The 114,835-nt window shown below is 50.8% G+C and carries 107 protein-coding genes, 3 pseudogenes and 1 riboswitch (2 of these 111 only partly in view); of the genes and pseudogenes, 58 read left to right on the top strand and 52 right to left on the bottom strand.

Going from position 1 to position 114,835, the window contains the following annotated elements; all coding sequences use genetic code 11:
* The 5 genes in view from K5Y33_RS13800 to K5Y33_RS13780 are tightly spaced (at most 11 nt apart) and all read right to left on the bottom strand, a layout consistent with a single transcriptional unit that may run on beyond the window.
* A protein-coding gene (locus K5Y33_RS13800) for an ABC transporter ATP-binding protein (RefSeq protein WP_222234269.1) crosses the window boundary here: on the bottom strand, nt 1–472 show its 5' portion. Its footprint begins 245 nt before the window's first position; the window shows 472 of its 717 coding nt (coding positions 1–472); its start codon is at nt 470–472; the stop codon falls past the left edge of the window.
* A complete protein-coding gene (locus K5Y33_RS13795; RefSeq protein ID WP_222234268.1) occupies nt 469–1,434 on the bottom strand; it encodes a HesA/MoeB/ThiF family protein in 966 nt (321 codons plus the stop codon). Before K5Y33_RS13795 ends, K5Y33_RS13800 begins: the two co-directional genes overlap by 4 nt.
* 11 nt (nt 1,435–1,445) lie before the next feature.
* The gene (locus K5Y33_RS13790) at nt 1,446–2,204 is read right to left on the bottom strand and encodes a thiazole synthase (RefSeq protein ID WP_222234267.1); all 759 of its coding nucleotides are present in this window, start codon (nt 2,202–2,204) and stop codon (nt 1,446–1,448) included.
* Between the two features lie 3 nt (nt 2,205–2,207).
* A complete protein-coding gene (thiS, locus tag K5Y33_RS13785) occupies nt 2,208–2,405 on the bottom strand; it encodes a sulfur carrier protein ThiS (RefSeq protein ID WP_101761748.1) in 198 nt (65 codons plus the stop codon).
* Entirely contained in the window at nt 2,389–3,333 is a 945-nt protein-coding gene (locus K5Y33_RS13780) for an FAD-dependent oxidoreductase (protein ID WP_101761749.1), read from the bottom strand. Before K5Y33_RS13780 ends, thiS begins: the two co-directional genes overlap by 17 nt.
* A gap of 129 nt (nt 3,334–3,462) precedes the next feature.
* Nucleotides 3,463–3,582, bottom strand: a riboswitch (TPP riboswitch).
* 329 nt (nt 3,583–3,911) lie between these two features.
* Between K5Y33_RS13780 and K5Y33_RS13775 the strand changes: the two genes are divergently transcribed.
* A complete protein-coding gene (locus K5Y33_RS13775) occupies nt 3,912–4,349 on the top strand; it encodes a 6,7-dimethyl-8-ribityllumazine synthase (protein WP_222234266.1) in 438 nt (145 codons plus the stop codon).
* Nucleotides 4,350–4,478: 129 nt separating this feature from the next.
* Here the strand turns inward: K5Y33_RS13775 and K5Y33_RS13770 are convergent, their stop codons facing one another.
* On the bottom strand, nt 4,479–5,204 hold the full coding sequence (locus tag K5Y33_RS13770) for a pirin family protein (RefSeq protein WP_222234265.1): 726 nt from the start codon (nt 5,202–5,204) through the stop codon (nt 4,479–4,481).
* 123 nt (nt 5,205–5,327) lie between these two features.
* Here K5Y33_RS13770 and K5Y33_RS13765 point away from each other — a divergent pair, with 123 nt between their 5' ends.
* Nucleotides 5,328–6,203: a LysR family transcriptional regulator gene (locus K5Y33_RS13765; RefSeq protein ID WP_192234573.1), complete on the top strand. Its 876-nt coding sequence runs from the start codon at nt 5,328–5,330 to the stop codon at nt 6,201–6,203.
* A 104-nt stretch (nt 6,204–6,307) separates the two neighbouring features.
* Here K5Y33_RS13765 and K5Y33_RS13760 read toward each other — a convergent pair whose 3' ends face one another.
* From K5Y33_RS13760 to K5Y33_RS13740, 5 genes are all read right to left on the bottom strand, one after another.
* A complete protein-coding gene (locus tag K5Y33_RS13760; RefSeq protein ID WP_222234264.1) occupies nt 6,308–7,540 on the bottom strand; it encodes an MFS transporter in 1,233 nt (410 codons plus the stop codon).
* 148 nt (nt 7,541–7,688) lie between these two features.
* Entirely contained in the window at nt 7,689–8,633 is a 945-nt protein-coding gene (locus K5Y33_RS13755) for an ROK family protein (protein ID WP_222234263.1), read from the bottom strand.
* A complete protein-coding gene (locus K5Y33_RS13750; protein WP_137387230.1) occupies nt 8,630–9,496 on the bottom strand; it encodes an ABC transporter permease in 867 nt (288 codons plus the stop codon). Before K5Y33_RS13750 ends, K5Y33_RS13755 begins: the two co-directional genes overlap by 4 nt.
* Complete coding sequence (locus K5Y33_RS13745) at nt 9,496–10,416, bottom strand: ABC transporter permease (protein ID WP_101761054.1); 921 nt, start codon at nt 10,414–10,416, stop codon at nt 9,496–9,498. The genes K5Y33_RS13750 and K5Y33_RS13745 overlap by 1 nt, the downstream gene beginning before the upstream one ends.
* 18 nt (nt 10,417–10,434) lie before the next feature.
* Nucleotides 10,435–11,970, bottom strand: a complete 1,536-nt coding sequence (locus tag K5Y33_RS13740; protein WP_222234262.1) for an ABC transporter substrate-binding protein — start codon at nt 11,968–11,970, stop codon at nt 10,435–10,437.
* A 201-nt stretch (nt 11,971–12,171) separates the two neighbouring features.
* Between K5Y33_RS13740 and K5Y33_RS13735 the strand changes: the two genes are divergently transcribed.
* Genes K5Y33_RS13735 through K5Y33_RS13725 form a run of 3 tightly spaced genes read left to right on the top strand, consistent with a single transcriptional unit; the run spans nt 12,172 to nt 16,558 of the window.
* Entirely contained in the window at nt 12,172–13,305 is a 1,134-nt protein-coding gene (locus tag K5Y33_RS13735; RefSeq protein WP_101761056.1) for an ROK family transcriptional regulator, read from the top strand.
* A gap of 11 nt (nt 13,306–13,316) precedes the next feature.
* On the top strand, nt 13,317–14,759 hold the full coding sequence (locus K5Y33_RS13730; RefSeq protein WP_222234261.1) for a M81 family metallopeptidase: 1,443 nt from the start codon (nt 13,317–13,319) through the stop codon (nt 14,757–14,759).
* Nucleotides 14,756–16,558 (top strand): ABC transporter ATP-binding protein, encoded by a 1,803-nt coding sequence (locus K5Y33_RS13725; RefSeq protein ID WP_222234260.1) that lies wholly within the window; start codon nt 14,756–14,758, stop codon nt 16,556–16,558. The genes K5Y33_RS13730 and K5Y33_RS13725 overlap by 4 nt, the downstream gene beginning before the upstream one ends.
* 101 nt (nt 16,559–16,659) lie before the next feature.
* Here K5Y33_RS13725 and K5Y33_RS23705 read toward each other — a convergent pair whose 3' ends face one another.
* Nucleotides 16,660–17,106, bottom strand: coding sequence for a tautomerase family protein (locus K5Y33_RS23705; protein WP_255610318.1), 447 nt, complete (start codon nt 17,104–17,106; stop codon nt 16,660–16,662).
* Between the two features lie 81 nt (nt 17,107–17,187).
* A complete protein-coding gene (locus K5Y33_RS13715) occupies nt 17,188–17,400 on the bottom strand; it encodes a hypothetical protein (RefSeq protein ID WP_101761059.1) in 213 nt (70 codons plus the stop codon).
* Nucleotides 17,401–17,762: 362 nt separating this feature from the next.
* Here K5Y33_RS13715 and K5Y33_RS13710 point away from each other — a divergent pair, with 362 nt between their 5' ends.
* Entirely contained in the window at nt 17,763–18,053 is a 291-nt protein-coding gene (locus K5Y33_RS13710; protein ID WP_101761060.1) for a hypothetical protein, read from the top strand.
* A gap of 75 nt (nt 18,054–18,128) precedes the next feature.
* On the opposite strand, the gene K5Y33_RS13705 is transcribed toward K5Y33_RS13710, so the two are convergent.
* Complete coding sequence (locus K5Y33_RS13705) at nt 18,129–19,403, bottom strand: Glu/Leu/Phe/Val dehydrogenase (protein ID WP_222234259.1); 1,275 nt, start codon at nt 19,401–19,403, stop codon at nt 18,129–18,131.
* A 492-nt stretch (nt 19,404–19,895) separates the two neighbouring features.
* Between K5Y33_RS13705 and K5Y33_RS13700 the strand changes: the two genes are divergently transcribed.
* Nucleotides 19,896–21,323, top strand: a complete 1,428-nt coding sequence (locus K5Y33_RS13700; protein WP_370634132.1) for an amino acid permease — start codon at nt 19,896–19,898, stop codon at nt 21,321–21,323.
* Between the two features lie 8 nt (nt 21,324–21,331).
* Here K5Y33_RS13700 and K5Y33_RS13695 read toward each other — a convergent pair whose 3' ends face one another.
* The gene (locus K5Y33_RS13695) at nt 21,332–22,501 is read right to left on the bottom strand and encodes an ROK family transcriptional regulator (RefSeq protein WP_110866709.1); all 1,170 of its coding nucleotides are present in this window, start codon (nt 22,499–22,501) and stop codon (nt 21,332–21,334) included.
* A 463-nt stretch (nt 22,502–22,964) separates the two neighbouring features.
* On the bottom strand, nt 22,965–23,546 hold the full coding sequence (locus K5Y33_RS13690) for a TetR/AcrR family transcriptional regulator (RefSeq protein WP_101761064.1): 582 nt from the start codon (nt 23,544–23,546) through the stop codon (nt 22,965–22,967).
* A gap of 86 nt (nt 23,547–23,632) precedes the next feature.
* On the opposite strand from K5Y33_RS13690, the gene K5Y33_RS13685 reads away from it, so the two are divergent.
* Together K5Y33_RS13685 and K5Y33_RS13680 are read left to right on the top strand one after the other, a co-directional pair.
* Nucleotides 23,633–24,523, top strand: coding sequence for an ABC transporter six-transmembrane domain-containing protein (locus tag K5Y33_RS13685; RefSeq protein ID WP_192413274.1), 891 nt, complete (start codon nt 23,633–23,635; stop codon nt 24,521–24,523).
* A 47-nt stretch (nt 24,524–24,570) separates the two neighbouring features.
* Complete coding sequence (locus tag K5Y33_RS13680; protein ID WP_222234258.1) at nt 24,571–27,687, top strand: multidrug efflux RND transporter permease subunit; 3,117 nt, start codon at nt 24,571–24,573, stop codon at nt 27,685–27,687.
* Nucleotides 27,688–28,049: 362 nt separating this feature from the next.
* Here the strand turns inward: K5Y33_RS13680 and K5Y33_RS13675 are convergent, their stop codons facing one another.
* The gene (locus K5Y33_RS13675; protein ID WP_222234257.1) at nt 28,050–29,594 is read right to left on the bottom strand and encodes a methyl-accepting chemotaxis protein; all 1,545 of its coding nucleotides are present in this window, start codon (nt 29,592–29,594) and stop codon (nt 28,050–28,052) included.
* Nucleotides 29,595–30,144: 550 nt separating this feature from the next.
* Nucleotides 30,145–31,398: a sensor domain-containing diguanylate cyclase gene (locus tag K5Y33_RS13670; protein ID WP_222234256.1), complete on the bottom strand. Its 1,254-nt coding sequence runs from the start codon at nt 31,396–31,398 to the stop codon at nt 30,145–30,147.
* Nucleotides 31,399–31,951: 553 nt separating this feature from the next.
* Here K5Y33_RS13670 and K5Y33_RS13665 point away from each other — a divergent pair.
* The 3 genes from K5Y33_RS13665 to K5Y33_RS13655 all read left to right on the top strand — a co-directional run bounded on the left by K5Y33_RS13665 (nt 31,952) and on the right by K5Y33_RS13655 (nt 33,950).
* Nucleotides 31,952–32,251, top strand: coding sequence for a DUF6678 family protein (locus K5Y33_RS13665; protein ID WP_255610317.1), 300 nt, complete (start codon nt 31,952–31,954; stop codon nt 32,249–32,251).
* A 536-nt stretch (nt 32,252–32,787) separates the two neighbouring features.
* A complete protein-coding gene (locus tag K5Y33_RS13660; protein ID WP_222234254.1) occupies nt 32,788–33,189 on the top strand; it encodes a VOC family protein in 402 nt (133 codons plus the stop codon).
* Nucleotides 33,190–33,293: 104 nt separating this feature from the next.
* Nucleotides 33,294–33,950 (top strand): tyrosine-type recombinase/integrase, encoded by a 657-nt coding sequence (locus tag K5Y33_RS13655; protein WP_255610316.1) that lies wholly within the window; start codon nt 33,294–33,296, stop codon nt 33,948–33,950.
* A gap of 48 nt (nt 33,951–33,998) precedes the next feature.
* On the opposite strand, the gene K5Y33_RS13650 is transcribed toward K5Y33_RS13655, so the two are convergent.
* Nucleotides 33,999–34,895 (bottom strand): DMT family transporter, encoded by an 897-nt coding sequence (locus K5Y33_RS13650; protein WP_222234252.1) that lies wholly within the window; start codon nt 34,893–34,895, stop codon nt 33,999–34,001.
* 53 nt (nt 34,896–34,948) lie between these two features.
* On the opposite strand from K5Y33_RS13650, the gene K5Y33_RS13645 reads away from it, so the two are divergent.
* Nucleotides 34,949–35,563, top strand: a complete 615-nt coding sequence (locus tag K5Y33_RS13645; protein WP_222234251.1) for a TetR/AcrR family transcriptional regulator — start codon at nt 34,949–34,951, stop codon at nt 35,561–35,563.
* Between the two features lie 110 nt (nt 35,564–35,673).
* Here K5Y33_RS13645 and K5Y33_RS13640 read toward each other — a convergent pair whose 3' ends face one another.
* Nucleotides 35,674–36,546, bottom strand: coding sequence for a LysR family transcriptional regulator (locus K5Y33_RS13640; protein ID WP_222234353.1), 873 nt, complete (start codon nt 36,544–36,546; stop codon nt 35,674–35,676).
* 101 nt (nt 36,547–36,647) lie between these two features.
* On the opposite strand from K5Y33_RS13640, the gene K5Y33_RS13635 reads away from it, so the two are divergent.
* A complete protein-coding gene (locus K5Y33_RS13635) occupies nt 36,648–37,499 on the top strand; it encodes an alpha/beta fold hydrolase (RefSeq protein WP_192413319.1) in 852 nt (283 codons plus the stop codon).
* 4 nt (nt 37,500–37,503) lie between these two features.
* Nucleotides 37,504–38,106 carry a glutathione S-transferase N-terminal domain-containing protein gene (locus K5Y33_RS13630; RefSeq protein WP_222234250.1) on the top strand — a complete coding sequence of 201 codons (603 nt, stop codon included), beginning with the start codon at nt 37,504–37,506 and terminating at the stop codon, nt 38,104–38,106.
* 989 nt (nt 38,107–39,095) lie between these two features.
* Here the strand turns inward: K5Y33_RS13630 and K5Y33_RS13625 are convergent.
* On the bottom strand, nt 39,096–41,084 hold the full coding sequence (locus K5Y33_RS13625) for a sigma-54-dependent Fis family transcriptional regulator (protein WP_222234249.1): 1,989 nt from the start codon (nt 41,082–41,084) through the stop codon (nt 39,096–39,098).
* A gap of 113 nt (nt 41,085–41,197) precedes the next feature.
* Between K5Y33_RS13625 and K5Y33_RS13620 the strand changes: the two genes are divergently transcribed.
* The 4 genes from K5Y33_RS13620 to iolE all read left to right on the top strand — a co-directional run bounded on the left by K5Y33_RS13620 (nt 41,198) and on the right by iolE (nt 45,556).
* A complete protein-coding gene (locus K5Y33_RS13620) occupies nt 41,198–42,745 on the top strand; it encodes a sugar porter family MFS transporter (protein ID WP_370634130.1) in 1,548 nt (515 codons plus the stop codon).
* Between the two features lie 26 nt (nt 42,746–42,771).
* On the top strand, nt 42,772–43,779 hold the full coding sequence (locus K5Y33_RS13615; RefSeq protein ID WP_222234247.1) for a Gfo/Idh/MocA family oxidoreductase: 1,008 nt from the start codon (nt 42,772–42,774) through the stop codon (nt 43,777–43,779).
* Nucleotides 43,780–43,788: 9 nt separating this feature from the next.
* Nucleotides 43,789–44,568 carry a TIM barrel protein gene (locus tag K5Y33_RS13610; protein WP_222234246.1) on the top strand — a complete coding sequence of 260 codons (780 nt, stop codon included), beginning with the start codon at nt 43,789–43,791 and terminating at the stop codon, nt 44,566–44,568.
* A 91-nt stretch (nt 44,569–44,659) separates the two neighbouring features.
* Complete coding sequence (iolE, locus tag K5Y33_RS13605; protein WP_222234245.1) at nt 44,660–45,556, top strand: myo-inosose-2 dehydratase; 897 nt, start codon at nt 44,660–44,662, stop codon at nt 45,554–45,556.
* Nucleotides 45,557–46,318: 762 nt separating this feature from the next.
* On the opposite strand, the gene K5Y33_RS13600 is transcribed toward iolE, so the two are convergent.
* Nucleotides 46,319–46,864 (bottom strand): cysteine hydrolase family protein, encoded by a 546-nt coding sequence (locus tag K5Y33_RS13600; protein ID WP_222234244.1) that lies wholly within the window; start codon nt 46,862–46,864, stop codon nt 46,319–46,321.
* A gap of 452 nt (nt 46,865–47,316) precedes the next feature.
* On the opposite strand from K5Y33_RS13600, the gene K5Y33_RS13595 reads away from it, so the two are divergent.
* On the top strand, nt 47,317–47,673 hold the full coding sequence (locus K5Y33_RS13595; RefSeq protein WP_222234243.1) for a DUF4440 domain-containing protein: 357 nt from the start codon (nt 47,317–47,319) through the stop codon (nt 47,671–47,673).
* A gap of 105 nt (nt 47,674–47,778) precedes the next feature.
* Here the strand turns inward: K5Y33_RS13595 and K5Y33_RS13590 are convergent, their stop codons facing one another.
* Nucleotides 47,779–47,994 carry a YdgH/BhsA/McbA-like domain containing protein gene (locus K5Y33_RS13590; protein ID WP_008102115.1) on the bottom strand — a complete coding sequence of 72 codons (216 nt, stop codon included), beginning with the start codon at nt 47,992–47,994 and terminating at the stop codon, nt 47,779–47,781.
* A 419-nt stretch (nt 47,995–48,413) separates the two neighbouring features.
* Here K5Y33_RS13590 and K5Y33_RS13585 point away from each other — a divergent pair, with 419 nt between their 5' ends.
* The 4 genes from K5Y33_RS13585 to K5Y33_RS13570 all read left to right on the top strand — a co-directional run bounded on the left by K5Y33_RS13585 (nt 48,414) and on the right by K5Y33_RS13570 (nt 52,200).
* Nucleotides 48,414–49,304: a LysR family transcriptional regulator gene (locus K5Y33_RS13585; RefSeq protein ID WP_222234242.1), complete on the top strand. Its 891-nt coding sequence runs from the start codon at nt 48,414–48,416 to the stop codon at nt 49,302–49,304.
* A 192-nt stretch (nt 49,305–49,496) separates the two neighbouring features.
* Nucleotides 49,497–50,555 carry an alpha/beta hydrolase gene (locus tag K5Y33_RS13580; RefSeq protein ID WP_255610315.1) on the top strand — a complete coding sequence of 353 codons (1,059 nt, stop codon included), beginning with the start codon at nt 49,497–49,499 and terminating at the stop codon, nt 50,553–50,555.
* Nucleotides 50,556–50,567: 12 nt separating this feature from the next.
* A complete protein-coding gene (locus K5Y33_RS13575) occupies nt 50,568–51,686 on the top strand; it encodes an NADH-dependent flavin oxidoreductase (RefSeq protein ID WP_222234241.1) in 1,119 nt (372 codons plus the stop codon).
* Nucleotides 51,687–51,963: 277 nt separating this feature from the next.
* Nucleotides 51,964–52,200 carry a hypothetical protein gene (locus K5Y33_RS13570; RefSeq protein ID WP_222234240.1) on the top strand — a complete coding sequence of 79 codons (237 nt, stop codon included), beginning with the start codon at nt 51,964–51,966 and terminating at the stop codon, nt 52,198–52,200.
* A 257-nt stretch (nt 52,201–52,457) separates the two neighbouring features.
* Here K5Y33_RS13570 and K5Y33_RS13565 read toward each other — a convergent pair whose 3' ends face one another.
* Nucleotides 52,458–53,354, bottom strand: a complete 897-nt coding sequence (locus K5Y33_RS13565; protein ID WP_222234239.1) for a LysR family transcriptional regulator — start codon at nt 53,352–53,354, stop codon at nt 52,458–52,460.
* 131 nt (nt 53,355–53,485) lie between these two features.
* On the opposite strand from K5Y33_RS13565, the gene K5Y33_RS13560 reads away from it, so the two are divergent.
* On the top strand, nt 53,486–53,971 hold the full coding sequence (locus K5Y33_RS13560) for a cupin domain-containing protein (RefSeq protein WP_222234238.1): 486 nt from the start codon (nt 53,486–53,488) through the stop codon (nt 53,969–53,971).
* A gap of 104 nt (nt 53,972–54,075) precedes the next feature.
* Here the strand turns inward: K5Y33_RS13560 and K5Y33_RS13555 are convergent, their stop codons facing one another.
* A complete protein-coding gene (locus K5Y33_RS13555; protein ID WP_222234237.1) occupies nt 54,076–54,618 on the bottom strand; it encodes a TetR/AcrR family transcriptional regulator in 543 nt (180 codons plus the stop codon).
* Nucleotides 54,619–54,751: 133 nt separating this feature from the next.
* Between K5Y33_RS13555 and K5Y33_RS13550 the strand changes: the two genes are divergently transcribed.
* The 6 genes from K5Y33_RS13550 to K5Y33_RS13525 all read left to right on the top strand — a co-directional run bounded on the left by K5Y33_RS13550 (nt 54,752) and on the right by K5Y33_RS13525 (nt 59,423).
* Nucleotides 54,752–55,843 (top strand): alkene reductase, encoded by a 1,092-nt coding sequence (locus K5Y33_RS13550; protein WP_222234236.1) that lies wholly within the window; start codon nt 54,752–54,754, stop codon nt 55,841–55,843.
* 74 nt (nt 55,844–55,917) lie between these two features.
* Nucleotides 55,918–56,700, top strand: a complete 783-nt coding sequence (locus K5Y33_RS13545) for an SDR family oxidoreductase (protein WP_192413339.1) — start codon at nt 55,918–55,920, stop codon at nt 56,698–56,700.
* Nucleotides 56,701–56,832: 132 nt separating this feature from the next.
* A complete protein-coding gene (locus K5Y33_RS13540) occupies nt 56,833–57,651 on the top strand; it encodes an oxidoreductase (protein WP_222234351.1) in 819 nt (272 codons plus the stop codon).
* A complete protein-coding gene (locus K5Y33_RS13535) occupies nt 57,652–58,674 on the top strand; it encodes an NADP-dependent oxidoreductase (RefSeq protein WP_222234235.1) in 1,023 nt (340 codons plus the stop codon).
* A 227-nt stretch (nt 58,675–58,901) separates the two neighbouring features.
* Nucleotides 58,902–59,126, top strand: a complete 225-nt coding sequence (locus K5Y33_RS13530) for a hypothetical protein (protein WP_222234234.1) — start codon at nt 58,902–58,904, stop codon at nt 59,124–59,126.
* Nucleotides 59,127–59,261: 135 nt separating this feature from the next.
* Nucleotides 59,262–59,423 (top strand): hypothetical protein, encoded by a 162-nt coding sequence (locus tag K5Y33_RS13525; protein ID WP_222234233.1) that lies wholly within the window; start codon nt 59,262–59,264, stop codon nt 59,421–59,423.
* A gap of 156 nt (nt 59,424–59,579) precedes the next feature.
* Here K5Y33_RS13525 and K5Y33_RS13520 read toward each other — a convergent pair whose 3' ends face one another.
* Nucleotides 59,580–60,008: a cupin domain-containing protein gene (locus K5Y33_RS13520; protein WP_255610314.1), complete on the bottom strand. Its 429-nt coding sequence runs from the start codon at nt 60,006–60,008 to the stop codon at nt 59,580–59,582.
* Between the two features lie 304 nt (nt 60,009–60,312).
* On the opposite strand from K5Y33_RS13520, the gene K5Y33_RS13515 reads away from it, so the two are divergent.
* Nucleotides 60,313–62,775: a membrane-bound PQQ-dependent dehydrogenase, glucose/quinate/shikimate family gene (locus tag K5Y33_RS13515; protein WP_370634129.1), complete on the top strand. Its 2,463-nt coding sequence runs from the start codon at nt 60,313–60,315 to the stop codon at nt 62,773–62,775.
* Between the two features lie 516 nt (nt 62,776–63,291).
* Here K5Y33_RS13515 and K5Y33_RS13510 read toward each other — a convergent pair.
* Nucleotides 63,292–63,891 (bottom strand): TetR/AcrR family transcriptional regulator, encoded by a 600-nt coding sequence (locus K5Y33_RS13510; RefSeq protein ID WP_222234232.1) that lies wholly within the window; start codon nt 63,889–63,891, stop codon nt 63,292–63,294.
* Nucleotides 63,892–64,060: 169 nt separating this feature from the next.
* Between K5Y33_RS13510 and K5Y33_RS23700 the strand changes: the two are divergent.
* From K5Y33_RS23700 to K5Y33_RS13495, 4 genes and pseudogenes are all read left to right on the top strand, one after another.
* Nucleotides 64,061–64,309: pseudogene (locus K5Y33_RS23700) on the top strand (glutathione S-transferase N-terminal domain-containing protein); the annotation flags it as partial.
* Nucleotides 64,276–64,500, top strand: a complete 225-nt coding sequence (locus K5Y33_RS23695) for a hypothetical protein (RefSeq protein ID WP_370634128.1) — start codon at nt 64,276–64,278, stop codon at nt 64,498–64,500. The pseudogene K5Y33_RS23700 and the gene K5Y33_RS23695, both read left to right, overlap by 34 nt.
* 27 nt (nt 64,501–64,527) lie before the next feature.
* Nucleotides 64,528–64,827, top strand: a complete 300-nt coding sequence (locus K5Y33_RS13500) for a putative quinol monooxygenase (RefSeq protein WP_110868401.1) — start codon at nt 64,528–64,530, stop codon at nt 64,825–64,827.
* A 178-nt stretch (nt 64,828–65,005) separates the two neighbouring features.
* Nucleotides 65,006–65,704, top strand: coding sequence for a FadR/GntR family transcriptional regulator (locus K5Y33_RS13495; protein ID WP_222234230.1), 699 nt, complete (start codon nt 65,006–65,008; stop codon nt 65,702–65,704).
* A 42-nt stretch (nt 65,705–65,746) separates the two neighbouring features.
* Here K5Y33_RS13495 and K5Y33_RS13490 read toward each other — a convergent pair whose 3' ends face one another.
* The 3 genes from K5Y33_RS13490 to K5Y33_RS13480 all read right to left on the bottom strand — a co-directional run bounded on the left by K5Y33_RS13490 (nt 65,747) and on the right by K5Y33_RS13480 (nt 69,034).
* Complete coding sequence (locus K5Y33_RS13490; RefSeq protein ID WP_222234229.1) at nt 65,747–67,081, bottom strand: MFS transporter; 1,335 nt, start codon at nt 67,079–67,081, stop codon at nt 65,747–65,749.
* Between the two features lie 95 nt (nt 67,082–67,176).
* A complete protein-coding gene (locus K5Y33_RS13485) occupies nt 67,177–68,169 on the bottom strand; it encodes a transketolase family protein (RefSeq protein WP_222234228.1) in 993 nt (330 codons plus the stop codon).
* A gap of 28 nt (nt 68,170–68,197) precedes the next feature.
* Nucleotides 68,198–69,034, bottom strand: a complete 837-nt coding sequence (locus K5Y33_RS13480; protein WP_222234227.1) for a transketolase — start codon at nt 69,032–69,034, stop codon at nt 68,198–68,200.
* Nucleotides 69,035–69,237: 203 nt separating this feature from the next.
* On the opposite strand from K5Y33_RS13480, the gene K5Y33_RS13475 reads away from it, so the two are divergent.
* The gene (locus K5Y33_RS13475) at nt 69,238–70,200 is read left to right on the top strand and encodes a LysR substrate-binding domain-containing protein (RefSeq protein WP_222234226.1); all 963 of its coding nucleotides are present in this window, start codon (nt 69,238–69,240) and stop codon (nt 70,198–70,200) included.
* Nucleotides 70,201–70,542: 342 nt separating this feature from the next.
* Here K5Y33_RS13475 and K5Y33_RS13470 read toward each other — a convergent pair.
* Nucleotides 70,543–70,659: pseudogene (locus K5Y33_RS13470) on the bottom strand (SDR family NAD(P)-dependent oxidoreductase); the annotation flags it as partial.
* 136 nt (nt 70,660–70,795) lie between these two features.
* On the opposite strand from K5Y33_RS13470, the gene K5Y33_RS13465 reads away from it, so the two are divergent.
* Together K5Y33_RS13465 and K5Y33_RS13460 are read left to right on the top strand one after the other, a co-directional pair.
* On the top strand, nt 70,796–71,395 hold the full coding sequence (locus tag K5Y33_RS13465) for a TetR/AcrR family transcriptional regulator (RefSeq protein ID WP_255610313.1): 600 nt from the start codon (nt 70,796–70,798) through the stop codon (nt 71,393–71,395).
* Between the two features lie 16 nt (nt 71,396–71,411).
* Complete coding sequence (locus K5Y33_RS13460; RefSeq protein WP_222234224.1) at nt 71,412–71,804, top strand: VOC family protein; 393 nt, start codon at nt 71,412–71,414, stop codon at nt 71,802–71,804.
* 140 nt (nt 71,805–71,944) lie between these two features.
* On the opposite strand, the gene K5Y33_RS13455 is transcribed toward K5Y33_RS13460, so the two are convergent.
* Nucleotides 71,945–72,895, bottom strand: a complete 951-nt coding sequence (locus K5Y33_RS13455) for an AraC family transcriptional regulator (protein ID WP_222234223.1) — start codon at nt 72,893–72,895, stop codon at nt 71,945–71,947.
* A 96-nt stretch (nt 72,896–72,991) separates the two neighbouring features.
* Between K5Y33_RS13455 and K5Y33_RS13450 the strand changes: the two are divergent.
* The 4 genes and pseudogenes from K5Y33_RS13450 to K5Y33_RS13435 all read left to right on the top strand — a co-directional run bounded on the left by K5Y33_RS13450 (nt 72,992) and on the right by K5Y33_RS13435 (nt 75,679).
* A pseudogene (locus K5Y33_RS13450) lies at nt 72,992–73,734 on the top strand (SDR family NAD(P)-dependent oxidoreductase).
* Between the two features lie 17 nt (nt 73,735–73,751).
* A complete protein-coding gene (locus K5Y33_RS13445; protein ID WP_222234222.1) occupies nt 73,752–74,156 on the top strand; it encodes a VOC family protein in 405 nt (134 codons plus the stop codon).
* On the top strand, nt 74,153–74,395 hold the full coding sequence (locus K5Y33_RS13440; RefSeq protein WP_110868392.1) for a hypothetical protein: 243 nt from the start codon (nt 74,153–74,155) through the stop codon (nt 74,393–74,395). The genes K5Y33_RS13445 and K5Y33_RS13440 overlap by 4 nt, the downstream gene beginning before the upstream one ends.
* A gap of 381 nt (nt 74,396–74,776) precedes the next feature.
* A complete protein-coding gene (locus tag K5Y33_RS13435) occupies nt 74,777–75,679 on the top strand; it encodes a GGDEF domain-containing protein (protein WP_110868391.1) in 903 nt (300 codons plus the stop codon).
* A 184-nt stretch (nt 75,680–75,863) separates the two neighbouring features.
* Here K5Y33_RS13435 and K5Y33_RS13430 read toward each other — a convergent pair whose 3' ends face one another.
* From K5Y33_RS13430 to K5Y33_RS13420, 3 genes are all read right to left on the bottom strand, one after another.
* On the bottom strand, nt 75,864–76,247 hold the full coding sequence (locus K5Y33_RS13430) for a Rid family hydrolase (protein WP_222234221.1): 384 nt from the start codon (nt 76,245–76,247) through the stop codon (nt 75,864–75,866).
* 363 nt (nt 76,248–76,610) lie between these two features.
* Nucleotides 76,611–78,068: an MFS transporter gene (locus K5Y33_RS13425; protein WP_110868390.1), complete on the bottom strand. Its 1,458-nt coding sequence runs from the start codon at nt 78,066–78,068 to the stop codon at nt 76,611–76,613.
* 117 nt (nt 78,069–78,185) lie between these two features.
* Nucleotides 78,186–78,932, bottom strand: coding sequence for an SDR family NAD(P)-dependent oxidoreductase (locus K5Y33_RS13420; protein WP_222234220.1), 747 nt, complete (start codon nt 78,930–78,932; stop codon nt 78,186–78,188).
* A gap of 129 nt (nt 78,933–79,061) precedes the next feature.
* Between K5Y33_RS13420 and K5Y33_RS13415 the strand changes: the two genes are divergently transcribed.
* Nucleotides 79,062–79,922, top strand: a complete 861-nt coding sequence (locus K5Y33_RS13415) for a LysR family transcriptional regulator (protein ID WP_222234219.1) — start codon at nt 79,062–79,064, stop codon at nt 79,920–79,922.
* A 76-nt stretch (nt 79,923–79,998) separates the two neighbouring features.
* On the opposite strand, the gene K5Y33_RS13410 is transcribed toward K5Y33_RS13415, so the two are convergent.
* From K5Y33_RS13410 to K5Y33_RS13380, 7 genes are all read right to left on the bottom strand, one after another.
* A complete protein-coding gene (locus K5Y33_RS13410) occupies nt 79,999–80,577 on the bottom strand; it encodes a DUF308 domain-containing protein (RefSeq protein WP_222234218.1) in 579 nt (192 codons plus the stop codon).
* A 216-nt stretch (nt 80,578–80,793) separates the two neighbouring features.
* The gene (locus K5Y33_RS13405) at nt 80,794–81,447 is read right to left on the bottom strand and encodes a hypothetical protein (protein WP_146222860.1); all 654 of its coding nucleotides are present in this window, start codon (nt 81,445–81,447) and stop codon (nt 80,794–80,796) included.
* Between the two features lie 343 nt (nt 81,448–81,790).
* Entirely contained in the window at nt 81,791–82,381 is a 591-nt protein-coding gene (locus tag K5Y33_RS13400; protein WP_110868388.1) for a TetR/AcrR family transcriptional regulator, read from the bottom strand.
* Between the two features lie 54 nt (nt 82,382–82,435).
* Entirely contained in the window at nt 82,436–83,017 is a 582-nt protein-coding gene (locus K5Y33_RS13395; protein ID WP_110868387.1) for a cytochrome b, read from the bottom strand.
* Nucleotides 83,017–84,060, bottom strand: a complete 1,044-nt coding sequence (locus K5Y33_RS13390) for a catalase family peroxidase (RefSeq protein ID WP_222234348.1) — start codon at nt 84,058–84,060, stop codon at nt 83,017–83,019. The genes K5Y33_RS13395 and K5Y33_RS13390 overlap by 1 nt, the downstream gene beginning before the upstream one ends.
* 352 nt (nt 84,061–84,412) lie before the next feature.
* The gene (locus tag K5Y33_RS13385; RefSeq protein ID WP_222234217.1) at nt 84,413–86,722 is read right to left on the bottom strand and encodes an FdhF/YdeP family oxidoreductase; all 2,310 of its coding nucleotides are present in this window, start codon (nt 86,720–86,722) and stop codon (nt 84,413–84,415) included.
* Between the two features lie 644 nt (nt 86,723–87,366).
* Nucleotides 87,367–87,573: a DUF3606 domain-containing protein gene (locus K5Y33_RS13380; RefSeq protein ID WP_101761078.1), complete on the bottom strand. Its 207-nt coding sequence runs from the start codon at nt 87,571–87,573 to the stop codon at nt 87,367–87,369.
* A 347-nt stretch (nt 87,574–87,920) separates the two neighbouring features.
* On the opposite strand from K5Y33_RS13380, the gene K5Y33_RS13375 reads away from it, so the two are divergent.
* Complete coding sequence (locus K5Y33_RS13375; protein ID WP_110868383.1) at nt 87,921–88,160, top strand: transcriptional regulator; 240 nt, start codon at nt 87,921–87,923, stop codon at nt 88,158–88,160.
* 64 nt (nt 88,161–88,224) lie between these two features.
* Here the strand turns inward: K5Y33_RS13375 and K5Y33_RS13370 are convergent, their stop codons facing one another.
* Nucleotides 88,225–89,103 (bottom strand): LysR family transcriptional regulator, encoded by an 879-nt coding sequence (locus tag K5Y33_RS13370; RefSeq protein ID WP_222234216.1) that lies wholly within the window; start codon nt 89,101–89,103, stop codon nt 88,225–88,227.
* Nucleotides 89,104–89,207: 104 nt separating this feature from the next.
* Between K5Y33_RS13370 and budA the strand changes: the two genes are divergently transcribed.
* From budA to K5Y33_RS13355, 3 genes are read left to right on the top strand one after another with little or no spacing between them, the layout of a single operon-like run.
* The gene (budA, locus tag K5Y33_RS13365; protein WP_210080056.1) at nt 89,208–89,990 is read left to right on the top strand and encodes an acetolactate decarboxylase; all 783 of its coding nucleotides are present in this window, start codon (nt 89,208–89,210) and stop codon (nt 89,988–89,990) included.
* Between the two features lie 15 nt (nt 89,991–90,005).
* Nucleotides 90,006–91,685, top strand: a complete 1,680-nt coding sequence (gene alsS, locus K5Y33_RS13360; protein ID WP_222234215.1) for an acetolactate synthase AlsS — start codon at nt 90,006–90,008, stop codon at nt 91,683–91,685.
* A 16-nt stretch (nt 91,686–91,701) separates the two neighbouring features.
* Nucleotides 91,702–92,475 carry a (S)-acetoin forming diacetyl reductase gene (locus K5Y33_RS13355; protein WP_217548502.1) on the top strand — a complete coding sequence of 258 codons (774 nt, stop codon included), beginning with the start codon at nt 91,702–91,704 and terminating at the stop codon, nt 92,473–92,475.
* A gap of 419 nt (nt 92,476–92,894) precedes the next feature.
* Here K5Y33_RS13355 and K5Y33_RS13350 read toward each other — a convergent pair whose 3' ends face one another.
* From K5Y33_RS13350 to K5Y33_RS13335, 4 genes are all read right to left on the bottom strand, one after another.
* Nucleotides 92,895–93,533, bottom strand: a complete 639-nt coding sequence (locus K5Y33_RS13350) for a LysE family translocator (RefSeq protein WP_210080058.1) — start codon at nt 93,531–93,533, stop codon at nt 92,895–92,897.
* Between the two features lie 47 nt (nt 93,534–93,580).
* Nucleotides 93,581–94,492, bottom strand: coding sequence for a phytanoyl-CoA dioxygenase family protein (locus tag K5Y33_RS13345; protein ID WP_137387209.1), 912 nt, complete (start codon nt 94,490–94,492; stop codon nt 93,581–93,583).
* A 248-nt stretch (nt 94,493–94,740) separates the two neighbouring features.
* A complete protein-coding gene (locus K5Y33_RS13340; protein ID WP_222234214.1) occupies nt 94,741–95,382 on the bottom strand; it encodes a hypothetical protein in 642 nt (213 codons plus the stop codon).
* Between the two features lie 870 nt (nt 95,383–96,252).
* Complete coding sequence (locus K5Y33_RS13335) at nt 96,253–96,690, bottom strand: VOC family protein (protein WP_101761763.1); 438 nt, start codon at nt 96,688–96,690, stop codon at nt 96,253–96,255.
* A gap of 798 nt (nt 96,691–97,488) precedes the next feature.
* Here K5Y33_RS13335 and K5Y33_RS13330 point away from each other — a divergent pair.
* The 6 genes from K5Y33_RS13330 to K5Y33_RS13305 all read left to right on the top strand — a co-directional run bounded on the left by K5Y33_RS13330 (nt 97,489) and on the right by K5Y33_RS13305 (nt 103,849).
* Nucleotides 97,489–98,736 carry an extracellular solute-binding protein gene (locus K5Y33_RS13330; protein WP_222234213.1) on the top strand — a complete coding sequence of 416 codons (1,248 nt, stop codon included), beginning with the start codon at nt 97,489–97,491 and terminating at the stop codon, nt 98,734–98,736.
* A gap of 9 nt (nt 98,737–98,745) precedes the next feature.
* On the top strand, nt 98,746–99,654 hold the full coding sequence (locus tag K5Y33_RS13325; RefSeq protein ID WP_064739811.1) for a carbohydrate ABC transporter permease: 909 nt from the start codon (nt 98,746–98,748) through the stop codon (nt 99,652–99,654).
* A complete protein-coding gene (locus K5Y33_RS13320; RefSeq protein WP_064739810.1) occupies nt 99,644–100,483 on the top strand; it encodes a carbohydrate ABC transporter permease in 840 nt (279 codons plus the stop codon). The genes K5Y33_RS13325 and K5Y33_RS13320 overlap by 11 nt, the downstream gene beginning before the upstream one ends.
* Nucleotides 100,483–101,427: a carbohydrate kinase family protein gene (locus tag K5Y33_RS13315; protein ID WP_210080442.1), complete on the top strand. Its 945-nt coding sequence runs from the start codon at nt 100,483–100,485 to the stop codon at nt 101,425–101,427. Before K5Y33_RS13320 ends, K5Y33_RS13315 begins: the two co-directional genes overlap by 1 nt.
* A gap of 3 nt (nt 101,428–101,430) precedes the next feature.
* Nucleotides 101,431–102,516 carry an ABC transporter ATP-binding protein gene (locus tag K5Y33_RS13310; RefSeq protein WP_222234212.1) on the top strand — a complete coding sequence of 362 codons (1,086 nt, stop codon included), beginning with the start codon at nt 101,431–101,433 and terminating at the stop codon, nt 102,514–102,516.
* A gap of 256 nt (nt 102,517–102,772) precedes the next feature.
* Complete coding sequence (locus K5Y33_RS13305; RefSeq protein WP_222234211.1) at nt 102,773–103,849, top strand: glycosyltransferase family 9 protein; 1,077 nt, start codon at nt 102,773–102,775, stop codon at nt 103,847–103,849.
* A 205-nt stretch (nt 103,850–104,054) separates the two neighbouring features.
* On the opposite strand, the gene bamA is transcribed toward K5Y33_RS13305, so the two are convergent.
* Both bamA and K5Y33_RS13295 read right to left on the bottom strand, forming a co-directional pair.
* The gene (bamA, locus tag K5Y33_RS13300; protein ID WP_222234210.1) at nt 104,055–106,487 is read right to left on the bottom strand and encodes an outer membrane protein assembly factor BamA; all 2,433 of its coding nucleotides are present in this window, start codon (nt 106,485–106,487) and stop codon (nt 104,055–104,057) included.
* A 214-nt stretch (nt 106,488–106,701) separates the two neighbouring features.
* A complete protein-coding gene (locus K5Y33_RS13295; RefSeq protein WP_110867003.1) occupies nt 106,702–108,111 on the bottom strand; it encodes an MFS transporter in 1,410 nt (469 codons plus the stop codon).
* A gap of 115 nt (nt 108,112–108,226) precedes the next feature.
* Here K5Y33_RS13295 and K5Y33_RS13290 point away from each other — a divergent pair, with 115 nt between their 5' ends.
* The gene (locus tag K5Y33_RS13290) at nt 108,227–109,081 is read left to right on the top strand and encodes a helix-turn-helix transcriptional regulator (protein ID WP_222234209.1); all 855 of its coding nucleotides are present in this window, start codon (nt 108,227–108,229) and stop codon (nt 109,079–109,081) included.
* Between the two features lie 4 nt (nt 109,082–109,085).
* On the opposite strand, the gene K5Y33_RS13285 is transcribed toward K5Y33_RS13290, so the two are convergent.
* Entirely contained in the window at nt 109,086–110,078 is a 993-nt protein-coding gene (locus tag K5Y33_RS13285; protein WP_222234208.1) for a glycosyltransferase family 32 protein, read from the bottom strand.
* A gap of 337 nt (nt 110,079–110,415) precedes the next feature.
* Here K5Y33_RS13285 and K5Y33_RS13280 point away from each other — a divergent pair, with 337 nt between their 5' ends.
* Nucleotides 110,416–111,123 (top strand): phage antirepressor KilAC domain-containing protein, encoded by a 708-nt coding sequence (locus K5Y33_RS13280; RefSeq protein ID WP_222234347.1) that lies wholly within the window; start codon nt 110,416–110,418, stop codon nt 111,121–111,123.
* Nucleotides 111,124–111,225: 102 nt separating this feature from the next.
* Here K5Y33_RS13280 and K5Y33_RS13275 read toward each other — a convergent pair whose 3' ends face one another.
* The gene (locus K5Y33_RS13275) at nt 111,226–111,717 is read right to left on the bottom strand and encodes a GNAT family N-acetyltransferase (RefSeq protein WP_222234207.1); all 492 of its coding nucleotides are present in this window, start codon (nt 111,715–111,717) and stop codon (nt 111,226–111,228) included.
* Nucleotides 111,718–112,159: 442 nt separating this feature from the next.
* Here K5Y33_RS13275 and K5Y33_RS13270 point away from each other — a divergent pair, with 442 nt between their 5' ends.
* Nucleotides 112,160–113,587, top strand: coding sequence for a trehalose-6-phosphate synthase (locus tag K5Y33_RS13270; protein WP_255610312.1), 1,428 nt, complete (start codon nt 112,160–112,162; stop codon nt 113,585–113,587).
* A gap of 17 nt (nt 113,588–113,604) precedes the next feature.
* Here the strand turns inward: K5Y33_RS13270 and K5Y33_RS13265 are convergent, their stop codons facing one another.
* A complete protein-coding gene (locus K5Y33_RS13265; protein WP_222234206.1) occupies nt 113,605–114,456 on the bottom strand; it encodes a DMT family transporter in 852 nt (283 codons plus the stop codon).
* A gap of 143 nt (nt 114,457–114,599) precedes the next feature.
* Here K5Y33_RS13265 and K5Y33_RS13260 point away from each other — a divergent pair, with 143 nt between their 5' ends.
* On the top strand, nt 114,600–114,835 hold the start of the coding sequence (locus K5Y33_RS13260; RefSeq protein ID WP_222234205.1) for a PLP-dependent aminotransferase family protein. 1,099 nt of this gene lie beyond the right edge of the window; only the first 236 of its 1,335 coding nucleotides appear in the window; it begins with the start codon at nt 114,600–114,602; its stop codon lies off the right edge, out of view.

The following is a 114,835-nucleotide window of genomic DNA, read 5'->3' as shown; positions in this document are numbered from 1 at the left end:
TAGTCATCACATCCAGCGTGGCGAAGGGTTCATCCATCAGCACCACGTCGCGCTGCGCATAAAGCGTGCGTGCCAGCGCCACGCGTTGCCGCATGCCGCCGGAGAGTTGATGCGGGGGTGCATGCGTAACGTCGCTGAGTTTTACCTGCTCGAGCAGCGCCAGCGCACGCGGGCGATCCGGCTTGTCGCCGCTGAGCCGCGCCGACAGCATCACGTTGTCGAGCACCGTCAGCCACGGATACAGCAGATCCTGCTGGCCCATCCACGCCACGTTGCCGCTCAAGCCCTGCACCGCGCCCTGCTGCGGCTGAAGTAAGCCGCCCACCAACCGCAGCAGCGTACTTTTGCCGATGCCGCTGCGTCCCAGCATTACCGTGGTTTTGCCACCGCGCAGGTGCAGATTCAACCGCTGACACAGCGGTTTATCGCCCCAGCTAAAACTCACATCGTTGAACAGAATGTCCTGATTCATGGGCGATTGGCCGCCAGAATCGCCAGCTGGTGAAATCCGCGCTGCGCCAGTGCGCTGGCGGCTTGCGCGGCACGAATGCCGCTGGCGCACACCAGCACGATGCGCTGCTGGGCGGGCGGCTGCCACGCGGCGATCGCCTGCGGCAAGATGCGCTCAACGCCATCCGCCACGCTAACCGGCGCTTCTTCGCAGCTGCGCAGTTCGACAATACAGTCATCGGCGGCCAGCTGCTGCGGATCGATAAACGGCACCGCATGTTCCGGCTCGTCAGCATCATCAAAGCGGAACTGGCGGAAGTGCCAGTTCACAAAATCGCAGTTCACCAGACAACCGAGCGGCGATGGCGACAACTGCAGCAGCACGCTGAGCGCCATCTGCGCCTGCATCGCGCCGAGCGTTGCCACCGCCGGGCCCATCACGCCTGCGGTGTTGCAGTTCGCGGCCGATGACGGCAAGCGCGGGAACAGCGCGCGATAGCTCGGCGCGCCGCCACAGAATCCGCCGACGTAACCTTGCCGCCCCAGCACCGAGGCGCTGATCAGCGGCATGCCCGCCTGCATGCAAGCATCGGAAAGTTGGTAGGTGACGGCAAAGTTATCGGCGGCGTCGATCACCAGATCGCATCCCGCCAGCGCCTGCTGTAGATTGCTGGCGCTCAGCGACTGCTGCAGCGCCTCGATTTGCACCTGCGGATTGCGCTGCTGCAAGGCGTGCTGCGCGCGCAGCACTTTGGGCTGGTCGATATCCTGCTGCGTAAACAGCGTTTGCCGATGCAGGTTATGCAGCGCCACCACATCGTCGTCATACAGCCGAATATGGCCGACGCCCGCGCCCACCAGCTGCGGCAGGAGCGTGGCGCCTAGTCCGCCCGCGCCCGCCACCAGCACGCGCGCGTTAAGTAGCTTTTGCTGCCCGGCTTCGCCGATTTCCGCCAGCATCATCTGGCGTTGATAACGTTGCATTTTTGCCGTCCTTAACTCAGATTTGCCAGGCCGAAGATCGGCGTGGACGCGGCTGCCATATCGCGCTTCTCCATCAGTCCGGCAGCGCGCGCGGCCTGTCCGGCTTCAATCGCCAGCCGGAAGGCGTTGGCCATGCCGATTGGATCGCCGGCTTTGGCGACGGCGGTGTTGAGCAAAATGCCATCGAAGCCCATTTCCATCGCCTGCGCCGCCTGCGACGGCGCGCCAATGCCCGCATCAATGATCAGCGGGATGTCGCTGAACCACGCACGCATGGCGCGCAGGCCATCGATATTGCGCAAACCCTGACCGGAACCAATCGGCGCGCCCCACGGCATCAACAGTTCGCAACCCGCTGCCAGCAGCTTTTCGCCGACGATCAGATCTTCGGTGGTGTACGGAAACACCTGAAAACCCTCTGCGCTGAGGATGCGCGCGGCTTCCACCAGCGCGAAAGGATCGGGCTGCAGCGTGTCGGCATGGCCGATTACTTCCAGTTTGATCCACGCGGTGTTGAACAGTTCGCGCGCCATGTGCGCGGTGGTGACGGCCTCTTTTACCGTGTGACAACCGGCGGTATTCGGTAACACGCGGAGGTTAAGTCCGGTCAGCAGTTCGCGGAATGCCGCGCCCGCCGCACCTTCGCGCCGCAAACTGACGGTGATGATGTCGGTGCCGGAGGCGGCAATCGCCTGCTGCAAAATAGCGGGCGAAGGATAGCCAGCGGTGCCGAGCAGGAAGCGTGATTGCGGTTCAAAATCGTAAAACATCGCTTAACCTCCCTGCATCGGTGACAGCACTTCGAGCTGGCAACCTTCATCCAGCCGCTGCGTGTCGTACTGACTTTTTGGCACAAACGCACCGTTGTAGGCGGTAGCGACGCAGGCCACATCAATTTGCTGCTCGATCAGCAATTCGCTCAGGCTTGTTGCCTGGGTGTTGATGAGGCGGCCGTTAAGCTGAATATTCATTATTAAGTTCCCCAGAAATGCGTTGCATTAGCTGCTCTGCCAGCATTGGCGCCAGCAGAAAACCGTGGCGATACATGCCGTTGAGATAAAAGGTGTGATTGTGATAGTGGATTTCCGGCAGATTCGCCGGATAGGCCGGACGCAGCCCGCTACCGCTCTCAATCACGCGCGCTTCGGCTAAGGCGGGATGGATGGCATAGGCGGCGCTGAGTAACTCCATCATGGCGCGCGCGCTGATGGCGCTGGCATCGTCGCTCTCAATCATGGTGGCGCCGAGCATAAAGTGGCCGCCGCGACGCGGCACCAGATAGCAGGGAAAACGCGGATGCAGCAGACGAATCGGGCGGGAAAACTGCACTTCATCGCTGTGCAAAATCAGCATCTCGCCGCGCACCGCACGCAGGCGCGGCAGTTGCGGCGCGGCGTGGATGCCGCGACAATCGATAATTTGGCCGCTCGGCGCGTGATTGCTGAATGACACGCCGCGCGCGATCAGCGCGTCACGCATCTCCTGCAACGCCAGACGCGGATCGAGATGCGCTTCCCCGGCGAAAAACAGACCGCGCGCAAAGCGCCCTTCCAGCGCCGGTTCAATGTTGGCGGGATCGACCCATTGATGCTGCTCGGTCATGCGGGCGAAACGGTTGAGTTCCTGGCTATCGCGCGGCGGCGCAACCACCAACGTGCCCTGATGCTCGACGCTGCTGACGCGCTGTTGCCACCACGCGGCGGCGTGTTGCCCAACAGTGATAACATCGCGCGGCGCGCTTTCGGCTTCACACCAGGGCGCTAGCATGCCGCCAGCAAACCACGATGCCGGGCGGCGCGCGTCATCGCCCATCACCTCAACGTCTTCACCGCGTTCCGCCAGCAAAGTGGCTACGCATAGGCCCGCCACGCCGCAGCCAAGCACGCTCCAGCGGCTCACAGCGCCGGTTCCAGGATGTTCAAACAGGGGGAATTCACATCGGCCTCTCAGTGTTAGCTGAGACCCGCAGATACAGGAGAAGGGAAATGGCGCATCCATCGAGCTTGCCTGAGCGCCAGACAGCCAAATGAAAAAGACTGTCAGTCTTCCTACGCCAGTATCAACTGGGTCAGGTTCAAAGGGTCGCTAAACCGCGCAGTGCGCTATTAGCCTCTCAGTCTCTTTGGTGAGACTCCCCCGACGCGTCTATTTGTATTGCAGGCGATGGTCGCCGTCAAGCGCGGAATAACCAGATTATTAATGTGGAGTTAGTGAATAAATCCGATGCTACAACGCGCACGTTCCGTAGCGGCGCAATTTATTGCGCGATATTGCATCGGAGCACGAAAGTCAAAACAACGCGATGAATCGCGCCGCTACGGAATGTGCGGCAATTGAATCCCAAAGGCATTAATCGCCACGTAGCGCAGGTGGATCACAACTGTAACATATGGTATACAAACACATTATTGCTGAGAGTCTGGATATTCTCTCTATATTATTGGCGCGAAAAAATTACAGGTGATGTCGGAATAACCATGAACAATATTAAAATTGCATTTATTAAAGCCGGCTGGCACAAAGAAATTGTCCATAATGCCCTGGTGGGTTTTGAAAAAGAATTAGCCGATCACTCCGTAGAAGCGGAATTAAAAGTGCTGGAAGTGCCTGGCGCATTTGAAATGCCGCTGCTGGCTAAGCGTCTGGCCGAAACCGGCAAATACGATGCGATTGTCTGCGCTGCGCTGGTGGTTGACGGCGGTATCTATCGCCATGATTTCGTTGCCGCTGCGGTGGTTGATGGCCTGATGAATGTGCAGCTGACCACCAACGTACCGGTATTTTCCGTTTCTTTAACGCCACATAATTTCCAGCCGGTTGATGTGATTGAAAACTTCTATACCGAGCATTTCATTAAGAAAGGCAAAGAAGCGGCACGCGCGGTGTTAGCGATCCATAATTTGTCGATTGATTGATGCATTAAAAAGGGGGCACCTCTTCAGGCGCTCCCTTTTTATTTATGATGACCTTCAACGGCTCATTTTCAGAATAGTGCCAGTCATCTCGTAAAATAGTCTAACGAATAAAGTATCAGCTATTCGTCATTAACGCTGTGGATGATTCACTTCCAGCGGACGCAGATCAAACACCAGCACTTCCGCATCATCACCGTTAGCGAACTGCAGCGCGCTTTCGTTGCGAACGCGTGCACCGTCGCCCTCTTTGAACTTCACGCCGTTCACTTCGATGCTGCCGCGAGCCACGTGAATATAGGCGTAACGATCGGCATCCAACGCGAAGGTTTGCTGCTCGACACCGTCGAACAGTCCGGCATAAACGCGAATATCCTGACGCACGCTGAGTGAACCGTTATCCCCTTCCGGCGAAATAATCAGGCGCAGCTGACCGCGTTTGTCACGTTCCGCCACTGAAATCTGCTGATAACCGGGAGGCGAATTACGTTCGCCAGGCACAATCCAGATCTGCAGGAAGTGCACGTTGTCCGTTTTCGAGTGGTTAAACTCGCTGTGCGTGACGCCGCTGCCGGCGCTCATTAGCTGCACATCACCCGGCACAATCACCGAACCGGTGCCCATGGAATCTTTATGCTCCAGCGCGCCTTCCAGCACGTAGGAGATGATCTCCATGTTGTTGTGCGGATGCGCACCAAAACCGCGACCCGGTGCAACGCGGTCATCATTGATCACCAGCAAATCTGAGAAGCCGGTTTGTTTTGGATCCCAGTAACTTGCAAAAGAGAACGTATGATGCGAATTCAACCAACCGTGGTCACCCACTCCGCGTTGTTCTGACAGGCGTTGTTCAATCATGGTCTGCTCCTCAAATTTGCTATTGGGGGGCGATTGCCCTTCCCGTTGCAAACAAGTATACGTAAACTGATTTGCCTAACAATGCGTCAAAATGACAATGACTGTCACCGATAAGTGGACAATATGCAGATTGAAGATCTCCGTATTTATGTAGCCGTCATCAAAGCCGGCAACTTCACCGCTGCCGCCGAACAGCTGATGCTGTCGAAGCAGTATGTCAGCCGCCGCATCGCCGCGCTGGAGGAGTCGCTTGGCGCGCGCCTGCTGAATCGCAACACGCGGAAGTTGTCGGTAACCGATAACGGCCAGCTGTTTGCGCAGCACGCGCAGCGCATTCTGGATGATGTGCAGGAAGCCGAGCTGGCGGTATCGGGGCGTCGTCAGGTGCTGCAGGGCAGCTTCCGCCTGAGCGTGCCGATGTCGTTTGGTATCAGCCATTTGTCGCCGTTTATTGCCGAGTTTCTCAGCCAGCATCCGGGGTTGCAGTTTCAGGTTGAACTGGCGGATCGGCATGTCGATATGGTGGGTGAAGGATTTGATATGGCGATTCGCATCGGTACGCTGCCAGATTCGAGTTTGATCGCCAGGCGACTGGGCGAGTTCCGCCGCGTGATCTGCGGCAGCCCGTCCTACCTGCAGGGCGCAGGCGCACCGCGAACGCCGGAGGAGCTGAGCGAGCATTTGTGTCTGCGCTACGGGCGCGAAAGCCAGACCGGCTGGGAACTGTTTAACGGCGACCAGCGCAAAGTGATTAGCGTGCATGGGCCGATGGTGAGTAATAATGGGGAAATGCTGCGCGACGCAGCAGTGGCCGGATTGGGTCTGATTATGCTGCCAGAGTTTATTGTGGCGCCAGCACTGGCGAGCGGTGAGCTGGTGAAGGTGCTGGAAGAGTGGCAGCCGACCTCGCTCCATCTCAATGCGCTCTATCCGCAGCACCGTCAGCGCAGTGAGATCAATCGGGTGTTTATGACATTTTTGCAGCAGAAGTTGGCGTAAAAATTAATTACCCCTTGCGGCGCGATCTATTGCGCATATTAAGGGCGGCAATGTGCCCAGCCCGGCAATACGTAATATATCGCGCCGCTACGGTAGGTAGGGTGTTAATGACTTTCGTGCGCGAAGGTAATCGATTTACGGCGCGCATCGCGCATCGCCACCGCGTGGATCAGCAGACCCAACACCGCCAGAATCGCGCCCACCCAACCGGTGGATTGCCATCCCAGACCAGCGGAAATGGTCACGCCGCCCAGCCATGCACCGAGCGCGTTAGCGAGGTTAAACGCCGAATGGTTCATTGCCGCCGCCATGGTTTGCGCATCACCGGCAACATCCATCAAACGGATCTGCAACACCGCCGCCAGCGCTACCATGGTGCCCACCAGCATGACGTTGATGGCACCTGCCAGCGCATAATGCGCGGCAAACACGAAGGCGCTGAGCACCAAAAATGACCAGATCAGCAAAATGCGGATGGTCTTTTCAATGCCGCGATCGGCCAGACGACCGCCAGCGATGTTACCGATGATCATGCCTAAACCAAACAACGCCAGCACCGCCGGGATCCAGCTCACCGGCATCTGCGCCAGTTCGGTCATGGTCGGCTTCACGTAGCTAAACACCGAAAACAAACCGCCGCTGCCCACCGCGCCAATCGCCAGCGTCAGCAGTACCTGTTTGCGCGTCAGCGCCGACAATTCGCGCAGCGGGCTGGCATTTTTGTCGCCTGTTACGTTTGGCACCCACAGCCAGATCAGCAGCAAGGTCACCAGCGCCAGACCGCCGACAATGGCAAAGGCATCGCGCCAACCAAACCATTGGCCGATAGCGGTGACGGCGGGCACGCCGAGTAAGTTGGCGATTGTCAGGCCGAACAGCACCATCGAGACCGCTTGCGCGCGTTTGCGCCGTTCAACCAAACCGGCTGCGACCAGCGCCGCAACGCCGAAGAAGGTGCCATGTGGGAAACCGGCGAGGAAACGCGCCAGCAGCATCGAGTAGTATCCCGGCGCTATGGCGCTCAGCAGGTTGCCGGCGGCAAACAGGCCCATCAGCGTCATCAGGAAATTACGACGTGAGGCGCGTGCGCCCAGCACCGCCAGCAGCGGCGCACCAATCACCACGCCCAGCGCATAGATGCTGATGAGATGCCCGGCCGAGGGGATCGATACGTTGAGACCTTTGGCTGCATCGGGCAGCAGTCCCATGATGACGAATTCGCCGGTACCAATGGCAAAGCCGCCGGTGCCGAGCGCGAACAAAGCTTTTAGCACGCTCTGACGCGGCAGCGATGCCTCATCCGGCAGCTGAGTAAGTTGGGGTTGTACTGATGACATGAGTTTTCCGAACCGCAAGTGAAGAACTCAGTCAGGATCGTGATTGCCTGAAACAATCATCGTCAGGACTGAGCAGAGTGAGCGGCTTATGATAGCGCAAAATCCCGCTTCCGTAGCGGCGCAATTCATTGCGCGATAAATCGCGCCGCTAAGGAGTATGCGTATTCTGCAGCGCCAACAGCGCTGCGCCCATCATGCCGCCGTGATGCGCGAACTCACCTGGCACCACCAGACGATGTGAGGTGCGGCGTAATACGTAACCCTGCACCACCTCATCTAACGCCGCGATCAGCGGAGCCACCGATGCCAATCCGCCGCCCACCGCCACGCGCGACGCGCCGGTGATATTGATGGTGTATGCCAGCGGCTGACCGACAATTTGCAGCCATGCCTGAACGGTTTGCTGCGCCAGCGCATCCTGCTGCTGCCAGCATTCGATAATCTCAACGCTGCTCGCCGTGCGGTCATGTAACGTCTGATGCAGATTTTCCAGCCCGCGCGCACCGCCGTAGCTGTCGAGACAGCCCTTTTGCCCGCATGGACACGCCTTACGCGGCAGTCGCCGCGTGACGCCATCAATCTCCACTTCGGTTAATGTGATCGGCCCATGTCCCCATTCGCCGGTCAATCCGTTTTGCCCGGTAATGATGCGGCCATCTGCCACCAATCCGCCGCCAACGCCCGAACCCAGAATCGCGCCAAACACCACTTTGTGACCTTTTCCCGCGCCCGCCAGCGCTTCCGCCAGCGTGAAGCAGTCGGCATCGTTATGCACAATCACCTGGCGTTGCAGCAGCGCGCCCAGCTCGTTCGCCAAACTGTGCTGGTGAAACGCGGGGATATTGCTGGCAAATATCTCGCCAGTTTCGGGTGCCACAATGCCCGCGGTGGAGATCGCTACCGCACTGCTGGCGGTAAACTGCAGGTGATGCTGGGCTATCATGCGACGTACCAGCGCGGTGAAATCGTCCCAGCTGGTAGCCGGAATTTTATGCTGATCGAGCAGGATTAATTGATCCTGCGCATTCATCACGCCTAGCTTGATAAAAGAGCCGCCCAGATCGAGGCAAATCACCGCAGATTGTCTTCTCATAAACGTTTATCCATCACATCACGCAAACCGTCGCCCAACACATTGAAGCCCAGCACGGTAATCAAAATCGCCAATCCGGGGAAGAGTGACACATAAATATTCAGGCCGAGGAAGTTGCGCCCATCGCTCATCATGGTGCCCCACTCCGGCATCGGTGGCTGCACGCCTAAACCGAGGAAGGACAAACTGGCGGCGGACAGCACCACCGCGCCTGCCGTCAGTGTGGATTGCACAATCAGCGGTCCAATTGAGTTGCGCAGAATGTAGTGCGTAATGATGCGCGGATAGCGCACCCCGAGCATATGCGCCGCTTCGATGTACTCCATGTTCTTCAGGCCCAGCGTCAGGTTGCGGCTCAGACGCGCATACACCGGAATCGAAAACAGCGAAATGGCGATCAGCATATTGGTCAGTCCTTCGCCGAGCACGCTAACGATCAAAATCGCCAGCACGATGCCGGGAAAGGCGAAGATGATATCCATTACCCACATGATCAGCGCATCCATCTTGCGTCCCGCTAAGCCGGAAATGATGCCGAGCGGAATACCGATCACCATGGAGATCGCGACGCTGAGGCTCACTTCAAACAGCGTGATACGCGCGCCGTAAATCACGCGCGAAAAAATATCGCGGCCATAATCGTCGGTGCCAAACCAGTGCGCGGCCGACGGCGCTTGCAAGGTGTTGAGCAGATCCTGCTCCACCGGATCCCAATGGGTAATCAGCGGGGCCAGCGCGGCGGCGAGCACCACCAGCAGCACTAACGCACCGCCGATGGCAATGGACGGATTTGCCAGTAAAGTGCTGATCAGGTGTCGGCTGCGCGAACGCGGCGGCAGCACGGAAGTATCAATGCTGTTCATCAGTCGAACCTTATTTTTGGATTGAGCAAGCCAATCAGGATTTCGCCCACCAGATTCATCAGCACCACGCCAGTCACGGCCACCAGCGTCACGCCCTGAATCACCGGATAATCGCGGTAGCGCACCGAGTCCACCAGCAAGCGGCCAATGCCCGGCCAATTGAACACCGATTCAGTGACCACCGCGCCGCCAATCAGGCTGCCGAAGTTGAGCGCCACAATGGTGACAATCGGGATCAGTGCATTTCGCAGCGCATGCTTCCAGTTAATGCTGGCGGAGGATAATCCCTTGGCTTTGGCGGTACGGATGTAATCCTGACTCAGCACATCCAGCATGCTGGAACGCGTCATGCGGGCGATCATCGCCATCGGCAGGATTGCCAGCGTAACCGTGGGCATGATGTAGTTTTTCCACGAATCGGCGCCCAGCAGCGGTAACCAGCCCAACTCGACGGCGAAGTAATTCATCGCCAGTAGCGCTAGCCAGAAGTTGGCAATCGACGCACCGGCAATGGTCAGCACCATCACGATTTGATCCGGAATACGCTGGCGATAAATGGCGCCGGTCATGCCCGCCGGAACACCTATCGCAATCGCCAGCAGATACGCCAGCGCCGCCAGCGATAAGGTGTACGGCAAACGCTCGCTGATCTCCGTCATCACCGGACGCTGCGACTGCAACGACAAGCCAAGGTTGCCGTGCAGCGCTTCCGCCGCGAACCTGACATATTGCAGCGGCAGCGGCTGATCGAGCCCCAGCCGCACGCGCATACTGTCCACCGCTTCCTGCGGCGCTTCCGGTCCCGCCATCAGCCGCGCCGGATCGCCCGGCAGCGCGCGGATGGCGATAAACACGATAATCGACACGCCGAAAATGATTAACGGCAGCGAAAGCACCTTTTTTGCGACATACGCTTTCATATCACATCAGCCATGAGGTTATTGCTTCACTGCGTCGCGCACGACGATTTGTCCGCCCGGCTGCATAACCACGCCGCTGATATTTTTACGTGCGGCATAGAGATCGTCCTGATAGAACAGCAGCACCTGCGGCGCTAATCCGCTGATCTGTTTTTGCGCCTGGAAGTAGAGATCTTTGCGTTTGGCATCGTCGAGTGTGGATGCGGCGGTATCGATCAGATCATCGGTTTGCTTGTCGCTGAAGAAGCCCAGATTGGCCCCGCCCGGCGCAAAGCTGCTGGTGTGATACAGCGGACGCAATTGCAGATCCGAGCCATATAAACCGGAAGACCAGGACGCCAGCACCGCATCGGTGCCCTGCGCGGCTTTCTCTTTGCCATCAGCAAATGCTGCTTTGGTCCACACGCCGCTCTCCATCTGGCGCACGTTAAGTTTCACGCCGATTTTGCTCCACATGCCCTGCAGCACTTGTGCGGTACGCGCATCCGGCGCCTGCACCGCAATCGACATCGGGAAACCGTCGGCGTAGCCCGCCGCTTTCAGCAAATCTTTGGCTTTTTGCAGATCGTACGGATAGTCATGCAAGCTTTTGTCGTAGTTGGGATCGACCGGTGCCAACGCGGAGTTTGCCGGTTGCGCATAACCAAACATGATGGCTTTCACCAGCGCCTGCTGGTCGGTGGCGAAATTCAGCGCCTGACGCACGCGCACATCGCTCAGCGCTTTGCTTTGGGTATTGAGATCGACCCAGAACACCGCCGCGCCCGGCGACTGTTTAAGATTTACGTTGGCGTTGTTTTTTAACATGCCGGCAAACTGCGGCGGCACCGGGTTAATAATATCAACCTGACCCGATTGCAGCGCCATATTCATCACTGAAGGCTCGCTGCTCCACGTCCATTTAATTTCATCCGGCCCGGAAGATTTTCCCCAATAGTCGGGATTCTTTTGTTCAAGTACATATTCACCGGATTTGTACTGCACCAGTTTATAAGGCCCGGTGCCGTCGGCTTTATTGTTAATACTGCCCGCCTTGTCCGCTTTTGGGCTCACCATTAATCCTGGGCCGGAGGCTAAAACAGTTAAAAAAGCCGGATTAATTTTTTTCAGCTGAAACGTGACGGTAAGTTCGTCTTTTTTCTTCACGTCCTGAATAAAGGTGCGAATTTTCCCACTACCCGCTAAACCGCGCTGCGTATTTAAATGACGCTGGAAGTTTTCCACTACCGCATCGGCATTAAAGGGCGTGCCGTCGTGGAATTTCACATTGGGTCGCAGGGTAAAGGTCCAGTTAAGTCCGCTGTCATCGGATGTCCAGGATAATGCCAATGCCGGAATGATTTTGCCGTCATCACCGAGACGCGTCAGGCCTTCGTACATTGGGTCCAGCACCGAACCGGTAAAGGTCGCGGTTTGGTTGCCGGGATCCATGCTGCGCGGCGGTTCGTTCTGCATGATCACCAACTGGCTGGCAAAAACGGAGGCGCTCGCCATCGACGCCAGTAAACAGCCAGCCAGCGTCAGTACCTTGAAATGCTTATTTTTGCTTTCCATGAAGGCCCTCAATGAATCATTGAAATGATCGATGAAATATCCACGCTATATAAGCCACACTCACTAAACAAAAGCCAATAGGTTGGTTCATATAATTTACTTATAATCAGATCTGCATTCAGAAATTTAACTAAATAGCGTTGTATTTGTTTTCTGTCCTTATTATTGTCAGCGCATAGTGCTAACGCTGTGAGAACCTCAATGCTCAATGCCCACCAGCAACAAATTCTGCGCTTACTTATTGCGTCGCATGGCATGAGCCGCACCGTGCTTGCGGAAAAAATGAAATTAAGCAAAGCCGCAATTAGCACGCTGGTGAAAGAGATGCTGCAGGCCGGATTGCTGGAAGAGAGTATTCCGGAATCCAGCGGCCAGGGTCGCCCATCGGTGTTATTAAAAATGCGTGCCGACAGCGCCTATTTTCTCGGTGCCTCGCTGCTGGACGAACGCGTGGTATTGGTGCTGATTGATATGCACGGCCGCACGCTGGCCGCCACCCAGATGCCGTTGAATCTCGATCCACCGCAGCTGGCAAAAACTATTGCAGCGGCGATCCCGGACCTGATTGCGCAGAAATCAATTACGCAGGATCAGCTGATTGGCCTGGGCGTGACGCTTTCCGGCTTTGTCGATGAGCATCAGGCGATTTGCGTGCAGTCGGCGCTGCTGGGCTGGAAGAACGTGCCGCTGGCGGAACTGCTGAAACAGCAAACCGGGCTGGAAGTGTCGTTAGAGAACGATGCCAAAGCGCTGGCGGTGAGCGAGAAGATTTTCGGCGTGGCAAAAAAGGCGCGCAACTTCACCCTGATCTCGCACGGTGACGGCATTGGGTCGGCGCATTTCTTTCAGGGCCAACTACATCGGGGCGCACACGGCGCTGCCGGTGAAATCGCCCACTGCACCATCGAGCCCGGCGGACGTCCCTGCCGCTGCGGCAAACGCGGCTGCCTCGATACGCTGGCCTCGTTAACCGCCATCCGCGAAAGCGTGCGTGATAAAGCGCTAGAGTGTGAATCGATTACCGAATTGGAAGCGCTGGCGGTGAAAGGTAACAGCGCGGCGATTGCCATTTTGCATCAGGCCGGTCATGCGCTGGGCTTATCCATCGCCAATATTATCCAGATGAACGATCCCGAGTTGATTGTGATTGCGCATCAGCCCAATGCGTTTGATGGATTGCTAAAAACCGTGGTGATGCAGGCCATCGACAGCCATGTGCTGCCGTCGATTATCGGCAAAACACCGATCGCCAGCATGGTGATCAACGAAGAGAGCTGGGCCAGAGCCGCAGCCAGTGTGGCGGCGTATCGTTTTATCATTCACTTACCCGACTAGCGGAGGCTGCTATGCGCATTGCTTTTGGTGGCATTCATACTGAGTGCAGTACTTATAATCCGGTGCTGAATTATGCCGACGACTTCCGCATCGTGCGCGGGGATGAACTGACCACCAATCCTTATTTCGCCTTTTTGCAGGATTATGATGCTGAGTTTCTGCCGACCTTCCACGCGCGCGCCATCGCCGGTGGTCCGGTGGCGCGCGTCACCTACGACGATTTTAAGCAGGATTTTCTGACGCGCCTCGCGGCACATTTGCCGGTGGATGGCGTTTATCTCGCGATGCACGGTGCGGTTTATGTTGAAGGCATGGAAGATGCCGAAGGCGACTGGATCAGCGCCACGCGCGAGTTAGTCGGCGCGGATTGCCCGATCACCGTCAGCTACGATCTGCACGGCAACGTCACGCAACGCATCATCGATGCCATTGATATGTTCTCGACCTATCGCACTGCGCCGCACATTGATGTGGAAGAGACCATGCGCCGCTCGGTATCGATGCTGGTGAAAAGCCTGCAAACCGGCGTCAACCCCGGCGTGGTGTGGGCGCCGATTCCGGTGGTGTTACCCGGTGAACGCACCAGCACCGAAGATGAACCCGCCAAAAGTTTGTATGCCCGTTTGCCCGCGATAAACCAGCTGGAGCACGTCTGGGATGCGTCGCTGATGGTCGGTTACGTCTGGGCCGATGAACCGCGCGCCACCGCCGCCGCGATCATGACCGGCACCGATGCCGATGTGCTGGCGGAACAGGCGGCTAAACTGGCGCTGGCTTACTGGCAGGCGCGCGATGAATTTAGTTTTGGCTGCGTCACCGGCAGCATTGAAGAGTGCGTCAGCATGGCCATCGCCAGCGAAACCGCGCCGGTGATTCTGGCTGATTCTGGGGATAATCCCACCGGCGGCGGCGTCGGCGATCGCGCGGATGTGTTGGCGGAACTGATTCGCCAGGATGCGCAGCAGGTGATCGTGGCTGGTATCACCGATAAACCGGCCACTGACGCGGCCTTTGCTGCTGGCGTTGGCGCAAGCTTAACGCTGACCGTTGGCGCATCACTCGATCCGGCCGGCGGCAAAGTGCAGGCCGAATTTGTGGTGAAACATCTCAGCGATGATGCGCGTTCGCTGGCGAAACAGGCGCTGCTGCAAACCGACGGCATCACGCTGGTGGTCGCCGACCGTCGCCGTCCCTATCACAACCTGGCGGATTTCGCCCTGCTCGGCCTCGATCCTGCAGCGGCTAAAATCGTGGTAGTGAAGTCCGGTTATTTGTCGCCGGAGCTGGCCCCGCTGGCCAATCCCAACCTGATGGCGCTGTCGGAAGGCGTAGTCGATCAATATGTGGAACGCTTAACTCGCAAGCGCAAATTGCAGCCCGCCTATCCGTTCGATACCGATTTCACTTATCTGCCGGTTAGCCACTTATCGGCACGCTTTATGGCAGCGAAATGAACGCGCCCGCTTCAGCAGTCGAACCGGTGCTGCGCATCGAAAATCTGACCGTTGCCTTTCGCGTTGAGGATCAATGGCGCGAGGTGGTGAAGAACCTGTCGCTCACCGTTAATGCCGGTGAAACGCTGGCGATTGTCGGTGAATCCGGTTCGGGGAAAAGCGTTACCTCGATGGCGATTATGCGCTTACTCAACATGCGCCACGCGCGCGTCAGCGGCAAAGTGCTGCTGAACGGCGTCGATCTGCTGACGCTGAGCGAATCCGCCATGCGTGACATTCGCGGCAATGCGGTGGCGATGATTTTTCAGGAGCCGATGACCAGCCTGAATCCGTCGTTCACCATCGGCAATCAAATTGCTGAGGCGCTGATCAATCACCGTAAAATCAGTAAACGCGTCGCGCGTGAAGAGACCATTCGGCTGCTGGAGAAAGTGCGTATTCCCAACGCGGCGAAACGCTTCAATGATTATCCGCACCACTTTTCCGGTGGCATGCGCCAGCGCGTGATGATTGCGATGGCGCTGGCGCTGCGGCCAAAACTGCTGATTGCCGATGAACCGACCACCGCGCTGGACGTCACCATTCAGGGGCAGATTCTTGACCTGATTAAGACGTTGCAGGAAGAGGAAGGCACGGCGGTGCTGTTTATCACCCACGATATGGGCGTGGTGGCAGAGGTGTCGGATCGCACGCTGGTGATGTATCAAGGCGATGTGAGGGAAACCGGCACCACCGCCGCGATTTTTTCCGCGCCCGCTGCGGATTACACCCGCACGCTGATTGCGACCGTGCCGCAGCTTGGCGCGATGCGCGGCATTGCTGGACCGCGTAAGTTTTCCTTTGACCCGCGCGACGCATCTGAGACCAACGCTGTATCGACATCGCAGCAGCCGCTGCTGTCGGTTAAAAATCTCAGCACCCGCTTCAGCATCCACGAAGGCGTATTCAGCCGCAAAACCGGCGCGGTACATGCGGTGGAGAACATCTCGTTTGATCTAATGCCGGGCGAAACCTTGTCGCTGGTTGGTGAATCGGGCTGTGGAAAATCCACCACCGGACGTTCACTGACGCGCCTCGTCACACCCGACGCGGGTGAAGTGGCCTTTGATGGTTACGACGTACTGAATCTTTCTGCTCATGAGCTGCGCACTTTGCGCCGCGCCATGCAGATGATTTTTCAGGATCCATTTGCCAGCCTCAATCCGCGCATGTCGGTGCTGGAAGCGCTTACCGAGCCTTTTCTGCAACATCGTTTAGGCAGCAAAACCGAGGCGCGCACGAAAGCCGCCTCGCTGATGGAGCGCGTCGGGTTATCCGCTGACATGATGAAACGCTATCCGCACGAATTTTCCGGCGGCCAGCGCCAGCGTATCTGCATTGCTCGCGCGCTGATGCTCGATCCGAAAATGATCATCGCCGATGAATCGGTGTCGGCGCTGGATGTCACGGTGAAAGCGCAAATCATCAATTTGCTGCTCGACCTGCAACAGAGCCTCGGCTTGTCGTATCTGTTTATTTCCCACGATATGGCGGTGGTTGAGCGCATCAGTCATCGCGTGGCGGTGATGCTGCTGGGTGAAATCGTCGAGATCGGCCCGCGCGCGGCAATATTTGAAAATCCGCAGCATGATTACACGCGCAAATTACTGTCGTCGGTGCCGGTGCCCGATCCGGCGCGCCGTCATGTGAAGCGCCAGATTGACATCAGCGAGCTGAAAAGCCCGGTGCGTGCATTGGGATTTGTGCCCGAAGCGCGACGTTATCGTGAGGTGAGTGAGGGGCATTGGGTAATGGAATGACTGCTTTTTACAAAGCGTACACGCTGTAGCGGCGCGATTTATTACGCATGAAGTTTATGCACCAATGCGCGATATACCGCGCCGCTACGATTTGTGCGGCTCTAAACTATCATCCCCAAATCCAACATCTTCCCGCCGCTAAAACTCCAGTCTTCGGGCTGGGTTTGCTGGATGATGATCATTAAATCATTGGGATCGAGATTGAGCCGCTGTTGCAGCCGTTCACTCAACACCCGATAGGTTTCCCGCTTCTGTTCCGCGCTGCGCGGTTTGCCTGCCACGATGTTCAGCAAAACATAGCGATCGCTACGACCACCGCTGAGATAATGGCGATCGTAGATAAAGCGCGGCGCCGCCAGCGATTCAATCACCTGAATGCGTTGCTGCCCGCGGCGGGAAATATGGGCATCGCACTGTGTCAGCACAATGCAGCAGATGGTGCGCAGCAGATGCTGGCGCAGCTTACGCGGCGTGCGGTGGCAGGCTATATTCATCACAGTGAGGTTGGAACGGCTTAGATGCGTTGTGCTAGCGGGTAAAACATCCATTGCTGGCCAGTTTCTGTCCTGCTCGTTAAAGTTAAATACAACCTTCTGCCGCTATTTTTCAGGCAGAAGGTTTTTCACACATTATTCTTTCATGCATAACAAGCAAAATACCGCTCGGCTGTTGGGATAATGCGTGTGGAAATATTGCCAGGCATGGTCAGGAGAATAAAATGATCCCATGAACACACGATTATCATAGGCAGGAGCCAGGCGGCAACTATCGCGGTGTAGATTGCAGCACCCTTCTGTATCTGCCTGACTAAAGACATAAAAATCCGTGATGCTTAAGTTCATCCGCTACTCCTCATGGGCAGAGATAAATACTAATTAATAAAAATCTTTAAAATCGCCCGTTGCGGATACTATTTGTACACTTTTTAGTAATCAGCCCAAAGTGAGCCATAAAATAATTATAGTCTGCGTGGAGTCGGCTGTCTTTAATTAAAAATAAACTTATTTAAGCCGAACGTAATAAAAGAGTAATTTAATAACTATTATTTAACCCTTTTTGTCGCTGCGCTTAATAGGGCCAGTATTTACTGTTAACGGCGGTCATCACTTATAAATTCGCGCTAAGATTTATCTTAAAAAAATGAAATTCATTTCTGGTCAATTAAACTTAAGTAAACTTAAATTAAGCCACCGGAGATAATATCATGCTCAGTTATACTATCCGTATCGAATTGAAAGAACCCACCGCTGGCGCGCAAATTGAATTGCTCTATGCGATGCTTGAGAATGGTTTCGCGCGTAGCTTGGTGTGCGAGAAAGGCTACACTTATGTGTTACCCACCAATGAATACGTTTATGTAGGCAGCGAGAATATAAGGAGTTTAACCGACCGGGTGGTCACTTTGGTGAGCGAGTTCAGTGAGGATCCTTCGGTGATGATTACTCAATCCGCCGCAAGGTGCTGGTCAGGTTTACGCGGCGTAAACCTCGCTTAATAGCGAAGATAAACGCCCTCTGCCCACTACGAAGGCGTTTATCCTTTAATTTAAATAAACTTAAAATATAATTAATTAGCCCGGATAAATACCGCGATCTTTACGTGCCAGTAAAATACGTTCGCAGGCAACGATATAAGCGGCAGTGCGCAGCGAGCAGCGCTTTTCGGCGGCCTTGTCCCAAACGTGAACCATGGCTTCGGTCATGATGCGGTCCATACGCTGGTTAATCTCATCTTCGCTCCAGAAGAAACTCGCCATATCCTGCACCCATTCGAAGTAACTCACCGTTACCCCGCCAGCGTTACAGATTACGTCTGGCACCACCTGCACGCCGCGACTCGCGAGCATATCATCTGCATCCGGATAAGTTGGGCCGTTTGCCCCTTCCAGTACCAGTTTGGCACTAATAACTTCTGCGCGCTCGCGGGTAATTTGTCCTTCCAGCGCCGCCGGGATCAGAATATCCATGGCGGTGGTCCAGAACTGCTCTCTATCGATCTCACGCGCGCCAGGGAAACCGGCAATCTGTTTATGTTCGATCTGCCATGCAGCCAACGCGGCTAAGTCAATACCGCCTTCGTTGAGTAAGGTTGCGGTGTGATCCTGAATCACCACCACACGCGCACCAGCTTCGGCGAACAGACGCGCGGCTTCGCTACCGACATTACCAAAGCCCTGCAGCGCCACGCGTGCGCCTTCAATGGTGATATTGGAGCGTTGTGCCACTTCCCGACCGGTAATAAATACGCCACGCCCCGTCGCTTTCTCACGCCCTAACGAGCCGCCAAGATGGATCGGTTTACCGGTGACCACACCGGTGATGGTGGTGCCGTGATTCATGGAGTAGGTATCCATCATCCACGCCATCACTTTGCCATTGGTGCCGACATCGGGTGCGGGAATATCTTTCTGCGGGCCAATAATCAAGCCGATTTCACTGGTGTAGCGGCGGGTTAATCGCTCCAGTTCACCTTCAGACAGCGAGTGCGGATCGACACGGATGCCGCCTTTGGCGCCGCCATAAGGCAGGTTAACCGCCGCACACTTGATGGTCATCCAGGCGGATAGCGCCATCACTTCATTCAAATCGACAGCAGGATGGTAACGCACGCCCCCTTTGCCCGGCCCGCGTGAGAGATTGTGCTGTACGCGATAGCCTTCGAAGTGGCGAATCGAGCCGTCATCCATCTGCACCGGGATGTCGACAATCAGTGCTCTTTTGGGGTGACGCAGGGTTTCTATCCAGCGAGACAATTCACCAAGATGAGGCGCAACACGGTCAATTTGGCTCAGGTAGGTAGTCCAGGGAGATGTACTGCTTTCAGAAGCGTAAGATAACTTTTCCATGAGAAGCCTGTAGGTTCAGAGTTATTTATATTGAAAAGACGTGGAAAGGTAATGCATTGCACTAGACGGAAAGTAATTTAACACCTTTTCAGACAAGCGGGTCAGGCCAAATAAGAGGGGTTTAACTTTTTCGACACAAAAATGCCTGAATAAATGAATAACTAAGCATTAAAAAAGAGCCACATATGGCGCATATCCATGCATTAATTATGCACTTAATTGCATAAATTTTGATTTTATCCCTATTTTTCAGTTCTTTGATGGTCATCAAAAAGTGAATAAACTGTTATTTTTCCGCATTGACTTTGTTAACACTCGCCACCACGATGAGTAAAACCCAGCTGGAAACCTCCATCATGAATTAGCGTTTTATTAATTTCGTTTTTCTTTCATCTATTTAAACGTGCCTCTTTAAGGTTCAACCCATATTTGCCATTGATGCTTGCGGGCAGGCATCGTCATGCGTCTTTTCGCCAGACTGAAGGAATCATTGTGTCTAACAAACCTACACAAGGGCAGATTCAGCCTGCTCGGGCTCACGACGCCCCGCAAAAACTGCAGCGAGGGCTGAGCGAACGCCATATTCAGATGATCGCGCTGGGCGGATCGATCGGTACCGGGCTGTTTATGGGCGCGGGACGCAATATTGCGGTAGCCGGAACCTCGATATTAATCATCTACCTATTGGTGGGTTTTTTTAGCTATATGGTGATGCGGGCAATGGGGGAAGTGCTGCTTAGTCGGCTCGACTATCGCTCGTTTGCCGATTTTGTCAGTGATTATCTCGGCCCCAAAGCCAGCTTCTTTCTCGGTTGGTCGTACTGGCTAAGTTGGGTGGTGACCTGCATCGCCGATGTGGTGGTATGCGGCGCGTATATGCAGTATTGGTTCCCGGAAATGTCGGCGTGGATACCCGCGTTATTTACCCTCGGTATTTTGTGTCTGTTTAACATGTTGTCGGTGAAGGCTTTTGGTGAAGCTGAATTCTGGTTTGCGCTGATCAAAGTGATCACCATCATCGCGCTGATCATCACCGGCGGATGGATGATATTTACCGGCTGGACCTCGCCGGATGGCGTTAAAGCCTCGGTGCACAACCTCACCGATCCTGCGGTGTTCATGCCGCATGGCATCACCGGTTTTCTGGCTGGTTTCCAGATCGCGATTTTCTCTTACACCGGCATTGAGCTGCTCGGCACCATGACGGCAGAAACGCGCGATCCCGAGAAAATTTTGCCGCGCGCGATCAACTCTCTGCCGCTGCGGATTGTGATTTTCTACTTGCTCTCGATGATGGTGATCATCGCGGTGACGTCCTGGCAAGGGGTATCGCCGGATACCAGCCCGTTCGTGACGCTGTTTGCCAAAGCCGGCTTGCCTGCGGCGGCAGCGATCATTAATTTCGTCGCACTCACCTCGGCGATGTCTTCCGCCAATAGCGGCGTCTACTCCAGCACCCGCATGTTATACGGCTTGTCCGTCGAGAAGCATGCCCACTGGCAGTTTCGTATTCTTTCACGCACCACGCGTATCCCGCTGCGAAGCCTGCTGTTCTCCTGCTTCTGCATGCTGAGCGGCACCTTGCTGCTGTTCCTGGTGCCGAATGTGACAACGCTGTTCACCATCGTTTCGACGCTGGCCGCCATTCTGGTGATCTATTGCTGGGGAATGATTCTGGTCTCTTATCTGGTGTACCGCCGGCAGCGCCCGGATCTGCATCAAAAATCCAAATTTAAGATGCCCGGCGGCAGGATGATGGCGTGGGCAACGCTGATGTTCTTCCTGTTTTCAGTGGTGATCATGATATTTGATCCCGACACGCTCGCCGCGCTAGCCGCTTCGCCGGTGTGGTTCATTGCGCTGTGGCTATGCTGGAAGATGAAGGAGAAGCGGAAAACGACAGTGAAGGTAGCGGCATGATCAGGCCGCTACTTCATCAACACGTTAAACTGTGGATTGAACTCGTCGAAAATCGGCAGCGCGGCGGCACCCAGCGCGGCGGTATCGCTGCCGGTCATACCGATCTTTACGCGTGTTCCGGTGAGGTAGCGACCGCGCACTGACTGATAGAGCGGCGGCAGGCGACGCATGATTTTATCCAGCAGCACCGCAGGCATCATGCCGCCGATTATCACGCTTTCGGCATCGAAGATGCATTCCAGCAGGTTAATCGCCTGACGCAGCGGCGTTAACACGGTATCGATCCATTTATCGAACAGCGCCGGATCGACTTCCAGCAAATCTTCCGGCAAAGCGGTCATCGGATCGAGCCCGCAAAACTCGTACGCCGCCTGCAGTGAAACATAGCGTTCTAAACAGCCGTGGTTGCCGCAGTAACATTCGCGTCCGCCCGGCTCCACCACCACATGCCCGACTTCGCCGGCGTTATGCGCATGGCCGCTATAGACGTGGCCATCCATGATGATGCCAGCGCCCAAACCGGTGCCGATGTAGAGATAGACAAACGAATTGAGCTGACGCGCGACGCCATGAAAGCGCTCACCAATTGCTGCCACCGTGGCATCGTTTTCCAACGTCACCGGCACGCCGCTCATCGCGGCGAGTTTGGCTTCGATATCCACCTGTTCCCAGCCGTGCAGCGTGGTCGGCCCCATTGACGAGATGCCCTCAACACCAAACGGACCGGGCATCACCACGCCAATGCCCAGCACTTTCTGCCAGCGATCGCCCAGCTGCGTTTTAATTTCGCTGAGCACATCGGCGATGCGCGCTAATGTGGCATCAGGCTGGGGTTTTTGTACCAGAATCAGGCGGCGGAAATGAATTTCGCCGGTGAGATCCACCAGCACAATCAGCAACGTTTGATGATCAAGATGGATGCCGATCGAAAAGGCGCTGGCGGGATTAAGCGTCACCGGAATTGCCGGTTGCCCGCGTCCTTGTTTGCGCGGCGCGCGACTGGTGAGCAGTTCGGCCTGCTCCAGCTCTGCCACAATATTTGACACGGTTTGCGGCGTCAGCGCGGTGAGACGAGCCAGCTCGGCGCGGGTCAATTCGCCGTGCAGGCGAATAGCTTCAATGATCACGCGGCGATTGTGCGCCCGTGCGTGTTCCAGATTGGTTCCCGACGTTTTCACCTTGATCCCTTCCCTTTCGTCACCTGCGCTGCGAATAGCCGCATCAATATCCCTGATCGTACACACATTTTACAACCCTTTCAGGCAGGTGAATGATTGAGGTGGGGATGTCGATAATTTTAACCCTTGGTGACCATCCCAACGGTTATTTGATAAAAAGCCAACCTGCCACGGCTACCAGGCCGGTTAACAACGATGCGAATACCGCGCCTGTTACGAATGAATGAGTTGTCGTCTGAAATAATTGATGAACGGGCATGGCGCTGTATTTGTATTTGGTTAATCCCAGCAGTGGATGTTGCTGGTACAGCTATTTTTCCGTTTAATAGCCCACTTCATAATTTAAACATATCCATCCGGGGGCTTGCAGGAGACAGAGTTGAAGCAAAACGCTTCTGCCGCCCCCAAGTCTTGACCGCTCCACCCTTGCAGTTCAGAGCCGTCACGCTAAATTAATGTTTTATCAGCATGTCAGTATGTTTCTATGGATAAAATCGTCGATATCTTCCTTCGCCTGCTCTACTAAGCCTTTAGATGGCAGGGTTAAAATCTGCTCACTATAACCAAACAGCATTGCATCCAACTGGCGCGCTACGCGGTGCACATCAACAATTCGGAACGACTGCTCGTCCATGCCTGTCTGTATAATGTTTGCCAGCACCTCATGCCACTCATCCAGAAAGGTTTGCATCAGACTCGCGTAAGCTTCGTCATGAGTAGAGAGTAACCATAAGGAACCATATAATTTACGGGTCGGGTCGGGGGCATCGGTAATCATCCCGTTAATAAATTCCTGCAATTTTTGCCTGGCGGATAAAGGCTGAATAATGAAACGAAATTCCTTGATTTCTGCATTGATAAAACTTGTTACTGCCGCAAGACTCAGCGACTGCCAGTCTTTAAAATAATGGTAAATATGGCTTCGTGACAGGCCCAGATACTCTGTAACATCTCGCGTTTTAACCTTATCAATACCCTTCTCTGTAAATAACTCAATAACCGCATTTAGAATTTTCTCTTTCATTAGCTCAGATTTAGCGTTCATCTCTTACCTCAGTTGACTTTGAGCAATTGCTCAAATAACATATAACATTATTGAGCACTTGCTCTATTTTAACAGAAGTACCACTCATGAACACTGAAAATATAAAGGCTATCTCCCCGACCACAAGCGCCTCCGGCACGCTGAAATCACTGGCTAACCGCTACCGCAAAAAGCTGTTCTTTACTTTTTTATTGGTCGTTGCCGAAAACGTCACTTATCTGTTGTATCCGATCCTGGCTGGCGTCTCCATTAACGCCATCATGTCCGGGCAGACGATAAATGCGATGCTCTATGGCGTATTGATCTTATTTATCTGGTGTCTGGGTGCAGCGCGCAGAAGCGTTGATACCCGCACTTTTGCCAGGATTTATGCGGCCCTGGCGGTATCCGTGATTAAGACTCAACGTAAAAATAACTTTAATCATTCAACCGTTGCAGCACGGGTTGTGTTGTCGAGAGAGTTTGTTGATTTTTTTGAACTGCACTTTCCTATGCTCATCACTTCGCTGTTTTCGATGATGGGTGCCGCATTGATGTTGCTGATTATCGAATTCTGGGCGGGTATTGCCTGTTTGGTCATCCTGGCTTTACTGGCCTGTTTCCTGCCTGGTTTTGCCCGTAAAAATGAAGTGCTCTATAACAAACTCAATAATCGGCTGGAAAAAGAGGTTGATTTTGTTAGCAGGGCGACATCGTTATCTTTACAGCGACATTACTCCACGCTCGCCAGATTACGCATACGCCTCTCCGATCGCGAGGCAATGGGATATCTGTCAATCGGCGTGCTTGTCGCCATGCTATTTAGTCTGACCATTATCTGGATGACGCAGACAACGGGGATCAGTGCCGGGCACATTTATTCGGTCATGACCTATATGTGGATGTTCGCTACCAGCCTGGATAATGGCCCTCAACTGCTGGAGAAATACTCCCAGCTGAGTGATATCGGCCGCCGCGTCCATACGGAACAAATCTGATCCTAACGCACACTGCAAATTTTACTGCTTAATTCCCGGATATTCCGATGCCGCAATTTTTTATTGAAAGGCCTGTTTTTGCATGGGTTATCGCCCTGTTTATTGTACTGGCAGGCATAATTGCCATTCCGCAGTTGCCCGTGGCGCAGTACCCCGCTGTGGCTCCTCCGAGCGTCAGCATTACGGTGACCTATCCCGGCGCCACGCCAGAAACGATGAATGAGTCGGTCATCTCGTTGATCGAGAGAGAAATCTCCAGCGTTGACGACATCCTCTACTTCGAGTCTTCAAGTGATACGTCAGGCACTGCCAGCATTACAGTGACCTTTAACCCCGGAACGGACATCAAGCTCGCTCAGGTTGATGTGCAGAACAAAATCAAGGTGGTTGAATCCCGGCTGCCGCTGACCGTACGTCAGAACGGTCTGAACGTGGAGGCGGCCAACGCGGGATTTCTGATGATCGTCGGGTTGCGCTCGCCCTCGGGTCGATTCAGCGAACAGGACCTAAGCGACTATTTTGCGCGTAACGTTTCTGAGGAACTACGTCGCGTGCCAGGCGTTGGCAAAGTACAGCTGTTCGGCGCTGAGAAAGCAATGCGCGTATGGCTGGACCCGGTCAAACTATTTAACTATAAGCTCTCGGTCAGCGACGTTACCACCGCGCTAAGCCAGCAGAACGCCCAGGTCTCGCCGGGCAGAATCGGCGATGAACCGGCGCAGCCCGGACAAGCTGTGACCTACCCGCTTAACGTACGCGGGCAGCTCAGTTCTGAGGAAGAGTTCCGCAACATTACGCTTAAGGCGCTAAGTAACGGTTCGCGCGTCCGGCTGGCTGACGTGGCGCGCGTGGAACAGGGTCTGCAGAGCTACGCGTACGCGATTCGTGAAAACGGCCATCCGGCTACTGCCGCAGCGATCCAGCTGATGCCGGGTGCCAATGCCGTCAGCACGGCGGAGGGCGTGCGTTCTCGGCTAAATGAACTCTCAACGGTGCTGCCGCAGGGCATGGCGTTCTCGGTGCCGTTTGATACCGCGCCGTTTGTGAAGCTGTCGATTGAGAAAGTCATCCACACTTTTATTGAAGCCATGGTGCTGGTATTCCTGGTGATGCTGCTATTTCTGCAGAATCTGCGCTATACCTTTATTCCGGCAATTGTCGCGCCGGTGGCGCTGCTCGGCACTTTTACCGTAATGCTGATGAGCGGATTTTCCATTAATGTGCTGACCATGTTTGGCATGGTGCTGGCTATCGGCATCATTGTTGACGATGCGATTGTGGTAGTGGAGAGCGTTGAGCGCCTGATGGCTGAAAAAGGCCTGTCGCCAAAAGAAGCAACACATGAGTCAATGCGCGAGATTACGCCAGCGATTATCGGTATTACGCTGGTGCTTACCGCCGTATTTATTCCCATGGGATTCGCCACCGGCTCGGTTGGCGTCATCTATCGGCAGTTCACACTTTCGATGGCTGTTTCCATTTTGGTCTCGGCTTTTCTTGCGCTGACGATGACCCCTGCACTGTGTGCTTCCCTGCTGAAGCCGATTGCGCAGCACGGCGTAGAAAAGAAAGGCTTTGCAGGCGTGTTTAACCGCCGCTTCAGTGCCCTAACGACAAGCTATGAGCGGGCATTGCACGCCACGCTGCGCCGTGGCGGCCGCGTCATGCTGATTTATGCCATGCTGAGTGCGGTGATTTTTGCTGCCTATCTGGCGCTGCCTTCATCCTTTATCCCTGAAGACGATCAGGGCTACTTTATGACGTCGATCCAGTTGCCGTCAGATGCCACACAAGAGAGAACCCGTCATGTGGTTGATCGGCTTGAAAAAACGATCATGGAAAGGCCCGGCATTGCCAGTAATATCTCCATCTTTGGCTTTGGTTTTTCCGGATCCGGTCCGAACACCGCGATGGCCTTTACCACCCTGAAAGAATGGGGCGAACGGCAAGGCGCAACCGCTGATGGTGAAGCAAAATTTGTCCAGACGAAGATGAATGACGATCCCGCCGCCACGGTATTGAGCCTGATGCCGCCCGCGATTTCTGATATGGGGACTTCATCGGGTTTTGACCTCTACCTCGAAGATCGTGCCGGCCGCGGTTTTGCAGCATTGTTGAAGACAGCCTCAGAGCTAACGGAGAAAGCCAATAACAGTGGCGTGGTCAGTGATGTCTACATTGAGGGTTTACCTGCGGGTGTAAGTGCCACTCTTGAGGTAGACAGAGAAAAAGCGCAGGCAATGGGCGTCAGCTTTGACGACATTAATCAGATGCTGTCAGTCGCGATTGGCTCAAACTACGTCAATGACTACGTAGATAACGGGCGAGTACAACAGGTTATTGTGCAGGCGGACTCCCGTTACCGTATGCAGCTGGCAGATTTACTCAAGCTTTACGTCAGGAATGCCTCGGGTGAGATGGTGCCGCTGTCGGCCTTTATCTCGACGGACTGGACCCAGTCGCCGCAGCAGCTCAGTCGTTATCAGGGCTATCCGGCGATTAAAATCACTGGCAGCGCCGCTGCTGGTTACTCCAGCGGGGCAGCGATGGCTGAAATGGACCGACTTGCCGCTTCTCTTCCAGCAGGCTATTACGCCGAGTGGACTGGCACCTCGCTGCAGGAACGTAGCTCAGCGGCTCAAATGCCGCTTTTGATCGCCTTATCCGTTCTTATTGTTTTCCTGGTGCTTGCCGCGCTGTATGAGAGCTGGTCAGTACCGCTTTCAGTAATACTTGTCGTTCCGCTGGGTATGGCTGGCGCTCTACTGGCGGTATTTCTCGCAGGTATGTCCAACGATGTTTTTTTCAAGGTCGGTATGATCACACTAATCGGGCTTTCAACCAAAAACGCCATCCTCATTGTAGAGTTTGCGCGACAACTTTATGCGCAGGGTGAACCGCTGCTTGAGGCAACGAAGCAAGCAGCCCGACTACGCCTGCGGCCAATTATCATGACGTCACTGGCTTTTACTCTTGGTGTGGTTCCCCTGATGATGGCAAACGGTGCCAGTAAGAGCACCCAGAATGCGATTGGCACAGGCGTGTTCGGCGGGATGCTTAGCGGTACGCTGCTGGCCATCTTCTTTGTGCCCGTATTTTTTGTGATTATCACATCGGCTGTGCAAAAGCTTAGCGGCTTGCTGAAAAGGGTAAATAAAGGTTGAATGCTAAGCCCAGGCAATCCTGAGTTGATTGCATTGCCATTCATCGACAATGTTAATAAACCCTGCTTTAAACGCGACGACCCACTTTTCGCTCATAGTGGACGCTGTCATGCACAGCGTCCACTTTGGCAGGAGCGGACATTGTTGGCATCGTGATTATTGTTCACTGAGCAGTTCATATTGCGGTAATACCCGGCCATCGTCACTGACAAGGTATTTAGCGCCATCTCAGCGACCCATCCTTAACAGGAAGAGCCACAGAGTAAGCTTGCCTGAGGCTGTTTTCACACGGAGTCGAACGAAAAGAATTCAAACAATGCGGGGCCCAGATTAAAGCAGGGCCCCCAATGTAAATGAAAATATTAAACCTGGAACGCTTCAACCATGCCTCGTAACGCATGTGCCTGAGCAGAAAGCTCTTGCGACGCAGAGGAGGACTCTTCAACCAATGCAGCATTGTTCTGCGTTACGCCATCCATTTGGCTGACGGCAATGCTGACCTGTGAAATTCCCTGCATTTGTTCGGAAGAAGCCAGAGATATCTCGTCCATCGCATCCGCAAGCTCACCTACCATGCTGACGATTTTCATGATGCTCTGCCCGGTTCCTGTCGCCACGTTCACACCACTTTCCACCTGCCCTACGGCCTGCTCAATGAGTTGTTTGATATCCCGTGCAGCAGTCGCACTTCGTTGTGCTAACGTTCTGACTTCACCGGCAACCACGGCAAATCCCCTTCCTTCTTCACCGGCGCGAGCAGCTTCAACGGCGGCATTGAGTGCAAGAATATTGGTCTGGAAGGCAATGCTTTCGATGACGGAAGTAATATCCCTCACTTTTGTCGCGCTGAGAGAAATCTCGTTCATCGTATCAGACATTTTCTGCACATCCGCCTCGCCTGCTCGCGCCAGCTCTGCTGTCCCACGTGCAACTTGTGCCGTCTGCTGTGCACCTGCAGTATTACTTTTCACCGTTGCCGTGAGTTGCTCCATACTCGCGGCCGTTTCCTGAAGCGCAGCGGCTTGCTGTTCAGTACGGGATGAAAGTTCAGTGTTACCTTTTGATATCTCATCCGCGGCTAAAGCAACGGATCCAGCCGAGTCTTTAATTTGTGATACCAGTCCACGTAGACTCTCCTGCATACGATCTAACGATGCCAGTAAGCTGTGCTTATCGTTACGGCGCAAGGTTATTGAGGTTGTCAGATTCCCCGCGGCGATGGCTGCCGCAAGTGCCTGTGCCTCGGCGGGCTCGCCGCCTAGCTGACGCATCAGTACACGTACGATTAAATAACCGGTCACCACAGAAATAATCACTGAGAGCGCCGCCATTATTAATAAAATAAACGCTGTACGTGTCGTGGATGCACTATTCTCAGCCATCGTATCCTTGCTGAGTGTCATTTCGATGTTCGTAAGTGCATCCAGCGATCCCATTAATGCCTGCTGCGCCGGTCGCGCCGTTTTCATGAGGTAAACCGTTGCTTCCTGCTGACGGTTATCGAGTCCCATTTGACCTGCGATCATTAACGTCTCCATCGCGGCGCTCTCAGAGGCAAGGACTTTTTCAAGAGCCTCCTTGCCGTGAGAGGAAACATTGATCCTCATGCTATCCACCAGCTCACGGCGCTTCTCGATATAATTTTTCTGCTGCGAGATTAATCTTTGCCATTCAGGCTGCATTTCAACGGGATCGCTCAGTAAAGCCAGGTTGCGCACGGCAATGGCCATATCTCGAGCAATTCCCCGCATATCCTGAACCAGCGTAAAGCGCTTCATCTTGTTATTGACCGTATCTTCCATCCCATCCCGCGCCTGCCATAATGCGTTCAGAGCAATCCCCGTGCACAATACGAAAAGAAAAATGAGCAGACTGAAACCCGCAGCCAGACGTGTAGATATTTTCATTTATAATTCTCTAAAAGTTCAAGATGCATTGCCGAAGAAGAGGAATTATAGACAGTGAAATTAACCCTGCCTGTGCGGCAAATTAATAAGGGCTTCACTCAAATTTATCACGCACGGAAATTATAAGAACTACTTGAGTTACCAAGGATAACTTAAGTTAAATTTGGCATTTTTAAATGCTTAGGTTTAATTTAACTCCATAAATAACTCAATTTAAATTAAACTTTATTTTAGGGAAAATATTTTAGATTTTTTTAGTTACATTATTTTAAAAACGAAGCGTGTTTTAAAAACACGCTTACTTCGAAAAAAATTTAACTTATGTTGCGCTCTTACCACTACTCAGATTGGATTGAAAAGGAAACGACAGCTTCCTGTAATACCAGTAAACGCCATAATCATACTGAAAGTCTGGCCTATTTTGCCCTCACCGTGGTAACGGCGAGCGGCATGCCCTCCTCTGGCCTGCTTCATCGCATACTTGAAGATCATGCTAAATGGAAAAGAAGTTGAGTGCCGAAGAGAGCATGTGAAACAGGCTGGCTTAATCTCACATTGGCAGCGTATCAGGTTGGAAAAATTGATATGACCCATCACGTCGTGCTTTAGCCTGATACATCGCTGTATCGGCATTTTCAAATAACGTTTTTACCGTTTTTGTCCCAAATCGTGCCAGGCTGATGCCAATCGATGCGCCGATCTTTACTTCTACACCATTGATAGCAAAAGGATCTATCAGGCCGTCTATGAGGCGCAGTGCAATACCGGCTGCAGCATCATGACTACTGCACTTTGCTGCCACGACAAACTCGTCTCCTCCCTGGCGTGCTAACGAGTCGCCCTGGCGCATGCAACTTTGTAGCCGTTCGCTTACCTGCTGCAGCAACATATCCCCTATTGCGTGCCCCATCGAATCGTTAACTGCTTTGAATCCATTCAGATCGATAAACAGGACAGTCGTATACGCAGGATCTTCTACGTGCGTAAGCATGGATTGCACTTTGTCGTTGATCCAGGCTCGGTTTGGCAGTCCGGTTAAGGTATCGCGGGTCGCTAGCAGCTCAAGCATCAACATCTTTTCTTTATCCCGGGTGATGTCACGCGAAACCAGCACTGCTCCGATATTTTTACCTGTAGAGGGATCGCTTACGCCGCAGGCCTTAGTGCCAAGTGTAATGTAGTGACCGTTACGATGCCGTTTGCGCACCTCGACGACGTCTGGTAACTCAGCACCGTTGAAGATATTTGCCAGAACTGCCGCAGCAGGCTTTTGATCGTCGATATGCAGGAAGTCCACCACCAGCTGGCCCACCATTTCATCGGCTGACCAGCCTATCATTTCGCTATACGAAGGAGAGATCGAAACGTACCGACCATCCGCATCACAGTGGGCGATCAGATCAGTACTGTTTTCTATCAACAGACGATATTCTGTCGCCGTGCGCAGCGCGTCCTGAAGGGCTTTGCGCTGTCCGGTAACATCTAAAACGAAGCCGCTAAACTGTGTATGAGAATCACCTGGTTGGCATGCTGGCAGACCTGAAACAATCACATGGCGCATCGTTCCATCCAGACACTTGATCGGCACCTCTATATTAAATGGCGTCTTAAACTCTAATGCCGCTGTCAGCTGCATCGCGATTTTTGCATCTTCCTCTACCAGCGCAAGGCTAAGCCACTCACCAAGCGTTATGCCTTTAAGTAGTGGCAATAAGCCTTCAGGGCTTTCCTGGCTGGCAATGCAAATGCCCCGTGCATCCGTCGACCAAACGGCAGAAAGTGTGGGTTTGATCGCGATATTCATGCTGGTGATTCCGTTGTTTGCCGATGATGCTGAACACATTTATTTCTGCTGCTAAAACCCATCAGGTGCTAAAAAAGTGCCTGATAATGATAACGTCAAGTTTTCCATCGCAGAGCTGCCAGAGCCTGTTATGAGGCATCTTAGGGCCGCAAAAGCTGATCTCTATTTATCGGCTGATGAGTTCAGGATCTTTAGTGACCCGCATTAAACATCGCCGACCTCGACACGGCGTTTCGCTTCGTGCTTTTTATCGAGCAGGTATTATCCAGCGACATCTGATGCTCATGCCATACGCGTGGGCGCGACTGAAAATGCCTGGGCAATATTCACCGCTCCGTCTTCAGTCGGGCAATTATAGGTGAGTATTGAGTCATCACACTTTGCTTTCTGCTCATCGCTCTCAGAGCTGTAAACACATGACCTGCTTCGTGGTTAAAGTGGACCGTGCAGTGTGCATGTCGGCTTTGTGCCAATAGCGGACGTTGTTAAAAGCAAGGTGTGCTAACTTGTACGAAGCTGCTCTTAGGAGGTTAATTGAATGCGCTATAGCTGCATGAATAACACAAAATGGAATGAGATCAGGCTGGCAATGGTCAGTATGAAATCGCCTCCTATATGGAAAATCACTTATATCAATGGCTATGAAACTGCAGTTGATGGCGAGTGGTTTTATCATTTCAGCGAGGGCGGCTATTTAGACATCTACTATCTTGATGTGATAACAAATTCAGCTGATCAGCATGCTTCAGTTGGCGCTATTCTTCGGACTATTCATCTACCTGGAATGGAGAATGCAACCGGTTATAGAATTTTTGGGTACGCAGATTCATTCAGTAATGTGAATTATCTTTAGCTGGACAAAATCGTTAAACGTCCAGCAGGATAACTTTGATCGTAGTATCGAATTGGCTTCCGCTTTTCGCTCATGACCGTCCCTTAGCCTCACTTGAACTATATAAACTTCCCCAGACATTAACTTTTTTGCCAGTAAGTCTCTCAATGGCCTCAATTGCGTCTGGATCACCATAGCGAGCCATGCAATATAAACAATCGCCACCACAGTCAAAATTCATAGTTTCTGGTGTTTTGCTCATCGGTTGGCCGCAGGTCTGGCAACTGTTTACATTCACTGGAATGACATCCTGTTTAGATTTTCACTAATATGTTGCTTAACATAATATCCCAAGATCGACCTGCTCCCTGATAATTCTCATAAAATGCTTCTGGCAATGTCCGCTATTCGCTCATAACGGACGTTGTGCAGGCCCATGTCCGCTATGAGCGAAAAGCAGACTTCAGTGCTTTGGACAAACCCATAATGCAACTAAGGATCATTTGTGTTAAAAAAATGTTTCTTGGTAGTTATGTTTGAAACCTAATGGAACAGAAATGAGAACGCAGAAGCGATGCATGGGATATGTGGCCATAGTCGTTGATGACTATGATCGGGCAATTGAGTATTACACGGAAACGCTGGGGTTTACTCTCGTTGAAGATACACCTCAGCCGGGTAAACGTTGGGTCGTAGTCACACCTAACCCGGAAAGCGATTGCAAACTTCTACTGGCACGCGCTTCAAATGAGAGGCAGGAAGATTTTATAGGCAATCAATGTGGTGGAAGGGTATTCCTTTTTCTGCAAACTGATGACTTTTGGCGCGACTACAACTCCATGAAATTAAAAGGCGTTACATTCTCCCAAGAGCCTCGCGAAGAGGAGTACGGAACAGTAGTTGTATTTGAGGACCTGTACGGCAACCGCTGGGATCTTTACCAGAACAAGCAAAATTAAAACTCCCTAACGGTTGAGTCATTACGACGTTTCCGCCCCCAAAATAATGTCAGCTTTTCGCTCATATGGGACATCCACAATCAAATCTCCTATCACAATGGAGATTGAACACGACAACGTCCCCCTGGAACAAAAGCCGTATCATTGGCCAGAAACGACCTCTTCAGATATCTCATATTTGGGGAATTCGTATCCGACTTGAGCTCGAAGGCAAAGTACGCGACTTAGCTCTGTTTAACATGGCTCTGGACAGTAAACTTCGCGGCTGTGATTTGGTGAAGCTGAAGGTTTCTGATGTAGCCTATGGGCACTCAGTTTCGGGCAGAGCGACTGTGCTCCAGCAAAAAATGGGGAGTCCTGTTCAGTTTGAACTGACAAAAGGAACCAGGGAGGCAGTAACGGCCTGGATCAAAATGGCTCACCTGCGAAGTGGCGACTATCTACTCCAGTCCCGCGTCAGCTCAGAACGTCACATCTCAACCCGGCAATATAACCGTATTTTTCATGGATGGATTGAGAAGCTCGGTCTCGACGATTCGCTTTACAGTACGCATTCTATGCGCAGAACTAAACCTTATCTAATCTACAAGAAAACAAAAAATCTGAGGGTAATCCAGCTACTGTTGGGCCATAAAAAACTCGAACGCACAGTTCGTTACCCAGGCATTAAAGTCGATGATGCCCTGGAGATATCTGAATCGATTGAAGTCGAACATGTCAGGGCTGCAACAGCAGCCCTGTGCCAGAAGCAGACGTTGTAAGCGAATGATTTGAAAACGATCAGGTATATCCATACACAACGAAAGCGTTCAGTTTTTCCGTGCTGAATTTCTTTTCAGGTAATACTCACCTGCAAGGTAACCCGTGACTGCAACAAAGGTTATTGCTCCACCCAACAACGTATTATTGGCTGGCAATTCACTGAAGAACACCCAGACCCACATGGGCCCCAATACGATGTCAGCTTGTGCAATCAGACTGGCCTCTGCAGGGTCAAGATGCCGGCTTGCTGCCATGAACAATAGATAGCTGATACTCTGTGTGGACATCGCAAAAGCAATTAACCATAAGATGTCATGCATACCTGGAACAGGGAGACCCTGTGGCATCATCGCAACGCAGAACGCTCCGCAGAGGGCACAAGCCAGAGCTGTGACTGCAGGCAGGTTCATTTCCGGCCACTTTCCGGACATAACAATGCTGGCGGCAAACCCGGCAGTCATTATAAGAGCCAAAGCGTTACCTGCCGTATCGCCCGTACCTGATGCGGAGGCAGCCATAACTACAACGCCGACGAGGCTAACTGCTGCGGAGATAAGCGCGCGTTTCGTAATTTCTTTACTCTGTATCAGCCAGCCCAACCCCATAGCAAAAAAAGGAATTGTGGCATAGACGGTCATCACGCCTGCGACGCTGGTGAGTTTTAGTGCCGCTACGTAGCAAAACATAGAAATTGCCATTACGGCAGCAGTTATCAGACCTTTTAAGCCCACATCATTACGGAATGAAAAGCGGCGTAGATACCCGCCCCACGCGAGCAAAAGAATCAGCGACAGGAAAGCAAACAGTGAGCGCCATGCGACCATAGCCCATGTGTTCATATCGATCATTCTCACGAAAAATCCCGCTGAGCTCCACAGGATGGCCGAAAGGCACACCATAATCAGCCCCAGAGTGTGCCCGCTCACGGTATTAATAAGTGGCATCTTTTATCCCTGCCTATGTTAGTCTTACAAAAAAGTAGAATGGTCTAATTATTATGGCGAAAAGTGACACGCGCAAACGTCTTTTGCAAGCTGGTATACGAGTTTTCATGAGGAAGGGTTACGAAGGCGGGGGGATCACGACGATTCTGAGTGAGGCAGGAATGCCTAAAGGGTCTTTTTATAATCTCTTTCCGAGTAAAGAAGAATTTGCCTGTGCCACGCTTGACGCCTATATCGAGACTTTTGCTCAACTCCGGGCAGATACGTTGCTGGACAGTGCCATGATTCCCCGCATGCGCCTGATGAGCTGGCTTAACGGGCATAGGGAATATATTGAGCGAGATCCTGAAGCAACAGGCTGCCTGGCGGGTATTATTGGACAGACAAGTTCGGTAAACAGTGAAAAAATTCGGCAAAAACTGCTGTCGTTTTTTTCCTGCTGGGAGCGCGATCTGATAAACGTATTTAATGACGCTCAGCATGCTCAGACTTTATCGCCGGTGATGTCGCCGGAAAGCGCGGCAAAGCTGCTCATTCATAGTTATGAAGGAGTTATGGTACGTATACGCATAGAAGGGAGCACGAATCCTTATGACTTTCTGACGCAGACTTTACCAGACATTCTTTTTGCAGAACCCGCCACTGGTTGTGATTTTAAACCATGCTAAGAAGATGATTTAATCCAAAGCAAAAGAGTCTGCTTCTCGCTCATAGCGGACCTGCGGCGCGCGTCCGCTTCGTGCCAGAAGCGGACATGACTAATATCGCGTTGTATTCATCAATTAATAGCGGGCTTATGCATCAGCCTGGTCAGCATCTCGCAGAAGGCCTCGCTCGCGGGATTGAAGCAGTGTCTATTCAGGCGAAGCAGGCAATCAACCGACGGCAGAGGCATCAATTTCTCAAGTTCAGACACATTACAAATCGTTTTCTCTACGCTGTATTGATTGAGTATTCCCACCCCCAGTCCGGTGGTTATCGCCGCAAGCATACCTGCTACTGAAGGACATTCCAGCATCACAGAAAATGGAATTTTTGCCTGCCGAAGTTTCTCCTCAGCCAGGTTACGGTAATAGCAATCGGGTCCCCAGGTAATAAGCTTCAGGCTCTTATCCGATTCATGCAGCCAGGCAGGCGTTGCGCACCAGTATAATTTTTCACTCCACAATACCCTATCTTCCGGCGATGCCGTGCCCGCGAAATCCTGATGTAAGATGATCTCCAGACTTCCCTCAGAAAAATGCTGACGCAATAGATGACTTTGCTCCACCACCAGTTGTACATCCACCTCGGGATGATGGTGACTGAAGTTTGAAATGACCCCGCATACTTCTGTCATTGAGATATGTTCAGTGACCCCAATTCGCAGCTTGCCACGGAGTTCCGAAGGCGAAAAATACGCCACGGCATGATCGTGTTCAGTGAGGATTTTTTCCGCATGGCGTAGCAGAACGCTGCCCTTTTCTGTCGGAACGGCTTTTCCGTCGATACGCGTAAGTAGCTGACATTGAAGTTGATCTTCAAGTCGTCTGAGCTTCCAGCTTACAGCGGACTGGCTCAGGTTAAGAAGTAAAGCAGTCCTACTCATATTGCCCGTTTGCACCACGGTTCTGAATACTCTGAGCGCATCGACAGAGAGTCGTTTATTAATTTTTGTATGACAAAAGTGGGTTTGCAGATGGAAATAATGTCACTGGTGTCATATGCAGTCAACGGATAGCCTGGAAGGAACAATCACAATGGAGAAAGCTAATGTCCGCTAACAACCCATTACTGAATGAAGACGTTTTGATAAAAGGTTGTCGCATTGCAACCGGGGTCCATGGTTCAGGTACACCTCTGGTGCTGGTTCATGGCACGCCCGCACACTCGGTAATCTGGCAGTCACTGGTGCCGGCATTTGTCGATGCGGGTTTTCACGTTCACCTGTATGACCTGCCTGGGTTCGGCGCATCAGAGCGCCCGTTGACGGCTGATACCTCGGTTTCCGCACAAGTCGGTTATCTGCTGAAACTGCTGGAACACTGGCAGCTCGAAAAAATACATCTTTTTGGTCACGATATCGGCGGGGCAATTTCACTCAGACTGGCATTCGACAACCCATCCCTGCTGAAGACGCTTACGATTGCCGATATTCCGAGTTACAACTCTTGGCCTTCGCCCACATGGAAAGCTATGCGGGATAACTATGTGGATTATGCACTGATCCCTGCCACTGAGCATTACCGCGCTATGTCTCGTCAGTTAAAGATGGCTGTTTTCAATAAGCATCTTATGACAGAGCAGCGGCTGGAAAGTTATCTCGCACCTCTTTGTGGCGTGGTGGGCCAGCCCTCGTTTTATCAGCATCAGGTTGCGCATTATAATGCCTGTTACACCAGTGACTTTGCAGAAAAATTGCCGCAACTCCAGCTGCCTGTGCAGATTTTATGGGGCGCCGAAGATGAATGGCAGCCCGTTGAATATGGAAGGTGTTTGCAGCGCGACATTGCCTCATCCATGCTGCATATCTATGAACAGGCCGGACACTTTTTAATGGAAGATGCCCCTTTGCCTGTCGCCGCACAGTTAATTGATTTTGTTAATCAACATAATATGAGGTAGCGCTATGATCCTAATCGGAATGCTGGATTCACCCTATGTCAGACGGGTTGCTATCTACATGAAAATATTGGGTATGCAATTCGAACAACAGCCGCTTTCGGTATTCAGCGATTTTGATGCCTTAACGAAAATTAATCCAACCGTTAAAGTACCAACGCTTATCACAGATGATAATCAGGTGCTGATCGATTCAACATTAATCATTAATTACCTTGAGAAATATTTCGGTCATTCACCTGCACCCACATCAGCGTCCAGAGCGGAAGATCTGAGAGATTTGCATCTTACCGGATTCGCCCTGGCTGCCTGTGAAAAAGCGGTGCAGATTGTGTACGAACAGCGTCTCAGACCGGTAGAAAAACAGCATCAACCCTGGCTGAATCGGGTAACTCAACAACTTCATGGTGCCTGGCAGACGCTGGAGAACGGGCTGCGGGAAAGTCATCCTGACATGCTTTCAGTGGCCGGTATCAGTATCGCAGTAGCCTGGCGTTTTACAGAATCGATGCTGCCGGATACCATCAGCCGTACGTTGTATCCGGAAGTAACCAGATTTACATTGCTGGCCGAACAGCGACCGGAATTTTTGGCAACACCTTCGAGTTAGTGAGAGTGAGTTGCGTATTAATTTTTGAGACGGCTACGTCCACGTCAGTTCGGGCGAAATCTATGTTGTACCAAATACATTACACATAGAACGTCCAATGAGAATGCGGTAAAAATGATGACAGAACCCTGTGGTTTACTGAATACCGGACAGGAAGGTGGGGAGCGCACCGAAGAAAACGATATCGGATCGAATGGGGATAATATCAGACCAGCCTACCAGGCTGTCTGATATACCACGGCTACATGGACATAACCTTAAGCTTATTTTTAACCTGAACGGCCGATTTTGGCTCATAGCAGCCCTTTCGCCCATGTACTTTGGTGGTTTCAAGCCAAAAGCGTACTCCAACCATTTATTCTCTAACTTTTAGCATGATCGATCTGTACAGTTCGATGGCCCTCCAGATGTCATCCTGTGTATCTCCATCCCAATCAGCAACTGTGGCCAACTCGGATTTGAGCTGCATAATGAGGATATGCGCATCTGCAACTTCATCCTTTCGGCATTTTGATGCGATACGTGATATCGACTTTGAAGATAGGCTTGAGTAAGGCGAAAAAGCGGTACGCTCAGCGGCAATTAGTTTTTGTAATTTCCTCATATAATCTATGAATTCTGAATAGTGGGAGGGTAATGCATGGTAATTTTTACTGACCACAGAAACCAATAGAATAGCCGAATTTAATATGTCCGGTCCTCGCTCATAAAGGCATTATTAATGCAAACCTTTGCAGGTTCGTACCGCATCGAACTTGATTAAACCCGCACTTTTTTTCATTAGCTAGCGAAGCAAACTATCCACCTGAATACCTGATTTTGCGTGGTAATCACCACGCCAGCAATTTTTGCAAACGTAGTGCGCCACCATTCCGCACTGTCAGTGATGGATGTAAGGAATGCAAAAATTGATTGCTTACTCTGGCCTGTTAAAGTTCAGGAGTAGCGATATGCAGACCTCCTGATGAAAATTGTGTGTTTTGTAGGGGTCAAGCTTCATGGTTTAATCTGCGGTAATCACTGGGTTCAATCCCATATCTCTTCATCTTGTTATACAGTGCACCGCGTGAAAGATTAAGCGCGATGGCGACTTGTCGCATGTTGCCCAGTTTTTCCATCAGGCAAAGTTCGATCAACGTCTTTTCGCCATCCTTAAGATTGAAACTTTTCACTTTCTCACGTGGTAGACCTAAATCAGCATAAGCGGGTAGACGAAGCTCCTCTGGAAGGTCCTTATCTCGGATATCGTCCGTTTCCGTCAGATTTATGGTTCGCTCAACGATATTTTCCAGCTCACGCACATTTCCTGGCCAGTCGTAGCTTTCCATCAACTGCAACGCCGAGCTGGAAAAGAATGCGCGTTCTCGATTGAGTGCGCGACAGATTTTTTCGCAGAACCAGTTAGCCAACTCTTTAACATCTTCTTTTCTCGAACGTAATGGCGGAATCGGCAAGCTGATCACATTCAGGCGAAAGAAGAGATCTCGACGGAAAGAGCCATTTTCAATATCTTTTTTCAAATCGCGGTGGGTTGCAGCTACGATACGTACATTCACTTTCAGCGGTCGTTTACCGCCGATACGCATCACTTCACCCTCCTGCAACACTCTTAACAGACTTGCCTGAGCTTCAAGAGGCATATCACCGATTTCGTCGAGGAATAGTGTTCCTCCATCCGCCAGTTCAAATTTGCCCGCTGCACCACCGCGTCTCGAACCGGTGAAGGCGCCATCTTCGTAGCCAAATAATTCGCTTTGCACCAAATCACGAGGAATCGCGCCACAGTTTACCGCAAGAAACGGACCGGTATTGCGGGTGCTGCCATTATGGATAGACTGAGCAAATAACTCCTTGCCCGTTCCGCTCTCTCCTGTCAGAAGCACGGTGCTGTCACTGCGTCCGGCATTTCGAGCTTTATTACGGGTATCCTGCATTACTTTTGACTGGCCGAGGATCATATCAAAGTTGTAGCTGGCGCTGCTGCCAATAACACGACGCGTGATATCTCGCACACGTCGGTTATCACGCATTGAAATGACGCGACCACCTTCGGGAGTAACGACAACTGAAATCACGCATAAAATACGTGAATCAGGGCTTGGGCAAAGAGCAATATTTCGATCCTTACAGGCTGGCAACTCCCTCAACGAGCAACCTTCAGGAAGTAATACTTCATCAGCATCCCGGAAGCGGACATCCCCCTGTATGCCGAGCACTTCACGGGCATAACGGTTTATCTGCCGAATAATGCCTTGTTCACTGACGACCAGAACACCTTCATTCAGCGATTCCATCACTGATTCCTGCTCATTCACCAGATGTCGCAAAATAAGCTGCTGTGAAATCGCCTCGGCAGCGGCCTGGACGGTTCCAAGCGTGTGATAGTGGAAACAACCGGGGTTTGCAGTCAAAGTCAGAACGCCAAGCATAACGCCGTTCTCGTCCCTGATAGGGGCAGCCGCACAATGTTTGCCACGAATGCGCAGCGCCTCTTTATAGTTCTCTGCGCTGAGCATATAAACCAACTTATTCTCTTTCAGGCACCGGCCAGTGCAGTTGGTGCCTGATATGGCCTCACTGAGAATACTGCCTACTGGCGTTAAATCTTGGCCACAAAAATGCAGTGTTATGCCATTGGCATCGGTCAGATTAATGTGGCCATCAGGATTGTAGGCAAGCAGATTACGCATGATGTCGCGCGCGATGGAGATGAACAGCGCGTTCCGCGCCAGTATTCTTCGTAACTCGCTCTCATCGCAGAACTGATATTCAAAACGATACGCATTAATGCCTTCCGTATGGCTACGTAACCATGATGCGTGAATAGCCGAACGAAGGCCTTTAGGGGTATCGCCCTTTTCGAAGGCTTTCCAGGCCATTCCCAGTTTTTCATTGTACTCGGCAAATCCCTGCTCATGGTTAAGCTTCGCGATAAGCTCCCATTCCTCGTCCCAAGTCATCTCGTGAAAATGGTCCATAGATTTCATTCTTTGCAGCTTTGAATGTGTCCATTCTATAGACATGTTACGAAGACATGTCTTTTTAATAAACACTTTGTGATCGATGTCTTTTTTTATTTCCTTATAAAACAGTGGAGTGTGACTTGGCACACCCGTTGCTAGGTAGTTATGTCTTACCTACAAAGACAAATAACTTAAAAAAACCAACGTGGAGAAGTAATGAAATGTCTACACGAAAGCACAATGTGCCTTACCTCATATTCATCTGTGCCATCGCTTCAGTCAGTGGAATCATTCTCGGCTATGACGCCTCCGTTATTTCTGGCGTTATTGATCCCTTAACCGAACATTTATCGCTCTCACCAGCGGAAAGTGGCTGGGCTGTTTCTAACGTGATTTTGGGATGCGTCATTGGTGCCTGGGGGGTCGGTCGCTTGACTGACCGCATCGGGCGCAAATCGACACTGATCATTACCGCAATTTTGTTCGCGATCTCGGCTATTGGCGCGGCATTGGCCAATGACCTGACGTGGTTTGTTGTTTACCGTTTGATAGGTGGATTGGCTGTAGGCATGGCTTCAGCGGTCACGCCTCTCTATATCGCTGAAGTATCGCCGAAAGATTTGCGTGGCCGCATGCTGGGTATGCAGCAAATGCTGATGGTAAGCGGTCAGTTGGTTGTTTATGTGGTCAACTATCTGATTGCTAAGGGAGCAGCTCACGAATGGATCGTTTCTATGGGCTGGCGCTGGATGCTGGCATCGGCATTGGTTCCCTGCGTGCTGTTCCTGATAATGGCTTGCTTTATGCCGGAATCACCACGTTGGTATGCGATGCACAACAAGAAAGAAAAAGCACTCAAGGTGCTCACCTCTCTTTCAAACGCAGCACATGCTGAACGCCTTTATAGCGCGATTCGTGGTTCTATCGCTGCAGATTCTGCCTCAAACGATGGTCAACCGCAGCGCGGCATCCTGAAAGACAAAAAAGCCTCTTACATTCTTTGGATCGGTTGTGCGATTGCCGTCCTTCAGCAAGTTTCGGGCATCAACATCCTGATGTACTTCGCACCATCGTTATTACAGAACGTCACCGGTAATACCCAAGATTCGCTATTCCAGAGCATATTCCTTGGATTGGCGCTGCTTGCCGGTGTAAGCATTGCGCTGGTTGCATTTGACCGGGTAGGCCGTATTCCCCTGCTGCGCTGGGGAGCATTGGGGGGTGCGGCCTTTCTGTTCTTCACTTCCTGGGCATTCATGAATGAAGCAAAAGGCTACTTACCGGTTGTGGGATTAGTCGGTTTTATTTTTGTTTTTGGCCTGTCATGGAGTCTTGGTGCATGGCTGCTGATCTCCGAAATTTTCCCGAACCGTATGCGAGCTGTCGCCATGGGCTACGCGTTCTGTTCCCTATGGGTTTCAAACTTCATCGTGACGCAGAGCTTCCCAATGATGAACCGAAGCCCAGTGCTGATGGAACACTTCAATGGCGCTTTCCCGCTGCTGTTATGTGGAGGATTCAGTGTCATCGCGTTTTGGTTTGTTGGCCGCTTCCTGCCGGAAACTAAAGGCGTCTCGCTGGAGCATATCGAACCATTGATGCTTTCAAAATCCCGTCGTTTTGGTCATGAGCAACCGCTCATCACACCAGAATCTGTATCACAAAGTAAGCCGTAAATACCCTACATACTGAGGAGAGTTACATGTCTGTTAAAAATATTGTGCGCGTTGGTCTGATTGGCGCAGGTCGTATGGGCAGTTTCCACGGTGAAACGGTTGCCCAACGTATTCCAGGTGCAACATTAGTCGCAGTTGCAGATCCTGTTCCGGGTGCCGCTGACAAGCTGGCCGCTAAGCTGGGCGCGCAAAAATCTTATACCGACCCACAGGCAATGCTGAATGATCCAGAAATCGACGCAGTGGTCATTGCATCACCAGCTCGTACTCACGCTGAGCTGGTTATAGCCGCAGCTAAAGCAGGTAAAGGTGTATTCTGTGAAAAGCCAATGGCTGTCACGCTGGAAGAGGCTGATAAAGCCATCAACGCGGCTAAAGAAGCCGGTGTAGCTCTGCAAGTTGGCTTTAACCGTCGTTTCGTGAGCGGTTTCGCTGCAGCCTATGAAGAGATCAAAGCAGGTAAGATTGGCGTGCCTCAACTGCTTCGTTCAATCACGCGTGACCCAGGTCTGGGTGATCCAACGCCAATCCCACACTGGACAATTTTCCTGGAAACATTAATCCACGACTTTGACATCCTTCTGCATCTGAACCCAGGCGCGAAACCGACTCAGATTTATGCCGTTGCCGATGCGTTAGTGCGTCCTGATTTTAAAGATCGCGGTTTACTGGACACCGCCGTAGTGAACATTCGTTTTGATAATGGCGCGATCGCCACTGCTGAAGCTAATTTCCAGGCCGTTTATGGATATGACGTTCGTGGTGAAGTGTTCGGCAGCAAAGGCATGTTGCAGGCTGGCAACATCAATGTGAACAACTGTGTGCGTTACACCACCGAGGGCATCTCTATTGATACTGCTCGTCGTGATACCGATCTGCTGCGTGACGCTTATGTGGCTGAGTTGACCGACTTCGTTCGTTGTGTTGCTACTGGTGAAATCCCGAAAGCAACTGGCGAAGATGCGCGCAACGCACTGGAAATCGCACTGGCATGCATTGCTTCTGTTCAACAGTCTCAGCCAATCAATCTTTAAGGATTTTAGATGTCTAACTACTCATTGTCCGTCTGCGCAGAAATGGTGTTTCTCGACCTGCCATTTCTTGAGCGCGTAGAACGTATTCACGCTATGGGCTTCGGTGTTGAAATCTGGGACTGGACCAAGAAAGACATTGATGCGCTGGTTAAAATCGGTGCTCGTATCACTTCAATGACCGGATATATCTCTGGCAATCTTACCGACAGTGGTGAGATTGCTAAGCTGCTTTCCAGCGCTAATGAGTCAATCGAAGTTGCACGTCGCCTTGGCTGTCCTTCTCTCAACTTGCACGGTACTGGTCTGAACAATGTTGGCCTGCCAGTGAAACCTGTTGAAATTGTTACTGGTGAAATGTGGCTGAAAGCGAAGAGCACTCTGGATGCACTCGCTACGTTGGGAGAGAAGGCAGGCAAGGTTTTCACACTAGAGAACCTTAATACTGCTGTTGATCATCCGGGTACGCCTTTTGCAAAAGCGGAAGACACTCTGGCGTTGGTTGCCGCCGTAAACAGCCCATACCTGAAAATGAACCTGGATATTTATCACGCTCAGATTGGCGAAGGTAATTTGGTAGAACTAATCAAGAGAAGTGAGAAGCATATCGGTGAAATTCAGGTTGCTGACGTTCCGGGCCGTAAAGAACCGGGAACAGGTGAAATCAACTATAAAGCCATTGCTCGTGCCCTAAAGGGTATCAATTATTACGGCGTAGTAGCACTGGAAGGTTGGGCATCAGGTGATTCGGTGGTGGCGTTAGAATCCTTCCGCGAAGCGTTCACTTTGTAATACTGAAATTTCCTCAGAGTCTCTGAGAACCTACTTAGCATCGTTTCTCAGGTCATCGGAAGCGATGCTTTTTATTTTGAAGGATAGAATTATGAGCGTATCAAAGCGTATTCGTGTTGGCGTTAGCCCACTGTCCTGGACAAATGACGTGTTGGAAGATCTTGGCGGTGATATCCCGCTGGAAACCTGTCTTGAAGAAGCCGCGGCAGCGGGTTATGAAGGGATTGAGTTAGGTCGTAAATTCCCCAGAACAGTTAATAAACTTCAGCCAATACTTTCCAACGCAAAACTCAAGTTAGCCTCTGGCTGGTTTAACGGATTCCTTATCGAACGTAGTTTCGAAGAAGAGCTTGAAGCTGTTCACGATCATGCATTGCTTCTGAAGTCACTTGGTGCAAAAGTTATGGTTTATGGAGAATGTGGGGCAATGCCCGGAAGTGCACCTCTGGATGAGCCATTATCCCTGTCTCCAGCCTTAGCGAATATTAGCCTTGAGCAGTACGCACAGAAAGTGAATAACCTGGCTTTCTCACTGTTGAAAATTTATGGCCTGCGCCTCGCTTACCATCATCACCTGATGATGGTGGTTGAAACTAACGATGAGCTGAAAGCATTCCTTGAAGCAACTGATGATTTAGTAGGTATCGTGCTTGATTGTGGCCACGCAACCGCGGCAGGCGTGGATATCGGCTGGGTACTTGAAAACTACGGCAATCGTGTTGCACACATTCATATGAAGGATGTGAGAGGCGATGTTTTAAACAATGTGATCAACAATAACCTCAGTTTTAATGATGCAGTCAGAAACGGTTTATTCGCAGTTCCTGGAGACGGCATTGTTAATTACGCTCCAGTAATTAATTACCTTAAAGATTCAACCTATGATGGTTGGATAATTATTGAAGCAGAACAAGACCCCGAAAAAGCACCGCCTTTAGAAACTGTCAAGAAAGCGCGCTCTTGGGTTAAAGATGAGATTGGAATTTGAGTCTCCAATAAAAAGTAACCATTGAGTTACTATGTAGGATCGCCTGGCGCTCATTGAGCGCCTTTTTTTAAATTCAATCTTTAAAGCTAATTGACAATCCAATACGTCTTCACTCTTCTTTTTTTAATATCCAGAGCTATCTGAAGCCTCGCGACCTTATCAGCTATGACAATCATTGCAAAGTACTTATCTGCGTTATTAGTAGCGTTGTCCGCCTGCTATTCCCAGAACTTGATATCCAATAATATTACATCTATTCTGCAATCAAGTTCTGCATCGTAGCATTCATTTGAATACATAGTAAAATGGATTTAAGGACCAGGTAGAAATTATACATTAATCATAATCGATAGGAATTAAAACCAACAATCAGAGTGATACTTTTAGCAGGGTGATCAATAACAATTGAAATTAATTAAAAATATGGAAAGTGAGATGACTGATTATCTCTTGACTGAATTTCTTGATTTGTAGTCTGATAGGGGTGGGTTGATTAAGAATAATGTTTTTACATAAAACCTCATCTAACATCTTATTGTTTTAAAGTTCCACAGTAAAAAATTGATGTATTTAATAAGATAAATTTAAGCCAGACTAGGATTTACAGCCAAAACAACCTGATTTATGTTGGTTAATATATTGACAGGTTAGCAACGTCCGCATTTCGCTCATAGCGGACCTTGTCTAAGACGCACTTCTGCTTTGTGCCAGAAGTGGACTTTAAGCACCTTAGCCGCCCTGAGGGCGGCTCTCAGTCTCAACTCATTTCTCAGAGTGAAAGGCCCAGTCAGCTGCTGTCACGAGCGACACAAACGGGCCAGTTAGTATGACGTTGTGGTGGCTGATGATTTCATTTGCGGAAAGGTAATTGTTATCCATTGTCGTGTGCGCATCTGAAATCAGCACGGTCCTGAATCCCAGTTCCGGTGCTGCGCGGCAGGTAGTGTCCACACAGAATTCTGTTTTCATCCCGGCGATAACCAGTTCCTTAACACCTCGCTGGCTGAGCTGATGCTGCAGGTTCGTATCCCGGAAACAGTTGGGGTACTTTTTGATAAACACGACATCGTGCTCAGCGTTCACATTCATTTCGGGTATCAGTTGTGTCGACGGACTTTGCTCAGAGAAGTGAGAATCATCAGGTCCGGTGTGGCGGGCAAAAAACACGGGCACCTTAGCCTGCCTCGCTTTTTCAATCAGCAAGCAGATGTTAGACAGAACCGAGTCGGCAAAATACGGTGAGGCGGGACCACGGAAAAGTCCCTGCTGCATATCGATAACTAAAAGCGCATTTTCAGATGAAATCATGATGTATCTCCATTCAGTAAGTCATGAACGGAGAAATTTTCTTCCCCGTCCGGTCTGGCGGGGAGTCAGAGTCTGTTTTGTCAGGAGCCAGTCACAGATACGCCCACGCCGCCGAAAGTTCCGGTGGTGGTAACGGTTGTCGCTGGATGAACTGACTTAATCATTTTCTGACTTTCTCTTATGGGTTGGGTATCAGGAACAGTAAACAAAACGAATCCAAAAAAACTGCTCTTTTCTTTTAGCACTGAGATTTACCGGATCAACAAATATGTTTCCTGAATATTGCCGAGCTTTGTTGGCACCCCCTGACCCGCAAAGGAAAGCAATTTGGCTTCCGCTTCTCGCTCAAAACTGCCTCTAAGTTCCAACCACACTGAGAGCCTACAGCGGTTCAGTGACGCACTTTTATGTTAGAACAGAGCATCCGGTAGGATCACTTGAGGACAAGCAAAATGCTTCTGGAAACGCTCAGGTTGCTGGAATGCAGCCTTCACGATGACAGGCGAAACGACCGGGAGTGGCTTGAGCGGCTTCTCCACCCTGAATTCCTGGAAATCACACGTTCAGGCGTGATGGTTGACCGTTCAGAGACGATCACGTCGCTATTAAACGAGAAAACTGCATCGCCTATTATCAGCAGTAATTTCCGACTCACCGAAATGGGTGAAGGCTGCGCCATGCTTCACTACCGGACGACTTATGCTGACGGCACTCGTCCTGCATTGCGTTCTTCCTGCTGGCTGTATTCGGATAAAGGACACTGGACTCTGGTTTTTCACCAGGGAACGCCAGCTGAAGGCACTTCTTAGGTTCGCTGCTGAGATGTTCTGTTCAATTTGCCTGTATAACGGTTCAGATACAAAAAAGGCCGCCCGTAGGCGACCTCTTCTGGCACTTCCTTTTGCGACCATCCGTTATTTGTACAGCTCAGCGGTCATGTGAACGACATTGCCGTTGCTGGCCTCAATGATTTTGTACTGCGCGCCCTGCTGCTGGGCCTGCGCGGCGATTTTGGCCTCAGCACCGTCCATAGTCAGGGACGTTGCGGTAACGCTCTGCGCGAAGCTGGCTGCTGACATCAGTGAAAGAGCGGCAACGGCGGCGATAGACATAGCTTTAATTGTTTTCATGGTCTTTATCCTTGGTTTGTATAGTTGAAAGCGTATTTGCTTTCGATGGGATAATAATAACCATAGTTACTATTAACTGATTAACAATAAGTGCTGGTATTGTGATCTCGCTAACTATTGCGACAATAGGTTTACTCGATGATTGGTTCGGCGCTGGGTGATTGTGTTTAAAGTGGGGAACATCCCTTTAGCTATCATTTGACGTCCGCTTTTCGCTCATAGCAGACCTTGCCACGCGCGCATGTCCGCTCTGTGCCAGAAGCGGAAGTTGGTAAGCTTTGGTTCTATTGAGCATTAGTGAGTGCTAATGGATACTTGTCGTGGATGAGGAACGTTGGATCGTTACCAATAGACAAACCTCCACGCCAGGAATTATTTTATGAGTAAGAAATATTAATCCAAAAGAACTTGGTCAATAGATGCGCCGAAAAAATGTGAACGATTATCAAGCTTTTATCGCAGTTGCCCGTGAAAAAAGTTTCACAAAAGCGGCCGCTCAGTTAGGTGTCTCGCAGTCGGCACTGAGCTACACGGTAAGGACTCTTGAAGCAGATCTTGGCCTTCGTCTTCTTACCCGTACCACGCGTAGCGTTTCTGTGACAGAAGCTGGTGAGCGGCTACTTTCTCGTATAGGTCCACATTTTGACGAAATTGAAAGTGAGATCTCGGCCCTCAGCGGGTTGAGAGAAAAACCAGCCGGAACTGTGCGTATTACTGCCGTTGAACATGCAGCCGATACAATTCTTTGGCCTAAACTCGCTCCGGTTATACTTGAGTATCCCGATATCAACATTGAAATTATCAGCGAGTACGGACTCAAAGATATTGTCGCTGAGCGTTATGATGCTGGCGTTCGATTGGGCGAACAGGTCGATAAGGATATGGTTTCCCTGCCCCTTGCCAGAGACTTCCGTTTTGCAGTGGTCGGAGCGCCCTCTTATTTCATGGGGAAGACCTATCCGGGAACGCCTGGTGATTTAAACGATCATAGCTGTATCAGATTACGCCTGCCCACTCATGGCGGATTCTATATCTGGGAGTTTCGCAATGATAAGAGGGAAATTAAGGTCCGTATTGATGGACGAGCGACTTTCAGCACAATAAATATGATGAGGCAGGCAGCTCTTGATGGACTGGGACTTGCTTATCTGCCGCTAGATACCGTGGAGAATTATCTTGAAAACGGGATGTTAGTCCAGGTGCTTACAGACTGGTGTCCGCCGCGCCCCCCCTATCATCTTTACTACCCCAGCCGTCTACAACATTCTCCGGCATTTTCACTCGTGCTCGAAGCACTCCGTGCCCCATAACCTTTGAGCGCTGTTTGTCCTGCTCCACATCGAACTTAGTTACTTATAATCCTATTAATAAAACCTCCTTCTAAGCCCATGCGAAATTAAGCATCTAATTTCTCAATACTTAAGAGATTAAGATGACTGCTGAAACAACCCCTGTTCGTTAAGCGGCTAGGGCCGCCATCGTGTATATGAAGGAGTCTTGCAATGAATATAAAAACAGGTGGGCTAAGTCGCCGTAATTTTATACTGACGAGTTCAGTGGCCTCAGCAGGATTACTGATGGCGGGTCATGCTTCAGCCATGCTCCCACCTACACCTAATACATCTGGCACCACTACACGCGTAGATGGCATCACGGTCACCGGCGTCCTGTTCCGGAACAATGAGATAATGATGTCCGGAAATGTCTACGTCCCCCCGGATTTCAGCGAAAACCGTCAATATGCTGGTGTCGTCGTTATCCACCCTGGTGGTGGTGTTAAGGAACAGACAGCTGGACTTTATGCACTCAAACTAGCTAAAGAAGGATTTGTCACCCTGGCGTTTGATGCCTCCCATCAGGGGGCCAGTGGTGGATTACCGCGTTTTGTTGATGATCCCATGAAGCGAGTCGTCGATTTCTATAGCGCAGTCGATTACCTGACTACTCTCCCTTATGTCGATAATAATCGAATCGGCGCTTTAGGCGTTTGTGCAGGCAGTGGTATTACGGTTAAAGCGTCAATGACGGAACGCAGAATCAAAGCGCTGGCAACGGTCAGTGCCGTAGATGTTGGAGCGGCGACCCGTAAAGGCTGGGAGGGAACAACATCAGAATCTGAACTCATTCCAACTCTGGATGCGGTTGCTAAACAGCGCACAGTCGAAGCAGCAGGCGGCGCACCAGTTTATGTCAACTATGTGCCCAAATTGGGTGATACCAGTGCCCCAAAAGATCTTCAGGAAGCGGCGGATTACTATCTAACCGAACGTGGAAAATATCCGACTTCTACCAATCAAATGCTGATGACAAGTATCAGTACGTTGGCTTCTTTCACCGGTTTTGAAGGGGCGGATGTCTATTTAACACAACCACTTCTGATTGTAGCCGGTAGTAAGGCAGGATCGCTTTGGCATAGCCAGGAATTACATAACACTGCGGCCTCTGTTCAAAAAACGCTGCATATCATTCCGGGTGCCACACATATGGACCTCTATGATGGTCAGGGTGCAACGGTTGCAGCGAGTAAACTGGCTCCTTTCTTCAAGAAAAATCTCGCATAGGTATGACTATCCATGAAACAAACTCCACTACTTGAAAGATTTCCACTTGGTAAAAGTGTGACGCTGCGCAACCGTATTGTGATGGCCCCGATGACGACCTGGGCTGGTAATGATGACGGCACAGTATCTCATGAGGAAGAAGCATATTATCGTCGACGCGTTCAGGACATCGGTTTGGTCATTACTGGCTGTACACATGTTCAGCAAAACGGCATTGGGTTTACGGGAGAGTTTGCTGCGTATGACGACAAATTTATTCCCGGTTTGAAGCGCCTGGCTATTGCTGCAAAAAGCGGTGGAGCACCGGCAATCTTACAAATATTCCATGCAGGTGTGAAAACCAGCCCTGAACTGGTTACGGATATTGTTGCTGCAAGCGCTATTCCCGGTGACGCCGGTCCTTTCGCGCCGTCCGTTACCCCTCGTGAACTGACATGCACTGAAATCGAAACTGTTATTCAGGATTTCGGGGAAGCAACTCGCCGTGCAATAGAAGCAGGATTTGATGGTGTTGAGTTACATGGTGCTCATGGCTTTCTACTTCAGAACTTTTTCTCACCTCATTCCAACCATAGAGAAGATCAATGGGGCGGCTCTCTCAAAAATCGTATGCATTTCCCACTCAGCGTCATCGAGAGTGTGCGTAAAACGATTGCTGAGCATGCAACTAATCCCTTCCTGATGGGATACCGCATTTCACTGGATGAGCATTACGATGATGGGTTGCGTATTGATGAGTCGCTTCAGCTAGTTGACCACCTTATAGATGAGGGTATTGATTATCTTCATGTATCACTCGGTAATGCACTTGAAGCCAGACCAGTTGATGCACCGAACGGCCCCAAAGTCATTGAAATTGTGCGCGATCACCTTGCAGAACGTATACCTCTGATTGTTGCCGGGCAGTTGCGAACACCAGAGCTAGCCGAAGATGCTATTAAAGCAGGGGTATCTTTGACGGCAGTAGGCCAGGGTATGGTCATGAACCCAGACTGGGTTAAATTCGTAGATGGTAAAGCTGAAGGAAAAATTGCTCTCAGTATTGCTGCATCAGACGTAGAGCAACTTGCTATACCCCAGAAACTGTGGCGTGTAATTGAGGAAACCACTGGCTGGTTTAACATCCGTTAAAGACGCCCGAAAAGTAAAATGACACTTAGAATCAACTTGCCATTGATTTCATCTCAGAACCTGGAAAGTTCTTACATGGCCGGATTTCGGAATTAACTGGGTACGGCCATGTAAATTTTACCTTATTCCTTTAAGTCTTCTCCAAACTAAAGGGACATTATGTAAGGCATAACATCCGCTTTTCGCTCTTTGCGGACCTATAAAAGGTATCTTTAGGGAAATGTTTTGTTACGCTCGAACAGAGGCGTCATTAACAGGAAAATGGGAAATTATATTTATGGCTAACATCCAATACAACCTAACCTGTGGAAGCGATGTCATCCGTGATGGTATGTACCTCGAACTTTCTGAGGCTGGAACATCCCCGCTCCGGCAAATTGCTGAAGTCTTCTATTCCGACGTAACTCATGAATTCTCTTTTTCTTGCTACGAAGGATGCATCCCTTTGGAAGAGATTAAAAAGCTCATTCACGAAGCTAAAAAATTGCTTCCGTCAGCAAAGCAGAAACCATAATGGGCCTGAAGTCTGCTTTTTGCGAATAGCGGACATTGGTTAAAAAATTTTTATTCAATTAATCAGATGTGAATGGGGGTAAATCGATAATTATTACTCCAGAACAACACTTTCGATTGAATCTTACTGAGCTGAACCAATCCTGAGCGGCGCTTCTGTTAATGAAAAAGTGTGAGGGCGGTTAAATACGTCCCCTTCCACTGCCAGGATTGACGGGCATGCGGCATGGTCCTGAACTCACCCAAACGATGGGCACATTACCCCTCGCGATATCGTAACGCTGCAATGACCTCTGCAAGTGCCGGCGGCATCTGACGCCGGCTGGCATAGTACAGATGATATCCGGGGAAATACGGCCACCACTCCTCAAGTACCGGAGTAAGTTTTCCCGATTCAATGTAAGACTGAGCCAGATCCAGCGGAATATAGGCAAATCCCAGCCCGTCCAGAGCGGCCTGTAGCATCAGATAGGTATTGTTAAATACGGTTTGTCCCTGCACGCGTACCGTTAACGACTTACCTTCTTTCTCAAAATCCCATGCATATAGCCCGCCGTGCGTGGGTAGCCTGAGGTTGATGCACTTATGAGTAGTTAACTCACCGGGTCTGGCAGGGATGCTTTTATTGCACAGGTAATCGGGTGAACACACCACCGCCATATAAAAGTCAGGACCAATCCGGACGGCAATCATATCTTTATCAACGATGCTGCCCACTCTGACCCCGGCATCGAATTGCTGTGCCACAATATCGGTCAGCGCATAGTCAACGCTTAGTTCAATCTGAATATCCGGATAGTGTTTTAGCAAAGCCTGTAGCCTCGGCCAGAGCACCGATACGATCGCGTGATCGTGAGCGGTAATGCGCACAATGCCTGCAGGTTTGTCGCTCAAAGAACGCAGTGAAGCTAGCTCATTATCCAGTTCAGTTAACATCGGTTGTAAGGTCTTATACAGCCGCAGCCCGGCTTCTGTGAGTGAAACACTCCGCGTGGTGCGCATCAGCAGCCTTACACCCAGGCGTGCTTCAAGCGCCGTAATCGCATGGCTTAATCCGGACCGAGACATACCCAGCATTGCAGCTGCACGAGTAAAGTTTTTTTCCCGCGCCACCGACTCAAATGCGCGCAGATCATTCAGGTTTTCAGGTGTCATTGTTGCATGCCATGCACATACCTATTCATATTTGTCTATCTTATCAACCAATGGCGTGAAGATTACACTGAATAATGTTACGGATGCTAAATCAGCATTAATTCTTACCTGCACCAGTAAACGGAGCCCGTATGAAGAGACTTGCTGTTATTGCTGTATCCCTTGCACTTTCTGTTTCATTTGCTCATTCAGAGGAGAATTCCCCCATGATTACCGTAATACAAAGCGGCGCTAAGCCATCCGTTAAAGGTCCGTCGGAGTATTTTACCGGAACAGTACGTATTGATGCGCCTTTCCAGGGAACGGAACCTGCGCGTGTAGGTGGTGCGACCGTTACCTTTGAACCCTCGTCACGCACGGCCTGGCATACGCATCCGCTCGGTCAGACGCTGATTGTGACCGCCGGTCTGGGACTGGTGCAGGAATGGGACGGCCCGGTGCGCGAAATTCGACCTGGAGATACGGTCTGGATCCCTGCTGGCATAAAGCACTGGCATGGGGCGGCCGCCGAAACCGCAATGTCACACATAGCCATCGCTGAGGCGAAGGACGGCAAAGTTGTCGACTGGATGGAAAAGGTCACTGACGAACAGTACGCGTCCGCCAAAAAATCATAAGACCATGGGCCTGCACAACGTCCGCTCTGTGCCAGAAGCGGACGTTGGTGATTTATTTATATGCACTGCTGAAAAAAAGTCCCCTAAGCCCAACACATTCAATCCTAAGTGGCTTCATGATTAACAAGACGCGCACGGCAGACATCCAGAATTTCATCAGCCAGAGCGGAATTATCTGGGCAGGCACGAGACAACACCAGTGCACCCACAAGATGGGCGATGGTATCTATCAGGTCAGCGCGCGTGCCATTTTCAGCTCCTAAAACGGCGAGTTGGCGTTCAAGTCCGGCGGCAAATGTCGCCTTGATTGATTCAGACTGACGGGATGTATCGGTGCCCAGTGCTGACATCACGCACCCTTTTCCCATATCATCGCGATGTTGTCGGGAGAGGTAGTATTCAATAAATTTTTCCCGGTCCACACCTGCCGTGCTTTCTGCAGAACGCGTAAATCCGCGGCTCATCGCTTCCGCCATCAGGTCTGCCTTTGAACCAAAGTGCTTGTAAAACCCGCCATGGGTTAAGCCTGCCGCTGACATCAGTTCCGCCACGCCCACGCCATCGTAACCGCGTTCGCGAAAGAGTTCTGAGGCCGTTTCAACAATGCGTGTCCGGTTTTCCCGAACCTGCTCTTTCGACACTTTCATGCTTTCCTGCCCCTCTTAAAAATTGAGTTTAAGTATACATTGATGATGACCGTAATCAAACGTGTTGACTTTATAGATTATGATCATCATCATTATATTGACACCTCAACCCACCATTAACGGGCGAATAAGCATGACGAATCAGACATTATTTCAACCCTATGAACTTGGCTCACTAACACTGGCCAACCACATCGTGATGGCGCCGCTGACACGTAACCGGGCCGGAGCGGGGCTGGTACCGGGCGAACTGGCGGCGACCTACTACGCCCAGCGTGCCACAGCAGGATTGCTGATCACTGAAGCCACGCAGATCTCCGCACAGGCGCAGGGCTATCAGGATACGCCGGGGATATACACGCAGGCTCAGATCGATGGCTGGCGTAAAGTGACTGACGCGGTGCATGCCAAAGGTGGCCGCATATTTGTACAGTTATGGCACGTAGGACGAATTTCTCATGTCGATTTACAGCCGGATGGTGCTGCACCGGTCGCGCCGTCAGCCATTCGCGCCGAGACAAAAACCTTTGTGAACAATGGCTTTGCTGATGTTTCTGAGCCACGTGCGCTGGAGTTGCAGGAAATACCGGGGATTATTGACGATTTCAGGACGGCATCGGCCAATGCCATTGCCGCCGGCTTTGACGGCGTAGAGATTCACGGCGCGAATGGTTATCTACTGGAACAGTTCCTCAAAGATGGCGCAAATCAGCGTACTGATGAATACGGCGGCTCTGTCGAGAATCGTGCGCGCCTGCTGCTGGAAGTCACGGCGGCTGTAAAAGATGAGATTGGTGCTGACCGCACCGGCGTACGTATTTCACCGGTTTCTCCTGCTAATGCGATTTCGTGCAGTGATCCGCAGCAGCAATATGATTACGTCGCTGACCAACTCAGCGCATTAGGCATCGTGTACCTCCATGTAGTTGAAGGTGCGACGGGCGGCCCGCGTGATGTATCCCCGTTCAATTACGACTCCCTGCGCCAGCGTTTTAAAAACACCTACATTGGCAACAATGGCTATGACCTGGAACTGGCGTCCGCTCAGCTTGCGCAGGGTAAAGCCGATCTGTTCGCGTTTGGTCGCCCGTTCATCTCCAACCCCGATCTGGTCGAAAGGCTGAAGACGGGCGCACCTCTGGCCTCAATCAATCCTGAAACTCTTTATGGCGGTGGCGCAGCGGGATATACCGATTACCCGTCGCTGACTGAGACCAGTAAGTAAAGCACCGGTGTGACGGTTCTTCATACATCGCACATGGCGAATTCTGTTTACACTTTAATAAAGAAGATCAAATTATGACTAAAGCTTCAGTTCTCATTACAGGCGCATCCACGGGTATTGGTGCGGTTTACGCTGAACGGTTCGCCCGCCGGGGCCACGACCTGGTTTTGGTTGCGCGCGACAAAACGAAGTTAGAAATACTGGCCGATCGTCTGCGACAGGAAAATGGCATTTCTGTAGATGTTTTGCCTGCTGACCTTACGCAAACGAGCGATTTAGCTGTGGTCGAAGCTCGCCTGCGTGAAGACGCGCAGATTGGCATTCTTATCAATAACGCGGGTATTGCACAGTCCGGCAGTTTTACAGAGCAGACACCTGATTCAATAGAAAGCCTTATCGCGCTTAATGTTACTGCGCTGACGAGACTTGCCAGTGCCGTGGCACCACGCTTTGTGCAAGCGGGCGAAGGATCGATCGTCAACATCAGTTCCATCGTCGGCCTCGCCCCAGAATTTGCCATGACGGTTTACGGCGCCACCAAAGCCTTCGTGCTTTTCCTGTCTCAGGGAATGAATGTCGAGCTGTCATCTAAAGGCATTTATATCCAGGCGGTGCTCCCTGCCGGCACTTACACGGAAATCTGGGACCGTGCGGGTATCGACATCACTAACTCGGCAAAATTCATGGAAGTGGGCGAATTAGTGGATGCCGCACTGGTAGGTTTTGACCGCCGTGAACGGGTCACCATTCCGCCTTTACATAGTGCTGCCCGCTGGGACACCCTGGATGCTTCGCGTCAGGCTCTGCTTTCAGACATCAAACAAGATGAATCCGCAGAACGATATAAATCACTGTAATCAATGAGGTGTCCTGTGCAGAACGGTCTTCCGGCTGTTCTGCACAGCGGTAAATCCGACATAAATCAATTACAGCCTGTCGTCTCATCAGCGATGAGAAACCTGAAACATCTCATGAAGGCCTTATTCAGCATGGCAAAAAAACGTGTTGCACTGGTTACCGGCGCGTCCTCGGGTATCGGCGAAGCGTCTGGTCATAAACTTTTAGCCGCAGGATTTACGGTATATGGTACGAGCCGGCGTGGCGCTCAGGCGGGAAAGCATCCATTTCCTTTACTGGCGCTGGATGTGACGGACGACGCTTCTGTCGAGGCCGCCATTGAGGAGCTGTTGCGTCTGGAGGGGCGAATCGATGTTCTGGTTAATAATGCGGGCTTTGGGGTTGCTCCTGCGGCGGCGGAAGAGAGTTCTGTCGAACAGGCCAAACACATTTTCGACACCAACTTTTTGGGCATCGTCAGGTTGAGCCGCGCAGTGATCCCTCATATGCGCCGTCAGGGCAGCGGGCGCATCATCAATATCGGTTCGATACTCGGCATCGTTCCGTTGCCGTATGTGGCACTTTATGCTGCCAGTAAGCATGCGGTTGAAGGGTATACCGGAGCACTGGATCATGAACTGCGCACACAGGGCATCAGAGTGTCTGTCATCGAACCTGCCTACATGAAAACACAGTTTGAAGCCAATAATATCGAGGCGGATGCAAAGCTTCAGGAGTATGACCAGATCCGGGCTAAGCTGACGAAAGTGGTGAGCAAGGCAATGGCTGAGGCGGAAAGTCCGGAGGTGGTGGCTGACGTGGTGGTTAAAGCTGCTCAGACTTTACGCCCGAAGGTGCGCTACACGGCGGGAAGGCTGGCAGGTCAAATGAATTTTATTCTCAGATTCGCCCCTGCATCATTCCTGGATAATGTGGTGCGCAAAAGTCTTCAGCTTGATGCGAAAAAATAAATGAAGAATAAGACGATGAAAGCACTTACGTTTAAACGCTATGGTAAATCCCCTGAGCTGGCATTCGATAACATCGATTGCCCTTCCCCCGATGATAATGAAATTCTGGTAAAAGTTTTCGCTGTGGGTCTGAACCCGATTGATAACATGATCCCAACCGGAATATTCAAACCGGTTTTGCATTTTAAACTCCCCGCTACTTTGGGAAGCGACTTAGCCGGGGTTGTCATCGCCGTGGGGAGTCGAGTGATGCGGTTCAAGCCAGGTGACGAAATTTTCGCCAGCACTTTCGACACGGGAATAGGTTCTCTTGCGGAGTTTGCAGTGGTGCCAGAGAGCGCTGCAGCCATAAAACCCAAGAACCTGGATTTCGTACAGGCGGCTTCGCTCCCGATGGTGAGCCTCACATGCTGGCAGGCGCTGACAGAGCGAGCCGGGTTGCAGCCTGGTCAGAAGGTCTTCATCCCGGCAGGTTCCGGGGGGATTGGCAGTTTTGCCATCCAACTGGCGAAGCACCTTGGCGCACAGGTGGCCACGACAACCAGCACAGACAACGCCGGGTGGGTGAGTCATCTGGGCGCAGACGAAGTGATTGATTATAAAAAGCAGGAATTTGAAAACGAGCTGAGCGGCTACGATGTGGTTCTCGGCACTATCAGAGGCGATTCAATTGAAAAATCCACCCAAATTCTCAAGCCGGGTGGAAAAATTGTTTCTCTCATCGGTCCATTAGATGCTGCGTTCGCCCGGTCGCGGAGACTAAATGTCCTGCTGCGTTTAGTTTTCGGGCTGATGAGCCGCAAGATCATACGTCTTACAAAAAATCGAGGCCTCACTTATTCATTTCTTTTTGTCCGTCCTGATGGCGATCAGCTCGCCCAAATCGGCAAACTCATTGAGGCGGAACAAATCAGGCCGGTGATCGACAAGGTATTCCCTTTTATAGAAGCAAAGGAAGCTCTTGCCTATTTGGGTCAGGGACACGCGAAGGGCAAAGTAGTCGTTAAGATGCAGGAGTCATAACAAATGAAATTTGAATCTGTTTAAAGAATATCGAAAGAAAAACGCCACTAATTTGACGATATATCAAGGCCATGTTGTCAGCTAAATTGATGGCCGTGAATGTCCGCTATTCGCTCATAGCGAGCCTGACGCGCGCGTCCGTTTCCTGCCATAAGCGGATGCGACGGCTCTGAATGAGAAATTAATAGTTGAAGGTATAAGATCTCTGGCTGACGGTGATTTTAAAAATGAGCGAAAAGATCATCGGCTTAGTATCTCGTACACGAATGTCATTACCGCCCATAAAACGCTCTTTGTTGAATTATTCATTAATGCGTATTAATAAAGATGATTTATACATTGCCGAATTTATTGAAAAGGCCAAAACCGAGCTTAAATTCAGCAAAGAGATCATCGCCCTTACCTTCAAAGGAGAACCGGTTGAAAAATTAGGAAAGAGCTTATCAAAGTAGTGAAGGTGCATTATATCAGCGCTAGTTAGCATAATGCTGCTCGTATTAAAAAAGCGATTTAAGCCACCTTTGATATTTATCTGCGAAACGCCAATTGATGCTATCGAATTAGCTACGTTAAAACGTTAACATCTGGTGCATCGTGGCGGAAAGAATAAAGACGGAAATGCCGTCGCGGTGACAGATCATGATTTGGATGAGTTAATTGATAATGCCATGGCTATAGGTGAGAAAACTTACCTCAGTCTGGAAAATGCGATTAATGGTGAATCGGTTGAAACAAATACTGATTTCTAAACCGGCTTTAGCTGACTTATTGCTTTTGAATGAAATCACACTAACTGAACTCTGCATCAGAAGACCATGCCACGCATGACAGGTACGGCTTTGATATGTGGCCTGCCCGACCTCTGTCGCCAGAACACTCACGGCAGAACATCGGGCAATTGCGCGCTATCCCTGCCCGTTACGTAGCATAAAATCAGACGCAGAGCCGTCCTCAGGGTTCACAAAAATGATATCATCAGGTTCCCGACGGGGACTGTCGATGGACAGGAAAACGACAGGCTCTTCAATGAGCGTTGGCAGCGCATGAACCACGTTACGCTCAAAAAATAACAGGTGACCCGGAGCAAACTTGGCCTCGGTGCTTTCATCTTCCATCCAGAACGTCCCTCTGCCGGATACAACATATAAATACTCATCACACTGCTGATGGAAATGCGGGGGAACACCTTTGTAGGCTCGGAAGACCCTACAACTGGCTTCAGGCCTGTCCGTCAGATATTCATCCGCCAGCATGCTTTCAGAGGTCTCAGGGAGTTTCTTGGCTATTTCAGCAGGAATGAATCGCTCGGATTTCTTTTGGCTTTTAGTTCCCATATTTAATCCCTTTTAAAGTTAACGAAATTTCAGATGCGTACTTTATGAGATAAATAAAGCAGATATTTTATGAACCCAACCATCTGATTAATACCTCACTACTCAAGCGCACCTGCCCCTTAAAACTATAGGCATACATTTTCATTCTTAATATACTGAGTTTTTTCTCATGCACTCATGAATTAAAAGCCCATTGGATAATTAGTGCTTAATATAAATAACTGGTGTGACAAAATACTTACATCGTGATAACAATTTGCGCGCTTTATTTAGTTTAATTATTCATACAGGCAAGGTCATAATCGTGAATCAACCTTCAAACCTCAAGAACCGTCCAGGATGGGTCGGTAAACTGCTTGCAGCAATACTGTTGCTGTTGGGAATCTACATGCTTGCCGGCGGTGTCTGGCTTATTTCGCTGGGAGGTAACTGGTATTACGCCATTGCAGGCGTCCTCAGCATTCTGTCTGGGGTGGCCCTTTTCAGGGGGAAAGCTATTGCGGTTCTCTGGTTCAGCCTGCTGTTCTTCGGCACGCTGTTCTGGACGATATCTGAATCCGGTACGGATTACTGGCGCTGGGTGCCTCGTTTCGCACTGATACTGGTGCTGGCGATCGCGTTCTCCTTCCACCTGTCAACGCTGCTTCCACGCCTGCAGCGTAAGCACAGCGGGGCTGTGACGGGAGTACTGGTTCTCACCTTTATTGGCGCGGGCGGTCTGGCATTTCTTCCTCATAACACAATTGAGGCAAATGGTTTTCCAGCACCCGACGGTAAAAACTTTTTCGCTGACACCGGTACCGGAACCACTTCACAGGAGGTCAAAAATGACTGGCCTGCCTATGGTGGAAATTTGTCTGCAGCACGTTATTCTTCAACGTCACAGATTACGCCTGCAAACGTCAGTAAACTGAAGGTTGCCTGGCAGACGCATGCGGGAGATTTGCCACCAGGCGCTCGCTGGGGTACGGAGAACACGCCAATCAAAGTGGGTGACTTCCTGTATGTCTGTACCGCTGCCAACAACATCGTCGCCTTAGACCCTGCGACGGGAAAACAAAAATGGCGCTTTGACCCTAAAATTAACCGGGATGCGCTGCCTTACACTCCTGCATGCCGCTCTCTGGCCTATTTTGACGGTACTCAGAAGCCCTCTCAACAGCCTTCGCAGCCGGCTTCGGCTCCTGCTATTGCTGCTGTTTATCAACACTGTGATCGCAGGATCATTCTGGGCACGCTTGATGCCCGTGTATTCGAGGTGGATGCGCAGGACGGAACCCGTTGCACTGATTTCGGCAATAACGGCGAGGTATCGATCCTTAAGGATATGGGTGAAACCTACACCGGCTACGTTTCGATTACCTCCGGAGCGGTAGTGATCAGGGATACGATTATTGTTGGTCATCAGGTCATTGACGGCCAGCGTGTCTTTGGCCCGCCAGGCGTTACTAAAGCCTACGACGTTCGAACCGGCAAGCTAAAGTGGGCATGGGATGCTGCTAATCCTGAGGACGCCACGCCTAAGCACGGCAATGACGCTTACAAGCGCGGAAGTCCTAACGTTTGGACCTCGTTTACCGGTGATGAAAAACTGGGGCTGGTGTATCTTCCTGTCGCTAACCCTTCCGGTGACTACTGGAGCGCGCCGCGTACCCCTGCTGAGCTGAAGTATGGCGATTCGCTGGTAGCACTTGATATCAACACCGGGCTCCCGCACTGGAACTTCCAGACGACCCATCATGACATCTGGGATTTCGATCTGGGCTCACCACCTACCCTCGTTGACTATCCTCAGGCTGATGGCAGTAAAATTCCCGCCATCATTCTGCCGACCAAAAACGCTGAGCTTTACGTTCTTAATCGTGAAAACGGCAAGCCGCTGTTTGATGTGATTGAAAAGCCAGCGCCACAGGGAGGAACCGACCCGGATAAGCGTTCGCCGACCCAGCCATATTCCACTTTCAATAGCATGCGCAAACCGGATCTGACGCCTGCCAGTACCTGGGGGCTGACGCCATTGGACCAGCTGTACTGCCGGATTAAATTCCAGCAGGCTGACTACAGAGGCGCCTATACGCCGGGCTCAATCGGAAGACCGTTTATTTCCTATCCGGGCTACAACGGCGGAAGTGACTGGGGTGGCGTTTCAGTTGACCCTGTGAATGGTCTTGTCATTGCCAACTATAACAACACCGTTAACTATACCGAGTTTGTGGCAAGGAGCGTTGCGGATAAGCTTCACGTCCATCCTTCGGATAAAATTGGCTATAACCTTGACACCCATGCCAGTCCGCTGACACCTCAGAGCGGCGCGCCGTTTGCGCTGAACATCAATCCGGGCTGGCAGAATGGCTTTACCGGCATGCTCTGCAACGAGCCCGCGTACGGTGGCATTCGTGCAATTGATTTGCGTACCGGGCACACCGTCTGGGATCGCCCGCTGGGGACGGCCAGGAAAAACGGTCCATTTGGCATTCCAACCGGTATGCCGATCAACATCGGAACGCCTAACAATGGGGGTTCTGCCGTAACCAAAGGCGGGCTGGTCTTCATTGCAGCCGCGACGGATGACCTTATCCGTGCCATTGATATTAGAACCGGGAAAACGGTCTGGTCAGCGCCACTGCCGGCAGGTGGCCAGGCAAATCCAATGGTTTATGAACAGAACGGTAAAGAGTATGTGGTGATCGAAGCAACCGGACATCATTTCATGAGAACAGGTAAAGGCGATTATGTCATCGCCTACGCGTTACCGGACACAATCTGATAGCCATCACGGCACCTGCGGGTGCCGTTTTTGCGGCTGCTACACTCAGCGATAATTAAATTTAAGGAGAGTGTATGAAGGATGAACACGCAAAAAAAACCGCAGCAGGTTTACCTGCAGCACGAACTCGTACTTCAGAGCGACAAAGCATGGAGCGGGCAGCCTTATTAGCACTATCCTTCGGGCAGGCCACAGCTTTCCGTCATGCGTATGACCCTCCCACCCACACGGAATTACCCCGGCATACCCACCCATGCCGATGCAGCCTAAGTGCTGTCAGGCAAGTTAACCATGCAGTAAAAAGAGACGGGGTAATGCTATACCCTTTATGCGAGTGAGACGCTTAACGAGACTACAGACAGCACGCAACGGGGATTTACCCTCGACGACGCGGTAGGAATGGTTAAATTTTATGTAGACGTGGAGGTGCAGGCTCTATCAGAGTCATTACAAGGACAGATGTCTGAGTTTTAGTTTTTTGCCGCCACTTTTTCGATTAAGGGTGTAAAACCCGACTCAATGCCCTATGCCCTTACACAGCACACGCGCACAGCCCATTGCCAGCTCTTCCAAAGTCATTTCATCCCGGGGAACCCTGGCAGCCTGATCGATCATCCCGACGAAGCATCGCGCGACCGTCAGCGCATCGACGTCCTTGCTGAATACCCCCAGCTCCTGCTCCTGTGCAATGTTGTCCGCGATCCATACGGCGAGCGAGGCTTTAGTTTCTGTGCAGCCCGGCGGCTGGAACAGACCAATTTCTGTCAGATCCGGATCTTCTGCGAGAAAACTCAGGAAACTGATAAAGCTGAACTGGAGACTTTTGACCAAGGCTTCTCCGCCGATGGGCTTTTGGATCAGCAAATCTTTCGTGATGATCCTGAGTCTGCGGCGAAACTCATGAACGAGCTCCTCATATGCGGCTTCTTTGCTGTCAAAATAGATGTAAAACGTGGGTTGGCTCAGCCCGCTGGCTTTGACGATATTGCTCACTTTAGTGCTGTGAAATCCCAGTCTGGCGAATTCGCGGCAGGCATGCTCCAGCAGGCGCTGGCGGGTTACTTCGCCTCTGGTAGGCTGCGGACTGTTCTGAGGCTGGGTAACGCGATGTGACAAAGCAGGGCTCCGATAAGTAAACTGGATGAGCAACGCATCTAGTGTAATCACTCTCTAACAGCTAAGTAAAATAAAGGATTATGTGTGGACACCAAGATTACTCACAAGTAACATTACTTTTGAGTAATGTTACTTGTGAGTAATCTAGAATCTACAGGGAGGCTGCTTGATGAAGTTATATATTTACGAGCATTGTCCATTCTGCGTCCGGGCCCGCATGATTTTCGGGATAAAGAAAATTCCTTTTGAACTGCGCGTTATGTCTGAAGCTGATGCTGAAACGCCCACCAGCATGGTCGGTAAAAAGATTGCTCCCATTCTTGAGAAGGACGACGGCACTTTCATGGCTGGGAGTAGGGATATCGTTCACTACGTTGATGGGCAGTGTGGCGGGAGGTTCCTGAAAGGCACAGGGAATGCCAGCTCGGTGAACTCGAGACTCTCCTGGAGTACTGGGAAGAAATCAATGAATCGGACTTCAGGCTTTATCCCTTATTGCGCTCGCTCACGATTGTCAATGACATCCGATTCGGTGCAAAGACGCGCATCTATCTTGATTTCATGTCTGCCCTGAGCGGCGTGAATAACTTGTTTGATCAGGCTCAATAAGCCAATTGTTACTATTCAGGAGGCACTATGACTGTACCGGTCGTCGCATTATTTACCGTTAAGGAAGGCTTTGAAGATAAGGTTCAAGAAATGTTTTGCAGCGTCATTGCGAGAACTCTGAGTGAAGAAGGCTGCATTACTTATCAGCTTAACCAGGACGCAGAGAATCCCCGTCGTTTTGTCTGGACCGAAGAATGGTCTTCTCTTGACCTACTGCAAAAGCATCTGAATGCTGACCATATCGTTAAACTCTTCAGCGAACTCCCGCCGTATATTGAGCATTCAGAAGTCGTGGCACTGAAAAAAATAGCGGGCGGAAACGCCTGAAACCATCTGACCGGCAGGTAATGGTCTGATTTCATTACCTGCGGGGAGAACAGGTAACTTTTGCTCAGAAGGCTGTTCTGTCCCCGCCCGGCACGCCTCTTATGTTGTCATCCCCTGATGCAGGCGTTAGGATATTCGGTAACCCACCCGCCCTCTGTAATCATCTTATGTGATAAACATGACCGGAATCCCCGAAGAAAGTCAGTCCCTGATCAAACGGATACTCGCGACTGCTGCGATTGATAAAAATGGCATATACAGACTGCCTTCTGAACGGGTCCTGGCGGAAAAAATGGGGGTTCAGCGATCCATTATCCGAAATGCCCTTTCCTCTCTGGAATTTTTTGGTTTTATTGAGCGTAATCAGGGAAGCGGAACGTTTCTCAGAATGCCTCGCCTGTCATTTGCCAACCTCTATTTTGATATTGCCTCACAGTTAGGCTACATCTCGCTCGATACCATCGAAGACGCCCGGGAAATGTTCGAGAAAATGCTGGCCGAAGAAGCGGCCACGCATGCATCTGATGAAGAAATTGCCGAACTCGAACGCCTGAGCGATCTGATGGTGACGGTTGAAGGTTTTGAAGAAAAGGTTGAGGCAGACTATCAGTTTCACCTGGTGCTGGCTGGTATGACCCATAATCCTGTCATCATGCTTTTTTATCAGAGCATCGCTTCTTTCATCGCCGATTTGCTGAGAAAACGACGCAGCATCATGAAAGGTCTGAACGAATCGGAAACCCGCATTAACAGCAATCACAAAGATATTGTTAAGGCCATTGCGGCCCGCGATCCCGATGCCGCCAGGGCAGCCATGGAGGCACATTTCGCCCACTGGGAGCGGGAAAATATGCTGATGAATCTGCTTATGCAGTGATCGTGCAACCGGCTGCGTGCAGCCGGTTACATTGGCTGTTTATCACTCCAGTTCAGCACCTGCAGGCAGAGGTTCACGAATGGTAAAGACCACCACCAGACAAAGTGCTGCGGCGATACCCAGCGTGATGAACACCGCATTCCAGCTGTAGTTATCCAGCAATACTCCGACGATCAGAGGCATACACACCGCTCCCAGCTGCCCGCCCATGTTAATAATCGCGTAAGCGACCGGATAGGTTTCCCTGGACGCCCGAGCCATGGCATATACCGAGTAAGCTGAGTACCCCAGCGCTATCAGAAATCCCAGGCAGAACAGCAGCAGGCCCAGCAGGTAGGGGTTCTGTGGCGCTATAGTCATCAACCCTGTCATCACAATCGTGCAGACTGCACTGAACATCATCAGGGGCTTACGGCGCTTGGCCAGCAGATTATCCGAAATCCAGCCGCCGCAAAGATTCCCTATCACGTTTCCGGCGAACGGCGTGGCAGCCAGCGCCGCGGAAGCCACGATGGACAGCTTGTGTTCCTGCAGAAGATATTTTGGCAGCCAGGACATAATCACGCCGTCAACAATCCCCACCATGCACATGTAACCGATTGCTGCACCGTAAATATCCCATGACCGGAAAATAGACCGGGATGAGTCGAGTGGGGTGAGCTTTGTCGTTCTGATCATGCGGTCAATGAAGCCATAGCGGAACGCCCGGCTTTTGAAACGTCGCTTGCTCCCTTCTTCATCACGGCTGACTTCCGCGATGTAATCCGCCTCCTGTTGATTCACAAAGCGACTTTCTGCCGGGGTATTCCTGACCAGGACATACCACACCAAAGCTAGAATGACTCCCGGTATTGAAAAGAACAGAAAGATATGGCGCCAGTCATAATTAATCAGAATCCAGGCACAGATGGGAGGAACCAGCAACGGGCCGAATTTTGAACCGGCCAGAAAAATGCCCGTGGCCGTCCCCTTCTCTTTCGTTGGAAACCAGTTGTTGATGGTGGCTGTTGAGCTGATCACGACGGGAGCTTCGCTGACGCCCACCAGCGCGCGCAGAATTTTAAGGTGCCAGACAGAATCAACTTTGCCCATCATAAACGTGAAGACGGATGTCAACAGCATACCGGCGGCATAGGAAAACCGGATCCCTTTACGTTTAACAAAAAAGCCCGCCGGGATCTGGCACAATCCGTAACCGGCAAAAAACAGGCTGATGATGAGACCTATCTCTGAATTGGTCAGGTCATATTCTTTCTGGATAAAAGGAATAGCGAAGCCGATGTTTGCCCGGTCTGCCTGTGCAACCATAAAGAGTATAAAAATGAGTGCTATCACAAACCATCTGTACTGACTCTTCCTTTTTAATTTATCAATCATGATAAGCCCTTTATCTTTCGGATATTTTCAATGGCAAGGCTTCAAACAGAGTTGCACACACCCCTGCACACGCAGAGGCGTGTGGATGACATGCTTTATTGTTTAATCCAGGATGCAATGTTGGAGGCAAGTGAACGTGCGGATATCTCATAGCGGTCATGAAGCGTTGGCAGCGCGCCAGCATCCAGGAATCTATCCGGCAGCCCGACCTGCCTGAATGGCCGGAATATTCCGTTTCGCATCAGCGCGGAGGCTACGGCTTCGCCCAGTCCGCCAATCACCGTGTGGTTTTCTGCGGTGATCACCAGACAGTGACGTTTTTCCGCCTCACGACAAATGGTTGCTTCATCCAGGGGTTTGATGGTTGGCGAGTGCAGTATCGCGACGCTGATGCCCTCTTTTTCCAGAATGTCACGGGCCTGAATGGCGCGCATGGTCATTAGGCCAGTCGAAATAATCAGCGCCTGGTGGCCGTCTGCCAGCAGCTTCGCTTTTCCGACCTCGAACCTGTAGTCAGGGAACCGATCCAGAATGACCGGCACTTTTCCTCGCAGCAAGCGCATATAGACAGGACCTTCATGTTCATATATGGCCGGAATAGCCTGCTGAATATCAATGGCATCGCATGGATCGATGATGGTCATGTTCGGCATGCCGCGAAAAATAGCAATGTCCTCGGTTGCCTGATGGCTGGGGCCATATCCCGTTGTGAGCCCCGGCAATGCACAGATGATTTTGACGTTAAGCTTTTCCTCTGCGATAGCCATACAGATGAAATCATAGGCTCGTCGTGCGGCGAACACGGCATAGGTGGTGACAAAAGGCGTAGCCCCCTCGCGGGCCAGCCCTGCAGCGGCGCTCATCAGCAGCTGCTCAGCCATACCCATCTGATAAAACCGTTCCGGGAACTCGCGCGAGAAAATGTGCAAATCGGTATAGGCCGCCAGGTCTGCCGACATGCCGACGATATCATTGTGTTTTTTTGCGAGCTCGATCAGGGCATGGCCAAAGGGAGCCGGAATGGTTGCCTGCCCCTCTTCAGCAATTGAAGCAATCATGGCAGATGTGGTCAGTTTTTTAGTGGTCATAGTGGCCTCATTGAGTCGGAAGTGATTTTCAGATATGGCGTTTCAGGACATCAAGTGCCTGCTGCCACTCGGCATCAGCTACGCGAATGAAGTGATTTTTGTCTCTCTCTTCCAGGAAAGGCACTCCCTTGCCCATCAGCGTATCGAGAATGATCACGCGTGGCTGATCGCCCGCGTGATGCCGGGCCGCATCGAATGCACTGACAAGTGCCTGCAAATCGTGCCCGTTCACGCGCTGAGCAAACCAGCCAAACGCCTCAAACTTTTTATCGACCGGCTCGGTGGCCAGAACTTCCTGACTGTCTCCGTCCGCCTGTTGGCGGTTAACATCTACCAGCGCGATCAGGTTGTTGAGCTTCCAGTGGCTGGCGGAAAGCGCGGCCTCCCACGTCGACCCTTCATTCAGCTCACCGTCCGACAGCAGGTTATACACCGCCGCATTGTTCCCTTTTCTCTTAAGGCCCAGCGCCATGCCAACAGCAATACCCAAACCATGCCCTAGCGAGCCGCCGGTAATTTCCATCCCCGGGGTATAGGCCGCCATGCCGGACATCGGCAGAATGCTGTTGTCGCTACCGTAATTCTCAATCTCATGCTCAGGAATGATTTTTGCCTCGATGAGAGCGGCGTACAGGCCAATTGCGTAATGACCGATTGAAAGCAGAAAGCGGTCACGACCTTCCCATTCAGGATCTTCCGCCCGGAAGGACATGGCATGGAAATAGGCCACCGTGAGCGCATCGGCAATGCCCAATGCCTGCCCTATGTAGCCCTGTCCCTGCACGGCGCCCATACGCAGGGCATGCCGCCGAAGCGAATAAGCATGTTCAGAAAGGCCGTGAAGGTTGTGATTCAGTTCTGTCATCAGAAGTTCCCTTGAGTGGTATTGTCTTAATGGTTTACCACTTAACAATAAACCCCATTCATATGTCCATTTACGCTTGCTGTGTAAATACAGAACTGTGAGAGCGATCTCGACAAATGGTTAACCACTTAGTGAGGATTGACTGTGATCGCCTTTTTGAAGCTGATAAAATAGGGTCAGTCTGGTGTTACAAGGTTTGAAAAATGAGAAATTATGCGGAGATCCCTTCACTGAAGTGTCTCCAGGTTTTTGAGCATATTGCTCGGGCGGGAAACGTGGTTCGTGCGGCTGAAGCGTTGGGTATTTCCGCGTCAGCCGCGAGCCATCAGCTAGCCACGCTGGAAAAGAGCCTGGAGTGCCAGCTGTTCGAACGTCACGCTGCCGGCGTGAAACTGACCGCCAGGGGAGAAGCTTACCTGGAGATCATTGGCGTGCATCTACAGGGGCTGATTCAGGCAACCGCGGAGATGAAGGCCGCAGGCCGCGTGAACAAAATCCATATTCACAGCTCACCCACCTTCGGCTACCTGTGGCTTTTACCGCGCATTCAGTCATTTCAGCAGCAGTATCCCGGCACCGAAGTCACGCTGGCCTGCTCGTATGAGGACGTGGATTTCGGACGCGGCGAAGTGGATATCGCTATCCGACATGGCTTTCCGTCATGGGAAGGTTTCGATATCAGGTCCGTGAGAAATGAACGCATTCTGCCCATGGCATCACCGGAGTACCTTGCGCACGCACCCGTCAGTGCGCCAAAGGATTTGATCTCACGCAGGCTTATCTATTCGGAAAATACATTACTACGCTGGCCTGAGTGGTTCCGGGCACATAACATCGTCCAGCCCGCCCAGCCCTGGCTTTTCAGGTTTGATCGCTCATATATGAGCCTGGAAGCCGCCGCGATGGGGCACGGTGTGGTGCTTGAAAGCGAGCTTCTGGCAGAGAAATTCCTGCGTCAGGGTACGTTGGTCAGGATCCTTCCTGAGCAGTTTAGCCATACCATCAGCGCACATCATCTCGTCATGCCGCTGGGCTACCGGAGCAGGCCAAAGCTGCAGAATTTTCTGGGATGGTTTGAAGAAAATTTAGCCTCTGCCGGGACTGTAAATACACCTGCCCTTACCGGCTCGTCCGACAGTCAGACAACGTCCGTATCTCCATCATAATCCGGGTGCATAAGATGCTCTTTAGCCCTATAGCTTTAGGCTGAAGACTTCCTTTTCACTTGATGAAAGAGAGGAAATATCCATAGGGCTGATAGCAAAAGTCAGCATCATGAACTGACACTTCTCACTCATAGCGGGTATACGCTCCCTGCATCAGTCAGCATTTTGCCAAAAGCAGACATGCGCACTGGGCCAACACAACGGGTGAGCGAGAGTAATTTTTTAAATGAACATACCTACCCTCTGTCAGGACTGAGAGGTGCCCCCGTCAGCGAACAGCTCTATACCATTCACATAACTTTAGGCATCACTGTTTACCGCCTCTTAAAGGGGTTGTGCATTTCGGCCAGTGATAATGACGTCTGCGCCTTCGTCGCTCAGATTTTTCGCTATAGCCAGACCAATGCCGCTTCCACCACCAGTGATAACGACTACCTTTCTATCAAATGACTGATTCATAATTACACCATGTGTTTCTCTGTAGTGGTCACTACAATAAGTCTTGAACAGGCTGTCACTAACCTCTTGTAGCGGTCACTACAATAAAGTTTTAAGATGGCAGTCAGAAACACCTCTGATGCAACGGATAAAAACTATGCGCGATACCGAAAAAACAATTAAAGCACCCAGGCGTGTATTTGACAGAGAGTCCGGCGTGCAGATAGCTAAAGCGCTGTTTCATCAGCGTGGTTATGATGCTGTGGGTATCACGGAACTGACAAAGACGCTGAATATAAATCCTCCCAGCCTTTACGCCGCTTACGGTAGTAAAGCAGGGCTGTTTGAACGCTGCCTTGAACTCTATGTTGCAGAAGGAAACCTGCCGGCGGACAAAATCCTGACTCAGTGCAGGCCGCTGAATGAGGCGGTTGCAGATCTTTTTATGACTGCTGCACGTTTATACGCCCGATCCTCAGTCCAGCGAGGCTGTCTTGTGGCTGAAGGTATGCGTGCCGATGATCCGCAGGCCCGCGAGCTGGCAAGTCGCTATGGTGAGGCAGGAATTCAGTTCATCAGAAGTTATATCCGGCAGTATGAACCTGCACGGGACCGGGAGCTTTCTGATTATGTCGTGACAACGCTGCGGGGATTTTCTGCAGCCGCAGTAACGGGACTGTCAAAAGCCAGGTTAACTGCCGTGGCTCAGCTGGCCGGTCAGGCATTCAGCGCTCTCCTAACGCCAAAAATTGTTTAATCAGGAGGTAAAAGTTATGTCTGTTATCGACCATGTTGAGATTGCTGTAAAAAATGCTCTGGTATCGCTCAAATTCTTTGAAGCAGCCCTCGCTCCGCTGGGGTTCAGCTTGGTTGTTTCTGTACCCCCGGATCGGACTCTAACTGGTGGTGCCCGGTATGGATTGGGCCCGGAGGGGTACCCGAGGCTCTGGCTTCATGATAAAGACATAACAGGCGCTTCAACACATCTGGCTTTTGCTGCCAGTGAACGGGCCATAGTCGACGAATTCTGGCGTGCCGCTCTACAGGTAGGCGGTAGAGACAATGGCGAACCGGGAATTCGCCATCATTACCACTCTCACTATTACGCCGCTTATATCTTAGACCCTGACGGTAATAACATCGAAGTCGTCTGTCAGAAAGGATGAGTAAGATGGCCGGACGTCACTTTGCGAAATTGAACCCCATCTGAATTACGGCCTGTTAGTTTCGCCTGGCTGCTACCCGCGAAGTGAAATATCGTGTGGTGAGTTATTGCTTTGTTACGTCAGCAAAATTTACTGCCGCATCAAACGTGGTGATTCAGCGGGCTTTCTGCACCATCAGCGTCGTACTTTAAACTTGCAACGTCTTTCAAAGGAGAGCGGCCAAAGAAACGGGCGTACTCGCGATTAAACTGAGGCACGCTGCGATAACCCACCTCCATGGCAACAGACGTGACGCTCTGCTGGCGCGCCAGTAATTTGGTTCTGGCATGGAGAAGACGGACGCGCTTCTGATACTGGACCGGACTCATGTTTGTCACGGACTTAAAATGACGATGAAAAGCCGATACGCTCATGGCTTCCTGTGCGGCCAGTGATTCAACCACAAATTCATAAGCAAAATTATGTCTTATCCAGCGAATCGCATTACCTATCCGCGCCAGCATGGTTCCCGGTGAAGCGATATTCCTCAGCATCCAGCCATGTGGGCCTTTCAAAACATAATATAGGATTTCACGTTCATATACCGGTGCGAGAGCCGGGATATCTTCAGGGCTCTTCATCAGGCGAAGCATTCTTACCCAGGCATCCAGCAGCTCGGGCGTGACGGCAGCAACGGAAAAAGCACCCGACTGTGGATCAGCCTTCACGGGAGGTAAATCAGCCAACAACGTCGCTATCCGCTCAGGTTTCAGGTTCAGACTGATCGCGAGATAAGGAGCACCGGTGACCTCGGGAAGGACTTCGCCTACGGCTGGCAAATCTACTGACATGACAAAGTAAGAAGCAGGGTTGTAGTGGAATATCCGGTCACCTACCGTCATGGATTTACTTCCCCGCAGTATGAGATTAACCATCGGCTCATAGACCGCAGCCAGAGCATGCGCGGGAACGTCCCCCTGCACCATTGCCACACGCGGTATACCGGTTTCGGTTCGCCAGTTTCGGGCATGAGCGGCCAGAAGGCGCAGTTCGTCAAGCAGGGGTTCCAGTGTCAAGGTCAGCCTCCTCAGTATGATGATTAAAGCGAGCATAAAGCAGAAAAAGGCAAGAATCGAGCAGGAACGCAGAGGCTGAGCTGTCCCGGAGGTTTTATCCTTTTTCCTCTCGCAGACAGAAAGGATGAAACCTTGAAAATTGTACTGATTACCGGCGGCAGTGGCGGAATTGGCGCCAGCGTGGCGCAGCAGTGCGCGGCTAAAGGGATGGGGGTGATTGTGACTTATAACAGCCATCCTGAATCTGCCCTGAGGGTTGTGAAGGAGATTGAAGCGTCAGGCAGACATGCCGTTGCGCTGCATCTGGATGTGGCTCGCACCGAAACCTTCGGCACTTTCCGCGATGCCTTACTTGAGATAGTCAGTATCACCTGGGAACGTGAGCACATTGACGTGCTGGTAAACAACGCCGGGTTTGGGCTCTTCAACCCGATTGAAACGGTGACGGAGAGTGAGTTCGACACTCTTTTTGCCGTGCACCTGAAGGGCCCTTTTTTCCTGACCCAAAAGCTGCTGCCTCTGATTTGCGATGGAGGACAATCATCAACGTTACCAGCGCCACCACGCGCGTGGCCACGACAGGTGTTGCGCCCTACGCTGCCTTTAAAGGCGGCCTTGAAGTACTGACCCGCTATATGGCCAAAGAGTTCGGGCCGCGGCGCATCAGGGCAAACGCAGTCTCTCCGGGTGCAACCCGTACGTCGCTGGGCGGAGGACTGAACGAAGAATTTGAGAAACTGCTCGCCTCACAGACCGCGCTGGAACGCATGGGGGAGCCGGATGATGTCGGCCGGGTAATCGCAGGCCTGGTCTCTGATGACAGCGTCTGGATCAACGCACAATCCATCGAGGTTGCCGGCGGCTACCAAATCTGAATCCTTTCGGAGGTTTTATGCTGGATCATCTGTTTCTGACGGTCAGCGATACAGACCGTTCTGTCCGTTTTTATACGGAAGCGCTTGCTCCTCTCGGCATCACGGTTCGTCATGATTATGACGGAAAAGAGGGGCCGCCAGGCCACCCGGATTTGAAAGGGTTCGGTGTTCAAGGCCGGATCTTTTTCTGGCTACGCGAAGGAACTGTTGCGCCAGCTACTGTACATGTCGGGTTTGTCGCGCGAAATCAAACAATGGTGAATGAAGCCTATGCTTCAGCCATGCGTGCCGGCGCGTCTGACAATGGCGCACCTGGCGCCCGGCTTCACTACGATCCCCGCTACTACGCCGCCAGCGTTTTCGACCCCGATGGCTACAGCCTTGAATTTGTCTTTAAAGAATGGCAGCACCCTCAATCATGAAAACACTACTGATTTATGGCGCCACCGGATACACGGGACGTATGACCGCCGCACAGGCTAAAAGTGCCGGCCTGAATATTATCATTGCCGGCAGAAACAGGCAGCGACTGGGAGTATTTGCCGGTGAACTTGACGTCAGTATGCGGGTTTTCGGCCTGGAGGACACTGGTGAAATCGCGCACGCGCAGTTGCGGAAGTTACCGGGGCTGACGGGAAGATCCACCGACTTATGGCGCTGAGTATAAAGCCGCCAAGTTTTTATGCTGCATATGGCAGTAAGGTTAGACTGTATGAACGGAGCCTGAAGCGTTATTTTTCCCTCTTCACTCATTGCAGACCTCATTTCTAAACATGTCCCCTTTGTGCCAGAAATGGGCGCTGGTAGTCTTGCATTACATTAATAATTTCTGAGCAGGTCGGGTATATCCTGAACAATATTGAAACCATAAGTATCTAATCATAAATAGAAAGCAAATCAGCAGGATTGAGTTGGAAGCCTTTTTTTCTGCATGTGAAACAATAAATTAGCATACCTGATTAGTCACTTCAGCCACACAAACCATCACCTCCATAAATAATTATGTGGTACTATTTATACCTGACCAAAACAGGATAGCGTGATGAATTTCAAGATACATGACAAACTCATACATGAAGTTGAATCTCCTAAAGGACTTCTTTATAGGATGGTGATCACTTATACTTGCTTTATGGCAACCTTGATTATTGTTCTCTCTTTTGCTATTGGTGACACTTCAAAAATCAACTTTTATTTCTTCATTAATTCTTGCACTGTAGCAGTGATGGCATGGTTTATCAGGAAATCTTTTAATATCCAATCTACTGAGGTGAACTTGCTTGTTTTTAGAGTGAGTTTGTTTCTGCTTTTGAACTCATCCCTGGCTTCAATGGCAGGCGGACTGGGTTTAATAGAAAGAGATACAGCATCATTAATTGCTTCAATTATTTATATTCCAGCCATATTAATGATTATTTTTTTATTTGAAAAGTTTATATCCTACGTGAACCATAATTATAAATCAGCGGTTAATCTTTCACTTACAGACGAATTAACAGGGTTGCCTAACAGAAGACATTTGAATGTTATATTGAGAGGATTGGAGAACCGGTCAGGAACTATCTGCATTGCTGATATTGACCACTTCAAAAAAATTAATGACACATATGGTCATGAGGCTGGAGACAGGGTGTTGAGAGATACCGGGCTGAGGCTAAGTAATCTTGTAAGCGAGAATGTTTTTATTGCAAGATCGGGTGGTGAAGAATTTGCCATCGTTATCTTTGATAATATCAACGCAGAAGATATCATCAGAAAAATTAAAACTTCGGTTTCAGATGCATGCAACGGAAGTTTCGGTATCACGCTAAGCATTGGTGTGGCAACCAAGCTTAAACATGACTCATCTTCCTCTGCTATCAATGCAGCTGATGATGCCCTGTACAGAGCTAAGAGAGCAGGTAGAGATTGCATTATCTACGACCAGTCTTTTAAAAATAATTAATTTTCCATAAAAGGGAGGAAGAAAGTTAAGGAGAATTTCCGCCCTCTTTTGTTTGATTAACTGAAAGCTAACGGTTTTTATGGAAAAGTCGGATGTCCGCTTTTCGCTCATAGCGGAGCTGACATACCAGTCCGCTTAATGCCAGAAACCGACACAACTATTATTTTAGTGCCCACGCCTAAAACTATCTTTTGGCCACAATCCGCATTTCCACAAGGGCATTCTCAGGAATGAACTCTGACACGCCTATAGCTGACCAAGCTGGATATGGCGCCTTTACATACTCATCTTTTACTCTGGAAAAAACGTCGATATGTTTTTTGAGGTCAATGTGAAAAGTGGTCATCTCAAGTATGTGTTCATAGTTTAAACCAGCGGCATTTAAATAAACGCCAAGCTTATAAAAGGCATCATGAAATTGTTCTTCAGGATGCTTACTTATAGGTTTATCTCTTCGTGCTGCGGTAACACCGGAAAGATATACTGTGCCATCTGCTTCGATAACGGGGGAAAAGTGCCAACCATCGAAATAGTGTTGAAATTCTTCAGGGACGATAGATTTTTTCATAATTTCATCACCAGTTGATGAGTTAATAAATGTCAGCATTTACAACATTAAATGCTCTCAGCGCTCAGGATGTTCAACCTATCCACCCATTGCTCATTGAGCATAGAAGATATTGCCATGCGCGCATATCCTTATTGTGCCAGTCGCGGACGACTCTTATGTCACGATTCATTCATGAATACCGAATGAATCCCTGATACGATAAAATAAATAATCTGCCTGAAGTACGTGCAAAACAAAGAATTATCGTTGTGCATACTTCCTGCAGAAACTGCGCAGCCTGTCAGGAAACTAAAAATAAAAAAAAGTTCTCAGCTTGCTGCCTAATTATATGGCGCTTACCGTCAGCTGAGAACTGTCGCGTTACCTTTGAGATAAGCCATCCGGAGTCATGGAGCGATCAAAGGAGCGCCGAATTAGCCTGATACTTAACCCTGTCCCTACAGCCAGGCAGATAGCCATCGTCAGAAGCGCGACGATAAAAGCATGGGTAATGATTGCGACGCTGTTACCGTTCCCCAGCATGCTGTAAAAAATGCCGCCGATAACCGCGACACTTAGCGCAGTGCTAATTTGTAATGTCGAGCTGGTTACGCCAGCAATCATACCTGAAAACTGTGGCGCGACCCGGCCTGTCACCATCCGCACCAGAGTTGGCATTGCCAGCCCCTGCCCCAGCCCAGTCAGGAAAAGTAGCATGGCGAGCGGCAGCATCGCGGGAGAGTGACCGGGCATCGTCGTAGCGATCAATCCTGCCATACCTGCCAAACCTGCGGTTTCACATCCCATTCCGATGGCGCTAAGGTAATTTCCGGCATACTGCCTCAGATACGGTGTCAGTAACGGACCAATGAGAAATCCGACACCAAAGGGTAGAAAAAGCGTGCCTGCAACCAAGGCATTTAAATGTAAGGCACTCTGCAGATAGACAGAAAACAGAAGAAAGAACGCGCCGATTGAATAAAACAATAAAACAATCATAAGTCCCTGGCCTAGCCCTGGCGCACGTAACACGCTCGGGTTGAGCAGTGGCGATCCCCCTTTGCGACTGAGGTTGTGCTCATATCGCCATAACAGTGAGGCCAGCAGCGGGAAAGCAGAAAATAACAGCCACGTCCACCAGGGCCACCCCGCCTCACGCCCTTCGATTAGCGGCACAATCAGTGTACTCAGCGTTAATGTGGCCAGCAGTGTGCCAACGGGGTCAAGTCGCTGAGCAGCTCGCGGCCGTTTTTCTTGCAGCAGTGGCAGGCCAAAGAGAATCACCAGCAGCGTCACAGGCAGATTAATGAGAAAAATTGTCCGCCATCCAAGGTGGAAGAGATCGGCTGATATCAGAATGCCGCCCAGAACCTGTCCAATAACGGAGGCCAGACCAAACACGGCTCCATATATACTGAGCGCTAAGGGTCGCTCCGCTTCGGGGAAAATGGACTGCACGGCGGCGAGCGCCTGAGGAGCCATAATGGCGGCCGTGGCGCCCTGTAATATGCGTCCAGCAATCAGTATCCAGGATGACCAGGCAAAACCACACAGCAATGATGCCGCGGTAAAACCAATCAGCCCAAGAAAAAACATTTTTCCCCGACCATAAATATCGCCCAGACGACCTCCGGTGATTAATGTCACGGCATACACAGCGGCGTACGATGAAATGACCAGCTGTTCTGCTGAGGAAGATGTGCTCAATTCATTATGAATAGCAGGCAGTGCCACATTAACGATAAAAAAATCGAGCGGTGGCAAAAATGCACCTACCAATAAAATGACAAACATAGCCCAACGGCGTGGCTCGGCTTGCAGGATGCTATGTGCCGACATAGATCACTCCTTATGGAACGGTACGGTCCCTGTTAGGGATGTGTGGTCATCGCAGAATGCGCAGTTGACCAATCAGTGCAGGTGACGCCGCCTCGGGGAAGCGCAACACCGATCCGATCAGCGCATGCCGCCGGAAGCCAGAATAATCTCCCCAGTAATCCATCTGGCCTCATCGGAGGCGAGAAATGAGACGATTGGGGCGACGTCCTCCACCTGACCTATACGGCCAAGCGGCGTTTGCTCTTCATTCCAGGTTTGGAAGTCCGAGCCTATTGCGCCTGCGCTATGGCTTCCTTCCGTTTCGATCAGGCCCGGGTTGACCGCATTCACGCGAATTCCCCTGGGACCGAGCTCAAGTGAAAGCACACCGGTAATGGCATCAATCGCCCCCTTAGCACCGCTGTAGATGGCACTTTCAGCAATAAAGACTCGGGTGACGAATGAACTGATATTGATGATGCTGCTGCCGTGACCCAGGTGCGGTGCGGCCGCGGCGCTTACTAACAAGGGTCCAAGCACATTGATATCAAATTGCCTGCGGTACAGCGCTTCAGTGCTCTCTTCAATTTTGGCGAACTGGTAAACACCGGCGTTGTTCACCACGATGTCGAGCCGCCCGAAAAGAGCAATGCTGGTATTAATTAGTGCCTCGACCTCAGTCTGACTGGTGACATCCGCTGCGACTGCCACAGCCTCACCCTTGGTGGCTTTGATATCGACAACAACCTTTTCAGCAGCGTCTCTATCTGAGGCGTAATTGACGATAACCCTTGCACCATCAGCTGCCAGCTGACGGGCTATACCTGCTCCGATACCTTTTGAACCTCCGGTAACCAGAGCAACTTTGTCTTTTAATTTATGCATAATCTCAGCTTCCTGTTCGTGTCGCCTGAGGCGACGAATTTAAAGAAGCCATGGTGATGCCTGCAAAGTTGTTTGAGAACTGACACTTTTGTATATTGGATGTTCATTTTTGAACGGCGGAATCGAAGCATGGATTGGGGGGATGTTCAGGTATTGCTTGCGGTCATGCGTAACGGCTCATTCGGGAAAGCAGCCCTGAGTCTGGGCGTAAGTCATCCTACAGTAGGACGCCGTATCAAGGCGCTTGAGGATGAAGCGCAGCAGGCGCTGTTTCGCCGGACAACGGAGGGATTGGTGCTGACAGATGCCGGAGACGGGATCATTAAGCTGGCAGAAGCGATGGAAAATTCCGCGCTTGCCATGGAACGTCGTCTGGCAGGCAATCACGATCGCCTTGAAGGAATACTGAGAATATCATCAGCAGAATGGTTTACTAACTATGTGCTGGCCCCCGTGCTGAGTGAATTGACACGTCGTCATCCGGCGATTGTGCCGGAAATTATTGCAGGTTACCGCCTGCTCGATCTGTCGCGCCGTGATGCCGACATCGCGTTTCGCATCGTACCTTTTACCGATCCGAATATTGTTCAGCGCCGTTTGATGCGTGTGCCCTACGCACTTTATGGCACGCCACAGAATGCACAGGCACTGCTCAAAGCCCCCTCTTCGGTGGGGCTGATCCTGATGAATACTGGGCAGTCACACTTTCCTGACGTCTCATGGCTTCTTGATCATTTCCCGCAGTCAAAACCTGCCTTTAAAAGCACAAGCCGTGCGGTTCAGGCGCAGATGTGTCTGCGGGGGATGGGCATAGCCGTGCTGCCACGCCCTTTAGGTGATGCCACCACCGGGCTGCAGCGTATTGAAATGCCTGACATTCCGCCTTCAAGAGACATCTGGGTCGGCTACCATCAGGATCTTCGTCATATGGATCGCCTGCGCGCATTGCTGGATATCGCAGATATTATGTTAGCTTCAGAACAGGAATAGCCTGATGTGCCGGGTTATCAAGTTCGCCCTAAGCCGCCCATTAAATACTAATAGTCACACCATTTTTCCTGAACGCTCAGCAGGCAGCTTTATTTTTACGCCCATTCTTTATGGTCAGTGTGATGGCTGAAATCAGGAAATAGAGAACACCAAAAGCGGCGTAAGGTGCAACCGTGGTGACATCCAGAGCAGCATCACTACTCGCCAGTTTAAACATAAACACACCGGCCAATGCAGATTGCGCACCACTCAAGACCATAGCCCATTGTCCATTTGAATTTTTCCAGCGACGGATGGAAGCAGAAAGCTGCAATACACCAGAAAAAATCGCCCATATTCCAAAGACTTTAATGGTTGTATTCATGCTGATAGAAAGAGCCCAGATAATAGCCGCTGCGACCACCAGGCTAACGATAAAGTTAAATTTTTGGGGTGGGTTTAGTGCTAAGCCCCCTGACTGTCTTGCATCAAGATAATTGGCGAATGCGTCCCATGTAGGATACAAAACAAGCAGAATGGTACCAACTGTGGGATTATGTTTGCCAATGAATAGTGCAAGTGCAATCCAGATAATTGAACCCGCTGCACGAATATAATAATAAGATTGAAGCCATTGATTTTGAATGTAGGTAGATGTAGCGAAATTGGATTTCATTATGATTCTCCGAAATAGGTTGGACTTCACAGAATATTCCAGACGAATGATGGCCAAATTAGAGTCGGCAATTATTCAGTCGCAGAATTAAGAAAATGTGTAAAGCTTATAAAAACACGCTTTTTAAGGAAAAGCAGAGCGTATAAAAATGGTTGTTCGATAAAAAAGACGACACTGTGTCAAAAAATTAATCTTAATTTTTTAAACGGTTTTGGATTAACGATATAGGTTTAGGTCGTAAGCATTCTGGCGATAACCTGTTCTGTCTAACCTACGTAGTCTGCGTATACGCAAGGGCTGCCTTATGTAACCTGACACAGAGATCCGGACTAAGTCAGGAAAAACTCCGATAAAAAAGTAGGTTAAAGGCGCCATCACAGCAACCGGAATCGTTTGCTGACATTCATATTTGAAATCGGTATTAAGTGAATAACTGCAGGAATCTCTGCGTACTTCAGGATGTTTTTTGTTCATTATCACACACGAATCAGAAGCGGATTCAGGAACATATTCCGCCTTACTGACGTCAGCTATCTCCCTGCAAAAACCGCCAGTTACGCTACGTTGTCTAAGGTGTTCACAATACTGTTTTCCTGAAAAAGAAACTGACCTGAATGGCTGTAATAACATCTTCCTGCTAGCGAGTAGTTGAGCAACCAGCGAGTCGATGTCTGCCGGGTGTGGTGGCATACTGATCGATTGCTTCAATACGGCTGGCTCATTCAATCCATAATTTCCGGAGAGTTTGAGCTGAGTCTGTAAAAAGGGCTGAAAACCTGACGCAGTGGTAACAGAAGACCGGGAATTCATTCTTTCGATGTTTAATGCTGCCAGGTCCGGCATTGAATGCAAAGCGCGGATAGTGTTCATTAATAATTTCTCCATCAAAGTAAAGTCACATTGAAATAGCCTCAATTAAAATCCTCGCTGGCTATATCACTTCCTCCAAATCATGCTTACGTCGGTACGAACAAACACTGCATCACAGACCTACTAGAAGATAGTCTGAGTTGCGACAATGCCACCTGCATTTATTCTTTCTATAATCCGGATATTTCATTCAACGTCACGAAATAGTCACGAATTCCACTCAACTAAATCGCTCTAATTTTTAAATATCTAACCGGTATAAAGACCGCTCATCAACTATTTTAGCCTGAGTAGCCGAACACTTGAAGTGTTCGGCTAGTAACGTTTTATTGTCTGAGTTACCTCAGCTGGTTTTCGTTAATCTTCTAATCACTGGCTCGACAATTTGCTGAAATACATCAGCGTTATTAAAGGCACGCGAAGATATAATTGCACCATGCACCGTAGCCATTAGCGATTTGGCCTCTGTAGCTGCACTTTCCCGCAGAATAAATACGCCATTTTTTTCACCCCTGCTCAATACATCAGTGAGCCAGTTAGTGAGATCGTTAAAATGCCCACTGACTTCCTTAGCCACTTCTTTAGGTAAAATCGTTAATTCAACAGCCAGCATCACGCAAATGCAGAAAGGAGAATTGTTCTCACGTATGCAGGTCGCCCAGAAATTCACGTAGCTGTTAATTTCACCTAATGCATCACCGGAGAAATGCTGGCTGGTTGCCGCCATTCCTGCTTGTGCCTGCTGTCGATAATCACTCACGACTGCCTGAACCAGATCCGCTTTGCCAGGGAAATGGTGGTGAATACTCGACTTACGAATCTGCACCCGCTCGGCTAAATCAGCATAACTGAAGCTGTTATAACCGCCTGCTGTCAGCAGAATTCTGGTGTGGTGCATAATCTCTTCGGCTTTCTGTGAACGTTCTGTACTCATGCTTGCTCCAGCAGCAACGGTAAAATAACTGCGAATCGATAAACGGCCACGAACCTACTCAGCGTCAGCCGGATTGTCAAGCGCACCGCGCGTCAAGCGTTTGCGTTTATATGCACCCGCCATACTGCTGAATACGCCATCGCGCAGAATCAAAGCGTGGTACAAAGCTGCGGCAAGATGCAACATAACAGTGATGAAAAGCGCCATGGCTACCAGGCTGTGGAGCGGACGTAAAATGGCATAAGCGTTGTTGCTGATCGGAACAATGGGCGGCAGCACAAAATGACCCAGTGTGACGGGATACCCCGCCGCCGACAGCATCGCCCAACCGATCAGGGGCTGAGCCAGCATCATGGCATACAGTGCCCAATGAGACAGATGCGCTAAGAATTTCTGCCAGGCAGGCAGCGTGGCTGGAAGTGCTGGCTTAGCAGTGCTGAATCTCAGCCAAAGCCGCACAATGACCAGCATTAAAATCATCAAACCCAGCGGCTTATGAATCGCAACCAGCAGGCCGTGCAATGATGAAACCGTGGATACCATTGCGACACCAATAAATAACATGGCCATAATAGCCGCAGCCATCACCCAGTGAAGTACGCGCAGTGCCGGGTGAAAAGTGTTGTTATGTTTCATCAGTGGGCTCCGGCCTGTTCATGAGTGCGTGCATTATAGGATTTAGCGTAAGCGGATGAGCGGGCATTAAGAAGCGGGTCATCCGAAGCCGTAATACCCTCAGGTAAAATCAGCGGGTCATAGTTAATGTCGTTACAAACGCCCTGCTGTTGTGCAGTTGTCTTATTAATTGTCAGCGTTCCGGCATTGATCACCTGACGATCGGCAGGCCATCCAATCGATGCGTCATTGCCTTTATCACCAGAGCCCGCCACTGTAACCATCAGATCCCATTTCTGCGGCCCGTTCGCTAGCCGCTGCTGTAAATCACGCTGCAAGAAATTGGCGTCGTTTTTCTCATTTTCATCCATCGCCTGATAATCAGCGTGCGGCACCATACTCCAGCGCACCAGGTGGGAATGGCCCTCTTTATCAATGAAATTAAAGGCATTCAGACTGTTAAATTGATCGCGGACCCAGCTGGAAGAGGGAACATATTGCTTTGCCCAGGCAAAGAAAGGTTTGATCTCTGGATGCTGACGTACAAAAGCCTGCATTCTGGCTGGATCAGGTTTACCGGTTTTTGTATCCGGTAGCGTGGCGGTTTGCAGGTCACAGAAGCCCTGCACGCTTTGTACCGGAAAAAAAGGCATTGCATTCATGCCTGTGCGCCACTGTTCACCATTTTTCTGATAGAAAGCCAGCGCCATACTGCGTATCGGTACTGCATAATCAGGCGCATTCGGATTTCCGCCTGCGATAGCTAAACGGCCCACCACGGGCGTAACGCCTGAGGCAAACAGTGCCGCACGTGACAAGGCGCTGGCGTTACCGTTGGCAGAAAAATCCCCCAGGATACAGACGCCCTTTGCATGATTACGGCGATAACCCGGGTGATTGCCATTAGATTTTTCTAAGGCAGTAATCAGCTTATCCGATGTCAGCCTGCCAGTATCCAGCCACCCGCCCGCCCACACGAACAAGGCGATCACCAGTAATGGGATCACAATTATTATCGCCAAGCGCACTATTTTATGACCGACAGAAAGAAAAGGTTTATTCATGAAAACACTCAACATTGCAGAATTTAGTTCACTGTTCATCCGGGCGTAATCATTAAGATTTTGCTTTTAATAACTGGATGACATTCAGAAGTCATGTAAGACGCTCGATAAATCTACTAGTAGGTAGGCTGCACTGTCAAACAATTATTCCTCCTTTCATAAGTCGCTGTCACCTCCATGTCATACCGGCTTGTTCACATTCTGGAGTGGCCCCGTTCCCGCAAACAATTGCTGTCCTTACAATGAGGGCTCTGCTCCTCACTCATAGCAGACCTCAAGACATTGCAAACTGGAGCCTCTTTTGCCACGGTTGTGGCAATCATAAGGCAGGCAAGCCTGCCTTATTTTCACTTTAATGGGATTCAACAGCCTGCGGAGTGACAACGTCGCGTGACCGCAGCGTGATACGAACCGGCGCAGATTTATACGATGGCGTACCGCTCTCCTTGTCGATGTAATCCAGCGGGATAAGGACGTTAGCCTCCGGATAATAGGCTCCAATCGATCCCTGTGAGATGGCATAGCGAATCACCGTCATGGATTCCAGACGCATACGGTAGCCCGGCACTGCTGACTCCAGATCCACAACATCCCCGTGCTCAAGCCCCAGACGTTCCAGATCAAAGTCACACATAAACAGGACATCACGGCGGCCAAATACTCCGCGGTAGCGATCATCCATGGCGTAAATCGTCGTGTTGTATTGATCGTGACTGCGAAGTGTAATCAGACGTAGCACGTCGTCGCCCGGCACCGTCAGGTCTTCATGCGTGCCTTGATAAAGCGAAAACATCGCTTTACCGCTCGGGGTCGGCCAGATGCGATCCCGCGGCGGCAGTGGCATCTGAAAACCACCGGGTTGGCGAATGCGGGCATTGTAATCATCGAATCCGGGTATGGTTTTTTCGATCAGGTCGCGGATGAGATCGTAATCGGCTATCAACTCATTCCAGTTAACCCGCGTTCTCGGCAGAACCGCGATGGCCATCCCGGCAACAATGGCCGGTTCAGAACGCAGCAGCGGCGACGCTGGCTTCAACTTTCCGGAAGAGGCGTGCACCATCGACATGGAATCTTCAACAGTGATCGACTGGCGATTGCCAGACTGCTCATCCAGTTCGGTGCGGCCAAGGCACGGCAGCAGTAGTGTCTCTTTCCCGGTCAGAAGATGAGTACGGTTCAACTTGGTCGCGATGTGAACACTGAGTTCAAGTTCACGCATCGCCGGAAAGGTCACGTCTGAATCGGGCAGCGCCACGGCAAAATTTCCTCCGAGGCAAATGAGCGCCTTCGACTGCTTATCGACTATCGCTTTCATCGCCTGCACCGCATCATGACCATGATGCGACGGTGGTGTAAATCCAAACACGTTTTCCAGCTTATTGAGAAAATCGGACGACGGTTTCTCAGTGATCCCCACGGTACGGTTACCCTGCACGTTGGAGTGGCCTCGTAACGGACAAACGCCTGCGCCGGGTTTACCTATATTGCCTCGCATTAGCAGCAGATTGACCAACAGGCGCACATTATCCGTACCGCGGTTATGCTGTGTAATGCCCATACCATACGTCAGGATAGTGGCATTCGATTTGACGTAAGCTTCAGCGACGCGCCTGAGATCTGCCTGCTTCAGGCCTGAGTCTTGCTCGATTAATGCCCAGGATGTGGCTTCGATGTCCGCCGCGAAGCGCTCAAACCCTTCTGTGTGCTCGCGGATAAAGGCATGATCCAGTGCCGTACCGGTTTCAGCCTCAATCGCCAGCACCGCTTTGGCGATACCTTTAAGCGCAGCCGAATCGCCACCGGCACGGACCAAATAATACGTTGACGCGATATCGGTTGAGCTGTTGGTTGCCATCTCCATGACATTCTGCGGGTCGGCAAAACGCTCAAGCGCGCGTTCGCGCAGCGGATTAAACACGATAATCGGTACGTTACGGCGCGCCAGCTCGTGCAGCGTTCCCATCATGCGCGGATGATTGGTTCCTGGATTATGACCCATTGAGAGAATAAGCTCTGCGCTATCGAAATCGTCCAGTGATACGGTGCCCTTACCGATCCCAATCGACTGAGGCAAACCTACGCTGGTTGCCTCGTGGCACATATTTGAACAATCAGGAAAATTGTTAGTGCCATACTCCCGGGCAAAAAGCTGGAACAAATAGGCCGCCTCGTTTGATGCGCGACCGGAGGTATAGAACTCAACCTCATCTGGCGGCAGTTCAGCTAACTTATTGGCAATACGCGCAAAAGCCTCTTCCCAGCTCACTTCGATGAAGGTGTCGCTTGCTGCATCATAGCGCAGCGGCGTGGTTAACCTGCCGTATCCCTCCAGCTCATAATCGGAACGCTGTAGCAGCGACGTAATAGTGTTTTCGGCAAGAAATGCCGGCGTAACGCGCTTGGTGGTCGCTTCCCATGTGACCGCCTTAGCGCCATTTTCACAGAACTGGAAGGTTGAGCCATGATCCTTATCCGGCCAGGCACATCCGGGGCAATCAAACCCATCGGGCTGATTAGTGCGCATCAGCGTAGGCGGCGCTTTTAAGGTATCCATTTGGTTTTTAACGGCTATTGCGGTTGCCTTAAGTGCTCCCCAGCCGCCTGCCGGGCCATCATAGGGGTGTACGCCTGGTACTGTGCGATGATTTTTTTTGCTCATACAAATTCGGCTCACGTGAATGTAATTTATGATGCTGCAGCCCCTGCGGAGGTTGCTTAACGTAACAGCGATATGTGCAGGTGTTATTTGAGCCTGAATATCCCTTCATCCACTGGTGTTATGGATAGTTTGAAGGTAGCAAAAAAAAACAGATCTCCCACGCTGGTTATCAATTGGTTACTTTTTTAATTCATTCCTCTATGTGGCTAGCCAAGAGCAACGACCGGAATTTCGATCTATCCACTCATTGGAAGTGTATTGCCGCTTAAGGAAGGCGTACCTGAATGATTATTCTGGAACGTAAAGAGTGTCCCGTCGGGAAAGCCGTCATTTGTACTTTCTTTAACGAAATAATTATCTAATGACGATACATTTATTTCATCGTGCAAACGTTTTACTTTTTCCAGCTAACTGTCACAATAAAAAAGCTACATAAATAGCGCGCTATTATAAAGCACGCGACATATATAAATGATAAAAATTCTTATTTATAGTGACAACACCGGGGAAAACCTTATGCACACACGCTTTTGTTGGGCAGGTTTACGACGCACCGCAAGTTATCGCGGGCATGTATAAGCAGCACTTCGCTACCACAAGGTCCGTTCGCCACCCTCACGGGGGTGGTTAACGGTTGACCGGCACTAACGTTTTGGGCGAGAAGTGGGGGTTGTCTCAAGCCACGCGCGCACGTTCTCCAGGTCCGGCCCGACTTCGCGCAGGGCCTGACTCAGTCGGTCTTGTGTGGTGCTTAACTTCAGAGTCCAGAACGTGATTTGCCACTGCTCGCGTATCTCTACCTGACTGAGGTCTGCGGGAATACGCCGCTGAATGTATTGACGGTTTTTCATTATTTTTATCCTTTTCTGTTTTATATAGGAACGCCCGGCATGAGGCTTGCCAGCGCAATACATTCCCTATATTGAACAATCACCCTGGATAAAATAGAGGAATATTCCTGCTGTTGAGGTGGGGATAAAAAAGGAGAGTAATCCTGGCGAGGCCAGCGATTTATTCTGACATGTGTTAACAATATCTATTTCATTAAACTAAAAAATAATTATTTTCATTTCTTCTTAATAAGCCTCTGATAAATGAGAAAATTAAAACACTGCATCCAGGTCAAGTTAACGTGATGTTTAGAGGCGGGTGAGCGATACACCCAAATTCACTCCATCCCGTATTTAAGGAGTTTTCTTTGAGAAATCAACTTTTAGAGCGGCCCGTGGCCGTACAGCATAATATTCGTGATCTCAGGCTTGCCGCTGGCCTTTCACAACAGAGTGCCGCTGAGCGTTTCGATCTTAGCCTGCGTGTTTGGCAGTCGAAAGAGTCTGCGAAGAATCCAGGGCAGCTCAGCCAGGGCGAATATGAATTGTTATTGTTGCTGGCTGGGCAACATCCATATTTTGCACTGGTGTCGCAACAAAAAAAGTAAGCTGCCTTGTCCGTATCATTCGATAAAGAGCAAGCACTGCATCAATGTCACAGAGTTAGCCGTATCACTGGCTAATCAAACTGAGTAGATGCATCACCGTCCTGGAGGGATTGTTGCGCCGCCAGGCAAAGGCGATATCGGTAAACAGGGTGTTATTCTCTATTTCGCAAAATGTAACATGCGGGTTGTTCACACAGCACATGGAATCTGGTACCAACGCGATGCCGCAACCTGCCCCGACCATGCCGAGAGACGAGGTGATTTGGGGAGCCTGAATAAATCGTGTTGGGGTGAACCCCGCGCGCAGACAGGTGCTGACGATGAGCTCATACAGGCTGGGAGCGACTTCACGCGGAAACATAATCAATGTTTCGTCCACCAGCTGCGCTAATGCAATGGTGCCAGAGGAGCTACATGCATGGCCCGCAGGTAACGCAATCATCATTCTTTCGGTAGCGATGACTTTCATATTAAACGCCTTGCTGCTTTCACACGGCAAACGAATAAACGCCGCATCAAGCAACCCATCCCGCAGATCCTGCATCAGCAAAGCCATATTCTCTTCCCTGGCAATGAGTTCCATTGCCGGATAACGCGTTCTAAAACGCTGAAGAAGGTCAAACACGGGAGCCCCGAAAGCGACAGAACTGGCAAACCCGAGCGACATCTGTCCGCTTATGCCCCGCGCCATACCACGGGCTTTCTCAAGCGCATGGTCGGCCAGCTGCACAATCTCAGTGGCGTCATTTAGGAATGCCCTTCCCGCCTCGGTGAGTTCAACGCCGCGCGTCAGGCGTTTCAGCAATGGTGTCCCAATCTCATGTTCCAGCCGCTGTATTTGCTGGCTCAGCGGTGGCTGAGAAATGCCAAGCATTTCTGCAGCACGAGTGAAATGTAGCGTCTCGGCGACAGCAACAAAATAACGCAGATGGCGAAGTTCCATATCAAAAACGTCTCAAAGTTAACAGGTTTCGCTATTGGATTCGTTAAGCCAAAAAGCCCACCATGATATTAACACGGCTTAACTATTGGTTTGCGAGGTGGCAAATGTGTAATTTTGTATCTGCCTGTTCATGCGAGGAACAGCTGAAAGAAACCGTCTTTAAACTCCATGATGATTCACCAGAAAAGGTTATCTATCAGACTTCACTGATGAGCGCGCTGCTAAGCGGTGTTTATGACGGATCCACCACGGTGTCCGATCTGTTAAAGAAAGGCGATTTTGGCCTGGGTACGTTCAACCAGCTGGATGGAGAACTCATTGCCTTCGACAGCAAGGTCTATCAATTACGCTCCGATGGCAGCGCCAATCCTGCTCAGCCCGAGCAACAAACGCCGTTTGCTGTGATGACTTTTTTCAAACCTGAAAATCGCTACCGCTTTACCGAAACCGCTACGCGAGAAGAGGTTCATCAGGTTATCGACAGCAAAATCACTTCAGATAACCAATTCTGTGCCATGCGTATCAGTGGTCGCTTTCATGCCGTACGGACTCGAACCGTTCCCTGCCAATGTCGCCCTTATCGCTCGATGCCGGAAGTGCTGGGCGATCAGCCAACCTTCGCATTTAAAGAGACGCAGGGTGAACTGATTGGCTTCCGTACGCCGCAGTACATGCAGGGAATCAACGTGGCGGGTTATCACGAGCACTTTATTACGGATGACCGGCAAGGCGGTGGGCACATCCTCGATTATGTGCTGAAGGAAGGAACGCTGACCTTTGGCTCCATCAACAAGCTTGTCATTGATCTTCCGCGGGATACTGAATTTCTTCAGGCAGAGCTCACGCCGCACAATCTTGATGAAGCCATTCGCGCCGTCGAAAGCTAACAATAGGGGGCCAATATGAAAACGTTAAAAACCCACACTCACTGGAACAGCGGTGCCGATCTCGTGGTCGCGCAGCTTGAAGCACAAGGCGTAAACCACGTGTTTGGCATCCCCGGAGCCAAAATCGACAAAGTGTTTGATTCATTAGTGGATTCTCCCATTCAACTCATCCCTGTCAGGCATGAGGCAAATGCTGCCTTTATGGCCGCAGCGGTAGGCCGACTTACGGGACATGCCGGTGTTGCACTTGTGACCTCCGGACCAGGCTGCTCGAATCTGGTTACCGGCATGGCAACCGCCACCAGCGAAGGCGATCCGGTGGTGGCCATTGGCGGAGCGGTAAAACGATCGGATAGCGCCAAACAGGTTCACCAGAGCCTGGATACCGTGTCGATGTTTCGTCCGGTAACGAAATATGCTGTTGAGGTCACCGCCCCCTCCGCGCTGACCGAATGTGTCTCTAACGCATTTCGTTATGCAGAAAACGGACGCGGTGGAGGTGCCTTTATCAGCCTGCCGCAGGATATTGTTGATCAGCCGGTTTCCGGCAGCCCTTTGCAAAACAGTGGACACGTTAAGTTGGGCGCGGCCCCCGATGCCCTAATTGAGGCTGTCAGCCAGGAAATCAGCCGGGCAAAAAATCCGGTTATCCTGCTGGGCCTGATGGCCAGCCAACCAGAAAACAGCGCCGCAATCCATGAACTGCTGTCAAAAAGCCAGATCCCCGTTACCAGTACTTACCAGGCTGCAGGCGCAGTCAGACAGGAGCACTTCTCAAGGTTTGCTGGACGGGTTGGATTATTTAACAACCAGGCTGGAGACCGGTTATTACAGCAGGCGGACCTGATCATCACTATCGGTTATAGCCCGGTTGAGTATGAGCCGGCAATGTGGAACAGCGGCAAAGCCATCCTGGTACATATTGATGTGCTACCGGCTGATACGGATAACCGCTACCAGCCCGATGCAGAACTGGTAGGCGACATTGCGCAGACCGTATGCAAGATTGCCGCCCGTATCCTCTCACCATTAACGCTAAGCCACGCTGCCGCCACTGTACTGGAAGACCGCCAGCAGCAACGGCAGTTACTGGCGATGCAAGGTGCCAGCTTAAATCAATTTGCGCTGCATCCCCTGCGCATCGTGCATGCGATGCAAGACATCATTAACTCTGACATCAGCCTTACCGTTGATATGGGAAGCTTTCATATCTGGATAGCGCGCTATCTGTATAGCTTCCGTGCGCGCCAAATCATGATCTCTAATGGTCAACAGACCATGGGTGTCGCCCTACCCTGGGCTATTGGTGCCTGGCTGGTTGATCCTTCACGCAAGGTGGTATCGGTGTCCGGGGACGGCGGATTTTTGCAATCAAGCATGGAACTGGAAACTGCCGTCAGGCTGAAGGCCAATATCCTGCACATCATTTGGGTTGATAACGCCTACAACATGGTCGCCATGCAGGAAGAGAAAAAGTATCAGCGAATTTCAGGCGTCAGTTTCGGTCCGGTGGATTTTAAAGCCTATGCCGAAGCCTTTGGCGCAGCCGGCTTCTCCGTTAACAGTGCGGCAGAACTTGAGCCAACATTGCGCAAAGCAATGGATGTCAGCGGCCCCGCTGTGGTCGCAATTCCGGTCGACTACAGCGATAACCCGCTACTGATGAGTCAGTTACACCTGAGTCAAATTCTCTAATTGAAAGGATATGATTATGAAAAACAGAGTTGCGTTTGTAACCGGCGCCGGACAGGGCATTGGTGCAGCCATTGCCTTACGCCTGGCAAAAGACGGCTTTTCCGTAGCCATCGCGGATTTCAATCTTGAAACGGCGCAGCATGTCGCTGATGAGATTGTCACATCAGGAGGAAAGGCTATCGCGCTGCAGGTTGATGTCACCCAACGCGATAACGTTTTTCACGCCGTTGAAGAAGCGCGCCATGCGCTGGGTGATTTCAACGTCATCGTGAACAACGCCGGTATTGCGCCATCAACACCGATTACCGATATCACCGAGGAGATCGTTGATAAGGTTTATAACGTCAACGTTAAGGGTGTGATTTGGGGGATGCAGGCGGCGATCAGCGCTTTTTCCGCGGAGAAGCACGGTGGCAAAATCATTAATGCCTGCTCTCAGGCAGGACATGTTGGCAATCCGGAGCTGGCAGTTTATAGCTCCAGCAAATTTGCCGTTCGCGGGCTGACGCAGACAGCGGCTAAAGATCTTGCGTCGAAAGGCATTACGGTCAATGCCTTCTGTCCGGGTATTGTCAAAACCCCCATGTGGGAATCGATCGACAGGCAAATTTCACAAGCGGCGGGTAAACCGGTTGGCTTTGGGACGCAGGAATTTGCAAAACGTATTACTTTGGGCCGGCTATCTGAACCGGAAGATGTGGCCGCATGCGTCGCATTTCTGGCGGGACCGGATTCCGACTACATGACCGGCCAATCGCTACTGATCGACGGCGGAATGGTATTCAACTGATTCGCGGATCGTGCTTACCCATACTGCCGTGTGGGTAAGCTATTAATCATGCACTTTTGCCCGCATATATCGGGTTTCGCCCACAGTGGACATATATTCGCCAAAGGCACTTCTGTGCCAAAAGCGGAAGTTAAAGCACTAATGAGTATTTGATATTGAATGCCTAAATCATGCAGGATACTTACACATTAACTATGAAAATAATTATGCCGCGCTGACAGTAACGCCTAAAACGTAAATATTCTGGAGCGCTGCTTCGTCTTGGGCATCGGTGAACCTTACCCACTGTACAAACGTGTATTTTGATAATGTTTTCTCGTGCCAGGATAAAAATGTCACCTTCTCTGCTTAAGAACATACGTCTTCAGAAAGTAAAGGCGGCCACAACAACTTTGGCCACCTTTATTCAACACCAGCACTCAATGAAAATATGGTGTAATAACAGAGACTATTAGGCCAATAGCAAAAACCATAAACACACTACCACCAGTCTTATTTAGATATGAAAAGGCTTTACCAGTGGCCAGTTTTTTCTTCACTGAACTAGCCGAAGCACCATATATGAAGTGGATAATAACCACCAACACACAAAAAATCATAGAAAGAATACAGAACTGGCTGATAAAAGGCTTTTCAGCGTTTATAAACTGAGGGAATAGCGCCATGAAAAACACGATGGGTTTTGGATTAAGCAAAGAAACAAAAAAACCCTGACGAAACCTTGATGATTTTGATGGAAGAATTAAAATACTCTCACTTCCAGATTCACTCATTTTTTTTGGAGTAGAACGAAACAGCTTAACGCCCAGATAGGCAAGATAAGCAGCACCTACAATTTTGACCACAATCAACGCAAACTGAGAAGTTGTTATAATTATTCCCAAGCTGCTAGCTGCAATAATAGAAATCACACCCATACCTGCTGCCACACCAATAATTCCAGCTAAGGCACTACGTAAACTGTAATTAAGTGTATTCGTTAACGTGAGCAATACACCCGGTCCCGGGCTCGCTATGGTTAAGCTGGCAATTAAGATGTAAAGGTAAATCTGAGACATAAACTTGCCCTGCATAAATGGGGGGCATCCCCCCCGCGGTTAATCGATTAGATTGAAAGATCTCTGTATTCCTGCCCGGCAAATAGAGCGCTGTCAACAAGGCGATCGCCCTCATTCTTAGCTACTTCCAAGTGGAATTTTGTTGGACCTGCATACTTAAAGTAATTTCTTGGGATTTCCAAATCGCTGGCTCGTTTGGCATCATATGTGCTTTCAGAGCAGAAGAAACGCATAACAAACGCTGCACGGATATCTACCTCTCCTTCGCCAAGCATTATGCTTCGATGGATAACGTATTTGTCAAAAATAAGCGCATCTCCTACTTCAAATTCATCCTCTACTCCAAAGTGATTAAGAATAGCCATCTGTGCGTTATCGTTAAGAGGACCATCACGCCACTGAACGAAATCGTCTGTAGTAGGATTCTCATTCGCGTCAATTTTTTGCTGCAGCATACTGAACACGGAGGGATCTATATGACTGTAAAGATAGTCACCGTTTACGCGATTTTTTGGTACGTAAGCCATACCCCCACGTTGCCCTTTTGGATTAATATTAACTAAAGGAGCCCAGATCGTGCATCCAAAATCTTCAGCATGATGGTAGCCAAAACTCTGTGTACCGATATGCCATGGAAAGCCTTTATTTTTGAGCTTTTCAAGCTCAAAAGATAATGCTTGTGCATAAAACATATTCCTTCCAGTCAGGTCTTTCATTGCCTTCTTAAATGCTGGATCTTTCAACAGACCAATCACTACCTCATCGCCATCGTACATGTCAAAAGCTAATCGACTGAACCCGGTCTGATACTTATCAGTAGGTTTATCAATGTACTGACCAATAGTTGACTTGATATAACTAACAAACTCTGGAGAATAAAAACCTTTTAACAAAAGGAAACCTTTCTCTTGAAAATCAGAAATTTGATCTTTCGTTAAGCTGAACTTTTTATTAATCACTTCACTACTCCATTTTTAAAGCCCATTAGGGCAAGAACAACCATTAGGTTGAGATAAAACTTTTCCCTTTGATGATTAATTTGTAATATTCAGCAGCGCATCATAATAATCAGCTCGCGCATCTAAATAAATTGAAGCTCCGAGCATAACAGCTTTCTTATTTTTTATTTTTTATTTTGTTACCTAATAATGGAATGAGTTCTTCTTGAATCCACCCATCTGAATAATCAATATTATTTTTTATTTTTTCATAAATCATCAGAATTTTTTTTATTTTTTATTCCAAGCCGTAGTGCTCCTTGCATTACCTTTTCAATCAAAAGCGGCATTGTTAATTTTTGCGCAGCGATGATGCCGACTAATTGATAAAAATACTCTTCATAATCGGCCTCAATGAAAAGCACGTCTTGAGGACAATCACAACCAATGCCAATATCGTCACTGCTGTTTAGGTAGGATTTAACATCTCGCATTTCTAGCAAGGTAATCAATGCGTTGTGGTACATCTCTCCAGAATTGAGCCAGAGTTTTTTCAACGCGTAGTATTTTTCATGATTTCCATATATGTGCAATCCAGAATGTAAATTGAATTCATCAATACAAATCGATGCTTCAAGTAGTCTATCAAAAATCTGTAAATTTATGGATTTTTTGACTTTCAAAAACAACATATGATTAGAGGCTTTATGCCTTAGGCATAAGCTAATAAGAGTATGAGGGAAGTTATTTAAATTATTATCGCCATTCACATTCTTAATGCGCTTTAATTTTAACCAGCTTTCACCAGAGGTGGATTTGGATCTAGCCCCACCCTCACAAACATGTAATAAAAGTGAAGGGTTTAGTGCCAAGAAAGAGATAATTGATATCCATTTTTGTCGTAGATTCATTCCATAAATGCTCAATTTGCAACCAGATATTTACATTGCATTTACTTTAACTGCATTGAATTTACATGTCACTAAACTTATAAGTGCATGATATTTATATAAATAACACCGAATTTGACTTACAACGCTTAAAAAACACACTGTTTTCGGGGCTTTTGAATTCCGCTAACATATAAATCTCTACCCGAGGCAATCAATTCAGTTAAATTAACCAAATTGATTATAAATTAATCTAAATTAAATCCAATCATAAAATATATATATCTTTTTCCGAACATAGCTCTGTGACTAATTTACGACAATATTCCACTATGTCATTATTAATACGCAAATAGAAATGCAGTGAAACCAATCAGTATGAAAGAAGAGTTAGTTATGAAAAGAATAAAATTATTAACAATGTTTATCTTTATTTTTTAAACCACCCATCAAAATACTTATGATGGATTGAATTTAAGTCTGTACAGACCATCTGGATAAAATAGAACCAAATCAATTAATCATCTAAATCCATCTAACCAGACAGCTGTGATCATGCCGTCAGGCTAAAGTCACATCCATTAACGGTTAGTCGAGGTTTACCAGCATCGCTGATTTGTTAACTTTAGTTGCGAGGCTGACTCGATAACACAGACAGGAGTTCTACACATCAATATGTGCGGAAACTTATTCACAAAAGCAAAGAAATTTTTATCAACATTGCAAAGTGAACAATCAGATCTTAAACCCCTAGCCCCGCCCTAAACGTGAAGTAACATCCGCTGCTCGCTCAAAGAGGACATTGGCCTGGCGTCGTCCACTCTTTTCCCTAAGCGGGCTTTGCAAACATCACGGTTTAATTAAAGGATAACAGCTAATAATATGTGGGTCTCATTGGCTGCGTTCCATCAATTCAAGCGTCTGACCATCTGGACTTTGTAAATATATTACTCTGGTACCCTGCATGGGTCCTGACGACACTGTTTGAGGTTTACCCGGCGTCTTCCAACCGTAGTCCGATACTTTGCCTAAGAGCGTATCAAGATCCTCAACCATAAAAGCAAGGTGAGCGTAGCCTGGGATATAGGGCGCTGAAGGTTCTTCTGGCTGCTCAATGTTATTGTATTGGAGTAATTCAATTTGGATATCAGCCAGTTCAAGCAAAGCCATCCGTACATCAGCTCCCCTTGCACCTGTAACCTCATCGATTATAGGCCCAGACATTTTTCCTTCACGTAATAATTTACCGCCAAGAATCTGAGTCCAGAATAATAATGAGTCTTCAATATTTTTAACTGAAAAACCAACGTGATTGACACTTAAGATCATGTGATTACCTACTGAGTTTGAAAGTCCATCAGCCAACTATATAAAAAGAATGCTTTATTTCTACACCATAAATGCGCGAACGTTTTACAAGCCTGCATCCTTTATCGATAAATTGCGAATATCCTCTTTTCGCTCAAAGCGGTCTCTAATTTCCAATCGCGCAAAGGGGCTGCAGCGATTCAGTGAAGCACTTTTATGTTAGAAGAGAGCATACGGTAGGAACATTTGAGGATAAGCAGAATGCTACTGGAAAAGCTCAGGTTGCTTTAAGTTCGGAGGAAGGACAGTGAACTCTGGTTTTTCACCAGGGAACGCCAGCAGCACATGGTGCTTAGGTTCAAGATGCGGTGTTATGTTTGATGTGACAGAACTACCTAAGCCGTCATCATTTTGACGTCCGCTTTTGGCTGTATTATGAGCTGAAAATCTCATCCTAACCAGCTACTGATAACGGCATTTCGCCGTTAAGAGATGCGCTTTCATGCAGCAAGCCCCAACGCAACCGCACCTAAACAATGCATTCGGCAAAAAGCTGATCGGCACTTTTCACAACTGTCCTCCTTTTTAAAACCACATGAATATCTATGATCGGCCACACATTTTACAATCTGTTTACCTGACAGCGGCGAAAATCTGTGCAAAGTAGTGTCCAGCGGCAAACGAGATTTATGCCCTGGCACGTCAATTGCTTCAGCTAACCAATGTCAGCCGCAGCAACCTGACAACCTGTGCGCGTTATTAAATCCATCAAATTGATTTAATAAAACACCCTCTTTTTGCATCAAGGCGGAAAACACCATGAAAATCCGATTCAACCCAGTCATAAAAGGTTGTTTTGCAGCAGTTCTGTTAGCCAGCGTAGGCAGCGCGGTAGCGGCAACCACGTTGAATGCATTGTTTATGACGCAGGCGGCGTATAGCGAAAATGATATCCGCGCCATGACGCAGGCGTTTCAGAAAACGCACCCAGAGGTGCAGGTTAATCTTGAGTTTGTGCCGTACGAAGCGCTGCATGACAAAATTGTTGCGGCGCGTGGCGCGGGCGGTAACGGCTACGATGTGGTGCTGTTCGATGCCATCTGGCCGGCAGAATTCACTAAGTTCGATCTGTTGCAGGACGTCAGCAGCCGCATCAGCGCTGATGAAAAAGGGCAGATTTTCCCCGGCGCAATGAACACCGTTGAGTTCAAAGGCAAAACCCTCGGCATGCCGTGGATCCTCGATACCAAATATCTCTATTACAACAAAGCGATGCTGGAAAAAGCCGGTATCACCACGCCGCCGCAAACCTGGCAGCAGGTGATGGATGACGCGCGCATCATCAAGCAGAAAAACATCGTGAAATATCCGCTGGTGTGGAGCTGGTCGCAGGCGGAAGCGCTGGTGTGCGATTACACCACGCTGGTGTCGGGTTTCGGCGGCAAGTTCTATAACAACGACAAACTCGATTTCTCCTCACCGGCCTCGCTGCAAGCGGTGAAGCTGATGAAAAGCTCGCTGGATGAAGGCTTGAGCAATCCGGCTTCACGCGAATATCTGGAAGAGGATGTGCGTAAAGCCTTCTCCAATGGCGATGCCGCTTTCGCGCTCAATTGGACCTACATGTACAACATGGCCAACGATCCGAAGCAAAGTAAGGTCGCCGGCCAGGTGGGCATCGTTCCCGCGCCAGGCGATGCGCCGGGCAAATTCGGTGCGGTAAACGGTTCGATGGGCCTTGGCATCACTAAAGGCAGCACGCATGCGGATCAGGCATGGCAATACATCCGCTACATGACTTCACAGCCGGTACAGAACCAATACGCCACGCTGAGTCTGCCGATCTGGAAAAGCTCGTATCAGGATCCGGCGGTGCTGAAAAACCAGGAAAGCCTGATCGCGGCGGCGGATAAGTCGCTTAACGTGATGCTTTCGCGTCCGGAAACGGCTGACTATTCGCGTCTCTCCAACACGCTGCAGCAGCAGTTGCAGCAGGTGCTGGTGGGCAGCGCAACGCCAGATGCCGCGCTGCAAGCGGTGGATAAGAGTGCGGCGCGTCTGCGCTAAGGGGCAACAATGCTGAGTTTGCGTCAACGCGAACAACGGCAGGCATGGGTGCTGCTGGCACCCATGTTGTTGGTGATGCTGTTGCTCACCGCATGGCCGCTGTTACGCACAATCTGGCTGAGTTTCACCGATGCCGCCTTGATTGGCAGCGGTGAAGCGCCGGGCTGGATTGGCTTTGAAAATTACCTGTTCGCCATCACCGATGCGGATTTCCGCAGCTCGCTGTGGCGCACGCTCTATTTCACCGTGGTGTCGGTGGCGATTGAAGGCGTGATCGGCGTGCTGGTGGCGCTGTTGCTGAACCAGAAATTCGCCGGTCGTAACGTGCTGCGCGTGCTGGTGATTCTGCCGTGGGCGCTGCCGACCATCGTTAACGCCATGATGTGGCGTCTGAATTTCAACCCGGATTACGGCAGCATCAACGCCCTGCTGACGCAGTTAGGGATCATTGATGGCTATCGCAGCTGGCTGGGTTCGCCGGATTCGGCGCTCAACGCGGTGATGTTCGCCGATATCTGGAAAAACTATCCGCTGGTGACCTTGCTGGTGCTGGCGGCGCTACAATCGATCCCCGACGATCTGTTCGAAGCCGCACGGCTGGATGGCGCATCGGCGTGGCGGCGTTTTCGTGCCATCACCTTCCCGGCGATTGTTGGCCCGCTCAGCGTGGCGCTGGTGCTGCGCACCATCGACGCCTTCAAAATTTTCGACATCATCTACGTAATGACGCGCGGCGGTCCGGTCGATAGCACCAAAACCCTGAGTTTTTACGTGTATCAGGAGTCGTTTAGCTACTTGCGTGCTGGCAGCGGCGCGGCCTACGCGATGTTGATGACCTTGCTGTGCGCGGTGCTGATCACGCTTTACATGTTGTTACTGTGGCGCCAGCGCCGCAAAGGAAGCGCTCATGAAGGTTAAATTGCGCCATGTCGGTAAATACGCCGCCGCGCTGCTGGTGGCGTTCTCAGTGTTAGCGCCGATGGGCTGGCTGTTTTTGATGAGCGTCAGCGCCGCCAGCGATCTCACCCGCGTACCGCTGGAGTGGCTGCCGCGCCAGTGGGATTTCACCCGCTACGGCAAGCTGCTGTCGCTGGAGCCGGGCCAGCCGGGCGTACTGTTTCTGCATGCACTCGGCAACAGCCTTTTAGTGGCCACCGGCGCGACAATCATCTGCTTACTGCTGGCCATTCCGGCAGCGTTCAGCTTCTCGCGCTACCGCGGGCGCGACGGCTGGCTGTTTGCCTCGCTTGCCATCTATATGGTGCCGCCGGTGGCATTCGTGTTGCCGCTCTACTTCCTGTTGCAGCAGTTCGATCTACTCAACACGCGGCCCGGATTGATCATCGTTTACTGCTCGCTGATTCTGCCGTTCCTCACCTGGATGCTGAAAAACCAGTTCGATACGCTGCCGCAGGATATTGAGCAGGCGGCGCGGCTCGACGGCCTGCGCGTCTGGCAAGTGCTGTTACGCATTACGCTGCCGCTGGCGAAGCCGGTGTTGGGGGCCGCCGCACTGTTTGGCTGGCTGCTGGCGTGGGACGAATTTTTCTATGCGCTGCTGTTTACCAGCAATATCGCCGCACAAACCTTACCGGTCACCATTGCCGGATTTACCGCCGGACGCGCCACCGATGATGGCTTGATCGCTGCCGTTGGCATTCTGGCGTCGGTGCCACCGCTGTTTATTGCCATCTGGCTGCAGAAGACGCTGGTTAGCGGCCTTGCCAGTGGCGGGAGCAAAGGATGATGGAGCAGAAACTCACCGCCACGCTGTATGTGGTAGGCAACATTAATGTCGATTTGATCATGGGCACGCTGGATAACTGGCCGCAGCGCGGTACTGAAGTGATGCTGAATCACAGCGAACTGCGTCCTGGCGGCTCGGCGGGCAACTGCGCGCTGGCGCTGGAAGCGATGCAGGTGCGCCATCGCGCGGTCGCCAATCAGGGCAATGATGGCCTGAGCGCCTGGCTGGCGAGTCATTTTCCGCACAGCGCTGCGCACTGGACGCGCTACAGCTGCGAAACCTCGCTTACCGTTGGCGTGACGCATTCGGATCACGAACGCTCTTTCCTGAGTAATCTCGGCCATATCGTGCAACTCACCGCGCAGGATGTGCTGGATCAACTGCCGGCTACCGCGTCTGACGGCGATATCGTGCTGCTGTGCGGCACCTTTTTGTGTCTGCATCTGTATGACGATTATCCGGCGCTGCTCGCCGAGCTACAGCAGCGCGGCTTTGTCACCGCCGTCGATACCGGCTGGCCGCCGCAGGGCTGGACAAACGAAGTGCGTCAGCAGGTCACGCATTGGCTGCCGCTGTGCGACTGGCTGCTGCTCAATGAAGTGGAAACGCTGGGATTAGCGGCGTCAGACGACTTGCCTGCCAGCGCACAAATGCTGGCGCAACAGCTGAGCGGACGCGGCGGCTGCGTGGTGAAATGCGGCCCGCAGGGCGCCCGCTGCTGGCAGGCAGATAACTCAGTAAGTCAGCCTGCACGTCCGGTCACGGTGGTGGATACCATCGGCGCGGGCGACAGTTTCAACGCCGGATTTCTCACCGCCCTGCTGCATCAGCAAGATCTCACCACGGCTTTGCAATGGGGGATTTCGGTGGCGTCACTGGCTATCAGCACCTTGCCGCGTCGTTACCCCGACTGGCATCAACTGCAACTTTCCCAGGAGTTTTAAATTATGGCCAGTGTTGAACTCGTAAAAGTGGCCAAACGCTACGCAAAACAGTCGGTGCTGCATCCGCTCGATCTCACCATTCCTGACGGCAGTTTTACCGTGCTGGTTGGCCCATCCGGCTGCGGAAAATCGACGCTGTTGCGCTTGCTGGCCGGGTTGGAGAGCTTGTCAGATGGCGCGATCCTGATGGATAAAGTGCAAATCAACGACCGCGATCCAGCCGATCGCGATATCGCCATGGTGTTTCAGAGCTATGCGCTCTATCCGCACTTAACCGTGGCGGAGAATCTGGCGTTCCACATGCAGGTGAAGAAGGTGAAGCGCGAGGAACAGCACACTAAAATTGCGCGTATCGCCGGAATTCTTGGCATCGATAAGCTGCTGCAACGCTATCCGCGTGCACTGTCAGGCGGACAGCGTCAACGCGTGGCGATGGGCCGCGCGATGGTGCGAAATCCCAAAGTGTTCCTGTTCGATGAGCCGCTGTCGAACCTCGATGCGCAGCTGCGTATGGAGCTACGCGCCGAGATCAAATCGCTGCATCAGCGTTTCAAAACCACCATGGTTTATGTGACGCACGATCAGGTTGAGGCGATGACGCTGGCCGATCAAATTGTGGTGATGAAGGATGGCCGCATCGTGCAGCAAGGCGCGCCGCTGGCGATTTACGATCGTCCGGCGGATACCTTTGTCGCACGCTTTATCGGCTCACCGCCGATGAACCTGTTACCGGCACAGCTGATCGTCCGCGATGGCGTGCCCGGCGTGCAGTGCCAGGATCTGTGGCAGCCGTTGCCCGCGCGTTGGCAAGCGGCGGCGCGCGCACGTGCTGGCGCAGCCGTGACGCTCGGCGTGCGCCCGCACGATCTGCTGGAAGCCAACAGCAACGCCGCGGCCTTGGTGAAAGTAGTGGAGATCACCGGCGAATCCACATTGTTGCATCTCGAATGGCACGGTCAGCCGTTGCATATGCAGATTGCCGGTCGCCACACGGCGGTGAGCGGCGAGAGCATTATGCTCGGCTTCAACGCCGAGAAGATTCATCTGTTTGATGCGGAGACGGGATTAAGGTTGGTTGAGTCGCTTTAAGTCGGTGCTCAGGCCAGAAAAGGCCCTTAAGATTGTCATTGCTGTTTAGGGGGCGCATGAGCATCCTATTCGCCCAATCGTTAGTTTCCGTATTGGAGTGCGTACATTGCGCTGAATAGGATGTTCTCGTGAGCTGTCAGAAAGATTTTTTTTAATCACTGAAAACGGTAACATAGGCATCCAATGATCATCCTTGCCGCATCGTTTCATCTTTTAAATTTTTCAATGTGGCCTTTTCATATGTGCGGGTATTGTTATGCGGTTCCTGAAAACGATTAATAGAAATAAAAACAACCTTCTTAGAAAAATAAAAAAAACAGTGTTATTGTGCCTTATCCGAACTATACGCACCCGAGATGCTTTTGAACCTGTTAAAGCGCGTAATATATTGATTCTTCGTCTCGACGACAAAATTGGTGACATGGTCGTGACGACTGGGACTGCATTTAAACTCGCAGAAAAAGGTTACAGAGTCTCAGTGCTCACTGGTCCGGTATGCGGGCAACTGCTCCATAACTGCGACTATTTTGATCAGATTATTCAATATAAAAATCGGATGTCACTTGACCTGTTACACGCTCAGAAATTTGATGTTGTCATCGATTTTGACGATGTTCAGGATTATGAACGTCTGAAGCTGGCATGGCTGATGAGACGTAGCCACCATGTTGGCTTTAATAAAAATCTTCCGGGTATTTATAATGCATCCATCCGTTATCTTGATGCCGAGAAGCATATCACTGAACGCCATAAGCGGGTGCTGGCACTGTTCGATATCCACGAAACCTCATTTCATTATAAACTTGGGCACTGTGCTAAAGAACAAAACAGAGTCAAGAATGCCCTTCGAATTACAGATAGCGATATTGTCGTTTCTGTGAATCCTTTCTCTGGTGCCACGGATAAAGATTTCTCCGAAGAACAGGTCATCTCTCTCATCTACTTTATTCACTCGATTAATCCGGAGATAAAAGTTGTGGTAATCGGGCAGAGCAACAAAGTACGTTCATTCAGTGCGCATGGTGCTTTAATTGTGTCAGAAAGTACCATAAATACCGCAGTTGAAATTGTCCGCATCTCTGACGCGGTAGTGAGTACGGATACTTCCATCGTCCACATTGCTAACGCGCTAAATCGTCCACTAGTGGCACTTTATAATAAGAGGAAGCTCAAGGATACCGGCTTGATCGGCTATAAAACCTGGGCACCAAATTATCCTCAGGGTAATCAGATAGTGGTTGAAAATGATTACATTAGTCATTGTTCAATCAACACAATTTTACCGGCAGTTGAGACTGCAATCCGGGCAGCAAGTATGCTTAAGCTCCCGTAAACACTTTCATCATCTCTAATGAAAAAAAGCCACCCAACATTGGGTGGCGAAATATAGTTAATCACATGCATAACAACGATATTGGCGAACACTCATTCCTTAAGCATTTCACGACAGCTATTTTACCCTGCTGGCTAATTTATTCTGTCTTCAGCGTTTAAAGATAATGTAAAACCCCTCTCAACCTTTAACGAATTAAATACATCTACCAGGTTTTACCAATATTAAACTGGAACTGCTCCGACTTATCGCCCTCATATTTTTTAATCGGCAACGCATACGAAAACACCAGCGGACCCAGCGGTGACTGCCATTGCAAGGCCACGCCACTCGACACGCGAATCTGGCTGGGATCGCCATAATCGGGAATCCCCGCCGCTTTAGTGGCTGCGGTATTCTGCCAGCCGGTATCCCACACGGTGCCGGCATCAACAAACAATGAAGTGCGCAGCGCATCGGCATAGCGCTCGCTGATAAACGGCGTAGGGACAATCAGCTCCGCACTCACCACCGCCATCGCATTGCCGCCCACCGCATCATCCGATTTCTCCACCGGGCAAGCACCGTAACTGCTTTCGCTGCCGCTGCAGCGGTAATAGGCGGCTTTTGGCCCGATGGTATTGGAGGAGAATCCGCGTACCGAACTCGAACCGCCGGCATAGAAATTATCGTAGAACGGCACTTCTTTGCCGCCTAAACCGTCAGCGTAACCGGCTTTACTACGGCCCATCAGCACCCAGCGATGATCGCTGCTCAGCGGCAAATAGCCGTTGGCGGTCAGCGTGCTTTTGTAATAACTGTTGGTGGAACCTGGAATAGTCACTTTGGTGTTGAAACCGGCGCTCACGCCCGAGGTGGGAAAGAAGCCGCGATCCAGCGAGTTGTAGCTCCAGCCTATGTTCCAGAAGAAATCGTTGGCGGTAAATTTGTCCGCCACGGTGGCATCGTCATCGTCGTCATCGCTGGTGATGACTTTTGGATGAATGCCTTGCGAACCCAGATAGCGCCACATTGCTACCTGCGGTGCCATATTGCTGACGCGGTTATAGACGTAATCCAGCCCACTGTTCACGCTGCTGTTTTCGCCAATTGGGAAGCTTAACGTGCTACTCGCGCCGAAGCTTTTCAGCGTGTATTCGGAAAGATCGTTATCTTCCGCGCTGTAATCGTTGTAGAACAGTTTGCCGCCAAGACTCACGCCATCCACGGTGAAATAGGGATCGGTGGCAGCGATTTCGACATAAGTTTGATAGCTGTTTTTCGTGCCGCTGAAACTCACAGTATTGCCGGTGCCCATCCAGTTATCCTGGCTAACACCAAGCTGATAACTGATGCCGCTGTCGGTGCCGTAACCCAGTCCAACGTTGAAGGTGCCGGTATTGCGCTCCTTCACTTTGTACACCACGTCCACCTGATCCGGGCTGCCCGGCACGCGCTGCGTATCAACATCTACGCTTTCGAAATAACCGGTACGATTAAGGCGCGCCTTGCCCTGCTCCACCTGATTGCTCGCCAGCCATGCGCCTTCCATCTGGCGCATTTCACGACGCAGCACCACATCTTTCGAGGTGTCATTGCCCGAGAAACGCACCTGTCGCACTGAGAAGCGCCGCCCGGCATCGACATTCACGTGTAGTTGCACGGTTTTAGCGCTGTCGTCTATTTCCGATTGCGTATTCACCTGCGGGAACGCATAGCCGTAACGACCGAGCAGGCTTTTAATCGCCTCTTCGTTTTGGCTGATTTTTGCCCCGCTGTATAAGCTGCCCGCCGGCATGTGCGCCAGTTTTTCAATTTCGGCGGAATAGCCGGCCATATTTCCGCTTAGCGTTACGCCGCTAACATGATAAACATCGCCTTCATGAATATTTATCGTGACGTAAATATGCTTTTTATCCGGCGTTAAACTGACTTGTGTGGAATCGAGGTTAAAGCGTGCGTAACCGCGATCGAGATAATAACTGCGCAGCGTCTCTAAATCGCCCGAGAGTTTCTGTTTCTGGTATTTCTGATCGGCGATCAAATTCCACCACGGCACATCGTCGCGCAGCTGAAAATGCGAGATCAGTTCATCAGCGGAAAAAGCGTGGTTGCCGACAATGTTGATCTGCTGAATTTTCGCCGACACGCCTTCGGTGAAAATGAACTTCAGATCGACACGGTTGCGCGGCAACGGCGTGACGACCGCTTTGACGCTGGCAGTATACTTCCCGGCGCTGTAATAGAAATCTTCCAGTCCTTTTTCCATATCCGATAGCGTGGTGCGGTCCAGCGCTTCACCCACGCGCACGCCCGAGGCATCAAGGTTCTGCTTAAGCTGATCCTCTTTAATCGCTTTGTTACCAGAGAATGAGATGCTGGCAATCGCCGGGCGCTCTTTGACTTTGACAAGCAGCGCATCCCCGTCACGCAGCACCTGCACATCGTCAAAATTGCCGGTGGCGAACAGCGCGCGGATGCTGTTGCGAATATCATCATCATTGACGCGATCGCCAACACGCAGCGGCATATGCAGCAACGCCGCGCCGGGTGCGACGCGCTGAAGCCCAGCAAAGTGAATATCCTTTAGAGTGAAATCATCTGCACCAAAGGCAGTGGTGGTTACCATTAAAAGTAACCCGGTTAACATCTTCTTCATCTGTTGTGAGCCTGCCGTTTTTCCTGTGCCTGATTCAAGCGCCTTGCTTCCGCACCACATAAAAACGGGCTGAACACGCGGTTCAGCCCGTTAACTGCGGCGATATGTTCCGGAAAAAAGACCGCTGAGCCAAAGGTAAATTCAGCGCGACTCGCGGATTTTCGGTTGTTTTACAATAAGCTGCATCGCTCCTGCCAAAATCTCCGCATAAGAATTACCCTTCTGCCGTTACCGGCTGAAACGTACGGCGATTGAGGCTGGTGAAGATCACCAGTAATGCCATCATTACAAGCTCAACGCCGAGCGTACCGGTGATCGCCGCCAGATGATTGCCGTGCGTATAAATCTGCGTGAATACACCGCCCAGCAGCATCGGGCCTAAACCTAACGCCGATTGCTGCACCGTCGACAGCACCGCGCTGCCCGCGCCCGCCTGATGATGCGGCACGCCGCTCATGCCAATGCGGTAGAAGGTGCTGACGATAAACGACTGACCAAAGCCAATCAGCACCGTGGCGGGAATTAGGGTGAAAATACCGACCTGCGGCCAGGCGAGTTGCAGCGTGGCGATAAGGGCCACCAATCCAACCATCTGAATACCGCAGCCCATCAATAAGGCGCCGCGCTTACCTAAACGCTCGACGATGCGCGTGGATTGCATCGCCCCGATAAAATAGGCCACGCCAAGCGCGATAAACGCATTCCCGGATTGAAACGCCGTCAGCCCTAAACCGGCCTGCAGCGTCAGTGCCACAGAGAACATAAAGCCGCTCCAGCAGGAGAAGAACAGCACCGCCAGCGTCAGGCCAAAACGCACGCTCGGCAGACGCAGTAGTGAAGGCGGCAACAGCGGCGCGCCGTTGGCCGCTTCCAAACGCAGCGAACTCTGGCGCAGACGATGCAGAAACAGCGGGAACAGCACCAGCAGCAAGATGCACGGCCACGACCAATGCAGCAGCGGACCAAGCGCCAGTGCCAGCATCAGGCAACCAATCGCGCCCGCCAGCAGCAAGGTTCCGCTAATATCCACCGGTACGCGCTGCGTGTTCTGCGTCTCCGGCACAAAGCGGCGCGCGGTGATCAGCACAAACAGGCAAATTGGCAGGTTAATCAGGAAAACGCTGCGCCAGCCGTAGCCGCCGATATCCGCTTTGATGAGAAATCCGCCCAACACCTGACCGATGATAAAGGCCAGCCCGCCAATGCCGCCATACAAACCGATGGCGCGCGCATGCGCTCTGCCCTTCAGCGTGATGTGCAGCGTGGCGAGGATTTGCGGCACGATAAAGGCCGCGCCCACGCCTTGCAGCGCGCGGGCAAACATCAACAGGCCAACGCTGTTGGCGATGCCGCATAATAAAGATGCAATACCGAAGATCCCTACTCCGGCAAGGAACACGCGACGGCGACCGTAGTTATCGCCGAGCCGTCCGCCCATCGCCAGGCAGATGGCAAAGGCGATGCCGTAGACCGCGACGATCAGCGCCAGCTCAATCGCCGTGGCCTGCAGCGTGTGGGCCATCGCGTCTAACGCTACGTTAACGATAGAAAAATCAATCATGGGCAGCAGTTGCCCGGCAAGCAGGACCATCAATCCTGTGCGTTGAAGTTGCGATGTCTGCATCGGTTTTACCTTGTTTTTGCTGTCAGTACGGCATAGCATCACCTAACCGTTAAACGGGTACCAGTTCTTGATTATCATGGTATAAACACTACCCGTCTTGTCGAAGGATCTGCTTATGAGCCTGGCATCCGCGCCTGTTACCACCGAACTAAACAACCGCAAATTACTCGGTACCTTTCTGCGCACGCGCCGGGAAAATCTCGATCCTAACCGGCTCGGTTTGCCACGCATGCGCCATCGTCGCACGCCGGGTTTACGCCGCGAAGAAGTCGCGCAGTTAGCGGATGTTGGCGTGACCTGGTATACGTGGCTGGAACAGGGACGCGATATCAAAGCCTCGCCGAAAACTCTGACGGCGATCGCTAGCGCGTTGCAGTGCAATGATGTGGAAACGCAGCACCTGTTTTCGCTTGCCGGGCACGCATTGCCCTCGGTGCGCGTGGTGGCAGCCTGCTGCAAAATTGCCGCGCACAATCAGCAGATGCTCGATGCGATCCAGTTACCGGCAATTATTGAGACGCCGCGCTTTGATATTCTCGGTTATAACGCCGCGTGGTGTGCCTTGATGGGCGTGGATCTAGCCGAAATCGCGCCTGAAGATCGCAACTGCATCTGGCTAGCCTTTAATCATCCAACCTGGCGTAAAGCGCTGAATGACTGGGATGACGTGATGCCGCAGATGGTGGCGATGTTTCGTGGGCAGATGGGCGAGCACCTTGGCGATCCACACTGGGAAAGCTTTCTTGCCCGCTTGCTGAACAGTTCAGATGAGTTTGCGCACACCTGGCAGCGCTATGAATTGGGCCAGGTGGAGAATCGCGTAAAACGATTTTACCGCGACGAAGTAGGTGAAATGACGCTGCGGCAAAATAACTGGTGGTCGGCGTCACGCAACGGCGATCGCCTGCTGGTGTATGTACCGGACGATGAAATCAGCGCCGCGGCACTCCAGCAGTTGATCAATCCGTGATGCGTTATGCCTTGCCCGTCAGTGCCGGAACCGGTGTCTGCGGGCGGGCGCCCTTCTGGCTGTTTAACAGAATCTGACCCAACAAGCTGTCTTTGTTCACCACGCCATATTTCAGGTTGGTGTCGAGATATTTACGATCAAATCCCGTCAGTTTGGTCAGCGGCGGCAAGACGGCCGGCAGACGATCGACCATCAGCATGCGGCTCAGCTTCACCGGACGCCACTCCACCAGGCTTTGATACAGCAACGCGCTGGCTTCGCATTTACGCAGATAGAAGTTGTACTGATTGTTCTCACGCAGCGCCTGCTGCTGGGCGATATACACCACCAAATAATCCGGTGGCGTGATGCCCTGCACAATGGTTTCGTAATTGGGCAGCGCGAGCAGACGACGGAAAAACTCGTCGGCACCCACTTCAACAATCGGGCGGAAAAAGTGCAGCCAGCGCGCAATAAAGGCGTTATTTTTCGGCGCGGCCAGGAACCAGGATTCAATCACCGGATAGTCTTTATCCAGCGTCGAACTGTCGCGATAAAAGGCGATCAAGTCATAACCATCGTCAACATTCACCGCCAACAATTCGTCCATCGTGCGGTTGAGAATGATGGTGGCATCCATCCAGATTCCGCCATAACGATGCAGCAGTTCCAGCCGGATTACGTCACTTTTATGTGAAGGGCGCATATCCTGATGCACGAAGTGCAGATCGGGCAGATAGTGCTGAATATTCAGGTTATTGATGACGGTTACCTGATAGCCGGGGTTTTCGCGCACGATTTTATCGACAAAAATCTGCACCTCTTCCGGTAGCGTTTCACTTTCCCAGTACATCCAAATCTGACGCGGAATGGCCGCGGGCGCGGTCTGGCGTGCAACTAAATTGATATCCTGCTCTGCGGCAGGATTGTAATCGGGCAGCGTTCTGCGTTTGGTCAGTTTTTTTTCCGCCAGTAAACCTAATGAAACCAAATGGGTTTTAAATTTATTCTTTTTCATTGTTTCTCCAGCAGCACAGCCGCCAGTTAACTACTTATTGCTGTTAAAAAAGGCACACATCAGCCCTGCACCTAATGCTGCAGAAAGCCGACAAAAGCCCGGAAAATTGGCTCAAAATTATCAAACAGCACTCAGCGCGACAATTTAATAAACCGCTAAAACCTCACTTTAAGAGAATACGTAGAGCGCTGGGTTTGCGGGATCTGGCTTTGTGAAACGTTACGCAAAGCCGAACATCTTAGGTGAACGGTTAAAAATAATACTGGATACATAAACAGTATTGCGTATACTTATTCTACAGCCACAAGGCTGAGTAAGTCTGCAAGAGGTGATAATGATGATGATCTCAACGGAAAGTCTGTCTGCTTTGAATGCATCAATGATGATGAGCAGCCGCGAAATTGCCCATGTCACGGGCATTACGCACGGCGAAGTGAAGCGCCTGGTGAAAAGCCTGGAAACCGCACAGCGTCTTTCCCAGCCTTTGACGGTGAATCTCTATGAGCATCAGGGTGAAGTGCGTCAGGAGTTTCATCTTAACAAGCGCGATTCATTACTCGCCGTTGCCCGGCTTTCGCCTGGCTTCACTGCGGAATTACTCGATCTCTGGCAGCAGCGTGAACAGTTTACCCATCTGCCTGATTTCACCAATCCGGCGGAAGCGGCCCGCGCCTGGGCGGAGCAATTTGAGCAGCGCCGTGCGGCTGAGCAGCAACTTGTGTTGTCGGCCCCTAAGGCTGAATTTTTTGATCGCTTTGTCGAGATCGAAGATTCGCTCGGCTTTCGTCAGCTGTGCAAGATGTTGAAGGTAAAGGAAACTGAATTTCGTGAGTTTTTGTTAGAACGCAACATTATGTATCGCGAAAAAGGCACGCTGGCACCGCAGCAGCACCATATACAGGCGGGATATTTCACCCTGCGCTCCGGACGTGGCGAGAATCAGCATGCTTTCTCCCAAGCGCGTTTCACCGCCAAAGGCGTGAAATGGGTGGCCAGTTTATGGGCGGGACATCTGTCGGCTCAGCCGAAAGGTGTGGCTGCATAAAGTGTGCGCAGGTGTCGTAGCGGCGTAATTTATTGCGCGATAAATCGCGCCGCCAGGGAATGTGCGATCATTGAATGCTTAGCGTTATATTTACCTGTTGAATTACAGTTTCATCCGCATCTCATGCCACGCCATGCCACCGTGGTCTGACTCAGACGGTTTGATGTACTGATAGCCCCATTTTTTATACAGCTCAACGTGCTGGGTTTTGCACATCAGATGAATGGTTCGCTTGTCCATTTTCTTCATCAGCTCGATAAACTGGCGCATCAGCAGCGACGCATAACCTTTGCCCTGATAAGCGGGATCAAGCACCACCGACATAATCACGGCGTTGGGTGCTGCCGGATCGTGGCCGATTAACTCTTTGAACGCTTCATCCGACATCACCACCTCCCACGCACAACCGGCGTTGATAAAACCAATCACCTTGCCATCGGTTTCCAGACATAAAAATCCCTGTGGATACTGCGCAATGCGGGTAGCAATTTTTTCACGCGTGGCGGCTTCATCACCTTCGTAAGCCTCAATTTCAATCGCGTAACAGCGATCCACATCTGCCAGCCTGGCTTCTCTAAATACTAACGTTGACACGATTAAACCTCTTAGATTCCTCTATGAACGGCGGTCATTCTAACAGGCCGAATGTGTCTTTGCGCATAAGTGCCCCCCTCAAACGATTAAAGTCGCCATGTAAAGTGATCAAAAAAAATTAACGAATACATTTATCTGGGTTCTAAATAAAATCTATTAAATTTTTATAACTCTCAGCGTCTTTTTTACGACATTTTTACGGGTTGGTCGGTTAGATTAATTTCATCGACAGCCCTGAAGGATTCGGAGAGGTAGCGCGAGATGAAAAGTATCGAACTCACTAATAGCGGTTCATCCGCATAACGTCAGCGGTCAACACGCACCGGTCCATTAACGCCTGTGAGCGTAAATCATGAGCGGCATGCTGCAATTTTTACTGCGCCAACCTTTTTTAAATTCTCTGCCAACGATTCATGGGCAGATTAAGCAACGGGTCAAAACTATGTCAGGCTTGATTTTGGTATCACACAATCAAAATAATCACTCAACGCTTTCTAACATTTATGAAAGCATATTGACGCGTCGCGGTGGCATGTGGGTGAAATGGAGTGGCGAGTTTGAATCATTTACCACTGAACCTCATCGTGAGCTGAATTTTACTAGCGGCAAAGCATTCGACACGCTGACATTTCGCTTAACTAAAGCAGAATATGAAGAAGGTTATCATCAATATATTCATCAGGGATTGTGGCCGGTATTTCATCAGCGCCCCGACATGGCGCGTTTTTCCACCAGCAGCCAAATCGGTTATATGAAACTGAATGAAACCTATACGCGCGCCATCAGTGAATATGCCATGCCCGATGATGATATTTGGTTGCAGGATTATCACCTGATTCCCAGCATTAAAATGCTGCGCGATGCCGGCCTGATAAATCGTATCGGCTTCTTTTTCCATCAGCCTTTCCCAGCAGGACAATCTTTTGAATCGGTGCCGAACTGGCCCTATCTGGCCGATGCATTATTGTGCGCCGACTTAATTGGCTTTCAGACCACCCAAGACATGAACAATTTCACCGCCTGGATTGAATCCCGCTTCCGTTGCGAGCGTCTAACGCCTTACACGCTGCGTATCCACGGCCGTCAGATTCGCGTAGGCGTATTCCCGGTAGGCATTGATACCGTGGAAACCAGCGCGCTAGCTGAAAGCAACAGCTGCCAGTATATGGAGCAGCAATGTCGCGCAACCTTACCGGAGAATCTGATCCTCAGCGGTGGCCATTTTGACGACAGCACCGGCACGCCTTACCGCATCAGCGCCATAGAAGTTTTACTGCGTCAACACGAGGAGTATCACCACAAGTTTTCCATGGTGCAGCTGGCTTCAGCGGCGTCAGGTTACAGCCATCGCATTAAAGAGTTATCGCGCGATTTGGAAACCCGCTGCGGCGAAATGAACGGCGTGCATGGCGAGCTGAACTGGTATCCGGTGCGTTATTTGAGCAACCATTATTCACATGAAGAACTGTGCGGATTTTACCGTGCAGCGCGTGTGGCGTTGGTCACACCGCTGATAGCCGGGATGAGTTTGATGGCGAAAACCTATGTGGCGGTGCAGGATCACGCTAATCCCGGCGTGCTGATTCTGTCGCAATTTGCCGGCGCCGCCGAACAGATGCAGGGCGCGCTGTTGGTCAATCCCTACGATCCCGATGCCATCGCCGATGCCATTCATACCGCGCTTATCATGCCGCTTTCGGTGCGTCGCGAACGTCACGCCAGCCTGCTAAAAAACCTGCATCTGCATGATTGCCACAAATGGGCCGATAGCTGCATCAACGCGCTGCAGCCGCGAGAACAGGAATGCGATTTAACCCTGAAATCAGGTGCGATAATTTCGAATGGTTTCAGTGGGCGACTGCGTTATTAATCCAATATGCATGAACATTAACACGCAAATTTTCGCGAACCAATGACGCAGAGAATGACGCCAAGCGTGACAGCTATCATCAGCGGGCTGACGCTCTCGTGCAGCAACGAAGCCGACAGGCCCAGCCCAAAAAATGGCTGAAGCAACTGCAGTTGCCCGACAGCTGCAATTCCACCGATAGCGAGCCCTTTGTACCAAAAGATAAAACCTATCAGCATGCTAAAAAGCGAGACATAGCCCAGCGCAAGCCAGGCTGAAGTGCTGATGTGGTTTAGGGATTCAGGCAAGGTCAAATATGACGCGATCAACATGAAAGGCAGTGAAATAATCAGCGCCCAACTAATCACTTGCCAGCCTCCCAGCTCACGCGAAAGTTTTGCCCCCTCGGCATAGCCCAGGCCGCAGACGATCACTGACGCGAGCATAAGCAGATCACCTTTGAGTGATATAACAGCGAGATGAGAAAGCGCAAAGCCCATAACCAGCAAGCTGCCGCAGAGGGAAAAGAGCCAGAAAGCGCGCCGCGGACGTTCACCACCACGAATGACGCCAAAGATGGCGGTTGCTAGCGGAAGCAACCCGAGGAAAACGATTGAATGTGACGAAGTTACGTGCTGCAAAGCCATGGCGGTCAGCAATGGAAAACCGATCACCACGCCCATAGCGACGATGAAGAGCGAGTATAGTTGGGTGGGATCAGGTCTTTTGACCTTAAACAAGCAGATCAACATGAGCGCCAGCACACCCGCTATCGATGCACGGATGAAAGTCAGGAAAAACGGGTCGATGTCCTGAACGGCAATGCGCGTTGCCGGCAGCGATCCGCTGAAAATAATCACGCCCGCCAGGCCGTTCAGCCAGCCTGACATCGACTCAGGACGCGTCTTTTGTATCACCACGTTAAACCTCTTTCAGTAGCTGAGTGAAGGTGACTATTTCCTTCATGAATTGACGCTGCGGAGGATAAACGCCATGATCCAGAACAATCAAAATATTGTCATGGATACAATTGGTGAAAGCACGTTATAAGGATGTGGTTGACGAATATGCTGCGGCTATACGCAGTGGAGGATTGTCTGCAGGCACGCGCCTGCCTACGCATCGCGCGTTGGCTACGGAAAGACGGATCTCATTAGCAACCGCTACACGCGTCTACGCTGAACTTGAAGCAATCGGTCTGGTCAGCGGTGAAACCGGACGCGGGACTTTTGTCAGGGAAATTTCTTTGCCTCATGGCCTTGGTGTCGA

Source organism: Pantoea sp. DY-17 (assembly GCF_019795975.1).
In the GTDB taxonomy this organism is placed as follows: Bacteria; Pseudomonadota; Gammaproteobacteria; order Enterobacterales; family Enterobacteriaceae; genus Pantoea; species Pantoea leporis.
This window is presented reverse-complemented; position numbering and strand designations above follow the sequence as displayed.

Bases quoted from the DNA above. Each gene is read 5' to 3' on its own strand.
- K5Y33_RS13350 (WP_210080058.1), bottom strand. From the start codon at position 93,533: ATGTCTCAGATTTACCTTTACATCTTAATTGCCAGCTTAACCATAGCG.
- K5Y33_RS13765 (WP_192234573.1), top strand. From the start codon at position 5,328: ATGCAGATTGAAGATCTCCGTATTTATGTAGCCGTCATCAAAGCCGGC.
- K5Y33_RS13295 (WP_110867003.1), bottom strand. From the start codon at position 108,111: ATGCAGACATCGCAACTTCAACGCACAGGATTGATGGTCCTGCTTGCC.
- K5Y33_RS13595 (WP_222234243.1), top strand. From the start codon at position 47,317: ATGCTTCTGGAAACGCTCAGGTTGCTGGAATGCAGCCTTCACGATGAC.
- thiS (WP_101761748.1), bottom strand. From the start codon at position 2,405: ATGAATATTCAGCTTAACGGCCGCCTCATCAACACCCAGGCAACAAGC.
- K5Y33_RS13545 (WP_192413339.1), top strand. From the start codon at position 55,918: ATGACTAAAGCTTCAGTTCTCATTACAGGCGCATCCACGGGTATTGGT.
- K5Y33_RS13480 (WP_222234227.1), bottom strand. From the start codon at position 69,034: ATGACAGAACTGAATCACAACCTTCACGGCCTTTCTGAACATGCTTAT.
- K5Y33_RS13270 (WP_255610312.1), top strand. From the start codon at position 112,160: ATGTCAGGCTTGATTTTGGTATCACACAATCAAAATAATCACTCAACG.
- K5Y33_RS13495 (WP_222234230.1), top strand. From the start codon at position 65,006: ATGACCGGAATCCCCGAAGAAAGTCAGTCCCTGATCAAACGGATACTC.
- K5Y33_RS13615 (WP_222234247.1), top strand. From the start codon at position 42,772: ATGTCTGTTAAAAATATTGTGCGCGTTGGTCTGATTGGCGCAGGTCGT.
- K5Y33_RS13395 (WP_110868387.1), bottom strand. From the start codon at position 83,017: ATGAAACATAACAACACTTTTCACCCGGCACTGCGCGTACTTCACTGG.
- K5Y33_RS13425 (WP_110868390.1), bottom strand. From the start codon at position 78,068: ATGTCGGCACATAGCATCCTGCAAGCCGAGCCACGCCGTTGGGCTATG.
- K5Y33_RS13790 (WP_222234267.1), bottom strand. From the start codon at position 2,204: ATGTTTTACGATTTTGAACCGCAATCACGCTTCCTGCTCGGCACCGCT.
- K5Y33_RS13460 (WP_222234224.1), top strand. From the start codon at position 71,412: ATGTCTGTTATCGACCATGTTGAGATTGCTGTAAAAAATGCTCTGGTA.
- K5Y33_RS13430 (WP_222234221.1), bottom strand. From the start codon at position 76,247: ATGAAAAAATCTATCGTCCCTGAAGAATTTCAACACTATTTCGATGGT.
- K5Y33_RS23705 (WP_255610318.1), bottom strand. From the start codon at position 17,106: ATGGATGTTTTACCCGCTAGCACAACGCATCTAAGCCGTTCCAACCTC.
- K5Y33_RS13540 (WP_222234351.1), top strand. From the start codon at position 56,833: ATGGCAAAAAAACGTGTTGCACTGGTTACCGGCGCGTCCTCGGGTATC.
- K5Y33_RS13580 (WP_255610315.1), top strand. From the start codon at position 49,497: ATGAATATAAAAACAGGTGGGCTAAGTCGCCGTAATTTTATACTGACG.
- K5Y33_RS13285 (WP_222234208.1), bottom strand. From the start codon at position 110,078: ATGAAAAAGAATAAATTTAAAACCCATTTGGTTTCATTAGGTTTACTG.
- K5Y33_RS13475 (WP_222234226.1), top strand. From the start codon at position 69,238: ATGAGAAATTATGCGGAGATCCCTTCACTGAAGTGTCTCCAGGTTTTT.
- K5Y33_RS13575 (WP_222234241.1), top strand. From the start codon at position 50,568: ATGAAACAAACTCCACTACTTGAAAGATTTCCACTTGGTAAAAGTGTG.
- K5Y33_RS13335 (WP_101761763.1), bottom strand. From the start codon at position 96,690: ATGATCTTAAGTGTCAATCACGTTGGTTTTTCAGTTAAAAATATTGAA.
- K5Y33_RS13290 (WP_222234209.1), top strand. From the start codon at position 108,227: ATGAGCCTGGCATCCGCGCCTGTTACCACCGAACTAAACAACCGCAAA.
- K5Y33_RS13490 (WP_222234229.1), bottom strand. From the start codon at position 67,081: ATGATTGATAAATTAAAAAGGAAGAGTCAGTACAGATGGTTTGTGATA.
- K5Y33_RS13625 (WP_222234249.1), bottom strand. From the start codon at position 41,084: ATGGACCATTTTCACGAGATGACTTGGGACGAGGAATGGGAGCTTATC.
- K5Y33_RS13410 (WP_222234218.1), bottom strand. From the start codon at position 80,577: ATGAAATCCAATTTCGCTACATCTACCTACATTCAAAATCAATGGCTT.
- K5Y33_RS13305 (WP_222234211.1), top strand. From the start codon at position 102,773: ATGCGGTTCCTGAAAACGATTAATAGAAATAAAAACAACCTTCTTAGA.
- K5Y33_RS13370 (WP_222234216.1), bottom strand. From the start codon at position 89,103: ATGGAACTTCGCCATCTGCGTTATTTTGTTGCTGTCGCCGAGACGCTA.
- alsS (WP_222234215.1), top strand. From the start codon at position 90,006: ATGAAAACGTTAAAAACCCACACTCACTGGAACAGCGGTGCCGATCTC.
- K5Y33_RS13415 (WP_222234219.1), top strand. From the start codon at position 79,062: ATGGATTGGGGGGATGTTCAGGTATTGCTTGCGGTCATGCGTAACGGC.
- K5Y33_RS13320 (WP_064739810.1), top strand. From the start codon at position 99,644: ATGAAGGTTAAATTGCGCCATGTCGGTAAATACGCCGCCGCGCTGCTG.
- K5Y33_RS13670 (WP_222234256.1), bottom strand. From the start codon at position 31,398: ATGAATATCGCGATCAAACCCACACTTTCTGCCGTTTGGTCGACGGAT.
- K5Y33_RS13325 (WP_064739811.1), top strand. From the start codon at position 98,746: ATGCTGAGTTTGCGTCAACGCGAACAACGGCAGGCATGGGTGCTGCTG.
- K5Y33_RS13535 (WP_222234235.1), top strand. From the start codon at position 57,652: ATGAAGAATAAGACGATGAAAGCACTTACGTTTAAACGCTATGGTAAA.
- K5Y33_RS13660 (WP_222234254.1), top strand. From the start codon at position 32,788: ATGAGAACGCAGAAGCGATGCATGGGATATGTGGCCATAGTCGTTGAT.
- K5Y33_RS13385 (WP_222234217.1), bottom strand. From the start codon at position 86,722: ATGAGCAAAAAAAATCATCGCACAGTACCAGGCGTACACCCCTATGAT.
- K5Y33_RS13485 (WP_222234228.1), bottom strand. From the start codon at position 68,169: ATGACCACTAAAAAACTGACCACATCTGCCATGATTGCTTCAATTGCT.
- K5Y33_RS13645 (WP_222234251.1), top strand. From the start codon at position 34,949: ATGGCGAAAAGTGACACGCGCAAACGTCTTTTGCAAGCTGGTATACGA.
- K5Y33_RS13355 (WP_217548502.1), top strand. From the start codon at position 91,702: ATGAAAAACAGAGTTGCGTTTGTAACCGGCGCCGGACAGGGCATTGGT.
- K5Y33_RS13440 (WP_110868392.1), top strand. From the start codon at position 74,153: ATGAAAACACTACTGATTTATGGCGCCACCGGATACACGGGACGTATG.
- K5Y33_RS13795 (WP_222234268.1), bottom strand. From the start codon at position 1,434: ATGCAACGTTATCAACGCCAGATGATGCTGGCGGAAATCGGCGAAGCC.
- K5Y33_RS13760 (WP_222234264.1), bottom strand. From the start codon at position 7,540: ATGTCATCAGTACAACCCCAACTTACTCAGCTGCCGGATGAGGCATCG.
- K5Y33_RS13665 (WP_255610317.1), top strand. From the start codon at position 31,952: ATGAATAACACAAAATGGAATGAGATCAGGCTGGCAATGGTCAGTATG.
- K5Y33_RS13265 (WP_222234206.1), bottom strand. From the start codon at position 114,456: ATGTCAGGCTGGCTGAACGGCCTGGCGGGCGTGATTATTTTCAGCGGA.
- K5Y33_RS13710 (WP_101761060.1), top strand. From the start codon at position 17,763: ATGCTCAGTTATACTATCCGTATCGAATTGAAAGAACCCACCGCTGGC.
- K5Y33_RS13555 (WP_222234237.1), bottom strand. From the start codon at position 54,618: ATGAAAGTGTCGAAAGAGCAGGTTCGGGAAAACCGGACACGCATTGTT.
- K5Y33_RS13530 (WP_222234234.1), top strand. From the start codon at position 58,902: ATGAGCGAAAAGATCATCGGCTTAGTATCTCGTACACGAATGTCATTA.
- K5Y33_RS13745 (WP_101761054.1), bottom strand. From the start codon at position 10,416: ATGAAAGCGTATGTCGCAAAAAAGGTGCTTTCGCTGCCGTTAATCATT.
- K5Y33_RS13590 (WP_008102115.1), bottom strand. From the start codon at position 47,994: ATGAAAACAATTAAAGCTATGTCTATCGCCGCCGTTGCCGCTCTTTCA.
- K5Y33_RS13610 (WP_222234246.1), top strand. From the start codon at position 43,789: ATGTCTAACTACTCATTGTCCGTCTGCGCAGAAATGGTGTTTCTCGAC.
- K5Y33_RS13730 (WP_222234261.1), top strand. From the start codon at position 13,317: ATGCGCATTGCTTTTGGTGGCATTCATACTGAGTGCAGTACTTATAAT.
- K5Y33_RS13465 (WP_255610313.1), top strand. From the start codon at position 70,796: ATGCGCGATACCGAAAAAACAATTAAAGCACCCAGGCGTGTATTTGAC.
- K5Y33_RS13435 (WP_110868391.1), top strand. From the start codon at position 74,777: ATGAATTTCAAGATACATGACAAACTCATACATGAAGTTGAATCTCCT.
- K5Y33_RS13520 (WP_255610314.1), bottom strand. From the start codon at position 60,008: ATGGGAACTAAAAGCCAAAAGAAATCCGAGCGATTCATTCCTGCTGAA.
- K5Y33_RS13560 (WP_222234238.1), top strand. From the start codon at position 53,486: ATGAAGAGACTTGCTGTTATTGCTGTATCCCTTGCACTTTCTGTTTCA.
- K5Y33_RS13770 (WP_222234265.1), bottom strand. From the start codon at position 5,204: ATGATTGAACAACGCCTGTCAGAACAACGCGGAGTGGGTGACCACGGT.
- K5Y33_RS13310 (WP_222234212.1), top strand. From the start codon at position 101,431: ATGGCCAGTGTTGAACTCGTAAAAGTGGCCAAACGCTACGCAAAACAG.
- K5Y33_RS13315 (WP_210080442.1), top strand. From the start codon at position 100,483: ATGGAGCAGAAACTCACCGCCACGCTGTATGTGGTAGGCAACATTAAT.
- K5Y33_RS13565 (WP_222234239.1), bottom strand. From the start codon at position 53,354: ATGACACCTGAAAACCTGAATGATCTGCGCGCATTTGAGTCGGTGGCG.
- K5Y33_RS13685 (WP_192413274.1), top strand. From the start codon at position 23,633: ATGAACACTGAAAATATAAAGGCTATCTCCCCGACCACAAGCGCCTCC.
- iolE (WP_222234245.1), top strand. From the start codon at position 44,660: ATGAGCGTATCAAAGCGTATTCGTGTTGGCGTTAGCCCACTGTCCTGG.
- K5Y33_RS13630 (WP_222234250.1), top strand. From the start codon at position 37,504: ATGATCCTAATCGGAATGCTGGATTCACCCTATGTCAGACGGGTTGCT.
- K5Y33_RS13340 (WP_222234214.1), bottom strand. From the start codon at position 95,382: ATGAATCTACGACAAAAATGGATATCAATTATCTCTTTCTTGGCACTA.
- K5Y33_RS13675 (WP_222234257.1), bottom strand. From the start codon at position 29,594: ATGAAAATATCTACACGTCTGGCTGCGGGTTTCAGTCTGCTCATTTTT.
- K5Y33_RS13740 (WP_222234262.1), bottom strand. From the start codon at position 11,970: ATGGAAAGCAAAAATAAGCATTTCAAGGTACTGACGCTGGCTGGCTGT.
- K5Y33_RS13735 (WP_101761056.1), top strand. From the start codon at position 12,172: ATGCTCAATGCCCACCAGCAACAAATTCTGCGCTTACTTATTGCGTCG.
- K5Y33_RS13400 (WP_110868388.1), bottom strand. From the start codon at position 82,381: ATGAGTACAGAACGTTCACAGAAAGCCGAAGAGATTATGCACCACACC.
- K5Y33_RS13280 (WP_222234347.1), top strand. From the start codon at position 110,416: ATGATGATCTCAACGGAAAGTCTGTCTGCTTTGAATGCATCAATGATG.
- K5Y33_RS13500 (WP_110868401.1), top strand. From the start codon at position 64,528: ATGACTGTACCGGTCGTCGCATTATTTACCGTTAAGGAAGGCTTTGAA.
- K5Y33_RS13330 (WP_222234213.1), top strand. From the start codon at position 97,489: ATGAAAATCCGATTCAACCCAGTCATAAAAGGTTGTTTTGCAGCAGTT.
- K5Y33_RS13775 (WP_222234266.1), top strand. From the start codon at position 3,912: ATGAACAATATTAAAATTGCATTTATTAAAGCCGGCTGGCACAAAGAA.
- K5Y33_RS13755 (WP_222234263.1), bottom strand. From the start codon at position 8,633: ATGAGAAGACAATCTGCGGTGATTTGCCTCGATCTGGGCGGCTCTTTT.
- K5Y33_RS13715 (WP_101761059.1), bottom strand. From the start codon at position 17,400: ATGAACTTAAGCATCACGGATTTTTATGTCTTTAGTCAGGCAGATACA.
- K5Y33_RS13390 (WP_222234348.1), bottom strand. From the start codon at position 84,060: ATGAATAAACCTTTTCTTTCTGTCGGTCATAAAATAGTGCGCTTGGCG.
- K5Y33_RS13455 (WP_222234223.1), bottom strand. From the start codon at position 72,895: ATGCTCGCTTTAATCATCATACTGAGGAGGCTGACCTTGACACTGGAA.
- K5Y33_RS13635 (WP_192413319.1), top strand. From the start codon at position 36,648: ATGTCCGCTAACAACCCATTACTGAATGAAGACGTTTTGATAAAAGGT.
- K5Y33_RS13750 (WP_137387230.1), bottom strand. From the start codon at position 9,496: ATGAACAGCATTGATACTTCCGTGCTGCCGCCGCGTTCGCGCAGCCGA.
- K5Y33_RS13445 (WP_222234222.1), top strand. From the start codon at position 73,752: ATGCTGGATCATCTGTTTCTGACGGTCAGCGATACAGACCGTTCTGTC.
- K5Y33_RS13650 (WP_222234252.1), bottom strand. From the start codon at position 34,895: ATGCCACTTATTAATACCGTGAGCGGGCACACTCTGGGGCTGATTATG.
- bamA (WP_222234210.1), bottom strand. From the start codon at position 106,487: ATGAAGAAGATGTTAACCGGGTTACTTTTAATGGTAACCACCACTGCC.
- K5Y33_RS13420 (WP_222234220.1), bottom strand. From the start codon at position 78,932: ATGCATAAATTAAAAGACAAAGTTGCTCTGGTTACCGGAGGTTCAAAA.
- K5Y33_RS13600 (WP_222234244.1), bottom strand. From the start codon at position 46,864: ATGATTTCATCTGAAAATGCGCTTTTAGTTATCGATATGCAGCAGGGA.
- K5Y33_RS13725 (WP_222234260.1), top strand. From the start codon at position 14,756: ATGAACGCGCCCGCTTCAGCAGTCGAACCGGTGCTGCGCATCGAAAAT.
- K5Y33_RS13550 (WP_222234236.1), top strand. From the start codon at position 54,752: ATGACGAATCAGACATTATTTCAACCCTATGAACTTGGCTCACTAACA.
- K5Y33_RS13380 (WP_101761078.1), bottom strand. From the start codon at position 87,573: ATGAAAAACCGTCAATACATTCAGCGGCGTATTCCCGCAGACCTCAGT.
- K5Y33_RS13405 (WP_146222860.1), bottom strand. From the start codon at position 81,447: ATGAACACTATCCGCGCTTTGCATTCAATGCCGGACCTGGCAGCATTA.
- K5Y33_RS13570 (WP_222234240.1), top strand. From the start codon at position 51,964: ATGGCTAACATCCAATACAACCTAACCTGTGGAAGCGATGTCATCCGT.
- budA (WP_210080056.1), top strand. From the start codon at position 89,208: ATGTGTAATTTTGTATCTGCCTGTTCATGCGAGGAACAGCTGAAAGAA.
- K5Y33_RS13705 (WP_222234259.1), bottom strand. From the start codon at position 19,403: ATGGAAAAGTTATCTTACGCTTCTGAAAGCAGTACATCTCCCTGGACT.
- K5Y33_RS13585 (WP_222234242.1), top strand. From the start codon at position 48,414: ATGCGCCGAAAAAATGTGAACGATTATCAAGCTTTTATCGCAGTTGCC.
- K5Y33_RS13680 (WP_222234258.1), top strand. From the start codon at position 24,571: ATGCCGCAATTTTTTATTGAAAGGCCTGTTTTTGCATGGGTTATCGCC.
- K5Y33_RS13690 (WP_101761064.1), bottom strand. From the start codon at position 23,546: ATGAACGCTAAATCTGAGCTAATGAAAGAGAAAATTCTAAATGCGGTT.